The 88956-nt window shown below is 69.4% G+C and carries 101 protein-coding genes and 2 pseudogenes; 55 read left to right on the top strand and 48 right to left on the bottom strand.

All coding sequences use genetic code 11. The features are described 5' to 3' along the window. The 7 genes and pseudogenes from ABD357_RS00510 to ABD357_RS00480 form a co-directional block, all read right to left on the bottom strand. A pseudogene (locus ABD357_RS00510) lies at positions 1-1129 on the bottom strand (hypothetical protein); the annotation flags it as partial. A 16-nt stretch (positions 1130-1145) separates the two neighbouring features. Continuing rightward, complete coding sequence (locus ABD357_RS00505) at positions 1146-2570, bottom strand: ATP-binding protein (RefSeq protein ID WP_344386693.1); 1425 nt, start codon at positions 2568-2570, stop codon at positions 1146-1148. Positions 2571-2576: 6 nt separating this feature from the next. Further along, a complete protein-coding gene (locus ABD357_RS00500; protein WP_425584711.1) occupies positions 2577-4118 on the bottom strand; it encodes an SCO6880 family protein in 1542 nt (513 codons plus the stop codon). Between the two features lie 23 nt (positions 4119-4141). Then, positions 4142-5494 (bottom strand): hypothetical protein, encoded by a 1353-nt coding sequence (locus ABD357_RS00495; RefSeq protein WP_344386691.1) that lies wholly within the window; start codon positions 5492-5494, stop codon positions 4142-4144. Continuing rightward, positions 5484-6323, bottom strand: a complete 840-nt coding sequence (locus tag ABD357_RS00490) for a DUF8175 domain-containg protein (protein WP_344386689.1) — start codon at positions 6321-6323, stop codon at positions 5484-5486. The genes ABD357_RS00495 and ABD357_RS00490 overlap by 11 nt, the downstream gene beginning before the upstream one ends. Before the next feature lie 195 nt (positions 6324-6518). After that, positions 6519-6827 carry a hypothetical protein gene (locus tag ABD357_RS00485; protein ID WP_033328619.1) on the bottom strand — a complete coding sequence of 103 codons (309 nt, stop codon included), beginning with the start codon at positions 6825-6827 and terminating at the stop codon, positions 6519-6521. 448 nt (positions 6828-7275) lie between these two features. Continuing rightward, positions 7276-8070 (bottom strand): SGNH/GDSL hydrolase family protein, encoded by a 795-nt coding sequence (locus ABD357_RS00480; RefSeq protein WP_344386686.1) that lies wholly within the window; start codon positions 8068-8070, stop codon positions 7276-7278. 259 nt (positions 8071-8329) lie between these two features. Between ABD357_RS00480 and ABD357_RS00475 the strand changes: the two genes are divergently transcribed. From ABD357_RS00475 to ABD357_RS00465, 3 genes are all read left to right on the top strand, one after another. Then, positions 8330-8728 carry an ArsR/SmtB family transcription factor gene (locus ABD357_RS00475; protein WP_344386685.1) on the top strand — a complete coding sequence of 133 codons (399 nt, stop codon included), beginning with the start codon at positions 8330-8332 and terminating at the stop codon, positions 8726-8728. Then, positions 8725-9375, top strand: coding sequence for an SRPBCC family protein (locus ABD357_RS00470; RefSeq protein ID WP_344386683.1), 651 nt, complete (start codon positions 8725-8727; stop codon positions 9373-9375). The genes ABD357_RS00475 and ABD357_RS00470 overlap by 4 nt, the downstream gene beginning before the upstream one ends. Positions 9376-9616: 241 nt before the next feature. Next, a complete protein-coding gene (locus ABD357_RS00465; protein ID WP_344386682.1) occupies positions 9617-10864 on the top strand; it encodes an outer membrane protein assembly factor BamB family protein in 1248 nt (415 codons plus the stop codon). A gap of 162 nt (positions 10865-11026) precedes the next feature. Here ABD357_RS00465 and ABD357_RS00460 read toward each other — a convergent pair whose 3' ends face one another. Genes ABD357_RS00460 through ABD357_RS00450 form a run of 3 tightly spaced genes read right to left on the bottom strand, consistent with a single transcriptional unit; the run spans position 11027 to position 12347 of the window. Beyond that, the gene (locus ABD357_RS00460) at positions 11027-11302 is read right to left on the bottom strand and encodes a DUF397 domain-containing protein (RefSeq protein WP_344386680.1); all 276 of its coding nucleotides are present in this window, start codon (positions 11300-11302) and stop codon (positions 11027-11029) included. Then, positions 11295-11492: a DUF397 domain-containing protein gene (locus tag ABD357_RS00455; protein ID WP_344386679.1), complete on the bottom strand. Its 198-nt coding sequence runs from the start codon at positions 11490-11492 to the stop codon at positions 11295-11297. The genes ABD357_RS00460 and ABD357_RS00455 overlap by 8 nt, the downstream gene beginning before the upstream one ends. A 9-nt stretch (positions 11493-11501) precedes the next feature. Beyond that, positions 11502-12347 carry a helix-turn-helix domain-containing protein gene (locus ABD357_RS00450; protein ID WP_344386677.1) on the bottom strand — a complete coding sequence of 282 codons (846 nt, stop codon included), beginning with the start codon at positions 12345-12347 and terminating at the stop codon, positions 11502-11504. 216 nt (positions 12348-12563) lie between these two features. Between ABD357_RS00450 and ABD357_RS00445 the strand changes: the two genes are divergently transcribed. The 4 genes from ABD357_RS00445 to ABD357_RS00430 all read left to right on the top strand — a co-directional run bounded on the left by ABD357_RS00445 (position 12564) and on the right by ABD357_RS00430 (position 15963). Then, on the top strand, positions 12564-13007 hold the full coding sequence (locus ABD357_RS00445; protein WP_344386676.1) for an ATP-binding protein: 444 nt from the start codon (positions 12564-12566) through the stop codon (positions 13005-13007). A gap of 207 nt (positions 13008-13214) precedes the next feature. Then, entirely contained in the window at positions 13215-13835 is a 621-nt protein-coding gene (locus ABD357_RS00440) for a Uma2 family endonuclease (protein WP_344386675.1), read from the top strand. A 133-nt stretch (positions 13836-13968) separates the two neighbouring features. After that, positions 13969-14970, top strand: a complete 1002-nt coding sequence (locus ABD357_RS00435) for a C40 family peptidase (protein WP_344386674.1) — start codon at positions 13969-13971, stop codon at positions 14968-14970. 270 nt (positions 14971-15240) lie between these two features. Then, on the top strand, positions 15241-15963 hold the full coding sequence (locus ABD357_RS00430) for a phosphatase PAP2 family protein (RefSeq protein ID WP_344386673.1): 723 nt from the start codon (positions 15241-15243) through the stop codon (positions 15961-15963). Between the two features lie 15 nt (positions 15964-15978). On the opposite strand, the gene ABD357_RS00425 is transcribed toward ABD357_RS00430, so the two are convergent. Then, a complete protein-coding gene (locus tag ABD357_RS00425) occupies positions 15979-17532 on the bottom strand; it encodes an FAD-binding oxidoreductase (RefSeq protein WP_344386672.1) in 1554 nt (517 codons plus the stop codon). A 450-nt stretch (positions 17533-17982) separates the two neighbouring features. On the opposite strand from ABD357_RS00425, the gene pstS reads away from it, so the two are divergent. The 6 genes from pstS to ABD357_RS00395 all read left to right on the top strand — a co-directional run bounded on the left by pstS (position 17983) and on the right by ABD357_RS00395 (position 23925). After that, complete coding sequence (gene pstS, locus ABD357_RS00420; protein WP_344386671.1) at positions 17983-19110, top strand: phosphate ABC transporter substrate-binding protein PstS; 1128 nt, start codon at positions 17983-17985, stop codon at positions 19108-19110. A 104-nt stretch (positions 19111-19214) separates the two neighbouring features. Further along, complete coding sequence (gene pstC, locus ABD357_RS00415; protein WP_344386670.1) at positions 19215-20216, top strand: phosphate ABC transporter permease subunit PstC; 1002 nt, start codon at positions 19215-19217, stop codon at positions 20214-20216. Next, on the top strand, positions 20213-21268 hold the full coding sequence (gene pstA / locus ABD357_RS00410) for a phosphate ABC transporter permease PstA (RefSeq protein ID WP_344386668.1): 1056 nt from the start codon (positions 20213-20215) through the stop codon (positions 21266-21268). Before pstC ends, pstA begins: the two co-directional genes overlap by 4 nt. 51 nt (positions 21269-21319) lie before the next feature. Then, positions 21320-22096, top strand: a complete 777-nt coding sequence (pstB, locus tag ABD357_RS00405) for a phosphate ABC transporter ATP-binding protein PstB (protein WP_344386667.1) — start codon at positions 21320-21322, stop codon at positions 22094-22096. Positions 22097-22768: 672 nt separating this feature from the next. Next, on the top strand, positions 22769-23608 hold the full coding sequence (locus ABD357_RS00400; protein WP_344386666.1) for an SCO4651 family lipoprotein: 840 nt from the start codon (positions 22769-22771) through the stop codon (positions 23606-23608). 122 nt (positions 23609-23730) lie between these two features. Beyond that, positions 23731-23925: a hypothetical protein gene (locus tag ABD357_RS00395; RefSeq protein WP_344386664.1), complete on the top strand. Its 195-nt coding sequence runs from the start codon at positions 23731-23733 to the stop codon at positions 23923-23925. Between the two features lie 72 nt (positions 23926-23997). On the opposite strand, the gene ABD357_RS00390 is transcribed toward ABD357_RS00395, so the two are convergent. Continuing rightward, positions 23998-24354, bottom strand: coding sequence for a metal-sensitive transcriptional regulator (locus tag ABD357_RS00390; protein ID WP_344386662.1), 357 nt, complete (start codon positions 24352-24354; stop codon positions 23998-24000). Between the two features lie 256 nt (positions 24355-24610). On the opposite strand from ABD357_RS00390, the gene ABD357_RS00385 reads away from it, so the two are divergent. Together ABD357_RS00385 and ABD357_RS00380 are read left to right on the top strand one after the other, a co-directional pair. Beyond that, positions 24611-25231: a DUF47 domain-containing protein gene (locus tag ABD357_RS00385; protein ID WP_328770634.1), complete on the top strand. Its 621-nt coding sequence runs from the start codon at positions 24611-24613 to the stop codon at positions 25229-25231. 7 nt (positions 25232-25238) lie between these two features. Then, complete coding sequence (locus tag ABD357_RS00380) at positions 25239-26237, top strand: inorganic phosphate transporter (RefSeq protein ID WP_344386661.1); 999 nt, start codon at positions 25239-25241, stop codon at positions 26235-26237. 464 nt (positions 26238-26701) lie between these two features. On the opposite strand, the gene ABD357_RS00375 is transcribed toward ABD357_RS00380, so the two are convergent. From ABD357_RS00375 to ABD357_RS00365, 3 genes are read right to left on the bottom strand one after another with little or no spacing between them, the layout of a single operon-like run. Then, positions 26702-27124, bottom strand: coding sequence for an NUDIX hydrolase (locus ABD357_RS00375; protein WP_425584710.1), 423 nt, complete (start codon positions 27122-27124; stop codon positions 26702-26704). A gap of 14 nt (positions 27125-27138) precedes the next feature. Continuing rightward, positions 27139-28170 carry a CHAD domain-containing protein gene (locus ABD357_RS00370; protein ID WP_344386658.1) on the bottom strand — a complete coding sequence of 344 codons (1032 nt, stop codon included), beginning with the start codon at positions 28168-28170 and terminating at the stop codon, positions 27139-27141. Beyond that, positions 28151-30529, bottom strand: coding sequence for an RNA degradosome polyphosphate kinase (locus ABD357_RS00365; RefSeq protein WP_344386657.1), 2379 nt, complete (start codon positions 30527-30529; stop codon positions 28151-28153). The genes ABD357_RS00370 and ABD357_RS00365 overlap by 20 nt, the downstream gene beginning before the upstream one ends. A gap of 231 nt (positions 30530-30760) precedes the next feature. Between ABD357_RS00365 and ABD357_RS00360 the strand changes: the two genes are divergently transcribed. From ABD357_RS00360 to ABD357_RS00340, 5 genes are all read left to right on the top strand, one after another. Beyond that, positions 30761-31303: an RNA polymerase sigma factor gene (locus ABD357_RS00360; RefSeq protein WP_344386656.1), complete on the top strand. Its 543-nt coding sequence runs from the start codon at positions 30761-30763 to the stop codon at positions 31301-31303. Beyond that, positions 31300-32142: an anti-sigma factor gene (locus ABD357_RS00355; RefSeq protein ID WP_344386655.1), complete on the top strand. Its 843-nt coding sequence runs from the start codon at positions 31300-31302 to the stop codon at positions 32140-32142. Before ABD357_RS00360 ends, ABD357_RS00355 begins: the two co-directional genes overlap by 4 nt. Further along, the gene (locus ABD357_RS00350) at positions 32139-32321 is read left to right on the top strand and encodes a hypothetical protein (protein WP_344386653.1); all 183 of its coding nucleotides are present in this window, start codon (positions 32139-32141) and stop codon (positions 32319-32321) included. The genes ABD357_RS00355 and ABD357_RS00350 overlap by 4 nt, the downstream gene beginning before the upstream one ends. Before the next feature lie 67 nt (positions 32322-32388). Then, positions 32389-33267 (top strand): ABC transporter ATP-binding protein, encoded by an 879-nt coding sequence (locus tag ABD357_RS00345; protein WP_344386652.1) that lies wholly within the window; start codon positions 32389-32391, stop codon positions 33265-33267. Beyond that, positions 33264-34835 (top strand): ABC transporter permease, encoded by a 1572-nt coding sequence (locus tag ABD357_RS00340; protein ID WP_344386650.1) that lies wholly within the window; start codon positions 33264-33266, stop codon positions 34833-34835. The genes ABD357_RS00345 and ABD357_RS00340 overlap by 4 nt, the downstream gene beginning before the upstream one ends. 26 nt (positions 34836-34861) lie before the next feature. Here the strand turns inward: ABD357_RS00340 and mshD are convergent, their stop codons facing one another. Then, entirely contained in the window at positions 34862-35788 is a 927-nt protein-coding gene (mshD, locus tag ABD357_RS00335) for a mycothiol synthase (RefSeq protein ID WP_344386647.1), read from the bottom strand. A 312-nt stretch (positions 35789-36100) separates the two neighbouring features. Here mshD and ABD357_RS00330 point away from each other — a divergent pair, with 312 nt between their 5' ends. Both ABD357_RS00330 and ABD357_RS00325 read left to right on the top strand, forming a co-directional pair. Further along, positions 36101-37915 carry a bifunctional metallophosphatase/5'-nucleotidase gene (locus ABD357_RS00330; RefSeq protein ID WP_344386646.1) on the top strand — a complete coding sequence of 605 codons (1815 nt, stop codon included), beginning with the start codon at positions 36101-36103 and terminating at the stop codon, positions 37913-37915. Positions 37916-37987: 72 nt separating this feature from the next. After that, positions 37988-39232: an LmeA family phospholipid-binding protein gene (locus ABD357_RS00325; protein ID WP_344386644.1), complete on the top strand. Its 1245-nt coding sequence runs from the start codon at positions 37988-37990 to the stop codon at positions 39230-39232. Between the two features lie 81 nt (positions 39233-39313). On the opposite strand, the gene ABD357_RS00320 is transcribed toward ABD357_RS00325, so the two are convergent. Continuing rightward, a complete protein-coding gene (locus tag ABD357_RS00320; RefSeq protein ID WP_344386642.1) occupies positions 39314-40201 on the bottom strand; it encodes a hypothetical protein in 888 nt (295 codons plus the stop codon). A 376-nt stretch (positions 40202-40577) separates the two neighbouring features. Here ABD357_RS00320 and ABD357_RS00315 point away from each other — a divergent pair, with 376 nt between their 5' ends. Then, the gene (locus tag ABD357_RS00315) at positions 40578-42578 is read left to right on the top strand and encodes a helix-turn-helix domain-containing protein (RefSeq protein WP_344386640.1); all 2001 of its coding nucleotides are present in this window, start codon (positions 40578-40580) and stop codon (positions 42576-42578) included. Between the two features lie 263 nt (positions 42579-42841). Here the strand turns inward: ABD357_RS00315 and ABD357_RS00310 are convergent, their stop codons facing one another. The 4 genes from ABD357_RS00310 to ABD357_RS00295 form a co-directional block, all read right to left on the bottom strand. After that, entirely contained in the window at positions 42842-43081 is a 240-nt protein-coding gene (locus ABD357_RS00310) for a hypothetical protein (protein ID WP_344386638.1), read from the bottom strand. Beyond that, positions 43078-43404 (bottom strand): DUF6247 family protein, encoded by a 327-nt coding sequence (locus ABD357_RS00305; RefSeq protein WP_344386636.1) that lies wholly within the window; start codon positions 43402-43404, stop codon positions 43078-43080. The genes ABD357_RS00310 and ABD357_RS00305 overlap by 4 nt, the downstream gene beginning before the upstream one ends. A gap of 98 nt (positions 43405-43502) precedes the next feature. Next, complete coding sequence (locus tag ABD357_RS00300; protein WP_344386634.1) at positions 43503-43796, bottom strand: hypothetical protein; 294 nt, start codon at positions 43794-43796, stop codon at positions 43503-43505. Then, positions 43793-44005, bottom strand: a complete 213-nt coding sequence (locus ABD357_RS00295; protein WP_344386632.1) for a hypothetical protein — start codon at positions 44003-44005, stop codon at positions 43793-43795. Before ABD357_RS00295 ends, ABD357_RS00300 begins: the two co-directional genes overlap by 4 nt. A 138-nt stretch (positions 44006-44143) precedes the next feature. Between ABD357_RS00295 and ABD357_RS00290 the strand changes: the two genes are divergently transcribed. From ABD357_RS00290 to ABD357_RS00270, 5 genes are read left to right on the top strand one after another with little or no spacing between them, the layout of a single operon-like run. Then, complete coding sequence (locus tag ABD357_RS00290) at positions 44144-44968, top strand: helix-turn-helix domain-containing protein (RefSeq protein ID WP_344386630.1); 825 nt, start codon at positions 44144-44146, stop codon at positions 44966-44968. After that, on the top strand, positions 44965-45168 hold the full coding sequence (locus ABD357_RS00285; RefSeq protein ID WP_344386628.1) for a DUF397 domain-containing protein: 204 nt from the start codon (positions 44965-44967) through the stop codon (positions 45166-45168). Before ABD357_RS00290 ends, ABD357_RS00285 begins: the two co-directional genes overlap by 4 nt. Beyond that, positions 45165-45380: a DUF397 domain-containing protein gene (locus ABD357_RS00280; RefSeq protein WP_344386626.1), complete on the top strand. Its 216-nt coding sequence runs from the start codon at positions 45165-45167 to the stop codon at positions 45378-45380. The genes ABD357_RS00285 and ABD357_RS00280 overlap by 4 nt, the downstream gene beginning before the upstream one ends. Before the next feature lie 52 nt (positions 45381-45432). Next, positions 45433-45720, top strand: a complete 288-nt coding sequence (locus ABD357_RS00275; RefSeq protein WP_165343068.1) for a hypothetical protein — start codon at positions 45433-45435, stop codon at positions 45718-45720. Continuing rightward, positions 45717-46115, top strand: a complete 399-nt coding sequence (locus tag ABD357_RS00270) for a PIN domain-containing protein (protein ID WP_344386623.1) — start codon at positions 45717-45719, stop codon at positions 46113-46115. Before ABD357_RS00275 ends, ABD357_RS00270 begins: the two co-directional genes overlap by 4 nt. A 229-nt stretch (positions 46116-46344) precedes the next feature. Here ABD357_RS00270 and ABD357_RS00265 read toward each other — a convergent pair whose 3' ends face one another. Further along, a complete protein-coding gene (locus tag ABD357_RS00265; RefSeq protein WP_344386622.1) occupies positions 46345-47088 on the bottom strand; it encodes an SDR family oxidoreductase in 744 nt (247 codons plus the stop codon). Positions 47089-47183: 95 nt separating this feature from the next. Between ABD357_RS00265 and ABD357_RS00260 the strand changes: the two genes are divergently transcribed. Next, a complete protein-coding gene (locus ABD357_RS00260; protein ID WP_344386620.1) occupies positions 47184-47744 on the top strand; it encodes a TetR/AcrR family transcriptional regulator in 561 nt (186 codons plus the stop codon). Between the two features lie 39 nt (positions 47745-47783). On the opposite strand, the gene ABD357_RS00255 is transcribed toward ABD357_RS00260, so the two are convergent. The 6 genes from ABD357_RS00255 to ABD357_RS00230 form a co-directional block, all read right to left on the bottom strand. Further along, complete coding sequence (locus ABD357_RS00255; protein ID WP_344386618.1) at positions 47784-49250, bottom strand: sensor histidine kinase; 1467 nt, start codon at positions 49248-49250, stop codon at positions 47784-47786. Further along, entirely contained in the window at positions 49247-49981 is a 735-nt protein-coding gene (locus tag ABD357_RS00250; protein WP_344386615.1) for a response regulator transcription factor, read from the bottom strand. Before ABD357_RS00250 ends, ABD357_RS00255 begins: the two co-directional genes overlap by 4 nt. Positions 49982-50094: 113 nt before the next feature. Beyond that, on the bottom strand, positions 50095-50313 hold the full coding sequence (locus tag ABD357_RS00245) for a hypothetical protein (RefSeq protein WP_344386613.1): 219 nt from the start codon (positions 50311-50313) through the stop codon (positions 50095-50097). A 64-nt stretch (positions 50314-50377) separates the two neighbouring features. Continuing rightward, positions 50378-51643, bottom strand: a complete 1266-nt coding sequence (locus tag ABD357_RS00240) for a S1C family serine protease (protein ID WP_344386612.1) — start codon at positions 51641-51643, stop codon at positions 50378-50380. Between the two features lie 139 nt (positions 51644-51782). Further along, positions 51783-52802 carry a LacI family DNA-binding transcriptional regulator gene (locus ABD357_RS00235; RefSeq protein WP_344386610.1) on the bottom strand — a complete coding sequence of 340 codons (1020 nt, stop codon included), beginning with the start codon at positions 52800-52802 and terminating at the stop codon, positions 51783-51785. Between the two features lie 23 nt (positions 52803-52825). Further along, entirely contained in the window at positions 52826-53644 is an 819-nt protein-coding gene (locus ABD357_RS00230; protein WP_344386605.1) for a winged helix-turn-helix transcriptional regulator, read from the bottom strand. Between the two features lie 247 nt (positions 53645-53891). Here ABD357_RS00230 and ABD357_RS00225 point away from each other — a divergent pair, with 247 nt between their 5' ends. The 9 genes from ABD357_RS00225 to ABD357_RS00190 all read left to right on the top strand — a co-directional run bounded on the left by ABD357_RS00225 (position 53892) and on the right by ABD357_RS00190 (position 60336). Then, on the top strand, positions 53892-54779 hold the full coding sequence (locus tag ABD357_RS00225; protein ID WP_344386603.1) for an alpha/beta hydrolase family protein: 888 nt from the start codon (positions 53892-53894) through the stop codon (positions 54777-54779). Between the two features lie 86 nt (positions 54780-54865). After that, positions 54866-55120, top strand: a complete 255-nt coding sequence (locus tag ABD357_RS00220) for a MoaD/ThiS family protein (protein WP_033324387.1) — start codon at positions 54866-54868, stop codon at positions 55118-55120. Between the two features lie 8 nt (positions 55121-55128). Then, a complete protein-coding gene (locus ABD357_RS00215; protein ID WP_344386601.1) occupies positions 55129-56559 on the top strand; it encodes a hypothetical protein in 1431 nt (476 codons plus the stop codon). A gap of 589 nt (positions 56560-57148) precedes the next feature. Further along, on the top strand, positions 57149-57898 hold the full coding sequence (locus ABD357_RS00210; RefSeq protein ID WP_344386600.1) for an LmeA family phospholipid-binding protein: 750 nt from the start codon (positions 57149-57151) through the stop codon (positions 57896-57898). A 233-nt stretch (positions 57899-58131) separates the two neighbouring features. Beyond that, complete coding sequence (locus ABD357_RS44465; RefSeq protein ID WP_352376456.1) at positions 58132-58215, top strand: putative leader peptide; 84 nt, start codon at positions 58132-58134, stop codon at positions 58213-58215. Positions 58216-58369: 154 nt separating this feature from the next. After that, positions 58370-59215, top strand: coding sequence for a sulfurtransferase (locus ABD357_RS00205; RefSeq protein ID WP_328770672.1), 846 nt, complete (start codon positions 58370-58372; stop codon positions 59213-59215). A gap of 44 nt (positions 59216-59259) precedes the next feature. Beyond that, positions 59260-59547 carry a DUF1416 domain-containing protein gene (locus ABD357_RS00200; protein ID WP_033324392.1) on the top strand — a complete coding sequence of 96 codons (288 nt, stop codon included), beginning with the start codon at positions 59260-59262 and terminating at the stop codon, positions 59545-59547. A 135-nt stretch (positions 59548-59682) separates the two neighbouring features. After that, positions 59683-59943: a DUF3099 domain-containing protein gene (locus tag ABD357_RS00195; protein WP_344386596.1), complete on the top strand. Its 261-nt coding sequence runs from the start codon at positions 59683-59685 to the stop codon at positions 59941-59943. A 9-nt stretch (positions 59944-59952) separates the two neighbouring features. Beyond that, entirely contained in the window at positions 59953-60336 is a 384-nt protein-coding gene (locus ABD357_RS00190) for a VOC family protein (RefSeq protein ID WP_344386595.1), read from the top strand. On the opposite strand, the gene ABD357_RS00185 is transcribed toward ABD357_RS00190, so the two are convergent. After that, positions 60330-60692, bottom strand: coding sequence for a DsrE family protein (locus tag ABD357_RS00185; RefSeq protein ID WP_344386594.1), 363 nt, complete (start codon positions 60690-60692; stop codon positions 60330-60332). The genes ABD357_RS00190 and ABD357_RS00185 overlap by 7 nt on opposite strands. A 122-nt stretch (positions 60693-60814) precedes the next feature. On the opposite strand from ABD357_RS00185, the gene ABD357_RS00180 reads away from it, so the two are divergent. From ABD357_RS00180 to ygfZ, 7 genes are all read left to right on the top strand, one after another. Further along, positions 60815-61621, top strand: a complete 807-nt coding sequence (locus ABD357_RS00180; protein ID WP_344386593.1) for a hypothetical protein — start codon at positions 60815-60817, stop codon at positions 61619-61621. Next, positions 61618-62454, top strand: a complete 837-nt coding sequence (locus ABD357_RS00175; protein ID WP_344386592.1) for a hypothetical protein — start codon at positions 61618-61620, stop codon at positions 62452-62454. Before ABD357_RS00180 ends, ABD357_RS00175 begins: the two co-directional genes overlap by 4 nt. 125 nt (positions 62455-62579) lie before the next feature. Continuing rightward, the gene (locus ABD357_RS00170) at positions 62580-63404 is read left to right on the top strand and encodes a hypothetical protein (protein ID WP_344386591.1); all 825 of its coding nucleotides are present in this window, start codon (positions 62580-62582) and stop codon (positions 63402-63404) included. A gap of 268 nt (positions 63405-63672) precedes the next feature. After that, positions 63673-64248, top strand: a complete 576-nt coding sequence (locus tag ABD357_RS00165; RefSeq protein ID WP_344386589.1) for a heme-binding beta-barrel domain-containing protein — start codon at positions 63673-63675, stop codon at positions 64246-64248. Between the two features lie 169 nt (positions 64249-64417). Further along, positions 64418-64804 (top strand): restriction endonuclease subunit S, encoded by a 387-nt coding sequence (locus tag ABD357_RS00160; RefSeq protein WP_344386588.1) that lies wholly within the window; start codon positions 64418-64420, stop codon positions 64802-64804. A gap of 28 nt (positions 64805-64832) precedes the next feature. Then, positions 64833-65288: a Fur family transcriptional regulator gene (locus tag ABD357_RS00155; protein WP_344386587.1), complete on the top strand. Its 456-nt coding sequence runs from the start codon at positions 64833-64835 to the stop codon at positions 65286-65288. Between the two features lie 34 nt (positions 65289-65322). Then, entirely contained in the window at positions 65323-66297 is a 975-nt protein-coding gene (gene ygfZ, locus ABD357_RS00150) for a CAF17-like 4Fe-4S cluster assembly/insertion protein YgfZ (protein ID WP_344386586.1), read from the top strand. A gap of 20 nt (positions 66298-66317) precedes the next feature. Here the strand turns inward: ygfZ and dtd are convergent, their stop codons facing one another. Continuing rightward, positions 66318-66743 carry a D-aminoacyl-tRNA deacylase gene (gene dtd, locus ABD357_RS00145; RefSeq protein WP_344386584.1) on the bottom strand — a complete coding sequence of 142 codons (426 nt, stop codon included), beginning with the start codon at positions 66741-66743 and terminating at the stop codon, positions 66318-66320. A gap of 178 nt (positions 66744-66921) precedes the next feature. Here dtd and ABD357_RS00140 point away from each other — a divergent pair, with 178 nt between their 5' ends. The 3 genes from ABD357_RS00140 to ABD357_RS00130 all read left to right on the top strand — a co-directional run bounded on the left by ABD357_RS00140 (position 66922) and on the right by ABD357_RS00130 (position 68614). Then, positions 66922-67605 carry an RsiG family protein gene (locus ABD357_RS00140; RefSeq protein ID WP_344386583.1) on the top strand — a complete coding sequence of 228 codons (684 nt, stop codon included), beginning with the start codon at positions 66922-66924 and terminating at the stop codon, positions 67603-67605. A 217-nt stretch (positions 67606-67822) separates the two neighbouring features. After that, positions 67823-68005 carry a hypothetical protein gene (locus tag ABD357_RS00135; protein WP_344386582.1) on the top strand — a complete coding sequence of 61 codons (183 nt, stop codon included), beginning with the start codon at positions 67823-67825 and terminating at the stop codon, positions 68003-68005. Positions 68006-68020: 15 nt separating this feature from the next. Next, entirely contained in the window at positions 68021-68614 is a 594-nt protein-coding gene (locus ABD357_RS00130; protein WP_344386581.1) for a carbonic anhydrase, read from the top strand. A gap of 146 nt (positions 68615-68760) precedes the next feature. On the opposite strand, the gene ABD357_RS00125 is transcribed toward ABD357_RS00130, so the two are convergent. The 3 genes from ABD357_RS00125 to ABD357_RS00115 form a co-directional block, all read right to left on the bottom strand. Then, positions 68761-69522: a DUF1775 domain-containing protein gene (locus ABD357_RS00125; RefSeq protein ID WP_344386579.1), complete on the bottom strand. Its 762-nt coding sequence runs from the start codon at positions 69520-69522 to the stop codon at positions 68761-68763. 122 nt (positions 69523-69644) lie between these two features. Then, entirely contained in the window at positions 69645-70250 is a 606-nt protein-coding gene (locus ABD357_RS00120; protein ID WP_344386577.1) for a sigma-70 family RNA polymerase sigma factor, read from the bottom strand. 76 nt (positions 70251-70326) lie between these two features. Continuing rightward, positions 70327-71040, bottom strand: a complete 714-nt coding sequence (locus ABD357_RS00115; protein ID WP_344386575.1) for a hypothetical protein — start codon at positions 71038-71040, stop codon at positions 70327-70329. Positions 71041-71232: 192 nt separating this feature from the next. On the opposite strand from ABD357_RS00115, the gene ABD357_RS00110 reads away from it, so the two are divergent. Then, positions 71233-72291 carry a right-handed parallel beta-helix repeat-containing protein gene (locus tag ABD357_RS00110; RefSeq protein WP_344386574.1) on the top strand — a complete coding sequence of 353 codons (1059 nt, stop codon included), beginning with the start codon at positions 71233-71235 and terminating at the stop codon, positions 72289-72291. Positions 72292-72390: 99 nt separating this feature from the next. Then, entirely contained in the window at positions 72391-73419 is a 1029-nt protein-coding gene (locus ABD357_RS00105) for a methyltransferase (RefSeq protein WP_344386572.1), read from the top strand. 92 nt (positions 73420-73511) lie between these two features. On the opposite strand, the gene ABD357_RS00100 is transcribed toward ABD357_RS00105, so the two are convergent. The 11 genes from ABD357_RS00100 to ABD357_RS00050 form a co-directional block, all read right to left on the bottom strand. Next, complete coding sequence (locus ABD357_RS00100; RefSeq protein ID WP_344386571.1) at positions 73512-73844, bottom strand: TcmI family type II polyketide cyclase; 333 nt, start codon at positions 73842-73844, stop codon at positions 73512-73514. Between the two features lie 24 nt (positions 73845-73868). Further along, positions 73869-74348 (bottom strand): SRPBCC family protein, encoded by a 480-nt coding sequence (locus tag ABD357_RS00095; protein ID WP_344386570.1) that lies wholly within the window; start codon positions 74346-74348, stop codon positions 73869-73871. A 1-nt stretch (position 74349) separates the two neighbouring features. Beyond that, entirely contained in the window at positions 74350-74607 is a 258-nt protein-coding gene (locus ABD357_RS00090) for an acyl carrier protein (RefSeq protein WP_033324410.1), read from the bottom strand. Positions 74608-74637: 30 nt separating this feature from the next. Then, positions 74638-75888 (bottom strand): ketosynthase chain-length factor, encoded by a 1251-nt coding sequence (locus tag ABD357_RS00085; protein WP_344386568.1) that lies wholly within the window; start codon positions 75886-75888, stop codon positions 74638-74640. Beyond that, the gene (locus ABD357_RS00080; RefSeq protein WP_344386566.1) at positions 75885-77153 is read right to left on the bottom strand and encodes a beta-ketoacyl-[acyl-carrier-protein] synthase family protein; all 1269 of its coding nucleotides are present in this window, start codon (positions 77151-77153) and stop codon (positions 75885-75887) included. The genes ABD357_RS00085 and ABD357_RS00080 overlap by 4 nt, the downstream gene beginning before the upstream one ends. Then, positions 77150-77611 (bottom strand): cupin domain-containing protein, encoded by a 462-nt coding sequence (locus ABD357_RS00075; protein ID WP_344386565.1) that lies wholly within the window; start codon positions 77609-77611, stop codon positions 77150-77152. The genes ABD357_RS00080 and ABD357_RS00075 overlap by 4 nt, the downstream gene beginning before the upstream one ends. Positions 77612-77713: 102 nt before the next feature. Further along, the gene (locus ABD357_RS00070) at positions 77714-78856 is read right to left on the bottom strand and encodes a SchA/CurD-like domain-containing protein (RefSeq protein WP_344386564.1); all 1143 of its coding nucleotides are present in this window, start codon (positions 78854-78856) and stop codon (positions 77714-77716) included. Between the two features lie 183 nt (positions 78857-79039). Continuing rightward, complete coding sequence (locus ABD357_RS00065) at positions 79040-79672, bottom strand: class F sortase (RefSeq protein WP_344386562.1); 633 nt, start codon at positions 79670-79672, stop codon at positions 79040-79042. 415 nt (positions 79673-80087) lie between these two features. Then, positions 80088-80633: a hypothetical protein gene (locus ABD357_RS00060; RefSeq protein WP_344386560.1), complete on the bottom strand. Its 546-nt coding sequence runs from the start codon at positions 80631-80633 to the stop codon at positions 80088-80090. Between the two features lie 144 nt (positions 80634-80777). Continuing rightward, the gene (locus ABD357_RS00055) at positions 80778-82457 is read right to left on the bottom strand and encodes an FAD-dependent oxidoreductase (protein WP_344386558.1); all 1680 of its coding nucleotides are present in this window, start codon (positions 82455-82457) and stop codon (positions 80778-80780) included. Positions 82458-82608: 151 nt separating this feature from the next. Next, entirely contained in the window at positions 82609-82971 is a 363-nt protein-coding gene (locus tag ABD357_RS00050) for a hypothetical protein (protein WP_344386557.1), read from the bottom strand. A gap of 139 nt (positions 82972-83110) precedes the next feature. Here ABD357_RS00050 and ABD357_RS00045 point away from each other — a divergent pair, with 139 nt between their 5' ends. The 5 genes from ABD357_RS00045 to ABD357_RS00025 all read left to right on the top strand — a co-directional run bounded on the left by ABD357_RS00045 (position 83111) and on the right by ABD357_RS00025 (position 86091). Beyond that, entirely contained in the window at positions 83111-84199 is a 1089-nt protein-coding gene (locus ABD357_RS00045; protein WP_344386556.1) for a YihY/virulence factor BrkB family protein, read from the top strand. 73 nt (positions 84200-84272) lie between these two features. Then, positions 84273-84821, top strand: coding sequence for a phosphatase PAP2 family protein (locus ABD357_RS00040; RefSeq protein ID WP_344386555.1), 549 nt, complete (start codon positions 84273-84275; stop codon positions 84819-84821). A gap of 120 nt (positions 84822-84941) precedes the next feature. After that, the gene (locus ABD357_RS00035; RefSeq protein WP_344386553.1) at positions 84942-85361 is read left to right on the top strand and encodes a phage holin family protein; all 420 of its coding nucleotides are present in this window, start codon (positions 84942-84944) and stop codon (positions 85359-85361) included. Continuing rightward, positions 85358-85828 (top strand): DUF3618 domain-containing protein, encoded by a 471-nt coding sequence (locus ABD357_RS00030; RefSeq protein ID WP_344386552.1) that lies wholly within the window; start codon positions 85358-85360, stop codon positions 85826-85828. The genes ABD357_RS00035 and ABD357_RS00030 overlap by 4 nt, the downstream gene beginning before the upstream one ends. After that, complete coding sequence (locus tag ABD357_RS00025) at positions 85825-86091, top strand: DUF4235 domain-containing protein (protein WP_344386551.1); 267 nt, start codon at positions 85825-85827, stop codon at positions 86089-86091. The genes ABD357_RS00030 and ABD357_RS00025 overlap by 4 nt, the downstream gene beginning before the upstream one ends. A 50-nt stretch (positions 86092-86141) precedes the next feature. On the opposite strand, the gene ABD357_RS00020 is transcribed toward ABD357_RS00025, so the two are convergent. The 4 genes and pseudogenes from ABD357_RS00020 to ABD357_RS00005 all read right to left on the bottom strand — a co-directional run. Continuing rightward, positions 86142-86915 (bottom strand): HAD family hydrolase, encoded by a 774-nt coding sequence (locus tag ABD357_RS00020; RefSeq protein ID WP_344386550.1) that lies wholly within the window; start codon positions 86913-86915, stop codon positions 86142-86144. Then, complete coding sequence (locus ABD357_RS00015; RefSeq protein WP_344386549.1) at positions 86912-87733, bottom strand: DeoR/GlpR family DNA-binding transcription regulator; 822 nt, start codon at positions 87731-87733, stop codon at positions 86912-86914. The genes ABD357_RS00020 and ABD357_RS00015 overlap by 4 nt, the downstream gene beginning before the upstream one ends. Before the next feature lie 74 nt (positions 87734-87807). Next, positions 87808-88851, bottom strand: coding sequence for a zinc-dependent alcohol dehydrogenase (locus tag ABD357_RS00010; RefSeq protein WP_344386694.1), 1044 nt, complete (start codon positions 88849-88851; stop codon positions 87808-87810). A 5-nt stretch (positions 88852-88856) separates the two neighbouring features. Next, positions 88857-88956, bottom strand: a pseudogene (locus ABD357_RS00005) (carbohydrate ABC transporter permease); the annotation flags it as partial.

Below are 88956 nucleotides of genomic sequence, written 5' to 3'. Positions count from 1 at the left end.
ACCCACCCGCCCGTTTACTGTCGGCTGCAAAGGGAGCCGTCCCAGACGGCGGCTCCGCCGCCGGGCCCGCCGGGGAGAGGGGGGTTGTGGGGGGAGTGGGCGCGTAGGGGCCCAAGGGTCGAAGGGCTGGGTCGGAGCCTGCCGCAGGCGGCTGGCCGGAGTCCGGGTTGGCCGTGGGGCCGAGGCCTGAATCGGCGGCGCCCCCGGCTGGGAAAGCCGAGCCGGACGCCGACGAATGCCCCGAGCCGCTGGCGGCCGGGATCTCAGAACCTGTCGCGCCTCCGTGCGGGCGACCCGAGCCGGAGCCGGCCGCGTGCGGCAGCCCCGAGCCTGCCGAGCCGTCGGCGGGAAAACCCGAGCCGGAGTCGGCCGAAGATGGATGGCCGGAGCCAGTGGCGCCCGCAGACGGGACTTCCATCCCGGCGGTGGGCGGGAACCCTGGGGTGGTCGCGCCCGCGGCTGGGAAGCCCGAGCCGGTGCCGCTGCCCGGTGCTGCACCCGAGCCGACCCCATGCGGACCCCCCGAACCAGCCGCGTCCTCAGGCAGAACCCCCGAGCCATACGCCCCGCCGGGTGCTGCACCCGAGCCGTACGCCCCGCCGGGTGCTGCACCCGAGCCGTACGCCCCGCCGGGTGCTGCACCCGAGCCGTACGCCCCGCCCGCCGGAAGGCCGGAGTCCCCAGGGGCAGCGCCAGAAGCAGCTGTGCCCCCAGCCGGATCCCCGGCTCCGTACGCGGCGGCCTTGCGTCGGCGAGCTCTTCCCGCTCGCCATCTGGCCACCGTGCCCATCACGAACACCGTCAGCACCACCAGCACCATCAGCTGGCCGATCAACAGACCCCAGAACAGCCCGTACCCCGACAGCTGGCTCTCCGGAGTCTCCGGCCAGGCGCCCGCGACGTCGTGTGGGTGCTGGATCAGGTGACGCATGGCCAGGGGCGTACGGGCGAAGGTGACTTCGGCGGGCCAGGAGCCGTGGTCGAAGAGGCCTGCCAGGCCTGTTGCCGACCACACCAGCAGGGCCATGCCGAGCAGGAACGCGAGTACCCCGATCAACAGGCCGTCCGGGATGCCTCCCTCCGCCCGTTCGCCCCGTTCGTGGTCCCGGTGTCGGTCGTACGGTCTCATCTCGCCCCTGCCGCTCTTACGCCACCGTGGACTCGGACGAGTCGTCGAGATCGCTCAGGTGTTGCTCCACGAACGCCGCTGCTCGCTCTTCCGCCTCCAGTTCGGCTGCGCGTAGCGCGTCGTCCGAGAGGTCGGGGGTGGACGACTCGGTCATGGCGCGGTCGGTGAAGACCAGGGGGCGTTCGGTCTCGGTGATGAGGTGTTTGACGACCTGGACGTTGCCGTTGACGTCCCAGACCGCGATGCCGGGGCTCAGGGAGGGAATGATCTCCACCGCCCAGCGTGGGAGGCCCAGGACGCGGCCCGTCGCTCTTGCCTCGTCCGCCTTCTGGGCGTAGATCGTCCGCGTCGACGCCATCTTCAGGATGGCCGCCGCCTCCTTCGCCGCGGCTCCGTCGACCACGTCGGACAGGTGGTGGACGACCGCCACGAAAGACAGGCCGAGGCGCCGTCCGAACTTCAGCAGGCGCTGGAACAGCTGGGCCACGAACGGGCTGTTGATGATGTGCCAGGCCTCCTCGACGAGGAAGATGCGCTTCTTCCGGTCGGGGCGGATCCAGGTGTGCTCCAGCCAGACGCCGACGATGGCCATCAGGATCGGCATGGCGATGGAGTTGCGGTCGATGTGGGACAGGTCGAAGACGATGAGCGGGGCGTCGAGATCGATGCCGACCGTTGTCGGGCCGTCGAACATGCCGCGCAGGTCACCGTCGACCAGGCGGTCCAGGACCAGGGCCACGTCCAGGCCCCAGGCTCGTACGTCGTCCAGGGCGACGTTCATCGCCTCGGCCGACTCCGGCTCGGGGTGGCGCAGTTGCTCGACGATGTCGGTCAGGACCGGCTGGCGGGTGGTGATCGTCTCGTTCACGTACACGTGCGCGACCTTCAGGGCGAAGCCCGAGCGTTCGTCGAGGCCGTGGCCCATCGCGACCTCGATGATCGTGCGGAGCAGGGCCAGCTGGCCCGTCGTGGTGATCGCGGGGTCGAGCGGGTTGAGCCGGATTCCCATGTCGAGGGCCGCTGTCGGGTCGAGCCGGATGGGAGTTATACCCAGCTCCTGGGCGATGAGGTTCCATTCGCCCACCCCGTCCTCGCCCTGTGCGTCGAGTACGACGACCTGGCGGTCGCGGAACCTCAACTGCCGTAGTACGTACGTCTTCTCCAGGGCCGACTTGCCGTTGCCGGACTCGCCGAGCACCAGCCAGTGCGGGGCCGGGAGCTGCTGTCCGTACAACTGGAAGGGGTCGTAGATGTAGCCCTTCCCGGAGTACACCTCGCGGCCGATGATGACCCCGGAGTCGCCGAGGCCGGGCGCGGCGGTCGGGAGGTAGACCGCCTGGGCCTGGCCCGTCGAGGTGCGCACCGGCAGCCGGGTCGTCTCGACCTTGCCGAACAGGAAGGACGTGAAGGTTTCCGTGAGGGCGGACAGCGGGTCCCGCATAGAGTCCTACCTCCGGATGCCGGTCGCGAACGGGAGTGTGTTGACGAAGGCGCGGTGGTGCTCGCGGTCGCACCACTCGAGTTTCAGATACGACTTGCCGGCCGAGGCACGGATCGTCCGTTTGTCGCGGGCGAGTGCCTCGGGGTTACGGGACGAGACGGTGATGTAGCCGACGAGGTTGACGCCGGCCGCGCCGCTCGCGAGGTCCTCGCCGCGCTGGTCGAGGCGGTTGTGCGAGGCGATGTCGCGGGGGTCGACAGTCCGGTTCATCTTGGCCTGGCGGCTGGCCTCCGCCTCGTCGTTCGTCTTCTCGGTCAGCATCCGCTCGATGGCGATCTCGGTGGGTTCGAGGTCCATCGTGACGGCCACGGTGCGGATGACGTCCGGGGTGTGGACGAGCAGCGGGGCAAGGAAGTTGACGCCCACCGGGGTCATCGGCCACTCCTTCACCCAGGCCGTGGCATGGCACCAGGGCGCGCGGGTGGAGGACTCGCGGGTCTTCGCCTGGAGGTACGTCGGCTCCATGGCGTCCAGCTCGGCCGGCCAGGCGTTGCGTTTCGTCATCGCCTGGATGTGGTCGATGGGGTGGTCGGGGTCGTACATGGAGTGGACGAGGGAGGCCAGGCGGCCCTGCCCGAGCGGTTGCCGCACCCGGATGTCGGCCTCTTGCAGCCGCGAGCAGATGTCCGTCAGCTCACGCGCCATCACGACCGCGAGCCCCGCGTCCTTGTCGAGCTTCTTGCCGCCCTGGCCGCGCGCCGCGCGGGCCATCGCGTGTGCCTCGGCGGCGAGTTCGCGCGAGTAGTGCATGCAGGCGACCAGGTAGGCGCGGTGCTGCTCGCTGCTGGTGGACACCATGGACTGGAGCTGGTCGTACGACTTCTGCAGCCAGCCGGGGGCACGGTCGTCGCCGCGTACGGCGACGTCCTTGGCGTGTGCGTCCGGGTCGGCGGGGAGGGTGCGGGCGAGCATCTGGAGGCGGGTGACGAAGCCGTCGCCGTTCGCCACGTGCTTGAGCAGCACTCCGAAGCGGTCGACGAGGGCTTCCTGATCCTCGGAGTCGCGCAGGCCGACGCCCGGGCCCTCGATCTCGATCGCGGCCGTGACGGTCTTCCGGTCGGCGTGCAGGAGGACGGCGATCTCGTCCGGGCCGAAGGGTGCCGCCAGCCACGTAATGCGTCCGATTCCCGGTGGCGGGCCGATCTCGATCTCACGGCCGTCGATGCGCGTGCCGGCTTCCATGACGTTGCTGCGGTACGTGGTGCCGCTGCGGAGCGTCCGCTTGTAACTGCGGTTGATCTCAAACCATTTGTAGAACGTACGGCGCTTGTACGGCACGTACACCGCGGCGAGCGCCACCATCGGGAAGCCCACGAGCAGGACGATGCGCAGGGAGAGGACGGGGACGAGCAGGCCGCACATCATGCCGAGGAACGCGCCCACGATGATCAGCGCGATCTCGCCGGTTTCCCGGTTCTTGCCGACGATCGCGTTCGGCCGGGCGCGGCCGATCAGATATGTACGGCGGGGCGTGACCGGATGGGCCACGTGGGCCGCATGGGAGTCAGTCGTCAACGCCCTTCACCTCCCGAGCGGTTGGTAGTGCTGCTGTTGCGGGTGTTGCCGGCATGGGGGGTGTTCACGGGGCTGTTGCGCGGCGGGGGTGCGGCGGGGACGGATCCGCCTCCGCCGCCTCCGCCCGACGATGGGCGGGTGCTGTGGGCGGCTACGCCGGCGGAGGCCGCGTTGGCGGGGCGGGCACCGCCGCCGCTGTTGCCTCCGCCACCACCGCCGCCGTTGTTGTCGGCGCGGGTGCTGTGCGTCTTGATGCCCTGGGCGACGAGGGTCGCCGGGGAGCTGATGACGGCCGCGGCCTTGCCTTCGGCGCCCTGCATGATGCGGTTGTTGCGGGAGTTGGCGATCTCGTCGCCGAAGCCCGGTACGAAGCGGTAGATCATCGCGCTCGCGAAGATGGCCAGCAGGATGATCGCGAGGCCGGAGACGACGGCCGAGAAGGCGTCCGGACCGTCATCGGCGGACAGCGCGCCCGCGAGGCCGAGCACGATCACGATCACCGGCTTGACGAGGATCACCGCGATCATGATGCCCGCCCAGCGGCGGACGTGGCCCCACAGGTTCTTGTCGACCAGGCCCGCGTACACGACGGTCCCGAGCAGTGCGCCCACGTACAGCAGGGCGGCTCGGATGACCAGCTCCAGCCACAGGACGCCCGCGGCGAGGATGGACACGAGGGAGACGACGATCAGCATGATCGGGCCGCCGCCGATGTCCTCGCCCTTCTCCAGGGCGCCGGAGAAGTTGCCGAAGAAGGTGTCCGTCTGGTTGCCGGTGCTCTGGGCGAGGACTTCTGATACGCCGTCGGTTGCCGAGACGACCGTGTAGAGGATCAGCGGCGTGAAGGCCGAGGCCAGGACGGTCAGCCAGAGGAAGCCGATCGCCTCCGAGAGGGCCGTGGTGAGGGGCACGCCACGTACGGCCCGCTTGGCTACCGCGAGCAGCCAGAGGAGGAGGGTGAGGATCGTCGAGGCCGCGAAGACGACTGCGTACTGCTGGAGGAACTTCGGGTTCGTGAAGTCGACGTTCGCGGTTTCTTTGACGGCTTCGCTGAGCTTGTCGATGGTCCAGGAGGCGGCGTCGGCGCAGCCCTTGGCGAGGGAGGAGAGGGGGTCGAGGGTGGAGGTGGGGCCGGTTAGGGAGCCGCCGCCTCCGCCGCCTCCGGAGCCGTTTTCGCCGTTCTCGCAGTACTCCTTGGCGGGGCCGACGATCAGGTCGCAGTTGTCGTCGGACGGCGTTGGCGTCGGTGTCGGCGCGGCAGCCGCGCGCGTGGCCAGCAGGACAAGCGCGGTCTGTACGGCTGCGACGGTGGCGGTGACCTTGAGTACGCGTCGCTGGCTACCGGGCATACGTGAAGCCTCCGTACTCTTCGACGGCCTTCGAGATCTCGTCGGACGGCGAGACCCTGTTGTCGCCGTTCACCGGCGCTGGGCCGTCCTTCTGGGAGAAGTTGTCGACCTTCCAGTCGCCGTCGGCCCATCGCAGTTGGAGCGTCATGGTGAACCAGTCGTTGCTGACTGGGTTCTTCGAGTCGTCCCCCGCTGTGCCGAACACGCCCGTGCACCAGACTTCGACGGTAGCGGCGCTCTCCGAGTAGTCCGTGACCTTGGTGCCCACCGGCATCGTGCGCGAGACGTAGGTCTGTCCCGCGGCTGCGTTGCCGTTCTCGTCCAGGCCGACGTTGCGCAGGAACTCCGCGGAGTACGCCTTGTCCATCCTGTCCTTGAGCTCGGCGACCTTGTCCGCGACGAACACCTGCTGGACGATCTCGTCCCGCCGCGCGGGTTTGACGATGTCGGCCGAAACCAGCACCACCGAATAGTTAGCCGCCGCCGACTCCGCCCCCTGCTCGTCCTGCGCGAATCCCGAAGGAATCCCCCCGGCCTTCGTCTCAACGGGCCGCTCGCCGGACGCGGCCGTCGGGGCCGCCTCTGCTCTCTCCTCGCCCCCGTCCGACGATCCGGAATCACCGCCACCACGGTTCGCGAAGGCGATGGCCGCGATCAGGAGTACCACCACGCCCACGACCGTGATGAGGCTGCGGGAGGATGAACGGCCGCCGCGGCGTGCGCCGCCGTAGACGTCGCCGGGGCTGTCGGGGTACCGGGTGCGGGTCTGGCCGGAGCCTCCGTACCCGCCGTCGTCGCCGCGCGAACCGTGCTCGTCGCCGAGACTCATGCCGCGTACGCCCCCTCAACCTCGTGCTGGACCGCGTTGTCGTAGTACGACGGTAGCCGCGCTGCTTCCGTCGCGGGCGCGGTGTGGTGACTCGACATCAGGGAAACGCAACCTCAGCCGGTGGGCACGTCGGACGGGTGGGTTGGGGGAACCGGGCGTGCCCGGCTGGGTCTGCGGGGCCGGGCCGGCGCCGGCCTACACGGCCATTCCGTACACGATGGTGAAGAGCGTGCCCAGAGAGCCGATGATGAAGACTCCGGTGAGGCCCGCGATGATGAGGCCCTTGCCCTGTTCGGCACTGAAGGTGTCGCGCAGGGCCGTCGCGCCGATACGCTGCTTGGCCGCGCCCCAGATCGCGATGCCGAGGCAGAGCAGGATGGCGACCGCCATCACGACTTCGATCATCACCCGCGCCTCGTTGCCCAAGTCGCCGAAGGGGCCCCAGTCCGGGGCGATTCCGCCGATGATCGTGGTGATGTCGCCTTCTTCGGCTGCAAAGAACATGTAAGTCACCGCCCCTTGTCGGTAGTTCCGCATCCTCTGCCGCTCTGCGCAGAGGTCAGGCCTCATTGTCGCCGACAAAGACGCTGTCGTATGTCGACTTGGCGTCATTGATTGGCGGGTTTCGTACGTACCGCTTGCCGCCGGCCCTCGGGAACCCCTGCGGAGCGTGGGGCAGTATGCAAGTAGACGTACAGTCACTCTGTGTATCACGGCAGGTCACGCCGGGCAATGAAGTAGTACCGGAACCTGTGGTGTGGTTCCGTCGTTGACCCCTTCTACGCGACGGCCGCCTACTCCGCCCCGCCACCGTGAGCCCGCTCACGTCCCATGTGCGCCGGTCCGTCGAGACGATGCCCTCCGAGTCGTTCCGTCTCCTGGTGTGTAGACGCCGCCCGTTCGGCCTTCGCGAAGGCTATCTCGGGGTGGCGGCACGGGAGCTGTCGGGGTGTCAGGGGCGGGGGTTGGTGGCTTGGTCCGTCCATGGGGTCAGTTCGGGGCGCTTGGCCGTACGTCCGTCTCCCGAGGAGCGGCCCCTGAGGCGACGCCACAGCCACGGGCCGAGGAAACCCACCGCCCAGACGGCGTCTGCGCTCAGGGCGCGCAGGGCGGGGACGGGGGCGAGTGGAGGCAGCGGGGCGGACCAGTTCTCGTGGCCCCGCAGGCCGAGGGTGTGGGCCATGCCCGAGGCGATCCGGGCGTGGCCCAGCGGTCCGGCGTGGATGCGGTCCTGGCTCCAGAGGCGCGGGTCGGTCGTGACCGGGTGCGGGAACACGTCCAGTACGGCGACGCCATGGCGGTCCGCGGCGGCGCGCAGGCGGGTGTTGAGGTCGACGATGCGGGGGAGTGCGCGGCGGGCGAGTGGAGAGAGTTTGCCCAGGTCGGGGTAGGTGACGGTGGCTACCTGGGCGCCCGACTCGGTGAGTCGCGCGAACATCTCCTCGATGTCTGTCATGACTCGCACGGCGTCGAAGCCGGGGCGGAGCAGGTCGTTCATGCCTGCCACGACCGTCACCAGGTCCGGCTTCAGGGCGAGGGCGGGGGCGAGTTGCTCCGCCTTGATCTGGGCGGTCACCTTGCCGCGTACGGCGAGATTGGCGTACGTGAGGTCTGGCTGACCTTCCGCCAGGAGCTCCGCGAGGCGGTCTGCCCAGCCTCGGTGCCCGCTTGCCTCGTCGCCGTCGCCGATGCCCTCGGTTTGGCTGTCGCCTATGGCTACGTAGCGGGTGTAGGGGTGCGGGGTCATGGGGTTGAGCCTGGGGCTCGGGCGAGTCTGGCGTCAATGTGACGTTCACTGTGCGGTTCGCTGGTGGGGGTTTCATTCCCCAACCCCGCCCCTTCCCGAAACGGGGGCTGGCGCCCCCGGGCCCCCGCTAGGGGGTGGAGACATGTCGTGTTGCGGCTGCGGGGGCGTTGTGGTTGCTCGCGCAGTTCCCCGCGCCCCTGACGGGGGCGGCTCGTGTCAGCCTGTGTTTATATAAGTGGGTGGTGATATAGTGCTCCGTATGCACGCGTTCGATGTGCTCGGAGACCCTGTGCGGCGGCGGATTCTTGAGCTTCTGGTTGATGGGGAGATGAGTTCCGGGGAAGTCAGCGAGGTCATCCGGCGGGAGTTCGGGATATCGCAGCCCGGGGTTTCGCAGCATCTCAGGGTGCTGCGGGAGAACGGGTTTGCCACCGTACGGGCGGAAGGCACCCGGCGGCTCTACGCGGTGGACTCCGAGCCGCTGCGTGACATCGACGCGTGGCTGGACCGTTTCCGGCGGTTCTGGACTCCTCCGCTCGAGGCCCTGGCCACCGAACTCGCCCGGGGCAAGCGCGAGCGGCGGCTCCGGGAAGCCGGCGGATCCAGCGATACCGACGACTCCAGTGATCACGTACCCCCTCCCAGGAGCGAACCATGATCGACGCCACCCAGCAGATCAATGCCGTACGGCGCCAGGTCGGCAAGCGCGTGTTCAAGGCCGGTGAGGCGCGCGTCGTGACCATCAGTCAGACGTACGACTCGGACATCGCGGACGTCTGGGACGCGTGTACCAACGCCGAGCGCATCCCGCGCTGGCTCATGCCCGTCTCCGGCGACCTGACCCTGGGCGGCCAGTACCAGCTGCACGGCAACGCGCACGGCACGATCGAGCGCTGCGACCCGCCCAAGGGCTTCGCCGCCACGTGGGAGTGGGAGCAGAGCGTCAGCTGGATCGAGCTGCGGCTGACGCCGGAGGCGGACGGCCGGACGCGCTTCGAGGTCGACCACATCGCCCACGTCGACGACGACACGAAGTGGCCGGAGTACGGGCCCGGCGCGGTCGGCGTCGGCTGGGACATCATGGTCATGTGCCTGTACCTGCACCTCTCCACCGGCCGTCCCGTGGACCCGCAGAAGGCGGAGGCCTTCATGGCGTCCGACGAGGGCAAGCGCTTCGTCGAGCTGAGCAGCGAGGGCTGGTACGAGGCGAATGTGGCCTCCGGGGAGGACCCGGCCACGGCTCGCGCGGCGGCGGACGCCACGACTGCCGCGTACACCGGGGCGGAGGTGCCGCCGGAGGCCTGAAGCGGGGCGGGCCTGTAGATGTGGGCCCTCTCAATCAAGCCGCGGTGACGATTCGTCAATGCCGGGCAGCGCTTGCGCGAGTGCCAGAAGTCGTTGATCTTGTGTGACGGGAGTTTCACGGACGCGTCCCGGTTGCGTACCGCCCGACGACTGGCCGAAAACTGACGGCTAGCCTGACCGGGCTCGAGACGCCCGAGGGGGCGTCAGCAACATCCGGGCACAACGGGGACGGGGAACTGACATGGGCCGACGTGACGAGCACGCGGTGTCACGCAGGCAGGCGCTCAGGCTGGCCGGTACGGGGCTGGGGCTGGCCGTGCTGGGGGCAGGCGCATGGGGGTGCACCCCCGAGGAGGACACGAGCGCGTCGGGCGGCGGCACAACTCCCGGCGGAGACAAGGGCGGTGACGCCAACAAGGGCGGTGACACCTTCACCACCCCGCCCCCGGGCACCGCGCCCAAGCCGCTGTGGCAGCAGAAGACAACCAACGAGAACCTGGCCGGGATCCACGCGCTCGCGGTCATCGGGGACAGCGTCGTGGTGTCGGGTGACCCGCTGGTGGGGCGTGATGTCGTCAGCGGCAAGGAGAAGTGGTCACGGCCGGGCGTCACCATTCCCGGCGCCAGGCTGATCACCGGCGGTGGGACGCTCTATCTCGCCAGCGCCGAGTACGACGGCGACGTGGTGGGCCTCGATGCGGCCACGGGCAAGGAGACCTGGCGCAGCCGCCTGGGCAAGGAGTACGAGCAGCCGCGCCCCATCGCGGCCGACGACCGACACGTCTACGTCCTCGCCGGGATCCTGGAGGAGGACCTCTCGTCGCCGACCAACGTGATCGCCGCGATCGACACCACCTCCGGCAAGATCGCCTGGCGTGAAAAGCGGGACACGGGGACCGAGGAGTTCGGCATCACCGCCACGGTCGTCGGCGGGCGCCTCGCATACACCGATTTCCGGAAGAACGTGACCGTCCGCGACACGACGACGGGCCGGCAGCTCTGGACGAAGAAGATCGGCAGGTCCAACTACTACCGCTTCGCCGTGCACGAGGACCTGTTGATCGTGCCGGACGGGCAGCGGCTGCGGGCGTTCGCGCTGGCCGCGGGCACGGAGCGCTGGTCGCTGGCGAACGAGAAGTTCACCTGGTTCAACGATCCGCAGGTCCTGGACGGGGTGCTCTACGCCTCCGACAGCGCGTACGGCATGTGGGCGGTGAACCCCGGAACGGGCAAGCAGATCTGGCACAACAAGGACCTGGTGGGCAAGGCTGCGGAGGCGTGGCAGTTCGCCAAGGTGGGCGGCACGCTGTACGGCGCGACCGAGCACGACAAGAACGGCGGCGTGCACGCCTTCGACGCGGCGACCGGAAAGCTGCGCTGGACGTACAACGACAACACCGGTGAGAACCAGAAGTGGTACGTGGTCCCGGCGGGTAAGCGGCTGGCCGCGATGCACGCCAAGCGGCTGTACGCACTGCCGGCCGTCTGAGCCGACGGAGGCGGGCGGGGAGCGCGGTGGCGGACCCTGACCACGCCCGGCGTCGGCCGTAGGACAGGGCGGGGCGTCATGGGTCGGGTCGCGGGAGGCGCGGGCCGAGCAGTCGGCCGGCTCGCCCTCCCTGCCGCAATCGCTGAGGCCGATCCGTCACCGCTATGACGGATCCCGAGGCGGCGATGTGATGTCCTCCGCGTCTTCGATGCCCTCCACGAAGTGGTCGAACTCGCCTGCCTGTACGCCTAGTACGAAGGCATCCCACTTGCGGCGGTTGGTTGTGATGACGTTGTCCGGGTCGTTCGTTTCGCGGATGTAGACGGGGGCTTCGCCGTCGTCTCCCTCGCCGAAGGCGATCTCGATCCAAGGGCCGGGGCCCTCGGCGTCTTCGGGTGCGGCGCGGACCCAGTCGAGGTTCGGGGGGATGTCAGCCACGGTGGGTTTCGTCTTCCTTGTGCTTGAGGGTGTGGAGGAGGGCGGAGAGGGCGGTTGGGGTGGTCTTGAGTATCGCTTCGGTGGGATCGCTGCTTTCGGTGAGATGGACCGTTCCTGCACGTGCGGCGACGTGTACGCAGGAGTCGCCCTCGGAGCAGTAGGTCGACTTCTGCCAGGCGTACGCACTCATGGGAGCTCCCTATAGGTCATGGATGACGGCGAGGATCAGGTCTCGGGTCTTTTCGGGTGCGAGAGCGACGGCATCGAGCCGCTCGAAGAGGGTGCGGTACTTGCGCAGTTGGGACTCGGCATCCAGGAACTTGAGGCCGTGGGACTGGTCCAGGTGGACGGTGTCGAGTTCTGGCACCGGGCCGTGGGCGTAGTAGATGGACTGGCCTGACCCGGGGTAGGCGCCGACGTCGAACGTGATGGCACGCAAGGTGATGTGCTCCCGATCGCTTGCGTCGAGCAGATGCTTGAGCTGCTGTCGGGACACCGATGAGCCGCCGACCTTCATCCTCAGGGCTGCCTCGTGGATGATCGCCTGGTACGGAGTGGGGTCGTCCCTGTAGAGCACCGCCTGGCGTTTGACGCGGAACGAGATGCGGTGCTCGATGTCTGGCGGGGAGAGCTCCGTGACGCCTTGGCGGAAGATCTCGCGGGCGTGGTCGACGGTCTGGAGCAGGCCGGGGATGCGTGCTGTGACGCTGGTGCGCAACGACTGGGCGTGGTGCTCCAACTCGGCGAGGTCGAGTAGAGGGCTCGGCAGGATTTCGCGGTAGTGCTCCCACCAGCCGCGCCTGCGGTCGCCGGTCATCGCGACGATGGCTTCGATCAGCGCCTTGTCCGAGCATTCGTACTGGCAGGCCATGGTGCGTACGCGCTCAGGGCTCACACCTGCGCGTCCGGCCTCCATGTTGCTGATCTGGTTCTGCTTGACGCCAAGCAGTTGACCGGCCTCGGTGGCATTCAGCCCTGCGCGCTCTCGAAGCTTGCGCAGCTCAACGCCCAAGCGGAGTTGACGACCCGTCGGATTGCTTCTCACGGGCTTGTCCGCCTCCTCGTTGCGGGTCACCCACACGGGTGGTGTCTCATGGATTTAAGGGGAATCGTGTAATGCGTTACACGGATGCCGCTAGCTTATAACTCGGCGCCTCCACCCAGAAGCACCCCGCTCGACGGAGCGGCCGCGGTCACTGGGCAACGTAACCAACCCGCACCCCCAAACCATCCAACTTCCCTCCGAACCAGGAGACTTCCCATGGCAACCGTATCCTCGCTCTGGTCTTACACCCTCCAACTCCCGCACGATCCACGCGCACCGGGTATCGCCCGCGTGACCCTCCGTACGGTCCTGGCCGCCCACGGCCTCACCGAACTCACCCCCACCGCCGAGCTGCTGGCCTCCGAATTCCTCGCCAACGCGCACCTGCACACCAAGGGCTCGTACGGCCTCCGGCTCAGCTCGACCGAACCCAACGGGCTCTACGTAGCCGTATGGGGCTCCGACCCGAGACTCCCACCCGGCTTCGGCGACGCGACGGACGCACCTCCGGAAGCCGCAGCAGATGCGGAGAACGGCCGCGGCCTGCACCTCGTACGGGCCTGCGCCGACGCCTGGGGCGCCTCCGCACCACCCGAACTGGCCGGCTCCGAGGGCGGCAAGCTGCTTTGGGTCGAGTGCCAGAGGGGTGACCTAAGGTGATGACGTGCACTCGGAGCGTGAAGGGGAGATGGTATGACACAGCTTGAGGAGCGGCTCAGGAGGGCCGCGTGCACACGTGCGGGCCGTGAAGCCGAGGCAGCGGAGGAGACCTCACAGTACGGTGAATTCGATGCCGAGTGGGACGTCGGACCTCCCATCGACCCCGCTCGCGCAGCCGCAGACGTGGAGAGACGGAGGCAGCGAGCGATGTCGGTATCGCCGGGCGCCTGGATGTACCCGCGCCCCCGCCCGGGGAATCTGCGTGAGATCGCCGAGAAGATCGAAGACGCTACGGGTCTGCGTGTGCAGATTGTGGGAGGAAAGCTCGTGATGTCCCCTACTCCGCGTGGGAAGCACGCGGGTGTTGTGTGGCAGCTGCGTCAGCAGCTCGACGGGATTCTTCCCGAGGGGCTCGGAGCATTCGATGTGTCCTCGATCGCACTGCCGGAAGACCCGGACGACTACGTCACGCCGGACCTGATCGTCCTGCCCCTGGACTGGATGGACGACGACGACTGGCTGGCCGCTCCCGAGGACGCGGCGCTCGCTGTCGAGGTCATCTCAAGTTCCGAGAAGTCCCGTGAGATCAGGGACAAGGCCGACTGGTACGCGGTCGCGCGCGTGCCCGTTCTTCTCGTCGTCGACCCCCGCAAGGGCACCTGGGCTCTGCACACCCGTCCGGACAACGGCGCCTATCAGGACGTGTTGCCCGGCAAGTTCGGGGAGCCGGTGCCGCTTCCCGCGCCCCTCGGGTTCGAAGTCGCCACCGACCGCTTCCCGTTGTACGGCGATTCGCCGCGGGCCGGGGGGAGCACGGCGGGCTCGTAGGAGGCTCACCGGTTGCGGGCGAGGCACCGGCGTGCTGCCAGGCGGCGGGCGGTGATCATTCCGTAGTCGGGCGCCCGCCTCTACACTGGCGCACGGCGGACTAGGACTACCTTGCGGCGAGGGGCGGTTGACGGTGCGTAAGGCGTGGATCGTGGGCATCGCCGTCACGGGGACGGGGCTCAGCTTCGTCATGCTGCTCGTTGTCGGGGTCTACATGACCGCCGGGAACCTTGCCAACGGGGTCGGAAAGGGTGCCGTCGGGCTGGCCAAGGGGGCCGTGCCGGGGGCGTATCAGGCGCTGGTGCAGAAGTGGGGGAATCTGTGCGGCGCCATCAATCCGGCGTTGCTGGCCGCGCAGCTGTATCAGGAGAGCGGGTTCAATCCGAAGGCGCAGAGTCCCGCCGCCGCGCAGGGCATAGCTCAGTTCATCCCGGGGACCTGGGCCACGCACGGAGTTGACGGAGACGGTGACGGCGATCGCGACGTATGGGATCCCAATGACGCGATTCCGTCGGCCGCTTCGTACGACTGCAAGCTCGCCTCGTACGTGAAGGACGCGCCCGGCGACCCGACGAAGAACATGCTCGCCGCGTACAACGCCGGGGCGTACGCCGTCATCAAGTACGGGGGTGTTCCGCCGTACAAGGAGACGCAGAACTACGTCAAGACGATCACCACGCTGCAGGACAGCTTCGCCGCGCCCGTCGGCCGGGTGCAGCCCTCGCAGCAGGCGGCCGGGGCGATCGGATACGCGCAGAAGAAGCTCGGGACGCCGTATCTGTGGGGCGGGAACGGTACCGCTGACCAGGGCGGACGCTTCGACTGTTCGGGGCTTACGAAGGCCGCGTACGAGAGTGTGGGGATCGAGCTGCCTCGGGTCGCCAACGATCAGTACAACGCCGGTCCGCACCCGAAGCGGGAGGAACTGCTGCCGGGCGATCTGGTGTTCTTCTCGGACGACCTCACCAATTCCCGGGCCATCCGGCATGTGGGCATTTACGTGGGCGGCGGATACATGATCAACGCGCCGCGGCCCGGCGCCGTGATCCGGTTCGACCCGATCGATACGCCCGACTACTTCGGGGCGACCCGGGTCACCGAAGATGGCGCGAAAGCGTTGCCCACTCCGGTGTGACCTGGCCGGATCCTTCCGTTACTGCCTGTTACAGTCACTCTCTCATCAGCCTCTGAGCTGCGGGAATGTATCTCTCTTCGATAACGTCTGCGTGATCATTCGGTGGACTGTGGAACGTAGAGGAGGGGACCATGCGTTCCATGGACGTACGACTGGCACCGGTACACGACTGACGTACGACGTAGCCGACCACGGGGGTTGATGGCGCGGCTCATCGCAGAGCCGAACTCGAATGCACGACGAAGATCATGACGAAGGGGCCGCTGCACCATGGCTGGACTCGCCGAATCCGGGTCGAACCCCGACGTCGACTTGCTCTATGACATCAACGGACTTGCCAAGGACGTCCCTGGCTGGTTCGACGGGATCATGAAATTCGTGGGTGAGTGGGGGATCCTGCTCGCCATGGTGCTGCTGGTGCTCGGGTGCTGGTGGACCGTACGGCGGCGGGGTGGCGAGGACGCCGCCTCCTCCGTGGCCGCGCTGATGTGGGCGCCCCTCGCGGCCGGTATCGCGGTGCTGGTGAACGTGCCGATACGGGGCTTTGTGGAGCGGCCCCGGCCTTTCCGTGAGCACGAGGGCATTGAGGTCCTCATCGGCGGCAAGACCGACTACTCGTTCGTGAGTGATCATGCGACGCTCACCATGGCGATGGCTGTCGGGTTGTTCATCGCGAACCGGAAGTTCGGGCTGCTGGGGCTCGGGCTTGCGCTGGTCGAGGGGTTCCTCCGGGTCTACATGGGCGTGCACTACCCGACCGACGTCATCGGTGGCTTTGCCCTGGGGACGGCCGTCGTGCTGCTGCTCTCACCGCTCGCCATGGCGCTGCTGACGCCGGTGACGCGGGCTGCGGAGCGGTCGGCTCGGGCGGGGTGGGTGATTCGGGCTCGCGGGAACTCCCCTGATGAGGCCGAAGAGGGGGACGAGCACGTGATATCCGGGGCCACGGCTGACGCGGAGGCCGATGCGGAGGAGCGGGACCTCGCGGCGTAGTTCGGCACAGGGCCCCTACAGCGCCTGCGGGTAAGTAAAGAAGCCGTCCGGGTCGTAGCGCCGCTTCAGCTTCGCCAGACGCCCCGCCGTCGGCCCGTAGTACGCCGCACGCCAGTCCTTGAGCGTCGAGTCCGTGTAGTTCTGGTACGCCGCCCCCGAAGCGTGGCGCCTCATCGCGGCGTGGGCTTCGCCGAGCCATGACTGGGCCGCCGAACCGGAGGTTCCCGCGCGCCAGGACGCGATGTACTGGGCCAGCAGGCGGGAGCGGCGGTGCACGAAGGCCGTCGCCGTGGGGGCCACGCGGTTGATCTCGCCGCCGAGCGCCGTCAGCTGGACGGTGCCGGCGCCGCCTCGTACCGACTCGATCTGGTTCAGCAGCGTCTGGATGCCCGTCGTCGAGATCGTGCGGTCGAAGAAGTCCGAGCGGGCGGCGTACGTCTCGCGGCCCAGCGCGCCCTCGGGGGAGCGGCCGGGGGTCGTGCCGGGCAGATGGCACTGGGCGTCGGAGGAGAAGGAGGAGCAGCCCGCGTACACCTCCATCGACTCCTCGTACGAGCGGCGCCGGAGGAAGGCGTTGCCGGGCTGGGCGCCGATCCGGTCGGCCAGGCGGTCCACCGCGTTCTGCAGCTCGGCGTGGGTGCCGAGGGAGAAGGCGGAGATGGAGATGGTGGGGGCGGCGCCGGCCGTGTTCGCGAGGTGGAGCGAGGACCAGATCTCGTCGGGCTGGTCCGGGCCCCACTCCTGCCAGGCCGCGAGCACGGCGGCGGCCCGCGACCAGGGCCAGGTCAGATTCGCGGTGACAGCCTGCGGGGCCGGGTGGGTGCGGAAACGCAGCTCGGTGACCACACCGAAGTTGCCGTTGCCCGCGCCGCGCAGCGCCCAGAAGAGGTCCTTGTTGTCGTCGGCGTCGGCCGTCAGCTCCTTGCCGTCGGCGGTGACCAGCGTGGCCTGGGTGAGGCTGTCGCAAGTCAGGCCGTACGCGCGCGAGACCACGCCGTGTCCGCCGCCGAGCGTGAGGCCCGAGACGCCGACGCTCGGGCACGAGCCGGCCGGGATCGTGACGCCCTTCGCGGCGAGCGCGCGGTAGACGTCGATCAGCTTGGCGCCCGCGCCGATGACCGCCTCGTTGCCCGATGCCCGGACCTTGGCGATCTTCGAAACGTCGACGATGAGGCGGCCGTTGCCCGAGGACCAGCCGGCGTAGGAGTGGCCGCCGTTGCGGATGGCGACGGGGACCTTGTGGGCACGGGCGTACGCCAGCGTCGTACGGACGTCGTCCGCGTGGGAGACGTAGGCGACGGCCGTCGGCTTCAGCGAGTCGAAACGCGTGTTGTAGAGCTGGCGGGCGGCTGCCCAGGCCTCGTCGCCCGGGCGGACCAGGCTGCCGTCCAGATCCTTGGCGAGGGCCGCCAGGTCGGCCGCGACGGCTCCGCTGTTTGTCCCGATCGGCGTACTTGACATGCGCGCCCCCTCGGCGGTCCCCGGCTCGGAATCGCCGCCGCTGCATCCGGCGGTGACCGCGGCGGCGAGGGCCGCGGTGCTACCGCCTACGAACGTACGCCGTCGCATGAGTGCCTCCCGTGGTTTCACGTGGAACGAGACGAGACCGCGGAGTCGAGGGTTCCATCTCATGCCGGTGAGCGGGACCTGGGAGAGCGCCGGCGGGACCCGGGCGGCTTACCCGTACGTTGACCAGGAAGCAGGGCGGTGCGGAAACCTTCACGTGCTCTCACCGTGAGCATTCCGTGACCTCACCGCACTGACGGCAGGGGTTCACCTTCCGTTCACTCACGGCCATCGGCCGCTTCACCTCTTCTGCCTAATTTCGGCCTTACGCGGTGCGTGGTGCGAACGGAAGTGAGCTCACGTATCACTCGAATCAGGCGGTACGTACGCCAAACCGGTACGTACTGGCAAGTATGACGTTGGCAAGTACGACGGCAGCCTCCTGCAGACGAGGGGCTGCACCACGACTTCGCACGCCGCCTCTGGGGCGGCTCCTGGAAGGAACTCCCGAAAGTGAAGCTTCAGCGCAAGAACCGGCTTCGCGCCCTTTCCCTCGGTGCTGTCGCCGTCTCCGGCGCCCTGGCCCTGACGGCGTGCGGCTCCGACGACACCGGCGGCAGTACCGGCAGCGGTGACAGCACCGCCAAGGCCGGCAACATCAAGTGTGACGACGCCAAGGGGCAGCTGCTCGCCGATGGTTCGTCCGCGCAGAAGAACGCGATGGACGCCTGGGTCAAGCAATTCTCCGCCGCCTGCGGAGTGCAGATCAACTACAAGGCCGGCGGCTCCGGCGCCGGCGTCACCGCGTTCACCCAGGGGCAGGTCGCCTTCGCGGGTTCCGACTCCGCGCTGAAGCCCGAAGAGGTCACCGCCTCCAAGGAGCAGTGTGAGGGCGGCCAGGGCATCAACCTCCCGATGGTCGGCGGCCCGATCGCGGTCGGCTACAAGCTCTCCGGCGTCGACAACCTGGTCCTGAACGCGGACACGCTGGCCAAGATCTTCGACAGCCAGATCACCAAATGGAACGACCCGGCGATCGCGGAGCTGAACCCCGACGCCAAGCTGCCCGCCACCAAGATTCAGGCCTTCCACCGCTCGGACGAGTCCGGCACCACGGACAACTTCACCAAGTACCTCAAGGCAGCGGCCCCCGACGTCTGGGGCAAGTACGAGGGTGGCAAGGCCTGGGAGGCCAAGGGCGGCCAGTCCGCTCCGCAGTCTTCCGGTGTCACTGCGCAGGTGAAGCAGACCGAGGGCGCGATCGGCTACATGGAGCTGTCCTACGCCAAGGAGGGCATCAGCACGGTTGACCTCGACACAGGGGCCCCCGAGCCGGTCGAGGCCACCGTGGACAACGCCACCAAGGCCATCGCCGACGCCAAGGTCGTCGGCACGGGCAAGGACCTCGCGCTCGAGCTGAACTACGAGACCAAGGCCGAGGGCGCCTACCCGATGGTCCTGGTCACGTACGAGATCGCCTGCGACAAGGGCAACAAGGCCGACACCCTGCCCGCCACCAAGGCGTTCCTGCGCTACATGGCGAGCGAGGACGGCCAGAAGATCCTCGCCGAGAACGACTACGCGCCGATCCCCCAGGAGATCATCGCCAAGGTCCGTACGACCGTCGAGGGCCTGAGCTGACCTGAGTGCGGCCCGACCCGTTGTGACCGGGCCGGGCCGCATCGTCCGGTGCACCGCCGCCAGGAGCCGCTCGTCATGGGCGGCTCTGCAGACCGGAGAACCCGATGGGTATATCAACACAAGACACAGTGCCTCCCCCCTCCAAGCCATCCGCGGCCGAACAGAAGCGAGCTGCCCGCGGTGCCACCCGGCCCGGAGACCGGATCTTCCTCGGTCTCACCCGCGGTTCGGGCATCCTGCTGCTGGTGATCATGGCCGCCATCGCGGTCTTCCTCACCTACCGCGCCGCACTCGCGATCAGCAAGGACGAGGGCAACTTCCTCACCACCTTCGACTGGAACACCTCCGCCGACCCGCCGGTCTTCGGCATCGCCGTCCTGGCCTTCGGCACGGTGGTCTCCTCGGTCATCGCCATGGTCATCGCCGTTCCGATCGCGGTGGCCATCGCGCTCTTCCTCACGCACTACGCCCCGCGCCGCCTCAGCGGCCCGATCGCGTACGTGATCGACCTGCTCGCCGCGGTGCCGTCCATCGTGTACGGCCTGTGGGGCGCCCTCATCCTCGTACCGCATCTGATCGGCCTCTACAGCTGGCTGGACGAATACCTCGGCTGGACCGGCATCTTCGAGTGGCAGGGCGGCGCCCCCCGCTCGATGCTCACCGTCGGCATCCTGCTCGCGATCATGATCCTGCCGATCGTCACGAACGTGAGCCGTGAGGTCTTCCGCCAGGCCCCGCAGATGATCGAGGAGGCGGCTCTCGCCCTCGGTGCCACCCGCTGGGAGGTCATCCGCATGGCCGTCCTGCCCTTCGGCCGCTCCGGCGTGATCTCCGCCTCGATGCTCGGCCTCGGCCGCGCGCTCGGCGAGACCATGGCCGTGGCCACCGTGCTGTCGCCGGACTTCCTGATCCACACCAGCCTGCTCGACCCGGGCGGCGGCACCTTCGCCCAGAACATCGCCAGCAAGTTCAGCGAGGCGACGGAGTTCGGCCGTGACGCGCTCATCGCATCCGGTCTGGTCCTGTTCGTCATCACCCTGCTGGTCAACGGTGCGGCCCGCGCGATCATCGCCCGCCGCAAGGAGTACTCGGGGGCCAACGCATGAGCCACGCAGCCGTCACCGACAAGCGCCCCAGCACCCTGCGCGGCGCCCACCTCCCCAAGTGGTTCGCATGGGCGACCGCAGCGGCCTCCCTCGCCGTCGCCGCCGGCATCGGCCTGGCGGCCGGCCTGCACAGCAAGATCCAGTGGGGCCTGATCGCCTCGATCCTCTTCGTCCTCGGTACGTACCTCATCTCCACGAAGGTCGAGGGCAAGCGGCAGGCCAAGGACCGCGTCGCGACCTCCGTGGTCTGGGTGGCCTTCCTGCTCGCCGTCGTCCCGCTGGTCTCCCTGGTGTGGACGACCGTCTCGCGCGGTGTGAAGGTCCTCGACGGTTACTTCCTGACGCACTCGATGGGTGTGGTCGCGGACGACGAGGTGGGCGGCGGTATCTACCACGCCATCCTCGGCACCGCGGAGCAGGTCGGCCTCGCCACCCTGATCGGTGCGCCGATCGGTGTGCTCACCGCGATCTACCTGGTGGAGTACGGGCGCGGCAAGCTCGCCAAGTCCGTCACCTTCTTCGTCGACGTCATGACGGGCATCCCGTCGATCGTCGCGGGTCTGTTCATCCTCAGCCTCATGCTGATGTTCGACATGCAGCCCTTCGGCTTCGCCGGATCGCTCGCGCTGGCCATCCTGATGATGCCGGTCGTGGTCCGCTCCACCGAGGAGATGCTCAAGCTCGTGCCGAACGAGCTGCGCGAGGCCTCCCTCGCGTTGGGCGTCCCCAAGTGGCGCACCATCATCAAGGTGGTCGTGCCGACCTCTGTCGGCGGCATCACCACCGGCATCATGCTGGCGGTAGCCCGTATCGCCGGTGAGACCGCGCCCGTACTGCTGCTCGTGTTCGGCGGCAACTTCATCAACTCGAACCCGTTCGAGGGCCCGCAGCAGTCGCTGCCGCTCTACATCTTCCAGCAGTACGGAGCGGGCTCGACCGCGGGGTACGACCGTGCCTGGGCGGCCTCGTTGGTGCTGATCGCCATCGTGATGATCCTCAACCTCGCGGCCCGCGGCATCGCCCGTTGGAAGGCCCCGAAGGCTGGTCGCTGACGCGGCCATACAGCGACCGGACTTGAACTCCCCGAAAGAAGCAGTGATCCCATGGCCAAGCGAATCGACGTAAGCGGTCTGACCGCCTACTACAGCGCCCACAAGGCAATCGAAGACATCTCCATGACCGTCGAGCCCCGCTCCGTGACGGCCTTCATCGGCCCGTCCGGCTGCGGCAAGTCGACGTTCCTGCGCACGCTGAACCGTATGCACGAGGTCACCCCCGGCGGCCGCGTCGAGGGCAAGGTGCTGCTCGACGACGAGGACCTGTACGGGTCCGGGGTCGACCCCGTCGCCGTACGCAGCACGATCGGCATGGTCTTCCAGCGGCCCAACCCCTTCCCCACGATGTCGATCTTCGACAACGTCGCGGCGGGGCTTCGGCTCAACGGCTCGTACAAGAAGGCCGAGCTGGCGGACGTCGTCGAGAAGTCCCTCAAGGGCGCGAACCTCTGGAACGAGGTCAAGGACCGCCTGAACAAGCCCGGTTCGGGGCTGTCGGGTGGTCAGCAGCAGCGGCTGTGCATCGCGCGGGCGATCGCGGTCGAGCCGCAGGTGCTGCTGATGGACGAGCCGTGCTCCGCCCTCGACCCGATCTCGACGCTCGCGATCGAGGACCTGATCGGGGAGCTGAAGGAGCGCTTCACGATCGTCATCGTGACGCACAACATGCAGCAGGCGGCTCGTGTCTCCGACCGCACCGCCTTCTTCAACCTCTCGGCGGTCGGCCAGCCCGGCAAGCTCATCGAGGTCGACGAGACGGAACGGATCTTCTCGAACCCGTCCGTCCAGGCGACCGAGGACTACATCTCCGGCCGCTTCGGCTGACGCCAGGCCCCTCGCGGTGCTGCATGGCGGTGCCACCGCGAGGTTGATAGGGCCCGCCCCTGGCTCCCGGGGGCGGGCCCGTCACTTGGGGCTGCGCCCCGGGTTCCCCCAGGGCTGCGCCCCGGGTTCCCCCAGGGCTGCACCCCGGGTTCCCCCGGGTTGCGGCCCGGGCCCGTCGCAGCAGGGCTGCGTCCTCCGGACCCACCAGGGGTTTCGCCCCCGCCCCCCTACCCGTCCCATCGCCGGGGCTCCGCCCCGGACCCCTGGGGGCTCCGGCCCCGATCCCCTCTGAGAAGTTGTGTGTCGGCTGCGGGTTCGTTGTGGCTGGTCGCGCAGTTCCCCGCGCCCCTTTAGGGGCGCCCATAAAAGGGCGCCCCTAAAGGGGCGCCGTCGAGTGTCCCTTCGCGTCCTGTCTCGCCAGACTCCGCGCCCGCCGTGCCGGCCCCCGCCAGCCGCAACTGCACCGGGCCACGCAGAAGGGGCCCTGCTCGACCGTTGTCGTGCGGTGTTCCGGGGGGTCGGCCTCGGTCTGTTCTGACACGTTCACCACCGTACCGAGGCTGAGTAAACGCTTGCTCCAGTAGCGCCACGGCGTGACGACGCCCCTGAGCCGTCGTTAAGGCCAACGACAGGAGGCGCGCGAAGGACGGCCCGGCTGGGGGTAGGCAGGCGATGGTGGAGCGGCAGCACAGGGGCGGGAGCGGGGCGGTCGCCCTGGCCGCCACGGTGGCGGGACTGATGGTGTGCGCCACCGGATGCACGGGCAGCGGAGCCGCCGCCGAGAGCACGCGCACCGCCACCGCCCCGGTCGAAGTGCTGCGGCAGGCCTCCACGAACCTTGTGCAGGCGGGCAGTTCCAAGGCGCACACCTCGATGGAGATGGCCACCGGCGGCACCCGCGTGACCATCCGCGGCACGGGCGTCTACGACTACCGGCGGCAGGTCGGCCGCCTGAAGGTGCGCCTCCCCCAGGACCCGGCCGGCGCCGACGGGCACCGCCCGATCACCGAACTGCTCGCACCGGGCGCCCTCTACATGAAGAACCGCGGAGCCGGAGTGCCCGCCGACAAATGGGTCCGCGTCGACACGGCCACCCTCTCCGACGGCAACCTCGTCACCGGCGGCGCCACCGATCCCTTCGCCGCCGCCGAACTGCTGCGGGGCACGCGCAAGGCGACGTACGTGGGGAGGACGAGCGTCGCGGGCACGCCCGTACGGCACTACCGCGGGACCGCCGACCTCGGCGAGGCGGCGGAGCGGGCCTCGGACGGCAACCGCGGACCCTTGCGGGCGGCGGCGAAGGGGTTCGCCTCCGCCGACGTCCCCTTCGACGCCTACCTCGACGAACAAGGACGCATCCGGAAGCTCCGGCACCGCTTCAGCTTTGTGAACGGGCAGCAGGAGAGTACGGTCGCGGTCGCCTCTACGTTGCTGCTGTACGACTTCGGGGCCCCCGCAGACGTACGGCTGCCGGCGGCCGGGGACATCTACGCGGGAAAGATCGCCGAGTAGTCGAGCCCCACCGGAGCGCTCGCACGGCCGGAATGTGCGGGGCCGGAAATGGTCCGTTGGTGCCATGCGCCGTGTGTAGGCCGCTCCCTACTCTAGGAAGTCGGTGACGGCAGGAAGAGGTGATGCACGTGGCTCCGGCGCGCGGTACGGCAGTTCAGGACCACGTGGCCCTCGCCGAGATCGAGCTGTGCGGCGACCTGATCATCGCGGCCTCGGCCGCCGGTGAGGACCGGCTCAGCCCCGACCGCATCGACGAGGTGCTCAAGCTGGCCGAGGAGCGCTTCCTCGAGGAGTACGGCGAGGACGCCGAGAAGTAGACGTGGCGCGGTTCCTCCGCGCCACGTTGCTGCGTACGTCACCGATGCGGCAGGTGCGTACGTACGCGAATGTCACGTACGCAACAGCCGGCCGATCGCCTTCGTCGCCTCCTCCACCTTCGCGTCGATCTCCGCGCCGCCCTTGACGGCCGCGTCAGCGACGCAATGACGGAGGTGCTCCTCGAGGAGTTGGAGGGCGAAGGACTGCAGGGCCTTCGTGGAGGCGGAGACCTGGGTGAGTATGTCGATGCAGTAGACGTCCTCGTCGACCATCCGCTGCAGTCCGCGGATCTGGCCCTCGATCCGGCGCAGGCGCTTGAGGTGCTCGTCCTTCTGCTTGTGGTAGCCGTGGATCCCGCGGTCGTGGTCGGTCACCACGTCCGGCGCGCCCGCGGAGGGCGCGGTTTCTCCGGTCTCGGTCGTCGTCATCGCGTCCTCCTGCTGCTCGTTCCGGCGAACGTGCCTGGTTCGTCGGTTACGTATACCCGGGATGGGTATATGGTAACGAATTTTGCTGGGTATACGGCCCTTGGCCGATACGCCGCTACCCCCGGTCGACCATCCAATGGACTCTGTGCGGAGCACTTTGCCTCATGGGTGACACTGGGGGACGGCCCGTTTCCCGTGGCTGGATGGTGCACCTAGCATCAGCCTGACCGAAACCAAAGCAATCCGAGGAACCCACGTGCGATTTCGTCTGACCCCCAGGGAGACGAGCTTCTACGATATGTTCGCCGCCTCCGCGGACAACATCGTCACGGGCTCCAAGCTCCTCATGGAACTGCTCGGGGCTGACGCCTCCGGCCGGACCGAGATCGCCGAGCGTATGCGGGCTGCGGAACATGCCGGTGACGATGCCACACACGCGATCTTCCACCAGTTGAACTCCTCGTTCATCACGCCGTTCGACCGCGAGGACATCTACAAACTCGCCTCGTGCCTCGACGACATCATGGACTTCATGGAGGAGGCCGTCGACCTGGTCGTCCTCTATAACGTCGAGGAGCTTCCGAAGGGCGTCGAGCAGCAGATCGAGGTACTGGCGCGGGCGGCCGAGCTGACGGCCGAGGCCATGCCGAACCTCCGCACGATGGACAACCTCACCGAGTACTGGATCGAGGTCAACCGCCTGGAGAATCAGGCCGACCAGATCCACAGAAAGCTTCTTGCGCACCTGTTCAACGGCAAGTACGACGCCATCGAGGTGCTCAAGCTCAAGCAGATCGTGGATGTGCTGGAGGAAGCGGCGGACGCGTTCGAGCACGTGGCGAACACGGTGGAGACCATCGCCGTCAAGGAGTCCTGACCTCTCCATGGACACCTTCGCTCTGGTCGTGACCATCGGGGTCGCGCTCTTCTTCACGTACACCAACGGCTTTCACGACTCGGCGAACGCGATCGCGACGTCCGTGTCGACGCGGGCGCTGACGCCGCGGGCGGCGCTCGCGATGGCCGCGGTGATGAACCTCGTGGGTGCCTTTCTGGGCAGCGGGGTCGCCAAGACGGTCAGCGAGGGGCTGATCTCCACGCCGCATGGCTCGAAGGGGATGGGGATCCTCTTCGCGGCGCTCGTCGGCGCGATCACCTGGAACCTGATCACCTGGTACTTCGGCCTGCCGTCCTCCTCTTCTCACGCGTTGTTCGGTGGCATGGTCGGCGCGGCTCTGGCCGGCGGGACGACCGTCTACTGGTCCGGTGTGCTGGAGAAGATCATCATCCCGATGTTCGTCTCGCCGCTGGTCGGTCTGGGTGTGGGCTACCTGGTGATGACCGCGATCATGTGGATCTTCCGCCACTCGAATCCGCACAAGGCGAAGCGTGGTTTCCGTATAGCGCAGACGGTGTCGGCGGCGGGAATGGCGCTCGGTCACGGTCTTCAGGACGCGCAGAAGACGATGGGCATCGTGGTGATGGCACTGGTCATCGCGGATGTCGAGGACTACGGCGATCCGATACCGGTGTGGGTGAAGGTGGCCTGTGCGGTGATGCTGTCGCTGGGGACGTATGCGGGGGGCTGGCGCATCATGCGGACGCTCGGCCGCAAGATCATCGAGCTTGATCCGCCTCAGGGATTTGCCGCGGAGACGACCGGGGCGTCGATCATGTTCGTCACGGCCTTCCTCTTCAAGGCGCCCATCTCCACGACCCATATCATCACGTCGGCGATCATGGGTGTGGGGGCGACGAAGCGGGTGAATGCCGTGCGCTGGGGGGTCGCCAAGAACATCGTTCTCGGCTGGTTCATCACGATGCCGGCGGCGGCGCTGGTCGCGGCGCTGAGCTTCTGGATCGTCAACCTCGCGTTTCTGTAGGCGGGGTTTTTCGCCCCCGCCGCCCCTACCCGTCCCATCCCGGGGCCAGCCCCGGACCCCGCTGGGGGCTGCGCCCCCGGACCCCGCTGGGGGCTGCGCCCCCGGACCCCCTTCGGGGCTGCGCCCCCAGACCCCCTTCGGGGCTGGGCTCCAGGGCCCGCTTGGGCGCTGTGTCCCCGGGCCCGCTTGGGCGCTGTGTCCCCGGGCCCGCTTGGGGTTGGGCTCCAGGGCCCGCTTGGGCGCTGTGTCCCCGGGCCCGCTTGGGCGCTGTGTCCCCGGGCCCGCTTGGGGTTGGGCTCCAGGGCCTGCTTGGGGGCTGCGCCCCTAGACCCCGCTTGAGGGCTGCGCCTTGAGGGCTGCGCCTTGAGGGCTGCGCCTTGAGGGCTGCGCCTTGAGGGCTGCGCCCCCAGACCTCCTTCACGGCTCCGCCCCGGGCCCCCTTGAGGACCGCCGGTAGCGGAGCGCTACGCGTGGCGCAGTACCGCCAGTAGCTCGTCGACCAGGACCTGATCGCGAGGCTGTGTCAGCCGCTCCTTGGCGGTGACCGGAGGAAGCCAGCGGAGGCGGTCCACTTCGTCGTTGGGGGTGAAGTGGCCCTTGGTCGCCTCGGCCGCCCAGTAGCAGACTTCCTTGGGGCGGCCGTTGGCCAAGTAGCGCACAGTGGGCAGCCGGGGGCCGGGTGCGCAGTCGAAGCCGGTCTCCTCCTCGACCTCCCGTACCGCCCCGGCGAGCGGATCTTCGCCGCGCTTCAGCTTGCCCTTGGGGTGCGACCAGTCGTCGTACTTGGGCCTGTGGACCAGGCAGATCTCCAGTTCGCTGTCGACGGGCGAGCGGCGCCACAGGACGCAGCCCGCCGCGAGAACGGGGTCGCCGTTGGTCGTCTGCACAGTCCCTCCCTGGGTCATGAAGTACCGACTGTCTCCTTTAACCAGGCCTGCCGGAACGCGAACCTGGCCGCTTCCACCTCGTGTCGCTGGTCCGCGTGCAGCACCCCGAGCGCGTACGCCGTCGCCGGGGCGATGCGCGGGGTGCGGGCCGCCGATGCCGCCGCCGTGGCCGCTTCCGCCGCGTCACGGTGCCGGTCCAGGGCCTGGCCGGCGTTCAACAGGCGTACGTCTACGGGGGATTCCGTGCCGTACATGACCTCGCGGGCGTAGCGGTGCAGGCGCAGCAGGAGGCGGACCTGGTGCCAGGGGGCGTCCTGCGGTTGCGGGGCCGGGTCCGCTGAGAGGCCGTGGACGAGGGCTTCGGCGTTGTACGGATGGCCCGCGCTGACCAGGGGAAGTCCGGCGATGGCGTCGGTGAGGCGGCCCTCCGCGGCTGCCGCGAGCGGCTTGAGGTCGGCGCTGCTCGCGGCGGGGCTCAGCGGGACCTCGCTGGCGAGCACGGCGACGCTGTCCGCGACGGCGTGGAAGCGGCTGGAGCCGAGTGCCTGCAGGGCTGCCGAGTGGGCGCGCGTACGGGCCAGGGTCATCTGGCGTTCCAGGAGGGCGCCCGCTTTTGCCGCCCCCACGGTGAGGGTGCTCTTCTCCTGACGCGGCTCTGACGCCGCCTGTGCTGGAATCGGGGAGCAGCCGGACAGCCGGTTCAGTGCCCCGAGCAGCCGGTCGAGGCGGGCCGCGTACGCGTGCTCGCGCGCCAGCGTGCCCGACAACCACGCCAGTTCGGGGCGCATGCCCTCCGACCAGTCGGTGTCCAGGAGCGGGCGGAAGGTGTGGAGCGTGCCGCTGATGCGGCGGGCCGAGCGGCGCAGGGCGCGGGCCGCGTCGACGGTCTCCTCCGTGCCGTTGCCGCCGCCGTTGGACGACGTGCCGCCGGTCTCGCGGTGCTGGCGCAGCGCGCGGAGGAACTCCGTGGCCTGGTTCTGAAGGTAGGCCTCCAGGGTGTCCCCGGCCACGGGACCGGCCGCAGGGTCAAGGTGTTGCTTTGCCACGCCGGCGCCTCCGGGCGTCTATGAGCATCTCCTGGACGTTGCGCAGCTGCTGTCCGTCGCCGTCGGCCGCGTGGCGAGTCCACTCGCCGTCGGGGCCGAGGTGCCAGGAGGAGGTCTTGTCGGACATGCCGGTCTCGAGGAGCCGGCTGAGCGAGGCCCGGTGCGCCGGGTCCTTGACCCGGACCAGGGCCTCGATCCGGCGGTCGAGGTTGCGGTGCATCATGTCGGCGCTGCCGAACCACACCTCCGGCTCGCCGCCGTTGCCGAAGGCGAAGATGCGGGAGTGTTCGAGGAAGCGGCCGAGGACGGATCGTACTCGTATGTTCTCGGACAGATCGGGCACGCCGGGCCGCACCGCGCAGATGCCCCGCACCCACACGTCCACCGGGACACCCGCCTGGGAGGCGCGGTAGAGGGCGTCGATGACCGCCTCGTCCACCATCGAGTTGACCTTGATACGCACATACGCGGGACGTCCGGCGCGATGGTGCTGCGCCTCCTTGTTGATCCGTGCGATCAGGCCGTCGCGCAGGGACTTGGGGGCGACGAGGAGGCGGCGGTAGGTCTCGCGGCGGGAGTAGCCGGAGAGCCGGTTGAAGAGGTCGGAGAGGTCCGCGCCGACCTGGGCGTCGGCGGTCAGCAGGCCGATGTCCTCGTACAGGCGGGCCGTCTTCGGGTGGTAGTTGCCCGTGCCCACATGGGAGTAGCGGGCCAGCGTCTCGCCTTCCTGGCGGACCACCAGCGACAGCTTGCAGTGCGTCTTCAGGCCGACGAGCCCGTACACGACATGGCAGCCCGCCTCCTCCAGCTTGCGGGCCCACTTGATGTTGGCCTGCTCGTCGAAGCGCGCCTTGATCTCGACCAGGACGAGGACCTGCTTGCCCGACTCGGCGGCGTCTATGAGGGCGTCCACGATCGGTGAGTCGCCGGAGGTGCGGTACAGCGTCTGCTTGATCGCGAGCACGTCCGGGTCCGTCGCGGCCTGCTCCAGGAAGGCCTGCACGGAGGTGGAGAAGGAGTCGTACGGGTGGTGCAGCAGGACGTCGTGCTCCCGCAGGGCGGCGAAGATGTCCGGCGCGGACGCCGACTCGACCTCGGCGAGATCGCGATGGGTGCCCGCGACGAACTTCGGGTACTTCAGCTCGGGCCGGTCGAGACGGCTGATGCCGAAGAGGCCGGTGAGGTCCAGGGGGCCGGGCAGCGGGTACACCTCGGCCTCGGAGACCTTCAGCTCCCGCCGGAGGAGATTGAGGACGTACGGGTCGATGGACTCCTCGACCTCCAGGCGCACCGGCGGCCCGAAGCGGCGCCGCATGAGCTCCTTCTCCAGGGCCTGGAGCAGGTTCTCGGCGTCGTCCTCCTCGACCTCCAGGTCCTCGTTGCGGGTGACCCGGAACATGTGGTGCTCCAGGACCTCCATCCCCGGGAACAGCTCCTCCAGGTGGGCCGGCGCGGAAATCACGTCCTCCAGGGGGACGTAACGGCCGGGCGAGGCCTCCAGGAAGCGGGACAGCAGCGGCGGCACCTTGACGCGGGCGAAGTGCCGGTGGCCGGAGATCGGGTTGCGCACCACGACCGCGAGGTTCAGGGACAGGCCCGAGATGTACGGGAAGGGGTGCGCCGGGTCGACCGCGAGGGGGGTGAGGACCGGGAAGATCTGGTTGCGGAACAGCGTGAAGAGGCGGGCCTGCTCCTTCTCCGTCAGCTCGCCCCAGCGGACCAGGTGGATGCCCTCCTCGGCGAGCTCGGGGGCCACGTCCTCCTGGTAGCAGGCGGCGTGCCGGGCCATGAGCTCGCGGGAGCGGGCCCAGATCATCTCCAGCACTTCACGCGGCTGCAGACCGGAGGCCGAGCGGGTCGCGACGCCGGTCGCGATACGCCGCTTCAGGCCTGCCACGCGGACCATGAAGAACTCGTCCAGGTTGCTGGCGAAGATCGCGAGGAAGTTCGCCCGCTCCAGGAGGGGCGTGTTCGGATCCTCGGCGAGTTCCAGGACGCGCTCGTTGAACGCGAGCCAGCTGCGCTCCCGGTCCAGGAAGCGGTTCTGCGGCAGCTGGGCGCCGACGCCGTCGGCCTCCTCGTACACGTCGAGGTCGGCGTCGAGGTCGGGCTCCAGGTCGGAGACCACGGCCGCCACGGTGTGCGGGCGGTGCGCGGCGATGGAGCCGACGGAGGGCTGGGCGTGCTGAACCTGGACTTCGTGCTGGGTCATGAACCCATTGTTCCGCGCCGGAACCGGAACGGGCGCGTCAGAAGAAGCGGGCGGGAGCGCGGCGACGAACTGAAGGCTCCTGCTCTCCTGCACAGGCGAGGGCTCGTTCTCCGGGGGAGGCGAAGGCTCGGGGACGGAGGGGTTCATTCGCCGAGGGTCGCAAGCCCGTCTGAATCGATGGTTACGGCGACATGACGTGCGGGATAGCGGGGGGCGGCTCCGAGACGACTGCCTCCGGTGGTCGGGCGGGTTCGCGTAGGGGGTGGTGGGTTTCAACTCGTGGGCGGGTGCGGCTGTCTGTGGCTGCGGATCGAGGCGGGTGCGAAGGTCTTTCCCGATCGCGTGAACCGATCCGTGGGGCTCGTCCGATGAGGAGATGTGAGCGGAAAAAGAAGCGACGGGGAGCTGCTGCGGGCGGTCGTGGCGGACGGGGACCGGCGCGCCTTCGAAGAGCTGTATCGGAGGTACGCGCCGTGGCTCGCCGCGCGGCTGCGCGGGCGGTGCGCCGATGCCGAGGTCGTCGACGACGTCGTCCAGGAGACGTTTCTCGCCGTGTGGCGGGGCAGCGCCCGCTATCGGGAGGACGGCGATGTGGCGGGGTGGCTGTGGCGGATCGGCTCACGGCGGTTGATCGACGCGCTGCGGGGCGACGGTGCGCGGGGGCGGATGCGGCAGGCGCTCGCGCGGCTGCGGCACCGGGACGAGGCGTCCGCGGAGGAGCGCGTGCTCTCGGGGGTTGAGCACGGGGACCTCGCGGGCGCCCTCGTCCGGCTGTCGCCGGAGCTCAGGGCCGTTCTCCAGGCCACGGTCATCGACGGACTGACCACCCGGGAAGCGGCCGTCCTGCTGGGCATTCCGCCCGGCACGGTCAAGACGCGGGCGCTGCGTGCCCGCAAGCAGCTGCGGGAGGAGTTGGCATGAGCTGGCATGTAGCCAAGGACGATCTCCGCGCCTATGTACGGGGCGAACTGGCGCCGCCCGCGCTCTGGTCCGCCGACACGCACCTCGCCGCCTGCGCTCCGTGCCGGGCCGTGCTGGCCGAGGTCGGCGACCCGGTGGCGCTGGACGAGGGCTGGGAGCGGCTTGACGCCGAGCTGGACGCGCCGAGGCCCGGGTTCGTGGAGTCGCTGCTGGTGCGGCTCGGCGTCGCGGACCACACGGCGCGACTGCTCGCGGCCACGCCCGTGCTGCGGCTGTCCTGGCTGGGCGCGCTCGTAGCCGTACTGGCCATGACGATAGTGGCCACCCATTCCGTACGGTCCGCGGAGTCGCCCACGCTGTTCCTCGCGCTCGCGCCGCTGCTGCCGCTCGCCGGGGTCGCGCTGTCGTACGGGCCCGTGCTGGACCCGACGTACGAGATGGCGGTGGTCTCGCCGGTGCACGGCTTCCGGCTGCTGATGATCCGGACGCTCGCCGTGCTGCCGGTCGGTCTCGGGCTCAACGGCCTGGCGAGCCTGGCCCTGCCCTCGTACGGTCTGCTCGCGGCGGCCTGGCTCCTGCCGGCGCTGGCTCTCACGGCCCTCGCCCTCGCGCTGACTCCGAGGCTGGGCCCGGTCGCCGCGCCCTGTGTGGTGGGCGGTGCCTGGGTGGCGTTGCTGGTGGTGGCCGACCAGATGGCGTCCTCGGGCAGCACGCTCGCGCCGTTCACGGCTCCGGGGCAGGGCGGCGCGGCACTGGTGGCGGGCCTCGCCAGCTGGCTTCTGTACTACGTACGTGATCGTTTCGACTTCTCCAACGGGAGCACCGGGAGTGCCGTATGAACCTCACCCCCTCCACCACCTCGCGCAGGTGGCTCAAGCTGCTCAAGGCCGCGGCGCTGATGACCGCGTCGGTGCTCGTGCAGATCCTGCGTTTCGTGCTCGAGCTCGTGGTCGTGTTCGCGCAGACGTCCCGTAGCCGGGGGTCCTCCTCCAGCTCCAGCGGAGGGGACGACGGGTGAGGGTCGCGGCTACCCCTCTCGCCTCCTCCCTCTCCCGTTTCTCTCCTTGTTTCCGTAGGAGTCCCGCATGACCGACCTCCGTACGACCCCCACGGTGTCCGCCGCCGGGCTGACCCTGCGCTATGGCAGAACGGCCGCCCTCGACGACGTGTCCCTACGGCTCACGTCCGGCGTGACCGGGCTGCTCGGGCCGAACGGCGCGGGCAAGACGACGCTGCTGCGGGTGCTGGCCACGGCCGTGTCTCCCGACCGGGGCGCGTTCACCGTGCTCGGGCACGATCCGGCCACCGCGGCGGGACGCCATGAGGTGCGGCGCGGGCTGGGTTATCTGCCACAGACGCCCGGTTTCCATCCGGACTTCACGGCCTTCGCCTTCGTCGACTATGTGGCGATCCTCAAGGAGATGACCGACCGCGCGGCCCGGCACCGGGAAGTGCGGCGTGTGCTCGACGCGGTCGATCTCGGGGACGTACGCAGCCGGCGGATCCGTCGGCTGTCGGGCGGAATGCGGCAGCGGGTCGCGCTGGCCGCCGCGCTGGTGGGGGACCCCGGTTTCCTCGTACTGGACGAGCCGACGGTCGGGCTCGATCCCGAACAGCGCATGCGTTTCAGGGAGTTGATCGCCACGGCGGGCGAGGGGCGTACGGTCCTGCTCTCCACCCACCAGACCGAGGACGTCGCGATGCTCTGCCACCGCGTGATCGTCCTGGCCGGCGGCCGCGTCCGCTTCGAGGGCACCCCGGCCGAGCTGACCGCGCGGGCGGAGGGCCGGGTGTGGAGCGGTACGGAGCGGGATCCGGGCGCGAAGGCCGCATGGCGCACGGGGACGGGGGCGTTCCGGCACCTCGGGGATCCGCCGGAGGGGGCGACGCTGGTCGAACCCACGCTGGAGGACGGCTACTTGCTCTCGCTGGAGGCTTCCGAGGCTTCGGAGGTGGCCGCGTGAGTACGACGGTTTCGGAGGTCCGGTCAGCCGCGCAGGTCGTGACCACGGACTCCCGCAGACGCTGGGTGGCTGTGATCGCGCTCGCCCGGTTCGAGGCGCGCGAACTGTTCCTGCAGATACCGATGTTCGTCCTGTTCCTGGCCTATGTCGTATCGGCCGGCTGGGAGTTGTGGCAGGGCGATGACGAGGCGGGTCCGTACCCGGTGCTGCAGGACGTGGACCGCTCCACGCAGTGGTCGTCGTCGGTGCTCCTGTGGATCGCGCTGGTGATATGTGTCCACCGGGCCGTGCTGCGGTCCCGTCAGCAGGGGACGGACCGGCACTTCGACGTGCTGGTCATGGAGCCGTGGCGGCGCACGGTGGCGCATGCGCTGTCGGTGGTGCCGTTCGCCCTGGTCACCGCGCTGGTGGTGGCCGTGCAGTACACCTGGGCGGCGGTGCGGCCGGGAGCGGTCGGTTCGGGTTCGTTCTTCGAGCTGGTCGTGGGGCCGCTGTCCGTTCTGTTCTTCGGTGTCGTCGGGGTGCTGCTCGGGCGGGTGGTGCCGTCGACATTCGCCCTGCCGCTGCTGGTGGTGGGCGCCTTCGTCGCGGCCGAGACGCTGACCGCGGCCACGGATGACGCGCACTGGGTGGACTGGCTGATGCCGGTCGTCGACGACAACCAGTCCATACCGCTGCCCTCCGATCTGCTGGGCCGTCCCGCCGCGTGGCACGCGTTGTATCTGGCGGCGCTGACCGTGCTGATGATGTGCGCGGCGGTGCTGGTCAGTGGCGGGCGGACGCGTGTGGTCAAGGCCGTCGCTGCGGGGGCGGCGGCGTTGACCCTGGTGGGGGCGGTGGGCCAGTCGCGGGGTGAGTCGTCCGCGCTGCTTGCGGCACGGGAGCGGGCCTCGGTCGCACCGGAGAAGGTCCAGACATGCATTCGGCACGACCGGTCGACGTACTGCGCGTTCCCCGAGTGGGCCCGGCAGACCGGGGACTGGGCCTCGGTCGTCCGGCGCGTGCAGTCCCTCGCGGGCGGCTCTGCTGCGGGTACGAAGCTGACGGTTCGCCAGCGCGTCAACCTGCGCTACGGCATCTCCGGCAGCGCCTCGATCGACCCTTCCAGTACGCCGGGCCAGGTCACCGTCGGCACCGCCTGGGGTGGCAACCGCATCCCGGAGTTCGCCGTCGGGGTCGCCTCCGTGCTGGTCGCGGGCGACGAGGAGTCCGGCTCCCTGCTGTGCGACGCCCGCGTCATCCCGGTGATGTGGCTGGCCCTCGGCACGATGGACGATCCGCTGACCACGTTCCGCGCCCTCCGCCTGGACGACAGCGAGCGGGGCTCCGCCGTCGTCCTGACGCCCACGAACCCTCTGCCCATGACAGCCCTACAGACGGAGGTGGTAAGGGAGTTGCTCCAGCGCCCGCGCTACAGCATCACGGCGAAGGTGAAGGCCCACTGGACGGAGTTGACGTCCCCGGAGACGTCGGTGACCCGGGCCGCGGAGCTACTCGATGTGTCTGTGCCGAAGGGGGACGGAGGGGAGGACTTGGAGGACGAGTGCGGGACGGTCACCGTCGGCTGACAGCCGCGCCCCCTCCGTGCACGGCGCTACGACTCCGTCCGGTACATCAGATCCGTCTCGTATGTCACGAAGCCCAGGCGTTCGTACACCGTCACCGCCGCCGTGTTGTCCGCGTCGACGTACAGCATCGCCGTGGGGAGGGCCTGGGCCGCCAGATGGCGGAGGCCGATCGTGGTGAGGGCCTTGCCCAAGCCGCCGCCCTGGGCGCCTGGGCGTACGCCCAGGACGTACACCTCGCCGAGCCCCTCCTGCGCGTGGACCTTCGTCCAGTGGAAACCGACCGGCTCGTCGTCGCGGAAGGCGAGGAAGAAGCCGGAGGGGTCGAACCAGGGCTGGGCCTTGCGGTCGTCGAGGTCGCGTTGGGTGAGGGAGCCCTGTTCGGGGTGGTGGGCGAAGGCTTCGGCGTTCACGGTGAGCCAGGCCGTGTCGTCCACGCCGGGGACGAAGGTGCGTACCGTCACGCCCTCGGGGAGCTTCGGCTCGGGCAGGTCGAAGTCGGTCAGCGGGCGCCGCATCTGGCGCAGTTCGCGGAACAGGGTGAGGCCGAGGACCTGGGCGAGGTGGCGTGCGGCGGAGTGGCCGCCGTGGGCCCAGACCCGCAGCCGCTTGCCGGATTCCCCGAGCAGTGCGCTGCCCAGCGCGCGTCCGTGCCCGCGCCCGCGATGCGCCGGATGGACGACCAGCTCGGCGGCCGGGGCCTCGACGGGGTCGGTGTCCTCGAGCTGGGCGTACCCGACGAGCTGTCCCTGGACCGTCAGCAGCAGATGCCTTACGCCCACCCGCGGGCCTCCGGTCAGCTGCAGCCGTCCCTGTTCGGACACCGCTTGTTGACCGTCGGTCCGGGCGGCTTCCGCGAGGAGTGCGAGCACCGTCTCGGTCTGCTCGGGCGTCAGCTCGGAGAGGGTGTCGAGGGTGCGAATAGGGACGGCCGGTGCCGTGTCGTCGCTGGTCATGAGTACGAGGGTAAGGGCGGCGCGCCCTGCAGGATATGCGGTTCGGAACGGGGGGCCGCTGGACGGTTCGAAACAGCGGGTTCGTCGTGGCTGGTCGCGCAGTTCCCCGCGCCCCTACGGGGCTCGCAAGCGCACCGGCTTCGAGGTGCGCTCATTCCTCAGGGACCGTGGCGCGGCGACCTGTCCCGTTCGTGCCGAATTGCTCCCGACGGCAACCAGTCCGTAACCCGGAACCCCTGTTCGTGCTACGCGCGTTGACTCTAGGCTGCCGCCCGACGGGGCCCAGATCTCAGCCGACCCACAGGGGGGCACATGTCAGTCAAACCCCAGCCGCACCATCCCAGACGCCGGAGCCGGCGTCTGATCGCGGCTGCCGCCGGATTCGCCACCGTCGGCGCACTGTTCGCCGCGCTGCCGGCGGCAGCGGGCGAGACCAAGAGCAAGCAGCCCGGCGGCTATCAGAAGCCGAGCCGCTACCAGGACGTACAGCTGCTGTCCTTCAACGACCTGCACGGCAACCTGGAGCCGCCGGCCGGTTCTTCGGGCCGCGTCACCGAGGTGCACGAGGACGGGACGACCGAGACGATCGACGCGGGCGGTGTCGAGTACCTGGCGACGCATCTGCGCCAGGCCCGTAACGGCAACAAGTACTCCATCACCGCGGCCGGCGGCGACATGGTCGGTGCCTCCCCGCTGGTCTCCGGGCTCTTCCACGACGAGCCCACCATCGAGGCGCTGAACAAGCTCGACCTGGACGTGACGAGCGTCGGCAACCACGAGTTCGACGAGGGCGCCAAGGAACTGGGCCGCCTCCAGAACGGCGGCTGCCACCCCGCCGACGGCTGCTACAACGACGGCGAGACCTTCGAGGGCGCGAACTTCCCCTACCTCGCGGCGAACGTTCTGGGCGAGAAGACCGGCAAGCCGATCCTCAAGCCGTACTGGGTCTGGAAGCAGAACGGCGTCAAGGTCGGCTTCATCGGCGTGACCCTGGAGGACACCCCGGGCATCGTCTCTGCGGAGGGCGTCAAGGGCCTGAAGTTCAAGGACGAGGTCGAGACGATCAACAAGTACGCCAAGGTGCTGGAGAAGCAGGGCGTCAAGTCGGTCGTCGCGCTGATCCACGAGGGCGGCTTCCCTGCGTCCACGGCGTACAACTACGACTGCGACTCCCCGGGCGCCGGCGACGGCATCTCCGGCCCGATCGTGGACATCGCGAAGAACATCACGCCGAAGGTCGACGCCCTGGTCACCGGCCACACGCACACCGCGTACGCCTGCACGATCAACGACCCGTCGGGCAAGCCGCGTACGGTCACCTCGGCCGCGTCCTTCGGCCGGCTCTACACCGACACGACGCTGACGTACGACCGCTGGACCGGCGACATCGCTCGTACCGCCGTCGACTCCGCGAACCACGTGGTCACCCGGGATGTCGCGAAGGCCGCCGACATGACCGAGCTGATCAAGAAGTGGAACACCCTCGCGGCGCCGATCGGCAACCGCGCCATCGGCCACATCTCCGCCGACATCCCCAACACCGGCACCGAGTCCCCGCTCGGCGACCTGATCGCGGACGCACAGCTCGCGCACGGCAAGGAGCTCGACCCCGGGACCGATCTCGCGCTGATGAATCCGGGCGGCATCCGTACGGGTCTCACATACGCGGCGAAGGGCGCCGAGGGCGACGGGGTCGTCACGTACGCCGAGGGCTTCGCGGTGCAGCCGTTCGCCAACACGGTGAACCTGCAGGACTTCACGGGCGCACAGCTCGTCAAGGTGCTCCAGGAGCAGGTGACCGGCGCCAACGCGGCCTCGCCGAAGGTCCTTCAGGTCTCCTCCGGCCTGACGTACACCCTGGACCTGACGAAGACCGGAGCTGACCGTGTCGTCGCCGATTCGGTCAAGCTGAACGGCGCCGCCATCGACCCGGCCGCCACCTACCGTGTCGCGACCAACAGCTTCCTCGCGGGCGGCGGCGACGGCTTCACCACGCTGGGCCAGGGCACGAACGACCTGGTCGGCTCCGACGACCTGACGGCCCTGGAGAAGTACCTCACGGCCAACTCATCGGCCACGAATCCGATTTCGCCCCCTGCGGCGAACCGGATCACGGTCGTGCAGTGACGACCGTGAGGAATCTCCCTTACTAGCAGTACAGCTTGCGGGTGGGGTCGGTACGCATGGTGAGATGAGCCGATGCGTACCCCCCACCCCATAGAGACGCATCCCGCAGCGACGCCTCCCTATACGAACCCGTATGACGAGCTCGGCGCCCTGGACGACGGGCCACTGGAGGAGTTTCTGCACGAGGAGCACGACGACCGCGACGACTATGAGGCTCGTGAGGACTCCGACGAGACCGGCGAGGACTGGGCCCCGCCCAACCACCGCCGGGGTGCCCGCACCCGTCGCCGCCGAAACCGCTTCGCGGGCCTGCCACTTGCCTTGAAGGCCGTGATCGGGCTTGTCGTCCTCGCCGCGTTCCTGACCCTCGCCGACCGCTGGGCCCTTCTCTACGCCGAGCACGCGGCGGCCGACAAGCTCAAGGACCAGCTCGACCTGAGCGCCGCGCCCGAGGTCGAGATCGGCGGCTTCCCCTTCCTCACCCAGCTCGCCGACAGCCGGGTCGACACGGTGAAGGTGACCGTGCCTGACGTGGCGGCGGACCGGGTCTCCCTGGCCAAGGTGTCGGCCACGGCCACGGGCATACGGATCGAGGGCGGCCCCACCTCCATACGCGGCGCCACCATCCCCCAGGTGCAGGGCGAGGTGCTGCTTTCGTTCGCGGACCTGAACCGTGAACTCGGCGCATCCCAGGTCACGTTCACCGGTCACGGCACCGACGAGGTGCGGGCGCGCGGCACGCTGCCCGTCGCCGGGCAGGATCTGCGGCTGCGCGCCGACGCACGGATCCGGCGGGACGGGGACCGCGGGATCTCCACCGAGATCGACGGAATGCGCCTGGACGTGGGCGACCTGGCGACCTACCGTCCGGGCTCCCGCCCCTCCGAGGGCCTGCATCTGACGCCCAAGTCGGCCGAGCGCCTGGCCAAGGAGACCAAGAAGGCCAAGGCCCTGCTCTCGGTCCCCGCGATCGTCCAACGCCTCGGCGTACCGCAGTCGGCGGTCCAGGAGGCGCTTCGCGACGACACCAAGCTCGCCGAACTCACCGGTTCCGCGGACTTCGCCCGCGAGGCGATGAACCTCAACCTCATCGACGCCGCGGTGGACAACCCGGCGTTGTTGAAGCGCCTGGGCTTCGACCCGGCCCTCCTCGACGGCCTCACCCAGCTCACCCGCCCGGTCCTGGTAGACCGCCTCTCCCTTGGCTTCCGCCTTCCGAAGCCGGCGGACGGGGACGTACGACTGCAGGACGTACGCGTACAGAAGGACGGGATCCGGGTGCGGGTCACGGGGGAGGGGTTGTCGGTCGGAGGATGACCTCCGGTATCAACTGAGCGTGCCTCCGCCCGAGTTCAGGTTCGGGCGGAGGCACGGTGCTGTGGCGGGCGGCAGGCTAAGTCACTTGGCGCAAGTCGCCGGGTCCAGGTTCTCCTGGATCTTGTCCTCGCGGCCGTCGGGGGTGCCGTCGGGGAGGAGCTTGTCGGAGATGCCGTCGATGTAGTAGCCGTGCGAGTAGATCTTCTGCCAGGAGGCGTCACGGCCGCGCCAGGTGGTGGTGGTCTCCCAGCTGTCCTCGTCGTTCGGGTCGCCGGCCTTGTACCAGCTGTAGTTGGTGACGTTGAAGACCGGGTTCACGCGCACCACGCGCTGGTACGGCGTCCACGTCGTGGCGACCTGGGCACACGCCGGGATGGACTTCTCGCTGCGGCGTTCGAAGGACGAGCTCTTCTCCCAGCCCCACTCGTAGCTGAAGCTGCTCTCCGCGCCACCGCCGAAGAGGCCCTTGGCGAAGCCGATGCTGATCTTGGCGCCCACGCTCTTCTTGGCGGACGTCTTCGTCGTGTAGTTCCGGACGAAGGTCTCCTTGTCCTCCGACGTGCCGCGGTTGCCGATCCAGTTGGAGGTGCGGATCGTCTCGCCCTTGATGGACCAGGTCGAGGCCTGCGGGTAGGTGCAGTACCCGCTGAAGTACTCCCAGGGAGCGGTGGGGGAGTGACCGAGGCGCTCGGCCTCGGCCAGGCTCTCGTCGTACGTCTGGAACTGCCCGGTCTCGATGTTGAGGGCGCCGTGGACCAGGCCGTTGTCATCGGCCTCCTGGGTGCAGAGCCGCTCGATCATGAGGTCCGTGTTGCCGGGGTCCACACCCCGGATGTTGGACGAGCCGCCCGGGCCGCCAGGGGCCGCGTTGGCGGGTCCGGCGGTGGCCGCGAGGCCGGTGACGGCCAGGGCGGTGGACACCGTGACCAGGACGCCCCTCTTCAGCACGGAATTGAGTGCGGATTTCACGTATGTACGCTCCTGCTTGCTCACCGGCACCGGATGACGCCGGTCTTGCCTTACGTGGGGGAAAAGCAGAGCCCGGCGGCGTAGGAGGCAGAAAGCCGAGAAGACGTGCGGGGGCCGCCGGTCAACAACCAGTGAAGCGGACGTAGTTCACGGCGCCATCACGGTTTCATCAGAGACGTCTCAGGAAACTGCGGTCGACTGTGAAGTCGTACGACGCGGTTACGGCTGCGCACGTCCGCGGCGGCGTCCCGACGCCGTGTGGCTTCCTGAAGTCGACTCGGCGACAATGACCCTTCGCACAACTTCACGAAGCCCAAGGGACTTCGCGAACCGTAAGGCCGCCGGAAGCCACCGGGCATCCCGGAGGGAGGACGTCATGCTCACGTTGGGCGACATGTGCGCGGAGCCTGACTTCTCGCTGCGTTTCGTCGACGGCAGCCCGCCGGCCGCCGACCGGGTCGTCGATGCCGTACGGGTGCTGCCGGGGACCTCATGGCATCGGGATCCGCTCGGGGACGCCGGCGACGAGCTGGTGGTGATCCGCCCGTTCGGGGACGGGCCCGCCGACCGGCAGTCGGGCAAGGACAAGGCCAAGCAGGCGGCCGAGCGGCTGCTGCGGGAGCTGGCACGGCAGCGGGCCACGGCCCTTGTCGTGGCCGTCGACCGGCACGGGCCCGCGTCCGTTCCGGCGGCGATCCGCATCTCGGCGGCCCGGCTGAACCTGCCGCTGCTGACCACGACGAAGTCGCTCCAGCAGTGGAGCGAACTGGCCCCGCGGCTGCGCGAGTACCGCCGCCGGCACGCGGAGTGGCAGGCCGAACAGCTCGCCGCCCTGCTGAACCGGCTGCCCGACCGGCTCGACGACGCGGACGTGGCGGTCATGCAGCGGGTCGCCGACTGGCTGGCGGCAGCGCTGGAGGGGGAGGTGCTGGTCAGCGATCCGCAGCGGGGTGTGCTGGCCGCGTCGCCGGCGACGGCGCCGGGGACGTTTGCGCCGCTGCTGATGGCCCGGAGCGTGGAGCCGTCCGGTGCCGCGTCGCCGAACACGCGGTTCGTTCCGCTCGCCGGTGCGGGTTCGGGCACGGTGCTTGCGGTGACGGCGCGCCGCCCGTTCGACGATGCTGGGACCGATCTGACGCGGCACGCGGCCAAGGTGCTGGGCCTGATCGACCAGGCGGGCGGACGCCACCACCAAGTGGCCGATGCCGAGCGGGAGTTGAAACTGAGCGCCTTCCAGCTGCTCATGATCGGCGAGGAGGCCGCCGCCCAGCGGGTGATGGCTCCGCTCGCGCCGGGACTGCTCGACATGGAGTCCGTCCGGGTGTACGTGATCGACTGCGCGGACGAGGACCGGGAGATCACCGCCCGGCTCGGTGAACGCGCGGTCGCCGACCACGCGTTGCTGGTGCGCTGCCCCGCCTTCAACCACCTGATCGTGCTCGACCCGGCGCGCGACGGCGCCCCCGGGAACGCGTACGACTCTTCGGACATGCCGTCAGGTACGACTTCAGGGACGCCGTCAGGTACGACGCCGGGGACGCCTTCGGAGACGGCCGAAGCCCTGCGGCGGATCGTCACCTCGCTGCCCAGCCACCGTATGGGCGGCAGCCGGGTGCGCGAGCTGGGCGAGGTCGCGGACGCCTACGAGGAGGCTCGTAACGCCCTCGCGCAGGCGAGCCGGCTGCCCGACCGGGTAGCGCTCGCCGAAGACCGGATGCATCTCGTTGACGTCCTGCCCCCGAAGACGGCACGCCGCTGGGCCGGAACGCTGCTGCATCCGCTGCTGACCCTGCCCATGAGCCGCCGTGATCAGCTGCTGCGCACCCTGGACCTGGGCCTTGAGGTCCGGCACAAGGCGGCCGGCCGGCTGCTGGGCATTCACCGCAACACGGTGACGCACCGCATGAACACCTGCTTCGACCTGCTGGGCCTCGACCGCGACAGCGTCCTGAACCAGATCGTGGTCTCGGCGGCCCTCAAGATCGTCATCGCGCACGGCCACGACGACCTCTCGACCGACCCGGAGGCCGACTTCGTGGCGATGGTGTCCGTACCCGAGGTGCGGGCCTGGGCGGAGTCGTTCCTGCGCCCGCTGAAGGACGACCCCCGCGACCTCCCACGCACCCTGCGCGCCTGGCTGGAGAACGACACCCACGTGGAGTCGACGGCCACGGCTCTGGACATCTCCCCCGTGACGGTACGCGCTCACCTCCGCACCGCCGCCCCCCTCATCCAACGCGAACTCACCTTGGACCTGGACGGCGACAGCCTCCCCGACGACGACGAACACGTACTGAGCGGAGTACGCCCGTTGGCCTTCGCCCTCCACGCCACGACGGGCCACACCCTCCTGCCGTCCCGCCCTGTGCACGACTGACGAATCCGTCCTTCCGGTTGTGCCTGAGAGCCGCCGCTCGTGCACCGCATGGGTGCGACCCCCGGTAACCGTGCACACGTGACGTGGCACGGACCGCCGGCGATGCCTAGCGTGAGCGTCGTTCGTTCCTCTGCCGGGGGAGAAACGGGGGACGAGACGGGGGAACGTATGTCCGGGGCGGGGTGATCTCACTCCCGCCCCGGACATACGGACGACTGGGCGGCCCGAGGGGGGGGAGAGCCCGGGCGGCCGGTTCGCCTGCGTCAGAGGGCCACGAGATCGACGACGTTGATCACGACGTGGCGGTTCGATACGACGTACGTGATGAATCCGCCCTTGAAAGCAGCCGACCAGCTGTTGTCACGGTTGCTGATCGCAGGCGGATCGAACGGGTTCAGGCTGAGCTGTTTCTCGAGTTCCTCCAGCGCCGCACGCTGCGGCGAGGCCAAGGCCGCCTTGCAGTGTGCCGCACGATCCACGTACCTGATGGCGTACGCGCTCACCCAGACCTGCCCACATCAATGGGCTGGTTGTCGGCGTCGTACGCACTGCCGTCCGCGTCGCGGAAGATCATGCTCTCGGTGTCGCCCTCAGCCATGGCCTTGACGGTCTGTTCCACCTCGTCGAGGTAGCCGGGCGTCGCGCAGGCGCAGGCGAAGGGGAACCACTTGTCGATCACGTCGTCGAGCGCCGAGTGATCGAAGTCCGCCGCCGCGCTCAGCCAGTCCTGCTCGAAGGCCTGCAACCAGTCGGGGCGCCGCTGCAGCGCTGCGCGAATCGCCTCCGGCGTTCTCTCGCAGGAGTTCGGATCCACCTCGTGGGCCATGATCGGTTTCTCTTCTCCGGCGTGGGGCGTGTGTGGTGACCGGAGCTCCACGGTAGAGCGTTGCGGGTGTTGATCGCTGATGGATACGACTGTCACGGTTACTCGCCTCGGCAATCGGTCATCTGGATGCGCGCGCCCCGGCTGGTCGCGATGCGCAGTACGTCTCCCAGGGACTCCGTTGCCCTCGTGAGCGCGAAGCGCACGGCTCGTTCTCCGGCCTTGGCGTCCGCGAGCACTGCTTTGGCTCCAGCGAGTACCTGTTCCCCGGAGTGGAGTTGAGCCGTTTCTACGTCGTCGGCGAGCAGGGAGAGTCTGCTCTCGTCGTTGTCGGTGCTGAGGTAGCAGGGTTTGCCCTCGGGGGTTGTCCAAGGCAGCAGGCGGAGGGTCGTCATGCGGGGAGCTCCACTCCATGGATGCGGCGGGGGCCGACGTCGATGCCCTGCACGGCCAGCCAGAGCTCGCGGCGGCGTCGGCGTTGCAATCGCTCTTCCCGGCAGGTCAGTTGGGGCGAGGTCGCTCGATGGCGGCCCCGTGCGGGCAGCAGTACTCGTAGCAAAGCCATCAGCAGTGACTCGCAGAGTTCCGCGATACATGCGCTCATGTCGGCGCTCCTTTTTGCCTGTTGGCGTCGTCGTGACGAGCAGTGATTACCGTTCGTGCCCAGATCGTCACAGGCTCGGCGTACTCTGCGGAAGAGGTTCGGTGTTGCCTGGGGCGCCAGGCAACGGGGAGGGGTGACATGGGCGAAGTCGTTGACGGAAAGCGGGAGTCGGGGCGCGCTGTGCTCGGGCGGACGCTGAAGTTCCTGCGCGAGCAGGCCGGGAAGTCGCTGGGGCAACTGGCCGAGGAGACCGGGTACGACAAGAGCTACCTGAGCCGCCTGGAGTCGGGGGAGCGGCTGTCCAAGGTGACGGTCATGGAGGACCTGGACGGGTATTACGGGGCCGGTGACCTGCTGGTCAGGCATTGGCAGGCGGCGCGGTTCGATGCCTTCAAGGACCAGTACAAGGAGTTCATGGAGCTGGAGGCGACGGCTCGGGTCATGTGGAAGTTCACGCTGGGTGTGCCGGGACTTCTGCAGACCGAGGACTTCGCCAGGGAGGTGTTGTCTGGGCCCCAGACAACACTGGAGGGCGAGGACTGGGTGGAGGAGCAGGTGGCGGCCCGCCTCGGGCGGCAGTACCTGCTGCGGCAGAAGCCGGAGCCGAGCGTCCGCATCATCATGGACGAGTGCGCGTTCCGCCGCCGCGCGGCCGTCCCGAAGACCTGGGAAGAGCAGTTGCTCCGCATCGAGGCCGCTGCGTTGTGGCCCAACGTGACGCTTCAGGTGCTGCCTTTCGCCGTCGGGCTCCATCACCACATGGCCGCATCGCTGACCCTGCTGTGGCAGAAGGACGGCAGTGGTGTTGCCTACGTGGAAGGCAACGCCTGGGGCGAGTTGATCGAGGAACCGGACGGGGTCCTGCGGCACCGACTGTCCTACGATCGGCTCCGGGACCTCGCGTTGTCCCCGTCGGACTCGCTCGCGTTCATCAGGGACGTACTGGAGGAGCACAGATCATGAAGCACACCCCAGACCTCAGCGCCGCCTTGTGGCGTAAGTCGAGCTACAGCGACGGGGGAGACAACAACTGCGTCGAGGTCGCCGACGGCTATCCCGGCATAGTCCCCGTCCGCGACAGCAAGATCCCGGAGGGCGGCGTGCTGGTCTTCGAGGCGTTGTCGTGGTCCGCGTTCGTGGGCGGAGTGAAGGAGACCGCGTGATCCCCGACTTCAGCACCGCTGTCTGGCGCAAGTCGAGCTACAGCGAAGGGGGAGCCAACGACTGCGTCGAGGTCGCCGACGGCTACGTCGGCATAGTCCCGGTCCGCGACAGCAAGGTCGCTGCGGTCCGTCCGCTGGTCTTCTCGGCCGTGGCCTGGTCGGCCTTCGTGGAAGAGGTCAAGGGCGAGACGAGGGCGAACACCATCGGGTGAAGGGGGCGGAAACTGAGGTCCTCGCGGGCTGTGGCGTGGTTATGGTGGAACCATGGCAGAGAACACGACCATTCAGGTGTCCCGGCAGGCCCGCGACCATCTCGCCCAGGTCGCCAAGGAGCGGGGGATGACCCTGGGGCAGCTCGTCGAGGAGTTGGCCTCGCAGCAGCCCACGGCGGAGCAGATCGCAGAGCGCGTGGCGGCTGACCGGCAGGTTGTCCGCGAAGTGATCGGCGTTGACATCAGCGACGAGGAATTCGACCAGGCGCCTGACGTACTCGGCAACATCTACAAGATCGCTGCCGAGAAGGTCCGTATGGCGCGTGGAGCTGCTGCGTGATCATTCTGGACACCGGTGCCACCCGTGCCCTCGCAGACGGGCACAAGACCCTGAACCTCCTCGTCGGGAACATGGCGCACACTCCGGGCGACGTCCTCCGCATTCCCGCCCTCTGCCTGATGCAGGCGGAGTCGGAAGATGCAGGAGTTGCGCGGAAGGTGCTCGCGTTCTCCTCGGTGGTCGTCGATGACCTGAACACGGTCGCGTCGGTCACCGTCGGCACCATGATCCGGGACGGCTACGGCGGTGCGGACACCTGCCACGCTCTGTACTGCGCCCTGCCGCGCCCCGAGTTCACAGGGATGTCGATCCTGCTCACGGACCGGGATCAGACCTACCCCCCTGGCGTAGTCACCGTCGACATCGACTCCCCCGGCATGCTCGGCTTCTACTGACCTCTGCACCGGACCATGAACGAACCCCAACCGGTCGTCCCTCCCATGCCCGAGCGGCCCCCGACAGCGCTGCGCAGGGTCATTGCCGAGGACGCGCTCCGCCTCCTCCCCGACTTCGACAGAAGGGCCGCCTCGAGCTGACAGCCGGGGCGGTGGCCGTGTTCCGTTCGGGCAGCGTCCTTTTGCGGCATCGGCCACCCGGCCGTGCCGAAAACCCTGACAGCAAGCGTCACGCCTGAACGGTGGGGCGAACGTTGATCTCGCCGATCTCGACGTCGCCGGGCTGCTCGATGGCGAAGGCCACCGCGCGGGCGACCGCCGCCGGAGGGATGCCCATCGCGTCCATGGTCTTGCGCGTCTGCTCGCGGATGTGCGGGTCTGCCATGGAGTCGGCGAGATCGGTGCGGATGTATCCCGGCGAGATGGCTGTCGTGCGCACCACCCCGTCGGTGGACTCCGTGCGCAGTCCCTCGTGGACGGTGCGCACTGCGTTCTTGGTCGCGGCGTAGACGGCCATCGAGGGGGAGGCGCCGTTCAGGCCGGCCACGGAGACGATGCTGACCAGGTGGCCCGACCCTTGCTCGCGGAAGACGGGCAGCGTGGCGGCGACGCCGTTGAGCATACCGCGAAGGTTGACATCGATCATGGCCGACCAGCTTTCGGTGTCGAGGTCGGCCAGCGGGCTGATCGGGGCGATGCCGGCGTTGTTCACCAGTACATCGATACGGCCGTACTGGTCGATGGTGGTGGAGACCAGGCGCCGCAGGTCCTCGGCCCGGGTGACGTCGACGACGCACGTGGCGGCACGGCCCCCTTCCTCACGGATGTCCTGCGCTATGGCGTCGATGCGCTCGCTGCGGCGCGCTGCGAGGACGACCGCGGCGCCGCGCTGGGCGAGCAGACGGGCCGTGGCTTCACCGATGCCGCCGCTCGCTCCGGTGATCGCGACGATCTTGCCGTGAAGAGAGAGCACTACTGCCTCCAAGTAAAATGGACACGTGTCCGGTGCGTGGCCCACCCTACCGGACACGTGTCCACTTGTCAGAGGCGGAACATCAGGAGAGGCCTATGAGTGCGCCGGCACGCCGTCCGGACGCGGTGCGGAACCGGACCCGCATCGTGGAGGCCGCCCGCGCGGCCCTCGCCGAGTCCCACCACGTCCACCTCAACGAGATCGCCAAGCGCGCCGGCGTAGGACAGGGAACGCTCTACCGGAACTTTCCCAACCGCGAAGCGCTCCTCGCCGAGGTCTACCGGCGCGACGTCGAAGAACTCGTGACCGCTGCCTCCGCTCTGCTGGCGGAACACGAGCCCGTGGAAGCCCTGCGTCACTGGCTCGACCGAGTGATCGACTACGCCGAGATCAAGTACGGGGTCCTGGCAGCGCTCGAACCGGCGGCATGGCAGGACCTGGTCGCCCACAGCCAGAACCCCATCGAAGGCGCCCTCGGTCAACTGCTGGACGCCGGGAAAGCGGCCGGTTCCATCCGCGCGGACGTGGACGCCCACGGGGTCCTCCTGCTCATCGCCTACCTCGGCCGACTGGACCGGGATGAGTGGGAATCAACGGCACGGCCTCTGATGAACGTCGTCCTCGACGGCCTTCGCCGACAAGCCGCGGACCGGTGAGGGCAGCAGACCACCGAGGACATTCTGAACAGGTGTTGATCACGGCAGCTCCGGCGGCGGCGTAGGCGCCCCCGGCAGCCGTATCGTCGCCACCGTTCCGCCGCCCTCCGCAGGGGTCAACACCACCTCGCCGCCCGCCTGTTGGACCGTACGAGCCACGATCGACAGGCCCAGGCCCGAGCCGGGCAGGGCGCGGGCCGACGGGGAGCGCCAGAAGCGGTCGAAGACGTGGGGGAGTTCTTCCGTCGGGATGCCGGGGCCGTGGTCGCGGACCGTCAGTTCGCCGGCCTTGAGGGTCACGTCGATGGTGGCGCCGTCCGGGCTGAACTTCACCGCGTTGTCCAGGACGTTCACGATGGCCCGTTCCAGGGCGGTCGGTTCGGCGCGTACGTACCAGGGCTGGAGGTCCGCCGTGATCGTCAGCTCCGGGCCGCGCAGGCGGGCGCGGCGGAGCGCCGACTCCACCGTTTCCTGGAGGTCCAGGATCTGGACGCGGTCGCCCTGCTGGCCCGAGTCCGAGCGGGACAGTTCCTGCAAGTCGCCGATCAGGGACGCCAGTTCGCTCATCTGGGCCTTCACGGAGGACAGGAGCGCCTTGCGGTCCTCCGGTGGGATCGCCCGGCCCGTCTCCTCGCTGCGGCTGAGGAGTTCGATGTTCGTGCGGAGTGAGGTCAGGGGCGTACGGAGTTCGTGGCCGGCGTCCGCGATCAGCTGCTGTTGCAGGTCGCGGGACGAAGCCAGCGACGCCGTCATCGAGTTGAACGAGCGCGAGAGGCGCGCGATCTCGTCCTCGCTGTCGTCCTCCACCGGGATGCGGATGGTGAGGTCTTCGGTGCGGGCTACGTGCTCGACCGCGTCCGTGAGTTGGTCTACGGGGCGGAGGCCGGCGCGGGCGACCCAGAGGCCGGCCACTCCTGCGCCCACCACTCCGATGCCGGAGACGGCGAGGAGGAGCAGGGCGAGTTCGTTGAGGGTGGACTCGGTGCTGTTGAGGGGGAAGGCGATGAGGAGGGCTGTGTCCTCGGCCACAATCTGGTTGCCGATGCTCAACTCGCCGATGGGAACGGTCAGCACGCGTACGGGATTGCCGTCGCTGTCGGTGCCGTTGCGGAATCGCGCGTCGTCGGAGGAGGCGTTCTCGATCACGTCGATGTCGCTGTCGGTGACTTTCACTGTGCCCGCGGAGTCGTCGAAGACGCAGGGGGTGCCGTCAGCCCTGACCAGCTGGAAGTAGTAGTCGTTCCGGTGCGGGAAGCCATCCACGCCCCTCGGTGTCTCGGGGCAGGCGCTGAGGAGCGTCTGGATCTGAGTGATCGACTGCGGCTTGCGCGACTTCGCCGTCAGATCCTCGTTCAGCTCGTCGTACAGCTTCCCTTGCACAATGAACCAGCAGGCCACCGACACCGCCGCCACCGCGAACGCGACCGCCGCCGCGACCAGCAGCGCCAGGCGCGAGCGTATGGGCAGCGACCGGACGCGCCGTACGACCTTCGTGACTCCGTTCACTCCGCGCCGCCCGATCGCAACACATACCCGACACCCCGCACCGTGTGCACGAGGCGCGGCTCGCCGCCCGCCTCGGTCTTGCGGCGCAGGTACATGACGTACACATCAAGGGAGTTGGAAGACGGCTCGAAGTCGAAGCCCCAGACGGCCTTGAGGATCTGCTCGCGGGTGAGGACCTGGCGCGGGTGCGCCATGAACATCTCCAGCAGCGTGAACTCCGTGCGCGTGAGCTCCACTTGCCGCCCGCCCCGCGTGACCTCGCGCGTGGCGAGGTCCATGCGGAGGTCGGCGAAGGTCAGGGCCTCGTTGTCCTGGGCGGCGCCCGCCACGGACGCCGCGTACGAGCTGCGGCGCAGCAGGGCGCGGATCCGGGCGAAGAGCTCGTCGAGTTCGAAGGGCTTGACCAGGTAGTCGTCGGCGCCGGCGTCGAGCCCGGTCACGCGGTCCCCGACTGTGTCGCGGGCGGTGAGCATGAGGATGGGCGTGGTGGTGCCGGCGCCGCGCATCCGGCGGGCGGCGGTCAGTCCGTCCATGCGGGGCATCTGGATGTCGAGGACGACCAGGTCGGGCTGGTACGCCGTCGCCTTCTCCAGGGCGTCCGCACCGTCGACGGCAACCTCGGTGTCGTATCCCTCGAAGGCGAGGCTGCGCTGGAGTGCTTCACGCACCGCGGGCTCGTCGTCGACGATCAGGATGCGCTGGATGTCACGGTCGCCTTCGGCGGAGCTCATCGGAGTTCGTTCCTCGGGTGGGATAGGTGGTGGGGGCCGGTTCGAGCCGCCTTCAGCGTCGCATGTTTCCGGGAACGTTTGCGGCGTCGTACGGATCAAGCTCGTAAACCGGCTCAACTCCGTACGGTACGGCGGCGGGCCGACGCCCTGCGCGCGGGCCGGGCGGCGGTGGCGGGCGCCGGGACCACCTCGGGCGCTCGCGCAAGCGGCGGGTGCAGGGCGCGGGCCACCTCGAGGGCGAGGGCGAAGGCGGCGGGGTCGGTGTGGGCGGGCAGGACAGCCTCGCCTGCCGCGCCGTGCGACACCTGCTTGATCGATACGTTCCTGGTCATGGCGACCTCCAAGGTCGTCCGGAGCTGCTGAGTGGCGGCTCGGTCGGGGCTGAGCCGTGGCTTCTCAGTTGTCCGAGCCGCCGGCGCGCAGCGTGTCGAGGTCGGACTTGACGGTGTTGATCGGGATGGCGAAGCCGAGGCCGGCGCTGCCCGCGCTCGCCGAGGTGGCCGAAGCCGGCGAGTACATCGCGGAGTTGATGCCGATGATGTTGCCGTTCATGTCGATCAGCGCGCCGCCGGAGTTGCCGGGGTTGAGGGAGGCGTCCGTCTGGAGCGCCTTGTACGTCGTCGTCGACGAACCGGTGTCACCGTTGAACTCCTGGCCGCCGAAGCCGAACGGCCACTGGCCGTTGCCGCCGCCCTGGCCCTGCCCCTGGTCCTCGTCCGTGGAGACGGTGACGTCGCGGTCGAGCGCGGAGACGATACCGCTGGTGACGGTGCCGGTGAGGCCCTCTGGGGAGCCGATCGCCACGACCTCGTCGCCCACCTTGACGCCGTCGGAGTTGCCGAGCGTCGCGGCCTTCATCCCGGAGGCGTCCTTCAGCTTGATCAGCGCGAGGTCCTTCTTGCTGTCGGTGCCGACGACCTCCGCGGAGTACGACTTGCCGTCGCTCGTCCTCACCTTGATCGAGTCGGCGCCGGAGACGACGTGGTTGTTGGTGATGATCTCGCCGTCACTGGTGATGATCACGCCGGACCCGGTGGACTCGCCCACCGCGGAGGTCGCGCTGATCTCGACGATGCTCGGGCTGACCGCCTGGGCGACCCCGGCGACGGTGCCCTTCTGGCTGGTGGGCACAACGCTCGTGGTGGTGCTGGTCGTGGCGACGTCGTTGCCGCCGCTCAGCTCCTGGAAGGCGTACGCGGTGCCACCGCCCACGGCCGCGGCGGCTATCGCCACGGCGGCCAGCAGCGCCAGCGGACCCCGGGCACGCCTGCGGCGGGAGGCGCCGGCGGAGACCGGCTCGGCGAGCAGAGCGGTGGGGGCGGCGGCCGGTTGCGAGGGGTCGTGCGACACCGCGGCGTTGTACGTCGGCTCGTGTGCCGAGGCCGAGTTGCGCATCGGGTCGTGTGCCGAGGCCGCGTTATGCGTCGGCTCGTGCGACTGCGCCGGGTTGTGCGCCGGCTCGTGCGACTGCGCCAGGTTGTGCGCCGGCGGCTCGTACGCCGGCGGAGGCGGCCACTCCGGATTTACGGGGGAGCCCGCGGAGGCTCCCGCGAAAGCGGAGGGTTCCTGCTGTGAAGTGGCGTGCTCCTGCTGGGAGTACGCGGACTGCTGCTGCTGTTCGCCCTGGGGGTACTCGCCGTTGCGGCGGAAGCTCTCGGTCATGACTCAGATCTTGGCGCGTAAGCATGAGAGCTCCCTGAGTGCTCCCTGAGAAGCCCGCCAGAACCGCGTTTGCCCGATATAAAGCCGCCCGGCCTGTGAAAGGGGTCCCGACAGACGTCGTACGCCGGACCCGGCGGCCTCAGTTGCAGCCGCAGGACCGCCGTACCACCAGCCGTGAGGGGAAGAGCTTCAACCGCTCCCGGCGAGAGCCGACCCGCACCCCGTCGTCGAGGACCAGGTCGACCGCCGCGCGCGCCATAGCCGAGCGGTCCGAGGCGACTGTCGTCATCGGCGGATCAGTGAGCGCGGCTTCCTTGATGTCGTCGAAGCCGGCGACCGCCAGCTCGCCCGGTACATCGATACGCAGCTCACGCGCCGCCCGCATCACACCGACCGCCTGGTCGTCCGTCGAGCAGAAGATCGCGGGCGGCCGCTGCGGCCCGGCGAGCAGCTTCAGGCCGACCTGGTAGGCGTCGTAACGGTTGTAGAGCGCCTCGAAGAGCCGACCCTCCGTGGACTTCCCGGCCTCGTGCATCGCTCGCCGCCACCCCTCGACGTGGTCGGAGACGGGGTCACCGACCGTGGGGGTCTCCGCGACGCCGCCCAGACAGGCGACGTACTCATAACCGTGTTCCAGGAGATGGCGGGTGGCGAGCTCGGCGCCGCCTATGTCGTCCGTCACGACAGCGACGTCGTCGATCGCCTCGGGCCGCTCGTGCAGCAGCACCACCCGGGCGTCCCACGCCTCGATCTCGGCGGCGGCCAGATCGTTCAGCGCGTGGCTGACGAGAATCAGCCCGGAGACCCGCATCCCGAGGAAGGCCCGCAGATAGTGGACCTCGCGCTCGCCGACGTAGTCCGAATTGCCGACGAGCACCATTTTTCCGCGCTCGGAAGCGGCCTGTTCGACCGCGTGCGCCATCTCGCCGAAGAACGGCTGGCGCGCGTCCGGCACGATCAGGCCTATGAGGTCGGTCCGCCGCGAGGCCATGGCCTGGGCGACCCGGTCGGGCCGGTACCCCAGCTCCTTGATCGCGGCGAGAACGCGCTCGCGCGTGGCCGGGGCGACCGGCCGGGGTCCGTTGTTGATGACATAGCTGACGACGGCGGTGGAAGTACCCGCCAGTCGCGCCACATCATCCCGAGTCACCTTTGCCACGCGCGGAGTCTACGCGGATGGACCTACCTCTGGGCAGGGCGTACGGCGGCTTCCTCGTCCTCCGCCGTGAGCCCGGCGTCCGAGGTGGCGTCCAGGTGTGCCGTCTCGTCCACATCGTCCGGCTTTGGCCGGTCTGCCGGGGCCTTCGCCTCGGTCACGGTGCGGTCCAGCTTCTCCGGCGTAACGAATCGATAACCGACGTTCCGGACGGTTCCGATCAGCGACTCGTGCTCCGGACCGAGCTTCGCGCGCAGCCGCCGGACGTGCACGTCGACCGTTCGAGTGCCGCCGAAGTAGTCGTAACCCCAGACCTCCTGCAGGAGCTGGGCGCGTGTGAAGACGCGACCGGGGTGCTGCGCGAGGTACTTCAGGAGCTCGAACTCCTTGAAGGTCAGGTCCAGGACCCGGCCCTTCAGCTTGGCGCTGTAGGTCGCCTCGTCGACGGACAGGTCGCCATTGCGAATCTCCATGGGGGAGTCGTCGTTGACGATCTGCTGGCGGCCCATGGCCAGCCGCAGCCGCGCCTCGACCTCCGCCGGACCGGCGGTGTCGAGCAGCACGTCGTCGATGCCCCAGTCGGCGGTGACGGCGGCGAGGCCGCCCTCCGTCACGACGAGGATCAACGGACAGCCGGGACCGGTCGACCGCAGCAACTGGCACAGGCTGCGCACCTGCGGCAGATCACGGCGGCCGTCGATGAGGATGACGTCGGCACCAGGGGTGTCGACAAGAGCGGGGCCCTCCGCCGGAGCCACCCGCACGTTGTGCAGAAGCAGGCCGAGGGCGGGAAGCACCTCCGTCGACGGCTGAAGGGCATTGGTCAGGAGCAGCAGAGAACTCATCGTGTCCCACCTACCCGGGTCGTCCTACGGTCGTGCATGGTTCGCTCGCCCATAACGTCTGGTTCCTCCTCGGTCCCTGCGAGGACGTTTACGGCACTGCTTCGAACTCTTTGCGGCTCCCGCGCCCCCGGGTGCCGCGGTTCGCGCTTTCGCGTCGTATACAGCGTTCGTATACATAGCTCCAGAAAGCACAAAAGGACCCGGGGGCTACGCTGCCCGAGTCCTCATGCCCAGCAGAATAGCCCACATGAACCAAGGTCCGGCAGGTCGTGTGACGCGATCTTTCAATCGTCCACTACCTGAGACAGCCCGGCGAGCCGAGCGGCGGAGATTTCTGCGCACGGTCGACGGGGTGACGATCGACGCCATGTACGAGCCGGAAAAGGGCACGTCCGCGCCCTCTACCGGTCTTTCTTCCGGCCCTTCCGGCGAGCTCGCGATCGTCATCGCACACGGTTTCACCGGGGATCTCGACCGGCCACACGTACGCCGGGTGGCAGGCATCCTCGCGGAGCACGCGGCCGTCGTCACGTTCTCCTTCCGGGGCCACGGGGCGTCCGGCGGGCTTTCCACGGTGGGCGACCGGGAGGTGCTCGACCTGGCGGCGGCGGTCGCCTGGGCACGAGAGCTCGGCCACACCCGCGTCGCCACGGTCGGCTTCTCGATGGGCGGATCCGTGGTCCTGCGGCATGCGGCGATGCACCGCCGGGGGCCCGCCCAGGAACAGGTGGGGCGCACGGGAGCGTATACAGACGCGGTGGTGTCGGTGAGCGCCCCCGCCCGCTGGTACTACCGCGGTACGAAGCCCATGCGCCGACTCCACTGGGTGGTGACCCGCCCGCTGGGCCGCACGATCAGCCGCTACGGCCTGCGCACCCGGATCCACCACCGTGACTGGGACCCGGTCCCCCTCTCCCCGGTCGAGTCGGTCCCGCTGATCGCCCCCACCCCCCTGCTGATCGTCCACGGCGAGCTGGACGGCTACTTCCCGCTGGACCACCCCCGGATGCTGGCCGCCGCGGGCGAGGGCCACGCCGAGATGTGGCTGGAGGCGGGCATGGGGCACGCGGAGCACGCGGCGGACGATGCGCTGCTGGGGCGGATCGGTGCGTGGGCGGCTTCGGCGTCCGGCTAGCCTGGCCGTGTCGACCGTCACCGATGACACGCTGACTCACTTACTGACTACTGAACTACTGACTGACTCACTGATCGAGGAACCTGATGGCACAGGGCACGGTGCGTTACTGGGCCGCCGCCAAGGCCGCCGCCGGCGTGGCCGAGGAGCCGTACGAGGCGGAGACCCTCGCCGAGGCGCTCGACGCGGCGCGCGAACGACACCCCGGCGAACTGGTCCGCGTCCTGCGGCGATGCTCGTTCCTCATCGACGGTGACCCCGTGGGCACCCGCGGACATGAGACGGTACGGCTGGCCGAGGGCGGCACGGTCGAGGTGCTCCCGCCGTTCGCAGGAGGGTGACGGGCATCATGAGCAACCAGCAGTGGGGGTCCCCCCGCTCGAGCGACGCCGACGGTGGGGGAGGGTCCCACGAGGGCCACGACCCCCATGAGGGGCACGACTCCCATCAGCAGCAGCCCCGCTGGCCCGGGCAGCAGCCGTCCGACGAGGACGCGCAGCAGCAGACCCAGCAGTGGGAGGGGCAGACGTGGGAGACGCAGACGCATGCGCGTCCTGCGGGGGTTGTGCCTCCGGCTGCGGCTCCGAATGCGACGCCGGCTCAGGCTCCGGCAGAGCCGGTGTATGGGACGGGGCAGGGGTACGGGGTTCAGGCTTCGGGATGGGGCCACGGGGCTGAGGGGTACGGGGCTCAGGCCCAGGCGTCGGGGTATTCGACGGGGTATGGGGCGCCGGCTCAGGCGTCTGACCAGCAGTCTCAGGGGTACGGGGCTCAGGCTCAGGCTCCGGCTCCGGCTTGGGATCACGCCAACCAAGGCCAGAGCCAGGGGTACGGGCGTGGGCACGTGCAGGGGCCCGCGTACGGGGACTTCGCGCCGGCGTCCGCGTCCGCTGCTGCAGCTGCATCCGGACCTTCGCCCATGGCGGCAACTGCGCCCGCTTCGGCGGCAGTTGACGATCAGGCTGCCGCTGCCTCCGGCCCCACCCCCGCGTACGGGCCGCCCACGCTCACCGGAAACCCCCGGGTCACCGACGCCCAGCGGGCCCGTGCCGAGGGGCGTTCGCCGATCATCGAACCGGGCGGGCAGCCGGCCGTGCTGACGGCGGTGCTCGGGTTGCTGCTCGCGGGAACGGCGGCGATCGGCGAGTACGCACTCGTCGTCCCGCTGGTGATCCTGCAGGCGGTGACCGCGGCGGGCTGGTTCCGGCTGAACGGCATGTGGCCCGCCCGGCAGGGCATCGCGCTGGCCTTCGCGGGCGCGCTCACGGCGGACGCCGTGCTGCTGGCGGCCGGGCGCGAGAACGCTCCCGCCGCCATCCTCGGCACCCTCGGCGTCTGGGTCCTGCTCACTCTGGTCCTCCAGCTCCGCAGCCACGCCGAACCCGACGAGCGCATGTACGGCCTGATGGCCACGGTCGCCTCGGCGGCGCTGGCCATCCTCGCGACGGGCCACCTCGCGGCGGCCTCGGACGCGGTGACGGTGGGCGGGGCGGCGGTAGCGGCGGCGGTCCTGGCCCGCGCGCTTCCCCTCCCGACGCCGGCGTCGCTGCTCGTCGCCCTGCTGGCGGCAGGAGGTGCGGGTCTCGCGGCCGGCGTTCTGACAGACCTGGGCGCGGGCGGTGCCCTCCTCGGCGCCGGGGCCGGAGCCTGCGCCCTCATCGGCCACCGGGTCGCCAGCTACGACTACCCGTCCCGCTTCGTCCACTTCACGGCGGGGGTGGCCCTGCCGCTGGCGGCGGCGGCTCCGGCGGTCTATTTGCTGGGCAGGGCGCTGGGCTGAGGGCCGGGTTGTCTCGCCCCCGCCGCCCCTACCCGTCCCATCCCGGGGCCAGGCCCCGGAGCCCCGCTGGGGGCTGCGCCCCCAGACCCCTTCGGGGCTGCGCCTCCGGACCTCATCAGGGGCTTCGCCCTGGACCCGCTTGGGGGCTGCGCCCCTGGGCCCGCTCGGGGCTGCGCCTCCGGACCTCATCAGGGGCTTCGCCCTGGACCCGCTTGGGGGCTGCGCCCCTGGGCCCGCTCGGGGCTGCGCCCCGGACCCCGTTTCGGGGGCCAGCCTCCGGACCCCCGCTCCTCAAGCGCCGGAGGGGCTGATTTTGTGTGGCCGAACTTTGTCAGCGCAAACTTTGTCAGCGCAGGCCCGCATCAACCAGCCCGTCTGGGGGCACCTCCCAGCGGTAGCTGGGGGAGTTTGAGGACGAGGCCGTTGAGGCCGATGGGGGTCTGGGGGCGCAGCCCTCAGCGGGGTCCAGGGGCGGAGCCCCTTGGTATGGGACGGGTAAGGGCCGGGGGGCGACCAACCTCCCACCCGAGTTACCCTCGCTCGACGGCCACCAGAGGCCGTCGATGCCGAGGTGGGGGAACACCAAGACATGCGCGCACTGCGGATACTTCTGATCGTCGCCGTCATCCTGGGCGGGCTCTTCGTCGTCGCCGACCGCGTAGCCGTCGGCTTCGCCGAGGACGAGGCCGCGGACAAGCTGAAGACCAGCGAGGGCCTGGCCAGCACCCCCGACGTGTCGATCAAGGGCTTCCCCTTCCTCACCCAGATCGTCGGCGGCGAACTCGACGAGATCGAGGTCGGCATCCAGAACTACGAGGCGGACACCGGTGGCACCGCACAGAACACCGGCCCCGACAAGATCCGTATCGACGACCTCACCGCCCAGATGCGCGGCGTCGCCTTCTCCGGCAACTACAGCTCCGCCACCGCCGCCTCGGCCACCGGCACCGCCACGATCTCGTACGACGAACTCCTCAAGGCCGCCAAGTCCGAACCCGTACAGCTCGCGAGCGGAGTCACCGCCGAGGTCGTCGGCCTCTCCGACGGCGGCAACGGAAAGATCAAGGTCGAGGTCGAGGCCACCGTGCTCGGCGCCAAGCTCCCCCAGCCCGTCTCCGTACTGAGCACGGTCAGCGTCGAGGGCGACACCGTCACGGCACGCGCCGACGCGCTCCCCAACCTCGGCGTCCAGCTCGCCGAGGACAAGGCCCGCACGGTCACCGACTTCCAGCAGCGCATCGACGGCCTCCCCGGCGGCATCAAGCTCGACAAGGTCGAGGCGGCACCGAACGGCGTCGACATCACGGTGAAGGGTTCGGACGTCACGCTCGTCGGGTAGGACGGCAGGCGGGTACGACGACCGATGGGCTGACGACGGATGCGCCGTTGTCCGAAAGGCGAGACGTCCCCGTCCGCGAAGCAGATGTGAGGAAGGAGACGGGTCCGCAATGGCCCGTATGGGCTCGACTGGACGGGATTTCCACAGCTCCTCGTTCCGCATCGCGGACAATCACGTCTCACCATCCGACACGCCGGTGACATGCCAGCCCCACCCTCCCTACGATCGACCTCATGAAGCGACAGCAGGCGGATCTGACGAAGCGGCGGGCAGTAGACCTGTGCCGTGTCGCCGCCATGCTCTGTCGCACCTTCTGAGCGGAAGCGTCGGCTTCCGCGATCCCCGGGCCCCTTGACGCGCTCACCAGGTCAGGGCCACCCCTGTGCGCCACGTACGCCCCGCTGTCATGCGCGTACCGCACCCACTCATCGACGCACCGCCCCGCCGCAACTGCCCCGGAGGAGAAACAGAATGAGCCGCAGCGACGTCCTGGTTGACGCGGACTGGGTCCAGGAGCACCTGGACGACCCGAGTGTGGCCGTCGTCGAGGTGGACGAGGACACGTCCGCGTACGACAAGAACCACATCAAGAACGCGATCCGCATCGACTGGACCAAGGACCTCCAGGACCCGGTCCGCCGTGACTTCATCGACCAGGAGGGCTTCGAGAAGCTCCTGTCGGAGAAGGGCATCGCCAACGACACCACGGTCGTTCTCTACGGCGGCAACAACAACTGGTTCGCCTCGTACGCCTACTGGTACTTCAAGCTCTACGGCCACGAGAACGTCAAGCTCCTCGACGGCGGCCGCAAGAAGTGGGAGCTGGACTCCCGCGACCTCGTCGACGGCGCCCAGGTGCCGAACCGCCCGAAGACCGAGTACAAGGCCAAGCCGCAGGACACCTCGATCCGCGCGTTCCGTGACGACGTCGTCGCCGCGATCGGCGCCCAGAACCTGGTCGACGTCCGCTCGCCCGACGAGTTCAGCGGCAAGCTGCTCGCCCCGGCCCACCTGCCGCAGGAGCAGTCGCAGCGCCCCGGCCACGTGCCGAGCGCCCGCAACATCCCGTGGTCCAAGAACGCCAACGACGACGGCACCTTCAAGTCGGACGACGAGCTCAAGGAGCTCTACGCCGAGGAGCAGGTCGACCTCGCCAAGGACACCATCGCGTACTGCCGCATCGGTGAGCGCTCGGCCCTGACCTGGTTCGTCCTGCACGAGCTGCTCGGCGTCGAGAACGTCAAGAACTACGACGGTTCCTGGACCGAGTACGGCTCCCTCGTCGGCGTGCCGATCGAGCTCGGCGCCAACAAGTAAGCCCCGACCCTTCAACTACCTCTCAGACCTCTCAGGAGCAGCACATGTGTGGAGCGAAGGCCGGCGGCCCCGACGCCTCGACGATCAAGCCCGGTGAGACCACCATCCAGGGCCAGGTGACCAAGGACGGCGAGCCCGTGGTCGGCTACGTCCGCCTCCTTGACTCGACCGGCGAGTTCACCGCCGAGGTCCCGACCTCTGCGACCGGACAGTTCCGCTTCTACGCGGCCGAGGGCACGTGGACCGTACGCGCCCTGGTCCCGGGCGGCACGGCGGACCGCACGGTCGTCGCCCAGACGGGCGGGCTGGCCGAGGTCGCGATCGCCGTCTGATCGCCGTTTGAACGGTCTGACGGCACGCACCGTATGAACGGCTGAAGGGCCGCACCCCAGGGGGTTGGACGCCACCACTTGTGATCGGGGTGCGGCCCTTCAGCTTGCCCGGAACTCCGGGCCTACGCTGGAGATATGTACGCACGACGGCGTCACGCCTACTTCGCCATGATGGGCACGTGCATCGGCCTCTTCGTCCTGGCCTGGGGAGTCGTGCGGCTGTGGTCCATGCCCGTGGCCATCGGGATGTGCGTCGTGGCGATGGTGATTCCGCCGCTCGCAGCCATGGTGGCCAACCGGCGCGGACCGGAGGACCGCTGGTGGGACGACCCGTCCGGAGACCCGAAGTCCGACGAATGGTGGGACGAACTGGACGGCAAGAAACGGCGCCGTTAGAACGGGCTCATGACTCGTACGAAGGTGTCCACTGTGGTGCTCGATGCGCACGATGCGCATCAACTGGCCGATTTCTACGTGCGGTTGCTCGGGTACGAGGTACGCGCGGACGAGCCTCACTGGGTACTCGTCGGGCCCACGGACGGGGATGGCGTCTCGCTCGCCTTTGAGACCGAGCCCGAGTACGTCCCGCCCGTCTGGCCGACCAGGAGGCCCGGCGACCAGCAGATGATGCTGCACCTCGACATCGAAGTCGACGACCTGGAGCGCGAGACCGCGCGGGCCGTCGCCGCGGGCGCCACGCTCGCCGACTACCAGCCGCAGGACGACGTACGGGTGCTGCTGGACCCCTCCGGGCACCCCTTCTGCCTGTGGACACAGACAGGTCAGTAGACGAGCGCCTGGGTGTCGTCGGCCAGCGCCTCCTGCACGAAGACCTGCGCCCCCGCGATCCGTACGCCCTCGATCACGTCCTTCTCCGTGATGTCCCGCCGTGCCGCGCACTGCGTGCACAGCGTGAGCCGGCCTCCGGCCAGCACCGATTCGAGCAGGTCGGGGAGCGGAGCCGCGTGCGGCAGCTCGAACTCGGCGGCGCGGCCCGGCAGCGCGAACCACGCCGACTCGCCGGTCAGCCACAGCGAGACGTCCACCCCGCTGGCCACGGCGACCGCAGCCACCGTGAACGCCTGCGAGCATCGCTCGGGAGCATCCGCCCCGGCCGTCACCTTGATCACGAGCTTCTTCGCCATGGTCGAATGGTAGTCCGATGTAGTCCGAACCGTGATCAACCACGGTGCAACCCCATGCGTCGGCCGGCGGTCTCCTGTGCGCGGATACGGAATCCCCACTTCACCTTCTGTGGAGGCGCGCCTTGGAAGTCTCGGAAGTACCCGACGTGCCGAAGGGCCAGAGGAACCCGGAGAACTCGGAGGTCTCACCGGAGGCCGCGGCGTCCGAAGCCGCGCCGCGAGCGCGCCGGCGCGGCCGTACGGCTCTGCTCGTCGCCGGTGCCGCCGCGCTCGGGCTCGTCGCCGGCACGTGCGTCGGATATCTCGTACAGGCGGAGCGCGATCCCACGAAGCTGCCCCCGCTCTCGCAGCCCACGCTCGCGCAGGCCACGGGCAAGGGGCCCGAGCCGCTCTCCGCCAAGCAGGACCGGAAGGTGAAGGTCAACGGTGACCTGCGCGAGCTGTTGCTGAAGAAGCCCAGCGGGGCGAAGGACGCCGACTACCTCGGGGACGACGACGGCTGGATGGACCTCGCCACGTACGCGGGCAACTTCGAGAAGCCGGAGTACGCCTTCAGTGACTTCCTGAGTAAGGAGTTCCGCCGCGTGGCCGTCACGGGCTGGGACGAGGGCGACGACTACGCCGTCGAGATCCGCCTGACACAGTTCCACCAGGAGGAGACCCTCGGTGCCCGCGAGAGCACCGATGACGACCGCTACTGGGCGGGGACCGAGAAGAACGTCAAGTCCTGGCCCATCCCCGGCACCGGCGACGGCGCGGCGTACGTGTACACGCAACCGGAGTCGGATCCGGGCTACCTGCCGTACTACACGGCCGAGGCGCACGCCTGGCGCGGCGACATCGAGATGGAGATCTGGATGGTCGCCGCCAAGCCGGTCCCCAAGTCGAAGATCATGGACCTGGCCAAGCGGCAGATGGAGCGGCTGTGACCGAGATTCCCACGAGCGGAGACGGGCAGCCGGAGGAGAGTCCCGCGGCTCCCGAGGACTCCGCGACAGCCGCGCCCACGAAGAAGCCCGTGCGACGTGGCCGTGTCGCCGCCATCGCCGGTTCCGTCCTGGTGGCCGCCGCGGTCGTTGCCGGGACCGGCTACACCGTCGTGACCGTGAAGGACGCCGACCGGGACGCGGGCGCTCCCGTCTGGAAGTTCCCGAAGGCCAAGGCGGACGCCGGGAAGACGGCTGCCGCGTCCGGGCTCGTCGGCATGCTCGTGCCGTACGACACCGAGGTGTGGACCCGGGGTCCGGACCTCGGCGAGTACGGCTCCGACGCCCTGCTCAGCGGCGAGGAAGCCACTGCCCTGCGCAAGAAGACGCTGCGCGACCTGCCCCGCTCCCAGCGGCGGCAACTGGAGCGGCAGGTCGACAAGCAGCACATCAAGGGCATCGCGATGCGCAGCTACCTCAACGCGGAGAGCCTCAACCACTCCGTGGACGATCACGCGGGCTACACCGCGAGCATCGAGCTGATCCAGATGGACAAGGGCGCAGTCAAGAACATTGCCGCCTTCCAGCGGGACTTCCTCGACATCCTGGACGTCTTCCGCAAGGGGCCGAAGATCGAGGGCCACAAGGACGCCGAGTGCTTCCTGCCGCCCAGGGACGGCAGGGGGAAGCTCGACACGATGTTCTGTTCCGCGTACGAGGGAGACGTACTGATCAACGCCACCGCGTACGGCGTCGAGCCACTGGACACCGAGGGGGTCGCGAAGCTCCTCCGCGCGCAGCTCGACCGGATCTCCGAGCCGGGGGAGGCGGTATGACCGAGCAGCCGGAACAGACAGGGCAGGCAGGGCAGGCGGGGCAGCCGACGGTGACCCAGGAAGCGGCACCGGCGGCACCCGCGACATCTGCGCCACCCGGGATACCCACTACCTCCGTACCCCCCATGCCCGTAGCCCCACCCGCGTTCGCGTTCGCCGACCCCCCGGCGCCCGAGAAGGCGCGTAAGGATCGCCGAGTCCTGCGCGCCGTGCTCCGGTGGACTGCCGCCACCGTGGTGTTCGCGGCGGTCGGTACGTCGGCCACGTACGGCATCACGGAGATGAAGCGGACGGACGTACCCGGCCTCGCGACCGAGTCGGACGGCCGCTGGGAGTACCCGGTGCTCACCAGGCCGCCGCTGCCGTCGGGCAGCCCGGCCCCCTTCGCCGACGAGAACACGGCAGGCGCACACCACGCTGACCTGCGCGAACTCGTGCTGCCCGCCCCCAAGGGCGCGAAGGCCGACAAGGCGCTGCGCGGCGAGGACGGCTGGCTGGCGACGGAGGACTTCCTCACGGAGTTCCCGTCGGAGGAGGACAGCAAGGAGCTCCGGCAGCTGCTCACCGACAACGGCCTGCGGCACATCGCCGCCCGGGGCTGGACCGTGCCGGACGGCACGCATACGCGGATCTACCTGCTGCAGTTCGATACCGCGGCCGTCGCCGAGAAGCTGCGCTTCCGCGGGTTCGGCTACCACAACAGGCCGCCGTTCGCGGTGCGCGGCGCCGAGGGGTCCGTACTCGACGCCGGGTTCCGGGCCGCCTCCCAGGTCGACGACGTCGATCGCTCCGCGTACGTCGAGTCCGAGCCGTACGGCGCCGAGCAGATCCGCCATGCGTACCTCGGCGCCGCTGACACCATCGCGCTGGTCATCCAGTCCAGGAAGGGCACCGCGAAGGCCGTCCCCTTCCAGCAGACGGTGGTGCTCCAGGCTCAGCTCCTCGGCTGAGCCCCACAGCCCCACCACCCCCGCCAGGCCCCGCCAAGGCACACCTCGCCACAGGTGCCGGGCCCCCTCCGCGTAAGCTGGGGCCCGGCCTTGTGTACTGCCCGACCCGCTCATCCGAGGAGCAACCCCGTGGAGATCTTCTTCGAAATCCTGCTGGTCCTGGTCGCTGTGGGCGTCCTCGCCTTCACCGGACTGGCCGTGAAGAAGCTGTACCAGGGCCAGCGCTGACCCCGATTGACCTTCTGACGTCCCCGACGAAAAGCTGCTCATGATCGAGATCCCGTCCGACCTCCACAAGGACCTGGTCCCCCTCGCCTTCCTGCTCGGCAACTGGACCGGCGCGGGCGTGCACGACTTCCCCGGTGCCGAGAAGTGCAACTTCGGCCAGGAAGTCAGCTTCAGCCACGACGGGCGGGACTTCCTCGAGTACCACTCGCGCACCTGGGTCCTCGACTCCGAGGGCAACAAGGTGAAGCCGCTGGAGACCGAGACCGGTTACTGGCGTATCGACTCCGACCGCAAGGTCGAGGTCGTGATGGTCCGCGACGACGGCGTCGTCGAGGTCTGGTACGGCGAGCTGGCCGACAAGAAGCCCCAGATCGACCTGGCGACGGACGCGGTCGCGTGCACGGCGGCCTCGGGCCCGTACAGCGGCGGCAAGCGCCTGTACGGCTACGTCAAGAGTGACCTCATGTGGGTCGGCGAGAAGCAGACCCCCGAGGTCCCGCTCCGTCCTTACATGTCCGCCCAGCTCAAGAAGGTCGTCACCCCCGAGGACGTCGAACGCTGGGCCAAGGTCCTCCCGGACGACATGCCGGACGACGGGATCGCCTTCTTCAAGTAGGCAGCCTGCCCCTCGGCTTCACAGTGGCCCCCACCCTCGTGTGCTGGGGTCACTGCATGTTTCGGTGCCGGCTCGGGGTTAACAGATTTGTTCAGCAGTCCACTGCAGTTGCGCGGTTGAGAAAGCGCGCGGGCTGCTCAGGCACCGGATCGCTGTCGGCGACATCCTCGTGACACGCACCGGAACCATGGGACGGGCGGCACTTGTCACGGAGCACGAGCACCAGTGGCTCTACAACTCCCATTTGCTGCGCGTGCGACCGCACGATCTGACACAAACGCCGTACCTCGTCGCCTACCTCGCCCGCCGGGCAACGGCCGACTGGCTGGAGCGCCGGGCCGTCGGAACCACCGGCATGCGGTCGATCACCGTACGAACCCTGTCGGATCTGCCGGTCATGCTTCCACCGCTGGACAAGCAACGGGAAATCGGAGCCGCCCTGGCCGCGGTGGACGAGAAGATCAGGGCTCATGAGGAAATCGTCCGGACGACCAGCGCCCTGCGCGACACCCTCTCGGATCTCCTGATGTCGGGTCGGCTGCAAGCCCGTCCGTGATCAGCGTTGACACTTCTACACTGGGCCTGTGGTGAGCACCGGAAGCAGTGCCGAAGGCACTGACTGGAAGAGTGATCTGCGGCAGCGCGGGTATCGGCTGACGCCGCAGCGGCAGCTTGTGCTCGAGGCTGTGGACGCGTTGGAGCATGCGACGCCCGACGACATCCTCGTGGAAGTGCGGAAGACGGCGTCGGGGGTCAACATCTCCACCGTGTACCGGACGCTGGAGCTTCTGGAGGAGCTCGGGCTGGTGTCGCACGCCCACCTCGGGCACGGGGCGCCCACGTACCATCTCGCGGACCGTCATCACCATCTTCACCTGGTGTGCCGGGACTGCCGGAACGTCATCGAGGCGGATGTGTCGGTTGCCGCCGAGTTCACGGCGAAGCTGCGGGAGAGCTTCGGGTTCGACACCGATATGAAGCACTTCGCGATCTTCGGCCGGTGCAAGGACTGCGCGGGCAAGAGCGCGAGCAGGAAATAAAACAGGTAACTACTCGGTCGTAGGCTGTATGCCCATGAAGAGTCCTCTGCTGTCCCTGCCCGGTGCCGTGCCCGCCGAGGGTGTGGACGAAGGCGTCGCCGCGCACTACGGCGACCTGTTCCGCGAACAGCGTGCCCTCGCCGACGGCACGGGTTTCGTCGATCTCTCGCACCGCGGCGTCGTCACCGTTTCCGGAGAGGACCGGCTCAGCTGGCTGCACCTGCTGCTCACCCAGCACGTCTCCGATCTCCCGCCCGGCCACGCCACCGAGGCGCTGGTCCTCTCCGCGCACGGCCATGTCGAGCATGCGCTGTATCTCGTCGACGACGGGACGACCACCTGGGCGCACGTGGAGCCCGGCACCCAGGACGCGCTGATCGCGTACCTGGAGTCGATGAAGTTCTTCTACCGCGTCGAAGTCGCGGACCGGACGAGCGAGTTCGCGGTCGTGCATCTGCCGGCCGGTTCCATCGCCGAGGTGCCGGAAGGCGTCGTCGTACGCGAGATGTCGTACGGGCGTGATCTGTTCCTGCCTCGCGGCGACCTGGAGTCGTACGCGGCGGACGGCGAGAAGCACGGCCCGGTCGCCGGGATCCTGGCGTACGAGGCGCTGCGCGTCGAGCAGCACCGGCCGCGGCTCGGTTTCGAGACCGACCACCGGACGATTCCGCACGAGCTGGGCTGGATCGGCTCGGCGGTACATCTGCAGAAGGGCTGCTACCGGGGTCAGGAGACCGTCGCCCGCGTGCAGAACCTGGGCAAGCCGCCGCGGCGGCTGGTCTTCCTCCACCTGGACGGCAGTGAGGTGCACCTGCCGCCGCACGGTACGGAGATCCAGCTCGCGGAGGAGGGCCCGGACGGGCGCAAGATCGGTTTCATCACGACATCCGTACGCCATCACGAGCTCGGCCCGATCGCTCTGGCTCTGGTGAAGCGGAACGTGCCGCTCGACGCACCGCTGATGGCCGACGCGACGGCCGCCTCGCAGGAGGCCGTGGTCGAGATGTAGGGCGCAGTCTGTCGCGGGGGCTACATCTCGAGCAGGACCGTGAACGGGCCGTCGTTCGTCAGCGATACGCGCATCTTGGCGCCGAAACGGCCCGTCGCCACCGTCGCGCCCAGGGAACGGAGCTGGGCGACGACCTCGTCCACGAGGGGTTCTGCGACGTCGCCGGGGGCGGCGGCGTTCCAGGTGGGGCGGCGGCCCTTGCGGGCGTCGCCGTAGAGAGTGAACTGGCTGATGACGAGCAGCGGCGCGGCGATGTCGCTGCAGGACTTCTCATCGTCGAGCATCCGGATCGACCAGAGTTTGCGGGCCAGTTGGGCCGCCTTCTCCTTGGTGTCCTCGTGGGTGACGCCCACCAGGACGCACAGCCCTTCGCCGTCGATCTCACCGACCGTCTCGCCGTCGACGACCACACTCGCGCCGTCAACCCTCTGTACCACTGCACGCATACGGACCATCATGCCGTGCGTCGGCTTGACCTCCGTAGGGGGTCTTCTTAGGTCTTCTTATCACTCCTTAAGCCTCCATCTGGGGCGTATCGGATCCACTCCGGCTCATAGCAGCCAGCGGGGGTGGCACGATGCATCCACACGCCGGTCGAGGGGACGGTTGAGGCAAATGAGCACCATGAGCACATCGGGGATCGGGCAGTCGCCACCTGCGGTTGCGGGGGGCATCGCGGGGGCCGGGGGAGCAGCAGCACATTCGGGTACGGGCCATTCGATTACGGCGCCTCCGGTGGGGGTGCGTCCGCCCGCGCAGCGGACGGACAGCCCGCCGGTCGAGCGCGATCTGTCGGGGCTGGGGCTGCCCGAGCTGCGGACGATGCGGCGCGGCGCCCAGCGGGACGAGGCGGACCTCAGCTATGTACGCCGGCTGGTCCAGGGGCGGATCGACATCCTGCGGGCGGAACTCGGGCGACGGGCCGAACCCGCCCGGGCCCGGTCGTCCGCCGCGGCACCGGTTGCGGAGGAGGCCTCGTCCACCTCGTCCGTCGTGGAGCGGCTGTCGGAGATCCTGACGGACGCGCCCGCACGGCAGCGCTCGTCGGCCCGGCACGTCACGCTCGGCACGCCGCAGAGCGATGAGTACCGGCGGCTGGCCGCGGACATGCTCGCGGAGGTGGAGCTGTCCGACCTCGAGGCCCGTACGGATCTGGAGCTGAACACCGCGATGGGGCGCCTCGTACGGTACGAGCAGCAGGTCTCGCGCCGGCGCCGGCAGCTCCAGCGGACGGCCGACGACTGCAGCGCGGAGATCGCGCGCCGGTACCGCGAGGGCGAGGCACACGTGGACGACCTGCTGATCTGAGGGTGGGTTTTCTGACCCTCCTGAGCCGCGCCGTGCGAACGAGTGAGGATTATCGGCTTGGCTCGACCGTGCTCGGCACGGGTCACCCGGCGTCACCTCGTGCGACGCCGGGTGAATTGGGTGAGCGCTTCCTTCGCCCTTCATCAGGGCTGTACGGGCGCTGACCGACGGCCCGCCAGAGTGGCGTACCCGAACCACACTGGAAGGGGAAAGACACATGGGCAGTGCTGTGCGACCACAGCGCAGGGCCGTTCTCACCGGAGGACTGGCGGCGGCCACCGCGGCCTTCCTCACCGGCTGTTCGTCGAAGACGGACGGCGGCGCGACGGCGGAGACGGCCTTCGGCCGCGGGGGCTGCGCAGAAGGCCCCCTCGTCACCGCCACCGGCCGCGGGCGGTGAGCGGACGGACTCGCCGTGGGCGGCGTTCGCGAGGCTGATGGACGGCAACAAGCGCTGGTCGACGGGGACCTTCGGCATCCGGACCGGGACCCGCGCCGGCGTCAGTTCGTCGCCGAGGAGCAGGACCCGTTCGGCGTGATCCTCTCCTGCATCGACTCCAGGGTGCCGCCGGAGTTGCTGTTCGACACCGGGCTCGGGGACCTGTTCGTGATGCGTACAGGCGGGCAGGTGGTCGGCGACGTGGTCACCGGTTCCGTCGAGTACGGGCCGATGACCTCGGGCACTCCGCTGATCGTCGTCCTCGGGCACCAGCGCTGCGGCGCGGTCAAGGCGGCGCACAAGGCGCTGAAGGACGACAAGCCGCTGCCGGGCAACCTGCAGTCGATCGCCGAGGCGCTGCGCCCGGCGTACGAGGTGATCGCCAAGGAGAAGCACGCGGATCCGGTCGACGCCATGACCCGCGTGCACATCAAGCAGACCTCCGCCGATCTGCCGTCCAACAAGGATCTCGGCCCGCTGGTGAAGAAGGGCGACCTCGCCGTCGTCAGCGCGTACTACTCGCTCGACACCGGCCGAGTGGAAGTCCTCACCGGCGCGCCCACCGCCTGACGCAGCGCGACAGGCACACAACAGGCAGGCCCGGCATACCTGCGCGGGTATGCCGGGCCTGACCGCGCGCGTCATGTGGTCGGGCCGGAGCGCTTCCCGCGTAGTCCGCGTACGCGGACTACGCGGGAAGCGGGCGGCAAGTGGATCTAAGCGCGGCGGCTGTGGAGCCACCATGCCCCGCCACCGAGTACCAGGACGGACGCGGCGATGCCGACCGGTACGCCGATGGGCATGCCGTCGTCGCCCTCACCGTCCGCGTTGTTCGACGCGGGCTCCGCCGCCGGTGTCGACGTGCCCGTCTTCGGCTCGCCCGCTGCCGTGCCGGACGAAGGTGCCGCCGTCGTGGGCTCCTCCGTCGGGCTCGGGCTCACGGGCTTGGCGCCGGGGGCGGCGGGCTTCAGGTCCAGGCGGGGGGCGGGGTTGCCGTGGCCGTGGCCGTCCGAGCCGCTGGCGTCGTCCAGTTCGATCCAGCGGTCCACCTTGCCGTCGCTGTAGCTCTGCACGGTCTTGAAGACCAGCGACTTGGCGTCGGGCAACTGCCGTACGGTGACGACGTATTCGGCGTCCTCCCCGACGGCGAGCTTCGGTCCGGAGACGGTGTAACCCCGGTCGGTGGGGGTGAGCTTCCAGCCGTCCGGGCCTTCCTTGTAGGTGATGTCGCCGGGCGCGATGCCCTTCGGCAGGATCACCTCCAGCTTGCTGATGCCGGCCGAGCCGGACTCGGACTCCGCGTGGAAGGTCAGCGTGACGTTCTGGTCGAGGGCCCGGGCGCCCTCCGCCTCGACGTCCGCATGGGCGGCGGCCGGTCCCGCGGTGGCGACGGCGACCGCGAACGCGGCTGCCGTGAGGCCGCCGAGGGCGCCGGCACGGCGCAGGCCGCGGGCTGGGGCAAGGGTCGGGTGATGCACTGGGACTCCTCGTACCGATGGTCGATGTTCAGGGGGCTGAGTTGGGGTTTTCCGGAGTGCCGCCGCCCGGCCCATGAGCCGGGCGGCGGCGACGTACGCCTCGTACAGGGCCGTACGGGATATCAGGCAGCCGCCGCGGCCGGCGGCCCGTGGCCTTCGGCCTCGTCCAGTGAGTCGATCAGTGAGCTGCGGGCGCGTGCCACGCGTGAGCGCACCGTGCCGACCGGGCAGCCGCTGAACCGCGCCGCCTCCTCGTATGACAGGCCCAGCATCTGGGTCAGTACGAAGGCCTCGCGGCGGTCGTAGGGCAGTGCGGCCAGCAGTTCCGCGAGGGCGATGCCGTCGTCGAAGCCGGGCAGGCCGCGCGGCTGGGCGCGTTCGGCCGCCGACTGCCAGTTGTCCCGGTCCGACAGGCGGGGCCGGGCGGAGGCGTAACGGATGTTGTCGACGACCGCGCGGCGCGCGATGGCCAGCAGCCAACTCCGCGCCGAGGAACGGCCTTCGAAACGGTGCAGGCTGCCGAGGGCCCGCAGGAACGTGTCCTGGGTCAGGTCGTCGGCCGCTTGCGGGTCGGCGCCCAGGTACGTCACGTAGCGGCTGACGTCCCGGTGGAGAGCGCGGACGAACTTCTCGACGGCGTCCAGGTCACCGCCACGGGCGGCGAGCGCCCAGGACGTTATCGACTCGTCGTGCGGGCAGGGCGAGCTGTGCAGGGCAGGAGTGAACACCTGTGTCCTTCTCGGGGTCCGGGAACCAGCCGGAGCAGAGCTCGGCGGTTCCGGTGACTGTTGACTCCGGCTGTCGTCAGAGGACAGCGGGCCCGGCGGGCGGGCCACGAGAAGTGATGGCGTATACGAGGAGGAGTTGCCGCAGCGCGTGAACCGTACGGCCCCTCGGGGCGCGGACGCGCGGGCGGTACGGCGGCGTGGGCAGCCGGAGCGGCAGCCGCAGGGGAGCGACGAGCCACCCGGCGAGGACCCGCAGGATACGGAAGGCGGCGCGCTCACCGTGGGCGAGCCACAGGCCGCACAGCAGGGTGGCGGCCAGGTGGGCGGCGAGCATGCCGGTGGGAGACATGCCGTATATGAGATGCCCCGCGTGGGCCGTGGAGGCCGAGGCGTCCATCGAGGACATGCCTGCCATCCCGTGGCTCATGGAGTGCGCGGTCGTCGCCGCGCCGTCGGGGTGTGTACCGCTTCCCGGCGGCGTGCACAGCAGAGAGCGCACCCACCGCTGCGCGAGCGACGCCGGTTCCGGTCGTACGACCGCCTGCGCGAGCGAGAACACCGCGTGGAGGGCCACCTGGGTGGCGACCGCGAGGGAACCGACCACTAAGAGTCCACGCTCCCGGCCGGCCAGACCCCACGCCATGCCTCCCGCGGCCACGGCTCCGGCGGCCAGTGCCCAACCGGGCACCGCGACACCGGACGTCATCACGTGTCCCTGGACAGCGAACAGCACGCAGACGACCGCGAACATCGCGGCCCTCAGCGTACGAACACTTCGTCCAGCACTCATGGCGGCTTCATCCTTGCACCGGCTGTTGGGCCGTCACAGCCCAATACGGACAACCACCGGGTGCGCCACTCAATCCGGCGGATGTGATCCAGGCCACGGGCAGCGCCACTGCCGGTATCACTTCGGTTGGGACACGCCGCCGGATGGCGCATCCGGCCTGCGCGTCGGCAAATGGTGCATAAAGTGCATGATATGACGAAACGTAATATCGCCTATCTGGCGTGCGCAGCAGCAGTCATCGGGACGGGGCTCGGGGCCGCCCCGCCGACCGCGGGCCATACGGTCCACGTGGTCCATCCGGGAGAGTCGATCCAGAAGGCGGTGGACGCCGCCGAACCGGGAGACAGCGTTCTCCTGCGTCGCGGCACCTACCGTGAGAGCGTCAACGTGAGCACACCCGGGATCACCCTGCGCGGCGTGGACAGCGGCGTCGTGATCAAGCCGGGCACGAAGCGGGCTGCCAACAGCTGTGCCGCGGGCGGCAACGGCATCTGTGTGGTGGGGACGAAGGACCGCAGAGTCGAGGGCGTCACCATCGCCTCGCTGAAGGTGACCGGTTTCGCCAAGAACGGGGTGTACAGCGCGAGGACCGACGGTCTGAACGTGCGGAACGTGACCGCGGTGAAGAACGGGGTGTGGGGCATCGCCCAGGAGGGTTCCGTCCGCAGTGTGTTCCGGTGGAACACCGCCCGGGACAACGGCGACGCGGGCCTGTTCCTCGCCAACACGGTCACGGCCGAGCAGGGCGCGGCGAACGCCCTGGGAACGGTGGTGGAGCACAACCGGCTGGAGGGCAACCGCATCGGCGTCACCGTCCGGCGCCTGCGGAACCTCAGCGTCGCGGGCAACGACGTCACCGGCAACTGCGCCGGAGTGTTCGTCGTCGGAGACGAGAACAAACCGCGGGCCGGTGACCTGGCCGTACGGGACAACCACATCGCGCGGAACAACGAGTACTGCCCGAAGACCGAACGGCTGCCCTTCCTGCAGGGCTCCGGCATCGTCCTGACCGGCGCCGAGAGGACTCTCGTGACCGGGAACGAGATCACGGACAACGTCGGCAAGTCGCCGTTGTCGGGCGGCATCGTCCTGTTCAAGAGCATGGTGGGCGTCACCAGCGAGCGGAACCGGATCAGCGACAACCGGCTGGAGGGCAACGCCCCCGCCGACCTCGTCAACACGGACACCGGCACGGGCAACACCTTCGAAGGCAACTCCTGCGGGGCGTCCAGGCCCGCGGGACTGTGCTGACCGGCGCCGCCCGTATCCACCGCATCACCGCATCCACCGTATCCACGCGCGGAGCAAGAGACGCGCGGAGCCAGAGAAGTGAAGGAAGGAACGCGGCACATGACGACCGCACAGACTGCCCCACCGCCGTCCATGAGGCTGAGGGAGCTCGTGTTCGGAGCGGCATGTGCCGCCGCCCTCCGCGCAGCCGTCCGGCTGGGGGTTGCCGACGCTCTCGGTGACGGCCCCATGGCTGTCGAGGACCTCGCGGGCGCGGTGAAGGCCGAACCCCGGCCGCTGCGCAGGCTGTTGAGGGCCCTGTCCTGTTACGGCGTCTTCGCCGAGCGGCCGGACGGGACGTTCGCGCACACCGACATGTCCCGGCTGCTGCGCGAGGACGACCCGCACAGTCTGCGCAACATCTCGCTGTGGTGTACGGAGCCGTGGACCTGGGACGCGTGGCCCCGGCTGGACGAGGCGGTGCGCACCGGACGGAACGTCGTCGAGGAGCTGTACGGCAAGGAGTTCTTCGTCTACCTCAATGAGGACGCCCCGGAATCGGCCGACGTCTTCAACCGCGCCATGACGACCTCCAGCGTGCAGTCCGCGCGGGATGTGGCCGACTTCCTCGACCTGTCGGGGAGTTCATCGGTCGCCGACATCGGGGGCGGCCAGGGCCATGTGGTGGCGAGCCTGCTGGAGAAGTACCCCTCGATGCACGGTGCGCTGCTCGACCTGCCGCGGGTGGTGGACAACGCCGATCCACGGCTTCGTGTGGGCGGCGAGTTCGGGGACCGGATGCGCATCGTGGCAGGGGACTGCCGGGTGGCCGTCCCGGTCAGGGCAGATGCGTACATCATCAAGAACATCCTGGAGTGGGACGACGACAGTACGGCCCGGACCCTGCGCAACGTCATCGATGCGGGCGGACCCGGGGCTCGGGTCGTGGTCATCGAGAACCTCGTCGACGACACCCCGTCGATGCGGTTCAGCACCGCCATGGATCTGCTGCTGCTCCTCAACGTCGGCGGGGCCAAGCACACCACCGAGAGCATGACCCGGCGGCTGACCGACGCGGGGCTGGTCATCGGCGACGTACGACCGGTCAATCCGTATCTGCACGCGTTCGACTGCACCGTGCCCGGCTGATCAGCGCGTTTCGCAGACCAACGGCCGCCGGGCCCACGACTGACTGTCGTGGGCCCGGCGGCCGTTGGCTGTCGTGCGCTCCAAACGCTGGTTCAGGCGGTGGGGTGCCGCTCCCAGCGGTAGAAGCAGTGGGCCATCGCGTCCTTCGGGGATCGCCAGGTCGCGGGGTCGTACGCGGTGACATACGCCGACAGCCGCTCGCTGATGTCCCGGAACTCGGGATGTCCGGCGATCTTGGCGATGGCCGGACCGGGGTCCTGCTCGGACTCGATGAGGTGCAGGTACACCTCACCGAACTGGAAGAGGCTGCGCCGGGAGACTCCCACGAGATGCGGCAGCTCGCCTCGGTCGGACTCCTCGAACACCTTGGCGATGTCGGGGGCCGAACCCGGCATCATCCGGGCGACGATCAGGCTCTGGTGCATCGACCTGTCCTCCGTCCTTCCGGCTCAGTCGGTCAGGGACGGCACGGGACGGCGTTCCGCGGCGGCCTGTTCGATGCGGTCCCGGATCAGGGCCATCTGGACCTTGGAGTTCTTGTTGATGTTGTCCGTCATCCAGGCGTCGTCGACCGGTGCGTCCGGCTTCATCGCGAAGTCCTGCGTCCACACCATCCGGGTGCCCTCCGGCACCTTCTCGTACTGCCAGCGGATGTTCATGTACGCGAAGGGCCCCGTCTCGACGCGGCGGGCGCGCACGGTGAGCGCGTCGCGGTCCGTCTCGCGCTCCGAGACCCAGCTCCAGACGGTGCCGTTCTCGTCGGGCTTCATGGTCAGCCGGAAGGTGGTCTTGTCGCCCTCCCGGGAGAGGATCTCGACCGAGGCGTACTCGCTGAACAGCTGAGGCCAGTTCGCCACGTCGTTGGTCATGTCCCAGACCAGGTCCAGCGGGGCGGCGATGGTGATGTCGTTCTCCGTGTGTCCGGTCATGTCACGCTCCTGCCACGAGGGCACCGTTGACGAGGTCGAGGAACTGCCGCGGGGTCTTGCAGCGCTCCGCGTCGGGAGGCAGCGGCGTGCCGTACCGCTTCTCCAACTCGCCCACGACGCCGAGCAGACCGAGCGAGTCGATGCCGAGGGCGTCGAAGCCGGAGTCGCTGCGCTCCTGCAGTTCACCTGGGGCGACGGTGACTCCGGCTGCCTTCTTCATGAGTTCGGACAGCTCTTCCACGGTGATTTGCTCACTCATGCGGTTCCTCTCCTTTGCTCCCTCGCCTGGTTACGAGGCGTCGGTGGCTCCGCGCCGCAGCACGAGCGCCGAGTTCGACCCCATGAGGCCCCGGCTGAGGACCAGCGCCGTGCGCAGTTCGGCGGCACGGGCCCGGCCGGTCACGAGGTCGAGGTCATGGCAGATGTCGGAGACGTTGGGGGTGGGCGGGATCAGGCCGTGCTCCATCGCGAGCACGGCCGCCGCGGCGTCCAGCACGGACGCCGCGCAGTAGCCGCGGCCGATACCGGTCTTGGGGGCCGTGACGGGTACGCGTCCGCCGTGCGCGCCGAGGGCGTCGGCGATCGCCAGCGCCTCGGCACGGTCCGCCTCCGGTACGCCGAGGGCGTCGGCGAAGACGACGTCGATCTCCCCGGGAGCACAGCCGGCCTCCTCCAGGGCGCCGCCGATGGCCCGGGCGAGCCCCTGCCGGGACTCCGCCCAGCGAGAGGCGCCGGTGAACGTGGCCGCGTGTCCGGCGACGGTGGCCCGTACGGTCGCGCCCCGCTCCCGGGCCGCGCGCTCGTCCTCCACGACGAGCATGGCGCCGCCCTCGGCGGGCACGAATCCGCAGGCTTCGGCGGTGAACGGGCGGTAGGCGTGCGCCGGGTCATCAGCGGTGCTCAGTTCCCGGTAGCCGAGCTGACAGACCACTGAGTAGGGGGCCAGCGGTGCCTCGGTCGCGCCGGCCACGATCACATCGGTGCCGCGCCGAGCGGCCCGCGCCGCGTGGGCGAGGGCGTCCAGACCGCCGGCCTCGTCTGCGGCGACGACCGAGCAGGGGCCCTTGAAGCCGCGCCGGATGGAGATCTGGCCGGTGCTGGCGGCGTAGAACCAGGCGATGGACTGGTACGGGCCGACGTAGCGACTGCCCTTCCCCCACAGTTGCTGCAGCTCGCGCTGCCCGAACTCGCCGCCGCCGGAACCCGCCGCGGTGACCACGCCCACCGAGAACGGCGCGTCGCCGGTGTCGGCCTGGCCGAGGCGGGCGTCGTCCAGCGCGAGGTCGGACGCGGCCAGCGCGAAGTGCGTGAACCGGTCGGTCTGCACGAGGTGGCGCTCCTCGACCGCCTCCGAGGCTTCGAAGCCCCGTACTTCGCCGGCCACCCGCAGCGGCAGGTGCTCACAGCCCTCGCGGGTGACCCGGTCGAGGACGCTGATGCCCTCCTGAGTGGACTTCCAGAAGGACTCGGTGCTGGGTCCGTTGGGCGCGATCACGCCGATTCCGGTGACGGCGGCACGCCGCGGATGCGGTTCGCTCATAGCGTCGTCTCCCTTGGCCGGGTCAGGACCACCGCGGACTGGAAACCGCCGAACCCGCTGCCCACGGAGAGCACGTTGTTCAGTCTCCGCTCGCGAGCGACGCGCGGAACGTAGTCCAGGTCGCACTCGGGGTCCGGGGTCTCGTAGTTCGCGGTGGGCGGTACCACCTGGTGGGTCAGGGCCAGCACACAGGCGACGAGTTCGATCGCACCGATCGCGCCCAGGGAGTGGCCCACCATGGACTTGATGGAGCTCATGGGTATGTCGTAGGCGTGCTGTCCCAGGGCCCGTTTCACCGCGGCGGTCTCGTGACGGTCGTTCTGCTGGGTGCCCGAGCCGTGCGCGTTGACGTAGTCGATCGCTGTGCCGGCGAGCCCGGCGTGGCCGAGGGCCGTCTCGATCGCCCGTGCCATCTCCAGGCCTTCCTTGGTCAGACCGGTCATGTGGTAGGCGTTGCCGAAGGTGGCGTAGCCGCTGAGCTCGCAGTACACGTGTGTGCCGCGGGCCAGGGCGTGTTCGAGCCTCTCCAGGACGAGTACGGCACTGCCCTCGCCCATGACGAACCCGTCACGGTTGGCGTCGAAGGGACGCGAGGCATGGGCGGGGTCGTCGTTGTTCGCGGAGGTGGCCTTGATCGCGTCGAAGCAGGCCATGGTGATCGGCGATATCGGCGAGTCCGAGGCGCCGGCTATGCAGACGTCCGCCCGGCCCTCCCCGATGGTGTGGAAGGCGTAGCCGACCGCGTCGAGCCCCGAGGTGCAGCCCGTGGAGACGGTCTGCACCGGCCCGCGCGCCCCGAACCTCTCCGCCACCGCCGACGCGAGCGTGCTCGGCGAGAACGCGCGCTGCAGATGCGGGCCGGCCTCCCGGTGGTCCACGTCCCAGCGCTGTCCGCGATTGCTGACCAGGACGTAGTCGTGCTCGAGGCGGGTGGTGCCACCCACCGCGGTTCCGAGGGAGACCCCGACCCGCCAGGGGTCCTCCCGGCCGAGGTCCAGGCCTGCGTTCCGTATCGCTTCCTCCGCGGCGACCAGGGCGAACTGCACGTACCGGTCGGAGCGTGCGACCTGCTCCGCGTCCAGCCCGTGAGCCGCCGGATCGAAGTCGCACTCGGCGGCTATCCGCGAACGCAGGCCGCTCGGGTCGAAGAAGGTGATGCCCCGGGTCGCCGTACGCCCGCCTGCCAGGAGATCCCAGAACGCCGGTACACCGATGCCGCCCGGGGCGACGACGCCTATGCCGGTGACCGCCACGCGCCCGGTCATGAACCGACCTTGCGTCGGTCGACCGTCCGGCCCCCGGTCGTGCCGGCTCCCTCCGACGCGACCGCGACGGCCTCGGTGCCCTCGGTGTCGACGTGGCCGAGCGGCGGGCTCGGCGCCAGCGGACCGAGGTGGAAGACGAGGCGCGCCTCCGCCTTGCCGACATTGCGGAAACGGTGCCGCATACGGATGGGGATCATGAGCCCCTGCTCCGGCCGCAGCGGCAGGGGATCGCCGTCCAGGTCGACTTCCAGCTTCCCGCAGAGGACGTACACGAACTCCTCGGAGTACGGGTGGTAATGCTCACCGATGCGCTCTCCGGGCTGCACGATGGCCACGCCCATGAAACCGCTGGTGGAGCCGACCGTGGCGGGGGTGAGCATGGCGCGCAGATCGCCGCCGCGCCGGGTGTTGGGCTCAACCTCGCTGAGATCCACGATTCTGGGACGGGGTTTGATCACGACGTTGCTCCGATCGTGTGCTGTGCCGGCATGAGGGTTCGGCCGGCATGAGGGCCGTGGCCGCCGCGACCCGCGTAGGGGACGGATCAGGCTTCGGTCGAGTCAGGCTTCGGGCGAGCGGCGGTCGGTGACGAAGTCCATGCGGGCGAGGCCGAGAAGGCGGGCGAGGTCCGCACCGGGTTCCGCACCGGCGGCTTCGTCCAGGAGTGTCGTCAGCTTGGTCGCGGGGCCGGGGTCCGGGAAGCCGAGGGCCAGCACCGGGTCGGCGGCGTCGAGGCCGCCGCGCACATCGATCAGCCGGACGACCACGTCGTCACGCTGGAAGATCGTGCTGCGCAGCACCGGGCTGTACGGGCTGCCCGCCGCCGCTTCGTCCTGCCGGGCCAGCAGTTCGGCCAGCCGCATGCCGCAGCCGGGCCGCGCCGGGTAGTACAGGGCATGCCGCTCGGCCTGCGGGTCCTCCTGCTCCGCCGTCACATGGTGTACGGCGGGCAGCGCGGCACGGGTGAAGAAGACCCGGGCGGACTCGGGGTCGTCGAGATCCCGGGCCTGCTCCAGATAGGGGTTGATGGCCTCTTCCACGGCCCGTACCTCGGGCTGCCGGGCGACGTGACGCAGTGCGGTGAGCAGGTCGCCGCGCACCTCGATGGCCCGCACGACCCGGTTGCCGTGCATGAACAGGGACGTACGGCACAGCCGGGTGGTGTCGTCGACCCGCGGTTCGGGCGAGGCGTAGTCGGCGAGGATCTTTGCGACGGCGGCCTCACTGCCCGGCTTGACCGTGAAGGTGAGGGCGTGGCGGATCACGCCGTCACCGATCCGGGGCGAGGCCTGGAGACGGCGCTTCGCAGGGGTGGCTTCCGCCGGGCCACCGGTCTCGCGTACGACATGGAAGCGAAGCGACCTGGTGTCCCGGACACAGCTGTGAAGCGGCTCCACCATCTGGACGTGCTCCTCGCTGTTCACCCAGGCGAGGAACGGCGGGGCGCTCTCCCACTCACTGGTGATGAGCCACTGCGAGGGGTTCTCGATCGACTGGCACAACTGGTCGCTGACATGCCCGGGAACGGACGCGACCTGGTTGCACAGTTGCTCGTACGCCTCCAGAAACTGCTGCTGGGCTCCGTCATGAACGTCCACCAGCAGGACGACACGAAGCCGGGAGCCGTCGAACACGGACTGGGAGACACGCTGCGAGACCTGGCGCGTCAGCCGTTCTGAAGCAGGGGCGGACGTAGTGGTCATCCTGCTCACATCTCCTTCACGGGCAGAGGTGGACGTCGGCCGCGGTGCTGCGACATCGGCGTGGCTCGATCCTGTGCCCGTCCCCGGGAGCGCGCGACTCGTATGGACTACGCGGGTGACGGGCCATGAGGGAACCCCGGCACCCAACTGCGCTGAGGTGACCGGGGCTTCGGATGCAGGGGTTCAGACGAGATGGGCGAAGACCACCAGGTTCTCCTTGTAGTCCTTGGCCGAACGGTCGTAGACACCCGCACAGGTGATGAGCCGGACCTCGGCCCGGTGCGTGTCGGCGTACACACGGTCGTCCGGGAACTTGTCCTTCGCGAAGACCTCCGCACTGTCGACCACGAAGGACGCCCTGAGCCCGTCGGCCCGTGTGACGTGGAAGACATCGCCCTTCTTCAGTTCGCGCAGGCGCGCGAACACGGCCGCGGAGGTGGTGGTGTCGACGTGCCCGGCGATGACCGACGTGCCCAACTCGCCGGGGGAGGCTCCCTTGGCGTACCAGCCGACGAGATTGACGTTGTCGGCGGGCGGGGCTTCGAGCTGCCCCTTGGCGTCGATGTCGAGCGGGGTGAAGGGGGCGTCGACCAAGATCTTCGGGATGTGCAGGCGGGTGGGCTCCGAGGGCGGCAGCTGCTTTTCCGCCTTCGCAGGCGGCTCCGTCTGGGGCGGGGGCGTCACCGCCTGGGGTGCGGCGGGCGGGACCTGCTGGGCGGTCGGCGGGTGCAGGGAGCGTTGGACGGTGCCGGAGGAGGAGTCCCCGGCGCCGTACAGGGTGGCCGCCAGAACCACCAGGGCCGCGGCGCACACCATGGTCAGGGCCCTACGGAATCGGCTCTCGGCCGGGGGCTGTTCGTCGCCGGAGGGGGCCTGGCCGGGCGAGGGGGAGGTGCCGGCGTAGGGGGAGTCATAGGCAGAAGGGGGAGAGGGCGGATGGGTAGGACGAGGGGGATAAGAGGGAGGGGGAGCTGCCATCGGGGACCACCTCACTAGGACGCGGCAGCAGGTGGAGGGGCTCGCGGAGGGCTGAGCAGCGTTGGTGAAGTCCGGTGCCGGCGGAAGTGGCGCGGACCCGCGCCCCGAGGGGGCCGTAAGCCCCGAGGGGCCGTAGGCCCCAAGGGGCGCGGGGAACGGCGCGACCAGCCACAACGGACCCGCAGCTTTCGAACCGTATTTCCAGCGGAGCGCTTGGCGGAGCGCCGCCGCGGCTATGTGAGACGGCACGGGGTCAGGCCACGCCCGCGACGCTCTTCTTGCGGCGCGCCGCGTACAGGCCGGCTCCGGCGACCGCCAGGACGGCAAGCCCGCCCGCGGTCACCGACGGCTCGGCCAGTCCGCCGCCGCCGGTGTGCACGCCGCCGTGGGGCTTGTCGTGCTTGTCCTTCCAGTCCTTGCCGTATCCCTTGTCCTTGCTCCAGTCGTCCTCGCCGACCGCGGTGAGTGCGCCGCCGCCGGTGTGCACGCCGCCGTGGGGCTTGTCGTGCTCGTCCTTCCAGTCCTTGCCGTGCCCCTTGTCCTTGCCCCAGTGGTCCTCGCCGACCGCGGTGAGTGCGCCGCCGCCGGTGTGCACGCCACCGTGCGGCCAGTCCTTCTTGTCGTGCTTGCCCTTCCAGTCCTTGCCTTCCTTGCCGTGGTCCTTGCCGTAGGAGGAAGAGTTCTCGCCCTTGGAGGAAGATTCCTGCTGGTCCCAGTCACCCGCGTAAGCGCCGGGAGCGCCGATGGCCAGGACGGCCGCAGCAGCCCCGGTGGCCAGGAGCATTCGAGCAGAGCGCATCTGACGATCCTTCCGCCGTGGCCGGGCAGCCGACACTGCGTCAGCTGAGTCACCCGACCCCGATGTGAACCACCGTCAGTCACTTGTGCCTCGCCCACCACTCGAGACGCTCAGCCGGGTGACGACACGCCGGTCGGCTACCGGTCAGCCCAGTGCCAGGACCGTCGTCAGGACCTGGCGCAGCGTCAATTCCGCATCCTGTACCGGACCTGACGACCGCCATGCGACAAACCCGTCGGGCCGTACGAGTACGGCGCCTGTACGTGTCGTGCCATGGCGTTCCGCCCAGTCCGCATCGTCCTCGGGCGCCAGCTCGCTGCCGGCTCCGGTGCCGAGCCGGTACGAGACGAGCGGCACGGACAACTCCTCGGCAAGGCGGACGGCGGCCTGGTGCCAACCGCTCGCCTCCTCGGCGTCGCCGTCGCTGAGCAGCACCAGGGACCCTTCGTAGAGGTCGAGGGTGGAGATCCGCCGGCCCTGGTGCCGTACCCACAGGTGGGGCGCCCGGCTGCCCGGCTCTCCGGTCAGGGCGAGTTTCTCCGGGACGACCGGGGCCGCGGGATCGGCGCCGACGACAGCGCCGCCCGGGTAACGGTGACCGAGGACCACATTGAGGATGCCCTGCCGCGGACCGCCGCCGACGCCGGGCGGCGGGGCGAAACCGGGGTGGCTGTGCTCGGCCGAGCGGACGGCGGCGCGGGCGCTGGTCGCCTCCGCCACCGGACGCCGTTCGGCGTCGTACGTGTCCAGGAGTCCGTCCCCTGCCCAGCCGTCGAGTACCGCGGCCAGTTTCCAGGCGAGGTTGTGCGCGTCCTGGATACCGGTGTTGGAGCCGAAGGCTCCGGTGGGGGACATTTCATGGGCCGAGTCGCCGGCCAGGAAGACCCGTCCCGACCCGTAGCTGCGGGCCACGCGCTGGGCGGCGTGCCAGGGCGCCTTGCCGGTGATACGGACGTCGAGGTCCGCGTCGCCGACCGCGCGGCGGATGTGGTCGGCACAGCGCTCGTCGGTGAACTCCTCGAGGGTTTCGCCGAGTTCGGGGTGCCAGGGGGCGTGGAAGACCCAGTTCTCGTGGTTGTCCACGGGCAGCAGAGCGCCGTCGGCGTCCGGGTTGGTCAGGTAGCAGACGATGAAGCGACGGTCGCCCACCACCTCGGCGAGGCGGTGGGAACGGAAGGTCACGCTGATGTTGTGGAACAGGTCGCCGGGGCCGCTCTGGCCGATGCCGAGCTGTTCCCGTACCGGGCTGCGGGGGCCGTCGGCGGCGACGAGGTAGTCCGCGCGGATGGTGGTGTGTTCGCCCGTCTGCCGGCTCTTGACCACCGCGCTGACACCCGTGGAGTCGGCGTCGAAGGACATCAGCTCGGTGGAGAACCGAAGGTCGCCGCCGAGTGCCGTGGCACGGTCGAGCAGGACCGGCTCCAGGTCGTCCTGGCTGCACAGACACCAGGAACTCGGGCTGAAGCGGGCCAGCCCGCCGCCCGGGTCGATCTCCTTGAACAGCCACTCGCCCGCGTCGCCGGCCAGCGTGGGCGCCTGCAGGATGCCGTGGTTGCCGGCGAGGGTTTCCGCGGCCTCCCGGATGGCCGGCTCGACGCCGGCCACACGGAACAGTTCCATCGTGCGGACGTTGTTGCCCCGGCCACGGGGGTGGATGGAAGTACCGGCATGACGCTCCACCAGCGTGTGCCGCACCCCCAGCCGGCCGAGAAACAACGAGGTCGACAGGCCGACCAGGGAACCGCCGACAATGAGGACCGGGACCTCGTGGGCCGCCGGACCGGATCGACCGGCTTGACCGTCTCTATCGGCTCTTTCGTTCATCACGCGCCTCCAGGGTGTGGGTCATGTCCACCGACCCGGCCGAATCCGGCCGGGATCTCCATGCATGCCCCGCATTACGGAGGGTGGCCCAAGCTTCACCCGGAGCGATGTGCCGGCCGCGACTCACTCCCGCGACCGGACCACCCGGCCCTCAGGAACGGTGGGCGACCCAGCGGAGGACGGAATCGGTGACCGCGTCGCCGAGGGAGCTGATGGCATCCACGGCGTACCGGTCGCCGGGGCGCGGTGCGATACCGCGAACGGTGAGCGCTGCATACAGGTCCAGCCGGCGCTGGTCCGCGGCGCTGAGGACGACGATGTCCAGACGCTGAGCGGGATCGGGAGGCGGCAACAGGTGGTCACTGCTGCCTCCGTTTCCTCCGTCGCCTCCGTACGCGGCGGGGCGGTGGGCATCGCGTTCGGCATCGGCTGAGGAGACGTATGGGTCGCAGATGGGGTCGCAGCCGGCCCAGACATCCTCGGTCGGGACGAGCGTGTCGCTGAATGCGGTCACCGCGGATCTCCCTTGCTCGGGTGTGTGTCTGCCCGTTGAAGTCGCCCGGCCGGCCGCCGTTGGTTGCACCGTTCCCCGGCAATCCCCCGAACGCCGCAAAAGTATGGATAAGCGCTGCTCGGCCGGATACTCGTGCGCGATGGTACGGACACTGAAACGGCACGGCAGGCACGGCAGGCACGGCAGGCACGGTGTGGCCGACCAGACGGCCGAGACCGCTCAGGCGCCTCAGGCACCTCAGGCACCTCAGGCCGGGCCTGACGAACAGGTTGAGCGGCAGGCGCCGAACACTCCGACGGAAATACCCAAGCGTTCCTGGGGGGCGGTGCTGAAAGGCACTCTGAGGGAGTTCAAGAAGGACGAGCTGACCGACCGGGCCGCGGCGCTGACGTACTACGGGATCCTGGCGCTGTTCCCGGCGCTGCTGGCGTTGATCTCTCTGATCGGGATAGCCGGACAGACGGCGACGCGGGAGGTGCTGGACAACATCCAGCGCCTGGCCCCGGGGGCGGCGCGGGACGTCCTGAGCAACGCGGTGCAGCAGTTGCAGGGCAACGCCGGGATCGGCTCCGTCATGGCGATCGTGGGTCTGGTGCTGGCGGTGTGGTCGGCTTCCGGCTATGTCGCCGCGTTCATCAGGAGCGCGAACGCGGTCTACGACATCCCCGAGGGCCGTCCGGTGTGGAAGGTGCTGCCGGTGCGGGTCGGGGTGACCGTGGTGCTGATGATCATGGCCGTGGTCAGTGCGGTGATCGTCGTGTTCACCGGCGCTCTGGCCCGCCAGGTCGGCACCACGCTGGGCGTTGGTGACACGGCACTGACGGTGTGGTCGTACGCGAAGTGGCCGGTGCTGGTGGTCCTGGTCACGGTCATGATCGCGATCCTGTACTGGGCGACGCCGAACGCGAGGGTCCGCGGCTTCCGCTGGATCACGCCCGGCAGTTTCCTGGCGCTGGTGATCTGGATGGCAGCCTCGGCCGGGTTCGCGTTGTACGTGGCGAACTTCGCCTCGTACAACAGGACTTACGGCACGCTCGCCGGAGTGATCGTTTTCCTGGTGTGGCTGTGGATCACCAACCTGGCGATCCTGCTCGGCTTGGAGTTCGACGCGGAGCTGGCCCGCCAGCGCGCTGTCGCAGGCGGCTACCCGTCCGAGAAGGAGCCGTATGTGCAGCCGCGCGACACCCGGAAGTGGGACGAGGGGGACCGCCGCCGTCTTGAATCCTGAGGTGGTGGATCACCGCCGCGAGCCTGGTGTGAGAGGGCCCTGGGCAGGAAGTCGGCCGGTCATGGGGTTGGTCATGGGAACGATGGCGGATCTGCGTGGCGGGGATCGCCGGCTCGCCAGGTGGTCGATCGGGTGGCGGCCACCCTGGGTGCGGCGGGTCGTGCCCGCGGTGGAGGAGGCGGCCGAGCACACCAAGCTGTGGTGGGCGGCGGCCGGGCTGATGGCCGCTGTCGGCGGGTGGCGCGGCCGTACGGCTGCCGTCGCCGGCGTGGTGTCCATGGCGACGGCACAGGTGCTGTCCAACGCGGTCGTCAAGCAATTGTCCCGGCGGCGCCGCCCGCCACGGGAGTGGGTCCCTCCGGAGGACCTCAAGGGCCGCCCGGCCAGCTCCTCCTTTCCCTCCGGTCACACGGCTGCTGCCTTCGCCTTCGCCGGAGCCGTCACGCCGGTGTGGCCGGCTGCCGGTGCCGCTTGCGGGATGTCGGCGGTGATGGTGGCCGCGGAGCGCGTGCACAGCGGTGCGCACTACCCCTCCGACGTGGCTGCCGGCGGCGTGATCGGGCTGGCCGCAGCCGCCCTGGTACGGGCCGCACCACATCTGCCGTGGCGACGTGTGCTCTGACGTGTGGTGATGCGCCGTCGCGGGGGTACTCGGGCACCCCATCGGACGGCGGAAGAGGAGGCCGCCGATTCTGCGGAAGGGCCGCCGAAGGACAGGCCGACGAAGGACAGGTGAGCACCCATGACAGCAGAGGGCTCCCCTCGCACCGGCAGCGGATCGCAGGAACCGGTCGGCGACCTGGTCCAGCGTGCCTCGCAGCAGCTGTCGCAGCTGGTCCGCGATGAGATGCGCCTGGCGCAGGCTGAGTTGACCGAGAAGGGCAAGCGGTTCGGCAAGGGCGGCGGCCTGTTCGGTGGCGCGGGCCTGGTGGGTGTCTTCACCCTGCAGGCACTGCTGGCCACCGCGATCGCCGCGCTGTCGCTCGTACTGGACGTGTGGGCGGCGGCGCTGATCGTCACCGGCGTCCTGGCCGTCATCACCGCGCTGATGGCGACTCTCGGCAGGCAGCAGGTCGGCAAGGCATCCCCGCCGAGGCCCGAGCAGGCCATGGACAGCGTCAAGGCCGACGTGGCCGAGATCAAGGAGAAGGCACAGCGATGACCAAGGACAAGCCGCCTACGGGCGATGAGGCAGCACGCTCCCCGGAGAAAATGCGTGAGCAGGTCGAGGCGACTCGTGAGGAGCTCGGCGAGACCGTCGAGGCCCTCGCCGCGAAGACCGACGTCAGGACCCGGGCCCAGGAGAAGACGGTGGCCGTCAAGCACCAGGTCGCCGAGAAGAGCACACAGGTCAGGGCCCAGCTGCGGGACAAGGCGGCGCACGCGGCCCACGTGGTGCACGACAGGACCCCGGAGCCGGTGCGTGCCAAGGCCACCGCCGCCACCGGGCAGGTCCGCGACAAGGCGGCGCACGTCGGAGAGCTGGCCCGGGAGAAGGCGCCGGAGCCGGTACGTGAGAAGGCCGGCCAGGGCATGCAGGCGGCGCGGGCCAACCGCACCCCGCTGCTCGCCGCGGCCGGCGCGCTCATCGCGCTGCTGATCATCCGCCGATCCAGGAGGCGTCGATGAAGACCTCGAAGTTCGCCTACAAGCCGGTCGGCATGGCCATGGGCGCCCTCAGCGGCGTCCTGGCCGGTTCGGTGTTCAAGCAGGTCTGGAAACAGCTCGGCCACGAAGAGGACGCTCCCGACGCCACCGACGAGCACCGCACCTGGCGCGAAGTCGTGTCGGCAGCCGTCCTGCAGGGCGCGATCTTCGCCGGCGTCAAAGCAGCCGTCGACCGAGGCGGCGCCGTCGCCACCCGTCGGCTGACCGGCACCTGGCCCGGCTGACCCCTCATGTGCTGAGCGTCCTCACGCCGGGAGCCGGGCCAAGGACAGTCTTAGGCGGGACCGTGCTCATTCGTCGGCCGCGCCGGTCGGTCCACGAGCCGCAGCACGTCCGCCAAGCCGCGCTCACCGGTGCGGTGTTCCGCCGGCAGGATGTAGGTGCGCAGACCGCAGGCCGTCGCGCCGCCGTCGCGGACCGGGTTGTCGCCGACCATGAGCGCGGCGCGGGGGTCGGTGCCGAGGTCGGCGCAGGCCTTGAGGAACAACTCCGGATCGGGCTTTTCGCGGGCCTGTTCGTAGGAGATGACGCAGGTGTCGATCAGGGCGTCCAGGCCGTGGTGGGCCAGGTGGGTGCGCAGGTCCCAGGCGAAGTCGCTGACTATGGCGATGCGCAGTCCGCGTTCACGCAGGGCACACAGGACCGGTTCGGTGTCGGGGTAGGGGATCCAGGCGTCGGGCGCGGTGAGTTCCTGGTATGCCGCCTCCTCCGCGCCTCGCAGGAAGTCCACTTGCTCCCACCATCCGTGCATGGCGCGGCGGTGCTGCTCGGAGGAGAGGTCCCGGCCTTCCTGGAGGGCGACGACGGAGGGCAGCCGGAACGCGGTGCGCAACTGCTCGGAGATCTCGGCCACCGCGCCGGGCTCGTTCAGCGCGGCGAGGCGGCCGGAGGCGGCGCCGACCCGGCGGAGCCACGTCTCCAGGTCGATCATCTGGAAGACGGTGTTGCTGAAGTCGAGGAGGACGGCCTCGACCGGAGGCACGGGCGCGGCCATCTCGGCGTCGCTGGGGCGGTAGGCGCTCGGTGTTTCGAACAGGGTGTGGATCACAGGGAGGGCTCTTCGGGTTCGGCCGTCTCGACCTCGACCGTCTCGACGGGGACTCCGAGGTCGCGTATGGCCGCGAGTTCCGCGTCGGGGGTGTCGGTGTCGGTGATGACGGCGTGGTAGTCGGCCACGGTGCCGTACGCGTACGTGGCGGTTTTGCCGAACTTCGAGTGGTCCGCGAGGAGCAGCGCCTGTTCGGCGGAGGCGAGCATGGCCAGCTTCACCTCGACGTAGTCGCTCAGGGGGTGGAAGAGGCGGCCCTCCAGGACGGCGGTGGCGGACATCAGGGCGAGGTCGGCCCGGATCCGGGACAGGGCACGGGTGACGGTGGGACCGGTGCAGGAGTTGAAGTCGCCGCGGTAGTGGCCGCCCAGCAGGGTCACGCTCACGCCGGGTGCGGACCCGAGGCGCTGTGCGAGGCCGACGGAGTTGGTGACGACGTGCAGTTGGCCCAGCTCGGCCAGTGCGGGGACCAGGGGGAACAGGGTGGTCGAGTCGTCCATGAGTACCGTACTGCCCGGCCTGATCCGGTCGGCGACGGCCGCGCACAGGGCGTTCTTGGCCGCGAGGGCGCTGTTCTCCCGGAAGCGGGTGGCGGTCTCCATGGTGAGGGCGGGGAAGGCGACGGCCCGTCCGCGCTCCTTGCGCAGCAGATGGCGCCCGGCGAGGTCGTCCAGGTCCCGGTGCATCGTCATCAGGCTGACGTCGAAGTGCCGGGCGAGGTCGTCGATACGGGTCTCGCCGTGTTCGGCGACGTACCGCAGCACGGTCTGGCGCCGCTCCTCGACGGCGGCCTGCGACAGTCGCGTACGCGCGGCCACAGTGCCCCTCCTTCCCGGTCGATCCGGTCTCGCAGTTTCCCATACGGGCCGATGGAGGCCGGGGCCCGTCCGGCTCACGGGACCACCGGACCGTCCACCGTGACCAGCACCTTGACCTGCTCGGGATCGAGGGAAGCGGCGAATGCCTTGGCGGCGTCCTCCAGCGGGAACGTCGCGGTGACGATCTCGGTGGTGTCGACGGCACCCGAGGCGATCAGGGCCATGGCCGTCCGATAGTCCTCGCCGGTGTACATCAGGGTGCCCTCGATGCGGATCTCCCGGTCCTGGACCAGGTCCAGACGTACCGGGGTCGGGCCGGCGGCGCCCACGCCCACCACGACGATGTGACCGCCCTTGGCGACCAGGTCGGTGGCCTGGGCCATGGACTGCTCCCGGGCCACACAGTCGAAGACGACGTCGACCGGACCGCCGAGCGCCGCGTGGACCTGCTCGACCAGGTCGGCGGCGTCGGCGGGCAGGGACGTGTCGGCACCGAGGCGCAGCGCCCGCTTCCGCTTGCCGGCCAGCAGGTCGGTGACGGCGATCCGGCCGGCGCCCGCGTGCCGGGCGGCGAGGAGGGTGAGCAGACCGATCGGCCCGGCGCCGAGTACGGCGACCGTACGGCCGGTGAGTTCGCCGGCCTTCGCCACGGCGTGCACCGGAGTGGCCAAGGGCTCGACGAGGGCGGCCTCGACGTCGGTCATGCCGGCGGGTACGCGGTGGACACGGTCGGCGGGGATGGTGAACAGGTCGGTCATGGCGCCGGGCGTCTGGCAGCCGAAGACCTTCAGTTCCTGGCAGATGTTGTAGTGGCCGGAGCGGCACTGGGAGCACCGGCCGCAGTACAGGTTGGGCTCGATGATCACCCGGTCGCCGGGCGCGAAGTCCTCGGCTCCCTTTCCTCCCGCGGCGACCACGCCGACCGCCTCGTGACCTGGGCGATAGGGCAGGTCGACGAAGGGATGGTGGCCGGCCGCCGCATGGGTGTCGGAGCCGCACACGCCGACGACGGTGGTACGCACGAGGAGTTCGTCGTCGCCGGGCACGGGCACGGGAACCTGCTCGATGGCGATGTCGTCCAGGGAGCGGACGAGTACGCGACGGATCTGCTGAGGCATCGTGGTCACTTGACTGCTCCGAGGGAGAGGCCGCGGACGAGTTTGTCCTGTGCGGCGAAGCCGGCGATGAGGACGGGCAGGGAGACCAGGGTGGCCGCGGCGCAG

Origin of the sequence: Streptomyces vastus (assembly GCF_039532825.1) — a bacterium.
Lineage (GTDB): Bacteria > Actinomycetota > Actinomycetes > Streptomycetales > Streptomycetaceae > Streptomyces > Streptomyces vastus.
The sequence above is the reverse complement of the archived record's forward strand: the minus strand, read 5'-3'. Positions and strand labels throughout refer to the sequence as shown.

Excerpts from the sequence above, each read along its gene's own strand:
- ABD357_RS00505 (WP_344386693.1), bottom strand. The coding sequence starts at position 2,570 with ATGCGGGACCCGCTGTCCGCCCTCACGGAAACCTTCACGTCCTTCCTG.
- ABD357_RS00495 (WP_344386691.1), bottom strand. The coding sequence starts at position 5,494 with ATGCCCGGTAGCCAGCGACGCGTACTCAAGGTCACCGCCACCGTCGCA.
- ABD357_RS00490 (WP_344386689.1), bottom strand. The coding sequence starts at position 6,323 with ATGAGTCTCGGCGACGAGCACGGTTCGCGCGGCGACGACGGCGGGTAC.
- ABD357_RS00485 (WP_033328619.1), bottom strand. The coding sequence starts at position 6,827 with ATGTTCTTTGCAGCCGAAGAAGGCGACATCACCACGATCATCGGCGGA.
- ABD357_RS00480 (WP_344386686.1), bottom strand. The coding sequence starts at position 8,070 with ATGACCCCGCACCCCTACACCCGCTACGTAGCCATAGGCGACAGCCAA.
- ABD357_RS00475 (WP_344386685.1), top strand. The coding sequence starts at position 8,330 with ATGCACGCGTTCGATGTGCTCGGAGACCCTGTGCGGCGGCGGATTCTT.
- ABD357_RS00470 (WP_344386683.1), top strand. The coding sequence starts at position 8,725 with ATGATCGACGCCACCCAGCAGATCAATGCCGTACGGCGCCAGGTCGGC.
- ABD357_RS00465 (WP_344386682.1), top strand. The coding sequence starts at position 9,617 with ATGGGCCGACGTGACGAGCACGCGGTGTCACGCAGGCAGGCGCTCAGG.
- ABD357_RS00455 (WP_344386679.1), bottom strand. The coding sequence starts at position 11,492 with ATGAGTGCGTACGCCTGGCAGAAGTCGACCTACTGCTCCGAGGGCGAC.
- ABD357_RS00445 (WP_344386676.1), top strand. The coding sequence starts at position 12,564 with ATGGCAACCGTATCCTCGCTCTGGTCTTACACCCTCCAACTCCCGCAC.
- ABD357_RS00440 (WP_344386675.1), top strand. The coding sequence starts at position 13,215 with ATGTCGGTATCGCCGGGCGCCTGGATGTACCCGCGCCCCCGCCCGGGG.
- ABD357_RS00430 (WP_344386673.1), top strand. The coding sequence starts at position 15,241 with ATGGCTGGACTCGCCGAATCCGGGTCGAACCCCGACGTCGACTTGCTC.
- ABD357_RS00425 (WP_344386672.1), bottom strand. The coding sequence starts at position 17,532 with ATGCGACGGCGTACGTTCGTAGGCGGTAGCACCGCGGCCCTCGCCGCC.
- pstC (WP_344386670.1), top strand. The coding sequence starts at position 19,215 with ATGGGTATATCAACACAAGACACAGTGCCTCCCCCCTCCAAGCCATCC.
- pstA (WP_344386668.1), top strand. The coding sequence starts at position 20,213 with ATGAGCCACGCAGCCGTCACCGACAAGCGCCCCAGCACCCTGCGCGGC.
- pstB (WP_344386667.1), top strand. The coding sequence starts at position 21,320 with ATGGCCAAGCGAATCGACGTAAGCGGTCTGACCGCCTACTACAGCGCC.
- ABD357_RS00400 (WP_344386666.1), top strand. The coding sequence starts at position 22,769 with ATGGTGGAGCGGCAGCACAGGGGCGGGAGCGGGGCGGTCGCCCTGGCC.
- ABD357_RS00395 (WP_344386664.1), top strand. The coding sequence starts at position 23,731 with ATGCACGTGGCTCCGGCGCGCGGTACGGCAGTTCAGGACCACGTGGCC.
- ABD357_RS00390 (WP_344386662.1), bottom strand. The coding sequence starts at position 24,354 with ATGACGACGACCGAGACCGGAGAAACCGCGCCCTCCGCGGGCGCGCCG.
- ABD357_RS00380 (WP_344386661.1), top strand. The coding sequence starts at position 25,239 with ATGGACACCTTCGCTCTGGTCGTGACCATCGGGGTCGCGCTCTTCTTC.
- ABD357_RS00365 (WP_344386657.1), bottom strand. The coding sequence starts at position 30,529 with ATGAACCCCTCCGTCCCCGAGCCTTCGCCTCCCCCGGAGAACGAGCCC.
- ABD357_RS00355 (WP_344386655.1), top strand. The coding sequence starts at position 31,300 with ATGAGCTGGCATGTAGCCAAGGACGATCTCCGCGCCTATGTACGGGGC.
- ABD357_RS00350 (WP_344386653.1), top strand. The coding sequence starts at position 32,139 with ATGAACCTCACCCCCTCCACCACCTCGCGCAGGTGGCTCAAGCTGCTC.
- ABD357_RS00345 (WP_344386652.1), top strand. The coding sequence starts at position 32,389 with ATGACCGACCTCCGTACGACCCCCACGGTGTCCGCCGCCGGGCTGACC.
- mshD (WP_344386647.1), bottom strand. The coding sequence starts at position 35,788 with ATGACCAGCGACGACACGGCACCGGCCGTCCCTATTCGCACCCTCGAC.
- ABD357_RS00330 (WP_344386646.1), top strand. The coding sequence starts at position 36,101 with ATGTCAGTCAAACCCCAGCCGCACCATCCCAGACGCCGGAGCCGGCGT.
- ABD357_RS00325 (WP_344386644.1), top strand. The coding sequence starts at position 37,988 with ATGCGTACCCCCCACCCCATAGAGACGCATCCCGCAGCGACGCCTCCC.
- ABD357_RS00315 (WP_344386640.1), top strand. The coding sequence starts at position 40,578 with ATGCTCACGTTGGGCGACATGTGCGCGGAGCCTGACTTCTCGCTGCGT.
- ABD357_RS00305 (WP_344386636.1), bottom strand. The coding sequence starts at position 43,404 with ATGGCCCACGAGGTGGATCCGAACTCCTGCGAGAGAACGCCGGAGGCG.
- ABD357_RS00300 (WP_344386634.1), bottom strand. The coding sequence starts at position 43,796 with ATGACGACCCTCCGCCTGCTGCCTTGGACAACCCCCGAGGGCAAACCC.
- ABD357_RS00295 (WP_344386632.1), bottom strand. The coding sequence starts at position 44,005 with ATGAGCGCATGTATCGCGGAACTCTGCGAGTCACTGCTGATGGCTTTG.
- ABD357_RS00290 (WP_344386630.1), top strand. The coding sequence starts at position 44,144 with ATGGGCGAAGTCGTTGACGGAAAGCGGGAGTCGGGGCGCGCTGTGCTC.
- ABD357_RS00285 (WP_344386628.1), top strand. The coding sequence starts at position 44,965 with ATGAAGCACACCCCAGACCTCAGCGCCGCCTTGTGGCGTAAGTCGAGC.
- ABD357_RS00275 (WP_165343068.1), top strand. The coding sequence starts at position 45,433 with ATGGCAGAGAACACGACCATTCAGGTGTCCCGGCAGGCCCGCGACCAT.
- ABD357_RS00260 (WP_344386620.1), top strand. The coding sequence starts at position 47,184 with ATGAGTGCGCCGGCACGCCGTCCGGACGCGGTGCGGAACCGGACCCGC.
- ABD357_RS00250 (WP_344386615.1), bottom strand. The coding sequence starts at position 49,981 with ATGAGCTCCGCCGAAGGCGACCGTGACATCCAGCGCATCCTGATCGTC.
- ABD357_RS00245 (WP_344386613.1), bottom strand. The coding sequence starts at position 50,313 with ATGACCAGGAACGTATCGATCAAGCAGGTGTCGCACGGCGCGGCAGGC.
- ABD357_RS00240 (WP_344386612.1), bottom strand. The coding sequence starts at position 51,643 with ATGACCGAGAGCTTCCGCCGCAACGGCGAGTACCCCCAGGGCGAACAG.
- ABD357_RS00230 (WP_344386605.1), bottom strand. The coding sequence starts at position 53,644 with ATGAGTTCTCTGCTGCTCCTGACCAATGCCCTTCAGCCGTCGACGGAG.
- ABD357_RS00225 (WP_344386603.1), top strand. The coding sequence starts at position 53,892 with ATGAACCAAGGTCCGGCAGGTCGTGTGACGCGATCTTTCAATCGTCCA.
- ABD357_RS00220 (WP_033324387.1), top strand. The coding sequence starts at position 54,866 with ATGGCACAGGGCACGGTGCGTTACTGGGCCGCCGCCAAGGCCGCCGCC.
- ABD357_RS00215 (WP_344386601.1), top strand. The coding sequence starts at position 55,129 with ATGAGCAACCAGCAGTGGGGGTCCCCCCGCTCGAGCGACGCCGACGGT.
- ABD357_RS00210 (WP_344386600.1), top strand. The coding sequence starts at position 57,149 with ATGCGCGCACTGCGGATACTTCTGATCGTCGCCGTCATCCTGGGCGGG.
- ABD357_RS44465 (WP_352376456.1), top strand. The coding sequence starts at position 58,132 with ATGAAGCGACAGCAGGCGGATCTGACGAAGCGGCGGGCAGTAGACCTG.
- ABD357_RS00205 (WP_328770672.1), top strand. The coding sequence starts at position 58,370 with ATGAGCCGCAGCGACGTCCTGGTTGACGCGGACTGGGTCCAGGAGCAC.
- ABD357_RS00200 (WP_033324392.1), top strand. The coding sequence starts at position 59,260 with ATGTGTGGAGCGAAGGCCGGCGGCCCCGACGCCTCGACGATCAAGCCC.
- ABD357_RS00195 (WP_344386596.1), top strand. The coding sequence starts at position 59,683 with ATGTACGCACGACGGCGTCACGCCTACTTCGCCATGATGGGCACGTGC.
- ABD357_RS00190 (WP_344386595.1), top strand. The coding sequence starts at position 59,953 with ATGACTCGTACGAAGGTGTCCACTGTGGTGCTCGATGCGCACGATGCG.
- ABD357_RS00185 (WP_344386594.1), bottom strand. The coding sequence starts at position 60,692 with ATGGCGAAGAAGCTCGTGATCAAGGTGACGGCCGGGGCGGATGCTCCC.
- ABD357_RS00170 (WP_344386591.1), top strand. The coding sequence starts at position 62,580 with ATGCCCGTAGCCCCACCCGCGTTCGCGTTCGCCGACCCCCCGGCGCCC.
- ABD357_RS00165 (WP_344386589.1), top strand. The coding sequence starts at position 63,673 with ATGATCGAGATCCCGTCCGACCTCCACAAGGACCTGGTCCCCCTCGCC.
- ygfZ (WP_344386586.1), top strand. The coding sequence starts at position 65,323 with ATGAAGAGTCCTCTGCTGTCCCTGCCCGGTGCCGTGCCCGCCGAGGGT.
- dtd (WP_344386584.1), bottom strand. The coding sequence starts at position 66,743 with ATGCGTGCAGTGGTACAGAGGGTTGACGGCGCGAGTGTGGTCGTCGAC.
- ABD357_RS00140 (WP_344386583.1), top strand. The coding sequence starts at position 66,922 with ATGAGCACATCGGGGATCGGGCAGTCGCCACCTGCGGTTGCGGGGGGC.
- ABD357_RS00135 (WP_344386582.1), top strand. The coding sequence starts at position 67,823 with ATGGGCAGTGCTGTGCGACCACAGCGCAGGGCCGTTCTCACCGGAGGA.
- ABD357_RS00115 (WP_344386575.1), bottom strand. The coding sequence starts at position 71,040 with ATGAGTGCTGGACGAAGTGTTCGTACGCTGAGGGCCGCGATGTTCGCG.
- ABD357_RS00110 (WP_344386574.1), top strand. The coding sequence starts at position 71,233 with ATGACGAAACGTAATATCGCCTATCTGGCGTGCGCAGCAGCAGTCATC.
- ABD357_RS00105 (WP_344386572.1), top strand. The coding sequence starts at position 72,391 with ATGACGACCGCACAGACTGCCCCACCGCCGTCCATGAGGCTGAGGGAG.
- ABD357_RS00100 (WP_344386571.1), bottom strand. The coding sequence starts at position 73,844 with ATGCACCAGAGCCTGATCGTCGCCCGGATGATGCCGGGTTCGGCCCCC.
- ABD357_RS00095 (WP_344386570.1), bottom strand. The coding sequence starts at position 74,348 with ATGACCGGACACACGGAGAACGACATCACCATCGCCGCCCCGCTGGAC.
- ABD357_RS00090 (WP_033324410.1), bottom strand. The coding sequence starts at position 74,607 with ATGAGTGAGCAAATCACCGTGGAAGAGCTGTCCGAACTCATGAAGAAG.
- ABD357_RS00085 (WP_344386568.1), bottom strand. The coding sequence starts at position 75,888 with ATGAGCGAACCGCATCCGCGGCGTGCCGCCGTCACCGGAATCGGCGTG.
- ABD357_RS00080 (WP_344386566.1), bottom strand. The coding sequence starts at position 77,153 with ATGACCGGGCGCGTGGCGGTCACCGGCATAGGCGTCGTCGCCCCGGGC.
- ABD357_RS00070 (WP_344386564.1), bottom strand. The coding sequence starts at position 78,856 with ATGACCACTACGTCCGCCCCTGCTTCAGAACGGCTGACGCGCCAGGTC.
- ABD357_RS00065 (WP_344386562.1), bottom strand. The coding sequence starts at position 79,672 with ATGGTGTGCGCCGCGGCCCTGGTGGTTCTGGCGGCCACCCTGTACGGC.
- ABD357_RS00060 (WP_344386560.1), bottom strand. The coding sequence starts at position 80,633 with ATGCGCTCTGCTCGAATGCTCCTGGCCACCGGGGCTGCTGCGGCCGTC.
- ABD357_RS00055 (WP_344386558.1), bottom strand. The coding sequence starts at position 82,457 with ATGAACGAAAGAGCCGATAGAGACGGTCAAGCCGGTCGATCCGGTCCG.
- ABD357_RS00045 (WP_344386556.1), top strand. The coding sequence starts at position 83,111 with ATGGTACGGACACTGAAACGGCACGGCAGGCACGGCAGGCACGGCAGG.
- ABD357_RS00040 (WP_344386555.1), top strand. The coding sequence starts at position 84,273 with ATGGGAACGATGGCGGATCTGCGTGGCGGGGATCGCCGGCTCGCCAGG.
- ABD357_RS00035 (WP_344386553.1), top strand. The coding sequence starts at position 84,942 with ATGACAGCAGAGGGCTCCCCTCGCACCGGCAGCGGATCGCAGGAACCG.
- ABD357_RS00030 (WP_344386552.1), top strand. The coding sequence starts at position 85,358 with ATGACCAAGGACAAGCCGCCTACGGGCGATGAGGCAGCACGCTCCCCG.
- ABD357_RS00025 (WP_344386551.1), top strand. The coding sequence starts at position 85,825 with ATGAAGACCTCGAAGTTCGCCTACAAGCCGGTCGGCATGGCCATGGGC.
- ABD357_RS00010 (WP_344386694.1), bottom strand. The coding sequence starts at position 88,851 with ATGCCTCAGCAGATCCGTCGCGTACTCGTCCGCTCCCTGGACGACATC.